Here is a 110,746-nt window from a genome sequence, read left to right on the forward strand (position 1 = left end):
TCGCCGAGACCCGCAATTTCGACGGCACCGTGCATTTCATCTTCCAGCCCGCCGAAGAAGGCCTCGGCGGTGCGCGCGCGATGATCAAGGACGGTCTGTTCAAGCAGTTTCCCTGCGATGAAATCTATGGTCTGCACAATGCACCGGACATGAATCACGGCGAAGTCGGCATCTTCCCGGGCCCTGCAATGGCCGCCGCTGATTTCTTCGACATCACCATCCGGGGCTACGGCGCGCATGGCGCGATGCCGGAGCGCTCCAAGGATCCTGTCGTGATCGCGATGTCGCTCGGTCAGGCGATGCAGTCGATCGTCAGCCGCAACGTCAATCCGTTCGAATCCGCGGTGCTGTCGATCACCCAGATCCATTCCGGCTCGGCCTATAACGTCATCCCGGATGATGCGAAGCTCTGCGGCACCGTGCGCTGTTTCTCCGAGAAGGTCCGGATGCAGATCCGCGAGCGGATGCATGCGCTCGCTGCCGGCATGGCGACGGCATTCGATTGCGAGATCAAGGTCGATATCCGCGACGGCTTCAGCGTGCTGGTCAATCAGGAAGAGCATTCCAAGGCCGTCGAGGACGTTGCACGCACGATCGTCGGCGACGCCAATGTGATCACCCGCGCGAAGCCGAAAATGGGCTCCGAAGATTTCGCCGACATGCTGCATGCCGTGCCCGGCGCCTATTTCTGGGTCGGCCAAGAAGGCTCGGTGCCGGTGCACAATCCCGGCTACTATCTCGACGACAAGATCCTGCCCATCGGCGCCAGCATGTTCGCCCGCATCGTCGAAACCCGGCTGCCGGCGTAAGAAGCGGCAGCCAACGCTGTCGGCATAATTCCGCAGGATGGGTTGAGAGCAGCGAAACCCGTCACGCTTGTGTGCGAAGGATGGGTTTCGCAAGGGCCCTACCCATCCTACAATCCTGCACCTAGCACGTCATTCCGGGGCGCGCGCGTCTTCGCGCGCGAACCCGGAATCCAGTAGTAATGAAAACACGTCGGGATTCCGGGTTCGCGCCAAGTGGCGCACCCCGGAATGACCAGTGAACCAAAATAAAAACAGGGAAGAAACCATCATGGCCTATGAGACCATCCTCTACAGCGTCGACGAGCAGATTCTCACCATCACGCTGAACCGCCCTGAAAAGCTCAACGCCTATAACGCCACCATGCAGGCCGAGCTGATCGACGCCTTCGACAAAGCCGATGCGGACGACAATGTGCGCGCGATCATCGTGACCGGTGCCGGACGTGGCTTCTGCGCGGGTGCGGATCTCTCCTCGGGCGCCGACACCTTCGATCGCGACGCGCGGCGCGGCCCGGTGAGGCGTCTCGCCAGCGGCGATGTCGATTACAGCGATCCTATGGTGCGCGACGGCGGCGGTCAGGTGACACTGCGCATCTTCAAATGCCTCAAGCCGGTCATCGCCGCGGTGAACGGCCCGGCCGTTGGCATCGGTGCCACCATGCAGCTCGCGATGGACATCCGCATCGCGTCGGAAGCCGCACGCTTCGGCTTCGTGTTCTCCCAACGCGGCATCGTGCCGGAAGCCGCGTCGAGCTGGTTCCTGCCGCGCCTCGTCGGCATCTCGCAGGCGCTGGAATGGTGCTACTCCGGTCGCGTGTTCCCGGCACAGGAGGCCCTCGCCGGCCGCCTCGTCAGCAAGGTCGTGCCGCCCGACGATCTGCTGCCAACCGCACGCGCGCTGGCCAGGACCTTCATCGACAAGACGGCGCCGGTCTCCGTCGCGCTGATCCGCCAGATGATGTGGCGCATGATGGGCGCGGACGATCCGATGGAAGCGCACAAGATCGACAGCCGCGGCATCTATGCGCGCGGTCGCTCCGAGGACGTCAAGGAAGGCGTCGTGGCCTTTCTCGAAAAGCGCCCGGCCGAGTTCAAGAACAAGGTCAGCACGGATATGCCGAGCTATTTCCCGTGGTGGGACGAGCGCGGCTACAAGTAGGATCACGAATGAATTCGACGCCCTCCTGTCGTCCACGCGAGGGCGTCATTTTCCTGCACGGCATCAGCCGGTCGTTCCGATCTTTCATCAAGATGCAGCAGGCGGTCGAAGCTGCAGGATTCGCCACGCGGAACATTGGCTATCCCAGCCGGCGCAAGACGCTGTCTGCACTGGCCGATGACATCCATCCCGCCATCGCGCCGTTTGCCGAAGCCAACGAAGGCTGCACGCATTTCGTCTGCCATTCGATGGGGGGCCTGCTGGCGCGTGTCTATCTGGCGCGCCACCGTCCATCACGTCTGGGCCGCGTGGTGATGCTGGGTACGCCGAATGGCGGCAGCGAAATCGCCGATCTGTTCAAGAACTGGCTGCCCTATCGCCAGTATTTCGGCCCGGCGGGGCAACAACTCGTTACGATGCGGGATGACCTAACTGAGGCGATGCTTCCCCCAGTTGACTATCCGGTCGGCATCATCGCCGGCGATCGTACGCTCGATCCGATCGCTTCGCGCTTGATGTTGCGTGGCCCGAATGATGGTCGTGTCACCGTCGCGCGCACAAAACTTGAAGGCATGACCGACCACCTCGTCATCCACGCGTCACATGCGATGATGATCCGGAATCGGGAAGCAATCATGCACACCATCGCCTTCCTGAAGAACGGCCAGTTTCGGCGCTGAGCGCTCAGCCCATGGTCAGCGCCACACGCCCGATCGCCTTGCGCTCTGTCAGCAGCCGCATGGCAGCCGCGACATCCGCCAGCGGCAGGCGATGCGAAACATTTGGCCTAATCTTTCCCGCTTCTGCCCATGCGAGGAGCTGAGCGATGCGGGCTTCGCCGATCTTTGGATCTCGCCGCGCAGCCTCGCCGGCACGCACGCCGAGCACGCTAGCGCCTTTGATGAGCACGAGATTGGTTTTCGCCACGCCGATACCACCGGTGAAGCCGATCACCAGCAGCCTTGCGCCCCAGTTGATGCAACGCAGGCTCTGCTCGAAGATATCGCCGCCGACCGGGTCGAACACCACATCGGCGCCCTTGCCATCGGTGATGCGTTTCACGGCATCGCGGAACGGCTCCGCGCCATACAGCACGCCATGATCCGCGCCGCGCGCACGCGCGACGCCGAGCTTGTCTTCAGATGACGCCGCCGCAATCACGGTAGCCCCAAGCAGCTTGCCGATCTCCACCGCTGCCAACCCCACGCCGCCGCCGGCGCCATGCACCAGCAGCACTTCGCCCGCCCCGATCTGCCCGCGATCGACCAGCGCATGATGCGCGGTGCCGTGGGCGGCGAGAAACGTCGCGCCCTCCGCGTAGTCGAATGTCGACGGCAGTGGAGTAAGTTGTGTCGGCGTCACCACGACTTCGTCCGCATAGCCGCCATGACGCAGCTTGACGATGACGCGATCCCAGACCGCGATGCCGGGCACATCGCTGGCGATTTCGCTGACGTCGCCCGCCGCTTCCATACCCGGCGTGAACGGCAGTTCGGGCTTGAGTTGATACTCACCGGCCGCCATTAGGATGTCCGGAAAATTGATTCCGGCGGCGCGCACGGCAACGCGGACCTGCCCGGGTTTTAGCGGCACTGATGCAAATTGTTCGAGGCGCAGGCTTTCAGGTGACCCGAGCTCGCGGCAAACGATTGCTTTCGGCATCAGGCGGCGCTCTCGGCGCTTCCAGCGCCAACGCGGCGACGCTGCAGCGCCTCGCGGATCAGTGGCAGGCGATCATTGCCGAAATACATGTCGGTCTTGTCGAGATAGATGGTCGGCGAGCCGAAGCCGCCCCGTGCGATCACGTCATCCGTATTGACCTTGAGCTGGTCCTTGATCGCCTGATCGCCGATGCCCGCGAAGAATTTCGCGGGATCGATGCCGGTGCGCGTACAGATCTCGGTGAGAACATCATCTTTCGAGATATCCTTGTCGTCGCCCCAATAGGCTTCGAACACCGCGCGCGCGAACGGCACCATCGCATCGCTTCCAAGCCAGATGCAGCCGCGCATCGCCTTGACGCTGTTCACCGGAAACACCGTCGGCGGCATCTTGATGGCGAGGCCTGCCGAGCGCGCCCAGTCGCCAAGGTCCTTCTTCATGTAGCGAGCCTTCGCCGGCACCGGGGTTTCGCGCGAAGCATAGACGCTGGGATTGATCGAATTGAAGATGCCGCCCACCAGAATGGGTCGCCATGAGATCTCTTCGCCAAACTCCTTCGCCAGTGGCTGGATGTTGTGGAAGGCGAGATAGGTCCAGGGGCTGGAACAGTCGAAGAAGAATTCGATCATGGGTGTTTCCTCGTTTTGTTATTATTTTCTTCGTCATGCGCGCGTTCCGAAATGACGAGCTCTATTGCTGCGCCTGCGCATGCGCCGGCGCATCGACACCGAACATGATCTTCCTCGCCTGCTCATCCATCGGCTTCTTCTCCTGCTTACCGACGGCAAGCCCCGCCTGTACCTGCGACCGTGCGCGGACCAGCGCAAACCAGCGCTTCACGTTCGGGAAATCATCCAGCGTCAGGCCCTGCGCCTTATGGGTCATGATCCACGGAAAGCACGCCATATCGGCGATGGAGTAGTCGCCGGCGATGTAATCGCGGCCTTCCCCGAGATGCGCATCGAGTACGCCGTACAGGCGCTTGGCTTCGCGGGTATAGCGATCCATCGCATAGGGAATCTTCTCGGGCGCATAGAGCAGGAAATGTCCGTTCTGGCCGAGCATCGGGCCGAGGCCGCCCATCTGCCACATCAGCCATTGCACGACGTCGAAACGCTTTCGCATCTCGGCCGGCATGAAACGGCCGGACTTCTCCGCGAGATAGATCAGGATTGCGCCGCTCTCGAAAATCGAGACCGGTGCGCCGCCATCAGCGGGCGCATGATCGACAATGGCCGGCATGCGGCCGTTGGGGCTGAGTTTCAAAAATTCTGGCTGGTGCTGGTCGCCGCGACCGAGCTGCATCGGGACGACCGTATAGGGCAGCCCGCATTCTTCCAGCATGATCGAGATTTTCCAGCCGTTCGGCGTCGGCGCATAGTGCAGGTCGATCATGTAATTTTCCCGGCGTCCTCGATACGTTTTGGCCGATCCTAGCCCTCCCTTATGGATGCGCCAATCCCATATACGGAGGGTCAGGAACGTGGCAGATAGGCCTCCGCAAAACACAATTTCCGGGGAGCGAACAAATGCTGTTTCCAACCACCATCGCCGGCTCGCTGCCGAAGCCCGAATGGCTCGCCGAGCCGAACAAGCTGTGGCCGACCTGGCGCTCGTCCGGCGACGAACTCGCGCGCGCCAAGCGCGATGCGACGCTGCTGGCGGTGAAGGTTCAGGAAGATGCCGGCGTCGACATCGTCACCGAAGGCGAACAGGCGCGGCAGCACTTCGTCCATGGCTTTCTGGAAAAGGTCGACGGCATCGACTTCGCCCACAAGGTCGAGATGGGCATCCGCAAGGATCGCTACAAAGCGATGGTGCCGCAGGTGACCGCGCCGCTGCAGCTCAGGGGCCGCGTGCACGCCTTCGAAGCGCAGGCTGCCCGCGCGCATACGACGAACAAGTTCAAGTTCACGCTGCCCGGCCCGATGACCATTATCGATACCCTGTCGGACAGCTATTACGGCGACCGCGTCAAGATGGCCTTTGCTTTCGCCGAATTGCTGAACCAGGAAGCGCTCGCACTACAGGCCGACGGTGTCGACATGATCCAGTTCGACGAGCCGGCCTTCAACGTCTTCATGGACGAAGCCGCCGACTGGGGCGTCAAGGCGCTGGAGCGCGCCGCACAGGGACTCACTTGCGCGACAGCCGTTCACATCTGCTATGGCTACGGCATCAAGGCCAATACCGACTGGAAGGAAACCCTCGGCAGCGAGTGGCGGCAATATGAAGAGATCTTCCCGGCCATCGACGCCAGCCCGATCCAGCAGGTCGCCATCGAATGCCGCAATTCGCGCGTACCGCTGGAATTGCTGGGACTGCTGAAGAACAAGATCGTGCAGGCCGGTGTGATCGACGTCGCCAGCGACACTGTCGAAACGCCGGAAGATGTGGTCGCCACCATCGAGGCCGTGATGAAACACGTGCCGAAGGACAAGATCGTGCCGACGACCAATTGCGGCATGGCTCCGATGCAGCGGGATATCGCGGAAGCAAAGCTGCGCGCACTGGGTGCGGGTGCGAAGCTCGCAAGGCAGAAGCTGGGATAAGACGTTCCCCGCAACAAACGCCGTCATGCCCGGCCTTGTGCCGGGCATCCACGTCTTAGCACCAAGCAAGGAAAGACGTGGATGGCCGGCACAAGCCCGACCATGACGAATTCTAGTTTCCCGCGGCAGCACTCACATGCAGCACCGGACGATAACCGGCGCGAAATGCATTCAGCGTCGATGGTGGCGTCAGCAGCTGCGGGTCGACGAGCTCGACATCCGCCGCGCGATAGCCCGCAAACGACCACCGCAACGCCCGCCCCTGCGCGATCAGAAAGCTCTCACCAGCCGCCTGCACCATCGTCCCATCCGGCAATGCCTCGATAGGCCCATCCACCGGATGCAATCGCTTCTTCCTGTTATCCAGCCGCTCACGATGCAGCACCCCATCGATCTCCGTTGCCCGCACACACGTGACGCCGTTGCCCTCCTCCCACGCCGCGCGGAAGCGGTTGGCATCGTCGCGGCGGCAATAGAAGCATGGGCGGTGACCGGCGGCGAAGGATGTGGCCTCGTCGAGGAAGAACAGCTCGGTCCAGCTGCGTGTCGCCATGACATCGCGGCGACGCCCGCGAAACTCGCAGACGCAAGTGATCCAGGCCGGATTCGACCAGCGCCTGTTCAGGAGCGTTTTGGTCGAAGGATCATGGATGATGCCACGATTGCCGGTGAACGTTCCGCGTTCCGGTGTCGCTACAATATCGCCTGCCGGCGTGACACGATTTTGCAGCGGCATATCCCTGTCCTCTCCACGTCATTGCGAGCGCGGCGAAGCAATCCAGAAGCAACAAGCGAAGACTGGATTGCTTCGTCGCAAGTGCTCCTCGCAATGACGGCTGAAGAGCTGGTGCCCTAGCCTGCGCCTTCGCGCATCGGCGGCTGGAACGACAGGCCGAGATCCCACGGAAAAAAGATCCATGTGTCCTGCGACACTTCGGTGATGTACGTATCCACCAGCGGCCGGCCCATGGGCTTGGCATAGACAGTCGCAAAGTGCGCTTTGGGCAGCATGTCGCGGACGATACGCGCCGTCTTGCCGGTATCGACGAGGTCGTCAATGATCAAGAGGCCCTTGCCGTCGCCGCCACCGAGTTTCAACGCATCGGCCGACAGCCCCTTCAGTACCTGCAACTCGCCGCGCTTGTTGTGCTCATAGCTGGCGATGCACACCGTATCGATGACGCGGACGCCGAGCTCGCGCGCCACGATCGCTGCCGGCACAAGCCCGCCGCGGGTGATGGCGATGATCGCGTGAAATGGACCAGCGCTGTTCAGCCGCCAGGTCAGCGCGCGGCAATCGCGATGGAACTGATCCCAGGACACCGGGAATGCCTTGCCGGCGCGCTCCTCAGCACTCAATTCCGGATGATCGGCCATGTTCGTCTCCTCACATCGGTCGCCCTCAGGCGGCCGGACTTATGTTGATCCACTCGTTAGTTCACTCTTAATTTCACTTGGGCGCGTTGATTGTCGCCAACATCGCCTTGACGGCCTCCATTGCCGCATTGAGCTTATCCTGATCGCGCGAACGCACCACCAGATTGGTGTTCGGCTTGCCCTGTTCGTCCATGAACGGATAGCTGCCGATGATCGTGTCGGGATGCGCCTTCGCGATATCGCGTAGCGGACCGCCGACATCACCTTCACGCGCATTGGCCTTCACCGTATCGGATAGCATCCGCAAACCAGATTTCAGCTTCGGCGACACGATGTCCATCATCGCCTGCATGATCGTCGGCACGCCGGCCATCACGATCACATTATCGATCTTGAAGCCGGGCGCCAGGATGGTCGCGCTCTGGATCAGGTCGGCGCCGTCGGGAATACGGGCCATCCGCAGCCGGGCTTCGTTCAGGTCGGCGCCGAAGCGCTCCTGGAAGCGCGCGACCACCTCGGGATGGTGATCGATCTTGACGCCGAACGCCTTGGCGACCGCATCCGCTGTAATGTCATCGTGAGTGGGGCCGATGCCGCCAGTGGTAAAAACGTAGGTGTAGCGTTTGCGCAGCGCATCGAGGGCCGCGATGATATCCGGCTCATCATCGGAGACGACACGGACTTCCTTGAGATCGATGCCGATATTGGTGAGGTACTCGGCGATGAATCCAATGTTCTTGTCCTTGGTCCGACCTGACAGAATCTCGTCGCCAATCACCAGGATGCCCGCGGTCACAATCTCGGTCATTTGTCGTTCCTCACCATTCCCGGGACCATGCGCAGGCAAAGTCCTGATGTCACGGGGTTTTGCTGCCGAAACGAGCAGCGTCCAGCCGTTTTTTCAGGCAGCTCTACACGCATCTCATACGAATTGCTCTTGTTGAATGCATATCGTGCTGGCCCGCCCCTTGCTACCATCCCTTTCAGTCGTGCAATCTCCGTACGGCCTCGAAACAACAGTCAGGGTACATGGCAGTCGCGTTCGACGAAATGAACGGGCCCCAAGGCGAACTCCGCCCGGCCTATGAAGAACTCTCCCGCTGGCTCAAGGAGACGCCTCCGGACGCTTTGGAGCATCGCCGCCAGGAAGCGGAGCTGCTGTTCCGCCGGATCGGCATCACCTTCGCGGTTTACGGCGACTCCGAATCCACCGAACGGCTGATCCCCTTTGACGTCATTCCGCGGATCATTTCCGGCAAGGAATGGACCCTGCTGGAAAAGGGCCTGAAGCAGCGCACCCGCGCCATCAACATGTTCCTCAAGGACATCTATCACGGCCGCGAAATTCTCCGCGCCGGCCTGATCCCCGATGACCTGATCTTCCAGAACCCGGTGTTCCGCCCGGAGATGAACGGCCAGGACGTCCCGCACGATGTCTATGTGCACATCGCCGGCATCGACATTGTCCGCACCAATCCGGACGAATTCTTCGTTCTCGAAGACAATGCCCGCACGCCCTCAGGCGTCTCCTACATGCTGGAGAACCGCGAGATCATGATGCGGCTTTTCCCCGACCTGTTCGCGCGACATCGCGTCGCGCCGGTCGAGAAATATCCAGACGAGCTGCTGTCCTGCCTACGCTCCGTCGCACCGCGCTCGGCCTCGACGGAGCCCACCGTCGCACTGATGACACCCGGCGTCTACAACTCGGCCTATTACGAACACTCGTTCCTGGCCGACAAGCTCGGCGTCGAACTGGTCGAGGGCCGCGACCTCATCGTCAAGAACGATGAAGTCTTCATGCGCACCACCGAAGGCCTCAAACGCGTCGACGTGATCTATCGCCGCGTCGATGACGATTTCCTCGATCCCCTCACCTTCCGCCCGGATTCAGCGCTCGGCGTCCCCGGCCTGATGTCCGCCTATATGGCCGGCAATGTCACGCTGGCCAATGCAGTCGGCACCGGCATCGCCGACGACAAGGCGATCTACAGCTACATGCCGGAAGTGGTGAAGTTCTATCTCGGCGAAGAGCCGATCCTGAAGAATGTGCCGACTTGGCGCTGCCGCGAACCTGGCGATCTCGCTTACGTGCTCGATCACCTCGGCGAACTCGTCGTCAAGGAAGTCCACGGCTCCGGCGGTTACGGCATGCTGATCGGCCCTGCCGCGACCAAGGCGACCATCGAGGCGTTCCGCGACAAGCTGAAGCGCGAGCCGGAAGGCTTCATCGCGCAGCCGACGCTGGCGCTGTCGACTTGCCCGACCTGCACCGAGTCAGGCCTCGCGCCGCGGCATGTCGATCTTCGCCCCTTCGTGCTCACCGGCAGCAAGAACGTCTCCATCGTCGCAGGCGGTCTGACCCGCGTCGCGCTGAAGGAAGGCTCGCTGGTGGTGAATTCCAGCCAGGGCGGCGGCACCAAGGATACGTGGATACTGGATGAGTAATTTAGGTTTGATAGCATTACTGACCACCGCCGCCGGTGCGCTCCCCTCCCCCTTGCGGGGAGGGGTCGGGGGTGGGGGTCCACAATTGACGTCGTCCCGTGTTGTTACCCCCCTCCCCAACCCTCCCCCGCAAGGGGGGAGGGAGAAGAGCTGAGCATGCTGTCGCGCACCGCCGAGAACCTTTACTGGCTAGCCCGCTATGTCGAACGCGCCGAGTATCTCGCGCGCACGATCGAGGCGACACTGCGCGTCACCGCGCTGCCGAATACCTATATCGGCCAGACCAACGAATGGGATTCGGCGCTCCTGACCGCAGGCGTCAGCGCAGCCTTCTACGAGATCTACGAGGAAGCCAACGAGACCAATGTCGTCGAATATCTCTCGTTCTCGACGGCCAATCCCTCCTCGATCCGCAACTGCATCGAGGCGGCGCGGCTGAACTCGCGCTCGGTCCGCACCGCGCTGACTGGCGAGATGTGGGACACGATCAACAGCGCTTGGCTGGAACTGCAATCCGCCTGGAGCGGCGGCGCCAAGACACGCGAGCAACTGGCGAATTTCTTGCGCTTCGTGCAGGAGACATCGCTGCGCTTCGATGGCTCGGCCTACCGCACCATGCTGCGCAACGATGCCTATTGGTTCTCGCGGCTCGGCCTGCATCTGGAACGCGCCGACAACACCGCGCGCATTCTCGACGTCAAATATCATCTGCTGCTGCCCGAAGACGAACATGTCGGCGGCCCGCTCGACTACTATCAATGGACCTCGATCCTGCGTTCGGTTTCGGCGCTGACGGCCTATCACTGGGTCTATCGCGAGACACTGAAGCCCTGGCTGATCGCCGACCTTTTGATCCTCAACGACACGCTGCCGCGCTCGCTGGCGAGCTGCTACGGCAATCTGGTGCGCAACCTCGACCAGATCGGCGTGTCCTATGGCCGTCAGGGCGCCGCGCAGCGCCACGCCCGCGGCGTCCGAAACCGCCTAGAACACAGCAACATGCAGGATATTTTCCAGCATGGGTTGCATGAATTCATCCAGGAATTCATTGCAGATAACAGCCGTCTGGGCGACATCATTGCCAAACAATACCTGATTTGAGCTAGCGTCCCGGCTCATCTGCAGATTCGGACACGTTGCCATGCGCCTGCGTATCGCCCATTCGACCACCTATCGCTACGAGCCGCCGGCTTCGGGCGTGATCCAGATTTTGCGGATGACGCCGGGCAGCCATGACGGCCAGTATGTCGCCGAGTGGCAGATCGATGTCTCCACGGATTCGCGCCTGGATTTGCATGAGGACGCGTTCGGCAACGTCACCCATGTGCTGACCCATGGGCCGATCGCCGACCTCACCGTGACCGTCGAAGGCCTGATCGACACCCAGGATACCGGTGGCGTGCTCAAGGGCACCGACGAGCGCTTTCCGCCGAGCTTCTTCCTACGTCAGACCGATCTCACCGACCTCAGCGCAGCGATGCAGACCTTTGCCAAGGATCTGTCACCAAGCGCGGAGACCGACGTACTTGGCTTCCTGCACGCGTTGATGATGGCCATCAACGAGCACATGACCTTCGACGTCGATCCAACCAGCACCGGTACTTCGGCGAGCGAGGCCTTCATCGGCAGGCGTGGCGTCTGCCAGGATTACGCGCATATCTTCATCGCCTGTGCCCGCTCGGCCGGCGTCCCTGCCCGCTTCGTCTCCGGCCATTTCTGGCGTGCCGATGGCGAGACCAACCAGCAGGCTGGCCATGCCTGGGCCGAGGCCTATGTGCCGGATCTCGGCTGGGTCGGCTTCGACCCCGCCAATGCCATCTGCACCACCGACGCCCATGCCCGCGTTGCCATCGGCCTGGATTACCTCGGCGCAGCCCCCGTCCGCGGCACCCGCTATGGCGGCGGCACGGAAACCCTGACCGTCGCCGTCAAGGTCGATCAGGCCAACGGCCGCGGTCAGTCCCAATCGCAGAGCCAGTCCTGAACAACCTCAAACTGGTTTTCCGAGGTTGCCCGGTCGATACCCACCGCGTAAGACGCTTCCCTGACCAAGGGACCGACGATGACCTATTGCTGCGGAATTCTCGTCAAGGACGGCCTGGTGATGATCGCGGACACGCGCACCAATGCCGGGCTCGACAACATCTCGACCTTCCGCAAGCTGCACATCTTCAACCAGCCCGGCGACCGCATCATGGCGGTGGCCTCCGCCGGCAATCTGGCGATCAGCCAATCGGTGCTCTCCACCCTGAGCGAGGGGCTGGAGAACCCGACTACCGGCGAGCTGGAGACCCTGCTGAACGCGCCCACGATGTTTCAGGCTGCGCAGCGCATCGGCCGCGCCATCCGGCACGTCAACGCCACCGAGGGCAAGGCGCTGGAGGCCGAGGATATCAATTTCGACGTCTCGTTCCTGTTCGGCGGCCAGATCAAGGGCGCCAAGATGCGGCTGTTCATGATCTACCCGGCCGGCAACTTCATCGAATGCACGGTGGACACGCCCTATCTGCAGATCGGAGAGCACAAATACGGCAAGCCGGTGCTCGACCGCGCGATGCATTACGACGTCGAACTCTATGAGGCGCTCAAGACCGGCCTGATCTCGATGGACTCGACCATGCGCTCGAATATCGGCGTCGGCCTGCCGATCGATGTGCTGGTGGTGCGCACCGATGTCTGCGACGCCGATCTCAATCACCGTATCGAAGCCGGCGAGCCCTATTTCCACGACCTGCGCTCGCGCTGGTCGGCAGCACTGCGCGCGGCCCATCAAAACATTCCGCGCCCGCCCTACAAGAAAGACAATTGAGCGCGGCCGCAATGACCGCAGTTCCGATGAAATGGCGCATCATGACGGAGGCAGACCTGCCGTCCGTCCTCGCCATCGCCGATGCCGTTCATCCCGATTTTCCCGAAGATGAGGTCGTGTTCGCGAACCGCCTGGCGCTCGATCCAAACGGTTGCGCCGTGCTCGAGGCCCAGGACGGGATCAAGGGTTATCTCGTCAGCCATCCCTGGCAATTCAGGGAGCCGCCGTCACTGAACAGCCTGCTGACAATGCCCGCAGCGCCCTCGACCTTCTACATTCACGATCTCGCATTGCTGCCCGAAACCCGCAGATCCGGCGCGGCGACCGTGGCCGTCGATATGATGGCGGCACGCGCCAGGCTCATGCAACTGCCCAACATGACGCTTGTTGCCGTCAACAATTCAGTTCATTTTTGGCAGCGGCACGATTTCACCATCATGCGCGATTCCGAATTGGATCAGAAACTGCAAAGCTACGGCGACAACGCACGTTTCATGGTCCGGGACCTCACTCAAAAAGACCTCTCGTAAAAAGAAAACAGGGACGAAACAGATGACCAACAAGATCGCACTTGTGACCGGAGCTGGCACCGGCGTCGGCCGTGCCGCATCGCTTGCGCTGATGAATGCCGGTTTCACCGTCGTGCTCGCCGGTCGCCGGCTCGAACTACTGCAAGAGACCCAGAAGCTCGGCGCGGCCAATGGCGGCAAGAGCCTCCCTGTGAGCGCCGACATGGCCGACCCCGCCTCCATCGCCGCGCTGTTCGCCAGGATCATGCAGGAATTCGGCCGGCTCGACGTGCTGTTCAACAATGCCGGCATGGGCGCGCCCGCGATTCCGTTCGAAGACCTCGGCCTCGAACAGTGGCAGGCTGTGGTGAACACCAATCTCACCGCACCGTTCCTGTGCACGCAGCACGCCTTCCGCATCATGAAGGATCAGACGCCCCGCGGCGGCCGCATCATCAATAACGGCTCGATCTCAGCGCATGCGCCGCGCCCGTTCTCCGCCGCCTACACGTCGACCAAACACGCCATCACCGGCTTGACCAAGGCCAGCAATCTCGACGGCCGCGCCTATGACATCGCCGTCGGCCAGGTCGATATCGGCAACGCCGCCACCCCGATGACCGACCGCATGGTCAACGGCCCTGGCGTGCTGCAGCCCGACGGCACCTCGAAGCAGGAGCCACGCATGGACGCCAAAGCCGTCGGCGACGCCGTCGCCTATATGGCCGGCCTGCCGCTCGACGCCAATGTGCTGACCATGACGGTCATGGCGACGAAGATGCCGTTCGTCGGACGCGGCTAAAACGTAATCCGCCTCAGCGGCATTGCGATTGCATGACATGGGAAGCCGCGGCATCATCGCCGCGGTTTCGGGGGATTTATGCTTCAGCTACAATCGGCGTTCGGCGTCATCGCACTTTTGGGGATCGCCTGGGCGCTCGGTGAAAACCGCAGCAAGGTGTCGCTGAGACAGGCCGCGATCGGTCTCGCATTGACGATCGTCGCTGCCGTGATCCTGCTGAAGCTTCCCGTCGTGACGCGCGCCTTCAGCAGCATCAACGATGCTGTCAGCACCATCGCCGCAGCGTCGCGCGCCGGCACCTCCTTCGTGTTCGGTTATCTCGGCGGCGGCGCACTACCGTTCGATCTCAAGAATCCCGGCGCGGATTTCGTGCTCGCACTGCAGGCACTCCCCGTGGTGCTGGTCATCAGCGTGCTGACCAGCCTGCTCTTCTACTGGCGTATCCTGCCGCCGATCGTGCGCGGCATGGCGTGGCTGCTTGAACGCACACTCGGCATCGGCGGCGCGGTCGGGCTGTCAACGGCCGCGAACATCTTTCTGGGCATGGTCGAAGCCCCGTTGTTTATTCGCCCTTACCTCGCGCAGCTCACGCGCAGCGAACTGTTTCTGGTGATGACGGGCGGCATGGCGGGGATCGCCGGTACCGTGCTGGTGCTCTACGCCACTTTCATGGCGCCGCTGATCCCCGATGCATCGGCGCATTTCGTGATTGCTTCCGTGCTCTCGGCGCCAGCTGCGATCCTTGTCAGCCTGATCATGGTGCCTGAGACGGAGGATCGTCGCACCGGTGGATTGCTGGCCAATCCGGACGCATCGGCCACGAGCACGATAGATGCGATCGTCAAGGGCACGAGTGCAGGCATCGAACTGCTCGTCAACATCATCGCCCTGCTGCTGGTCTTCGTGGCGCTGATGTATCTCATGAACGCGATCCTCATGATGATGCCGACCGTGGGAGGCAACACGCTGTCCGTGCAGCGCCTACTGGGTTACGTGATGGCACCGGTGTGCTGGCTGATGGGCCTGCCGTGGGACCAGGCACTGACCGCGGGCTCGCTGATGGGCGTCAAGACGATCCTCAACGAGTTGATCGCCTATGTTCAATTGGCGAAGCTCGGTCCCGATGCGCTGGATGCACGCTCGCGCCTCATCATGCTTTATGCGCTGTGCGGATTTGCAAATTTTGCCAGCCTCGGAATTATGATCGGAGGCCTGGGCACCATGGCGCCGGAACGTCGTAACGAAATCAACGCGCTCGGTGTGAAGTCGATCGTCTCGGGGACGCTGACGACCTGCCTGATGGGCGCGATCGTCGGCATGCTCACCTGAGACACGCCGCCAGCGCCGGTCAGCCGATCGTCCGCTGCAGCAGATCGAACCAGTTGCGCGCGCCGAGCTTGCCGAGCAGCGTCTCGGAATAGCCCTTGTCGCGCAAGGCCACGAACAGCGCCTGCAGGCCCGCGGCGGATTCGATGGCCTCGGGCACCACTGCGCCGTCGAAATCCGATCCCAGCCCGACGTGATCCTCGCCCAGCTTCTCCAGCAGATAGTCGATCTGCTGCACCATCAGCTCGATGCCGGTGTCGGGCCGCATGCTGCCGTCGGGGCGCAGGAAGCAGGTCGCGAAATTCAGGCCGACCATGCCGCCGGTGTCGCGGATCGCGGCGAGCTGCTTGTCGGTGAGATTGCGCGGCGACGGGCACAGCGCGTGGGCATTGGAATGGGTCGCCACCAGCGGCGCCTTCGACAGCCGCGCCACATCCCAAAAACCCTTCTCGGTGATGTGCGACAGGTCGACCAGAATCTTCAGGTCATTGCAGGCGCCGATCAACCGCTCGCCGGCCGCGGTGAGACCGTCGCCGAGATTGGGCCCGGACGGGAAGTGAAACGGCACGCCATGGCCGAAGATGTTGGTCCGGCTCCACACCGGCCCGATCGACCGCAACCCCGCCGCATAGAGAACGTCGAGGAATCTGAGCTCGGCGTCGATGGCCTCCGCGCCTTCCAGATGGACCACCACGGCCAGCGCCTTGCGCTCAATGGCGGACCGGATTTCGGCGGTGGTGGTGCAGATCGCCACCGCGCCTGCGGAAGCGCGTTCGAGCTGCAGCAGGATGGCCAGTTCGGCGACGACGGAATTGCGCGCCTCGTCCATCGTCAGCGGCTCGGAAAGCGGCACGGCGTAGCGTCCGCCCGTCATCTGCGCCATGAATCCCGATGACGCCTGAGCCGCCGGCGAATACAGCGCGAACAGCCCGCCGACGAACGCACCGGCCTTCGCCTTCGGCAGGTCGATGTGACCGGCGACTTCCCCGGTCAGGAAGTCGGATACCGGATCGTGCGATTGCGATTTGTACAGCCGCAGCAGCACATCGTTGTGACCGTCGAAAACCGGAACGGATGCAGTCATGAGATACTCGTTGAGGGTCAGGGCAGCGACGGGCTCAGCATAGCTGATTCAACGCCACTGCGACGCGCGAACAAGGCACGCGTCGCATTTCCGCACGCGAACTACCGGACTTCCACCGTCTTGAATTCCGCCGGAAGGATCACTTCCAGCAGTTCGCAATTGTCGGAGTAATCGCGGATGAGGTGCCTGATGCGCGGCGGCTGGGTCCAGCATGACCCCTGACGCATGGTCATCTCGCCCTCGCCTTCCATATAGGCCTTCACCCAGCCGTTCAGCACATAGACCAGCTGAAACTCGGCATCGTGATAGTGAAGCTTGGAGACCTCTTTCGGATCGCAAGGTCCGATCAGCCGGATGACATGCGCGTGCGCCAAACCGCCGGTCGCAGCGGCAACGCCGAGATCGCGATACTTCGCGTAGGCACGCAGGCCGTCGCCGAGAAATGCTTCTTCCTGATAATGACTGATCGCGACGCGCTGCTTGCGGCGCGGGCCGGGTTTCGCGACAGCTTTTGCACTCGCCTTGGCTGGCTTGCCAACAGAGAGCTTCTTTGCTGCTTTCGCTACCGCCTGTGTCGCAGGCTTCTTCGTCGCAGCCGCTTTCGCTGCGCTCTTTGAAGTTCGCTTCAGCTTCGCCATGTCGTGTTTCCCACCCGGCGCAATGCCGAACAAACGGCCAGCGCGTCCGGGAACCTAGCTGTAGTTCAGCACAGCGGCAATTCATCCGGCGCGTTGAGAGGCGCGGACTAGTGCAACCGGAAGACGCCATCCACGGCACGAAGCTCGGCCGGCTTGATCAGTTTCGAATGCGCGACGGTTACCGCAAAGAGCGGGCCATCGAGCTTCTCTTGCCAGAAATCCAGGAAATCCTTCAGCGCGGGAAACTTCGGAAACAAATCATAGTTCTGCCAGACATAGGTCTGCAGCAGCGAGGGGTGATCGGGCATGCGGTAGAGGATCTGCGCCGTCGTCAGTCCGTAGCCAAGCACCTGCTTCCTGAAATCGTCAGAAACTGCATTTCTCGAGACCATGTTCAACCTCCATGGACAGAGCGCATTCGGCTAAGTGGATTCCGGTTTGACGTCGAACTTCGCTCTGCTCTCCTGTGACCGTGCTGACTGCAGCGAACCGGCTTCCACTTCGCCCATGACAACACGATGCATGAAATGTGACGCAAGCAACGTCCTCATCACAAGCTTAAAAGTTTAATAATGGGTTGAAAGCCGAATGTTAGCAGCCACTTACCGTGGATGCTAACGGATTCGAGAACCGGTATCGGAGGGTCTTAACCATTCTGGCACCCGTCATATTTGAGTGCCAAAATATTTGGTAAAGACCCTTGCCGGTGGGGAACGTTCGGCCTATGTCCGGACCAGCTGCGCTGGCACTTGTTGGCTCAGACTGCCAATTTAAATTTCTCAAGCATCTACAGAAACTTAGGAGGACTGCATGAAATTCCGTCCGCTTCACGATCGCGTTGTGGTCAAGCGTATCGACGCCGAAGAGAAGTCCGCTGGCGGCATCATCATTCCGGATAGCGCCAAAGAGAAGCCCTCCCAGGGCGAGATCGTCTCCGTCGGCCCGGGCGGCCGCGACGAAGCCGGCAAGCTGATCCCGATCGATCTGAAGGTCGGCGAGCGCGTGCTGTTCGGCAAGTGGTCGGGCACCGAGGTCAAGATCGATGGTCAGGACCTGCTGATCATGAAGGAAAGCGACATCATGGGCGTCCTCGAAGGTGCCGCTCCCGCCAAGAAGAAGGCCGCTTAAGCGCCTTTCCCACCCATCCTGATTTTCAAGGAAGCAAAACATGTCAGCTAAAGAAGTGAAATTCGGCGTTGATGCCCGCGACAAGATGCTGCGCGGCGTCGACATTCTCGCCAACGCCGTGAAGGTGACGCTCGGTCCGAAGGGCCGCAACGTCGTCATCGACAAGTCGTTCGGCGCGCCCCGCATCACCAAGGACGGCGTCACCGTCGCCAAGGAAATCGAGCTCGACGACAAGTTCGAGAACATGGGCGCCCAGATGGTGCGCGAAGTGGCCTCGAAGTCGGCCGACGCGGCCGGCGACGGCACCACCACCGCCACCGTGCTCGCTCAGGCGATCGTCCGTGAAGGCGCCAAGTCGGTTGCTGCCGGCATGAACCCGATGGATCTGAAGCGCGGCATCGACCTGGCTGTGGAAGCCGTGGTTGCTGACCTCGTCAAGAACTCCAAGAAGGTCACCTCGAACGACGAAATCGCCCAGGTCGGCACGATCTCGGCGAACGGCGACGCGGAAATCGGCAAGTTCCTCGCAGACGCGATGAAGAAGGTCGGCAACGAGGGCGTCATCACGGTTGAAGAAGCCAAGTCGCTCGAAACCGAACTCGACGTCGTCGAAGGCATGCAGTTCGACCGCGGCTACATCTCGCCCTACTTCGTCACCAACGCCGACAAGATGCGCGTTGAATTCGACGACGCCTACATCCTGATCAACGAGAAGAAGCTCTCCTCGCTGAACGAGATGCTGCCGCTGCTCGAAGCCGTCGTGCAGACCGGCAAGCCGCTCGTCATCGTCGCAGAAGACGTCGAAGGCGAAGCTCTCGCCACCCTCGTCGTCAACCGCCTGCGTGGCGGCCTCAAGGTCGCTGCCGTCAAGGCACCGGGCTTCGGCGATCGCCGCAAGGCCATGCTGCAGGACATCGCGATCCTGACCGGCGGCCAGGCGATCTCGGAAGATCTCGGCATCAAGCTCGAGAACGTCACGCTCGCCATGCTCGGCCGCGCCAAGAAGGTGATGATCGACAAGGAAAACTCCACCATCGTGAACGGCGCCGGCAAGAAGGCCGACATCGAAGCACGCGTGGCGCAGATCAAGGCGCAGATCGAAGAAACCACTTCGGACTACGACCGTGAGAAGCTGCAGGAGCGTCTCGCCAAGCTGGCTGGCGGCGTTGCCGTCATCCGCGTCGGCGGCGCGACCGAAGTCGAAGTGAAGGAGCGCAAGGACCGCGTTGATGACGCGATGCATGCGACCCGCGCTGCGGTTGAAGAAGGCATCGTCCCCGGCGGCGGCGTCGCTCTGCTCCGCGCTTCGGAACAGCTGAAGAAGATCAAGACCGCGAACGACGACCAGAAGACCGGCGTCGAGATCGTCCGCAAGGCCCTGTCGGCTCCGGCTCGCCAGATCGCCATCAACGCAGGCGAAGACGGTTCGGTCATCGTCGGCAAGGTCCTCGAGACCGCGACCTACAGCTACGGCTTCGACTCGCAGACCGGCACCTACGGCGACATGCTCAAGAAGGGCATCATCGATCCGACCAAGGTTGTCCGTGCAGCGATCCAGAACGCAGCTTCGGTTGCCGGCCTGCTGATCACCACGGAAGCCATGGTTGCCGAGCTGCCCAAGAAGGGCGGCGCAGGCGCAGGCGGCATGCCTCCGGGCGGCGGCATGGGCGGCATGGACTTCTAAGTCCAACGCTTCAAGCAACTATCAGAATGCAGAACCCCGGCAGCGATGCCGGGGTTTTTGTTTAGGGCTGGTCATCGCAGACAATCGCGGAAGCCATTGCGGGTTGCGTGGCTACGGACCGTCTACTTGGTGGAAGCATCAGGGAAATAATCATGCGCATACTCATCGCTCTTTCTTTCATCGGCCTCAGCACCGCCGCGCATTCAGCTGCACGCAGCGTCTTTGAGAGTGCCAAGCACGTGTATGCGGTGATGGATTTGCGACAGAATCTTTTGAGTGAATGCGCAAAACAGGATCCGGCGAACACGGGCAAATACAACGCCGAGACTACCCGCTACCGACAGCAGACCAAGGTGCTGAGCGAAAAGGTGCGACAGCTTATCGTCGCCGAAGTGCCATCGACTCCGCCGGAGCAGAGCATAGGGGTCATCGCAAAATGGTCGGAAAGTGAATCGCGGCGCAATCTGAATTTTCAGCTTCAGCCGCAGCACCGCGCGCAATTCATGCAGAAATGCAGCTACATCATCGATCCCGATAACCGCCCGCGATCCAACGCCGCCAAGGCGCAGCACAACCAGATCATGGGTCTTCCCGAGGATGAATGGCCAGCCGATGTCCGCGTGATTAACGCATGGAAGCCATAGCGACCGCATCCCTTGGGCAACGCTTGCTGTGTGTTCTGTGCAGACGACAAAAGTCGTAGCACCAATCACCGATTTCTCATCGCAGCGCTATGTGTCCCGCCGCACTGTCATATGCCGTGGACCTGTCTGCACCATGCGCACGGTTGTCCGTCACGGGCCAATGGGCCGCTGCGTCGTGACCAAGACGCGGGTTTACCGTTAAGACGCGATCTCCGTCCGCAGTCTGAGGACTTCAGCTCGATCATGGCATTCAAAGCCTGGCAGTGATGCCGGGCATTTTTGGTGGCTGCGTCAGGCAACTGCCGCCGCGGACGGCTCGACGGAGCACGCCAGGATCGCCATCAACAGCCCGGGAAACCGCGCTTCGATATCGGCCGCCCGCACTGCGTTTTGATGCTCGACGCCCTTTTTGCTGGTCTGGATCAGGCCGGCCTCGCGCAACACGCGAAAATGGTTCGACAAAGTGGACTTGGCGATGGTCGGGCATGGCGACGCCGCCGTGCAGGACAGGCAGCCGCTCTCCTGCAGCAAGCCCCGGACGATCTGCAGCCGAATGGGATCAGCCAGCGCCGAGAGCACGCCGGCCAGCGTGATGTCCTTGGTCGCGGGGTGAACGAACTGAACCATGAAAAAGATATAGGCGCCCCCTTGCGCTCGTTCAATAGTCCCATACTTCCGAACTATTGAAGCATCCAAGAGGGATCACGACCATGACCAAGACATTCGAAGGCAAAGTTGCGCTGGTGACCGGCGGCTCAAAGGGCATCGGCGCTGAAATCGCCATCCAGCTCGCCGCCGGGGGCGCTGCCGTCGCCGTCAATTACGCATCCAGCAAGAAGGGCGCCGACGAGGTCGTCGCGAAGATCACCGCCAAGGGAGGCAAGGCCATCGCGGTGCACGGTAATCTCGCCGAGCCGGACGGCGCCAAATCCGTGGTGGCCGAGACCGTCAAGGCGTTCGGGCCGATCGACGTTCTCGTCAACAATGCGGGCGTCTACGAATTCGCCCCTCTCGACAGCATTACGCCGGAGCACTTCCACAAACATTTCGATCTGAACGTGCTCGGGCTGCTGCTCGTCTCGCAGGAAGCGGCCAGACACTTCAACGCCAATGGCGGCAGCATCGTCAACATCTCATCGGGCGTCTCGACCATCACCCCACCGGGCTCGGCGGTCTACACCGCGACCAAGGCCTCGGTCGATGCGATCACGTCGGTACTGGCGAAGGAGCTCGCGCCGCGCAAGATCCGCGTCAACGCCGTCAATCCTGGCATGATCGCAACCGAGGGCGTGGTGTCAGCCGGATTCCATGAAGGCGACATGCGCAAGTGGATCGAATCCGTCACGCCGATGGGCCGCATCGGCAAGGTCGAGGAAATCGCTTCCGTCGTCGCATTCCTCGCTTCCGATGCTGCATCTTACGTGACGGGCGAAACACTGCACGCTACCGGCGGCTTCAGGTAACCCACGCGCTCTGCTCAACAGTCTATCCGACATAGCCAAGGGCGGTGCAATCAGCACCGCCCTTGCTTGTTATCGCGAGGCCAGATCTCGCCTTGCCTCAATCATCACCGCCGGCCGGCGGCATCTGCGGCATAGACGGTGTCTGCATGCGATCCGCCGCTGATGGCTTCATGCGTTCGCGTGACGGAGCTTGCCCACGCATCATCTGAGCCTGATCGTGCTCAATCTGCGGAAAGAACACATCATAGCAAGCGCGGCTCAAGCGCGGTCCTGCGCTGCGCAAGCAATTTTCTACCCGCCCCTCATCCGGCATTGCCGATGTACAGAGGCGAAACGCATCGGGCGTGCAGGCTTCGCGCTGTGCCTCCGTGCCGCTGCCCAAAGCCGCGGCGCTGGAACCCGCAATCAATGCCACGGCGGTCGTCAGGCTTGTCAGAGTGTTTGCCATCGGTCCTGTCCTTACGAAGTTATGACAGGTGAAATTCTCAGCGGCGCGCCCGGTTCCTTCCTGGCCGCTCACATGCTGCTGAAAATGCAGGCTTAAGCGAGTGTAACGACAGAGCCCACAAAGCGAGTCAGTTGACCGCCTGCGTGCTTTCGTCGATCTCGTCGGTCCACACCTTGAAACTCACCAGCGTGTTCGGCCCAAAAGCTTGCGTGATCGGCACATCCGCGGCATCGCGGCCCTGCGCGATCAACACACGTCCGATGCGCGGGATGTTGTTGCGGGCGTCAAATGTATACCAGCGGCCGCCGATATAGGCTTCGAACCAGCCGGCGAAATCGCCGTCGGCCCATGGCTTCGGCATACCGATGTCACCGAGATAGCCGGTGCAGTAGCGCGCTGGAATATTCATGCAGCGGCAGAAGGTGATGGCCAGATGTGCATAGTCGCGGCAGACGCCCTTCCCCTCGTTGTAAGCGTCCCAGGCGGTCTTGGTCGCGCGTGCGTGCTCGTAACCGAACTGGATATGGTTATGCACGAAATCGCAGATTGCCTGCACGCGTGCCCAGCCAGGCACAGTCTTCTCGAACAACTGCCAGGCGACGTCCGACAGCCGATCCGTCTCGCAGTAACGGCTACCGAGCAGATAGACGATCGTCTCGGCCGGCAGATCCTCTACCGCGTGCTGGATGGCTGACGGCACGATAATGTCCGGCTTGCCGCTATCGTTGACGATCCCGTCGGCTTTGAACGTGATGCGGCCCGTCGGCGCAACAATGCGGCTGCACCAGTTGCCAAAGCCATCCCGATAGGGCGTGATCGGAACTGAGGGATTTATCGTGAGATAGTCCGGCACCACCACGTCGGAGGCACGCGTGAAGTGCATGCCCATCACGATCATGACAGGCGTCGGCTGCGGGAAATCATAGATCATCTCGTAGCCAACACGGATCTTCATGCAAAACACCTCATCCCGGCAAATCGTTGATTTCAAAAGCGAGACATCGCAAGCGTTGCACATTGCGCGACGATCTTGCGAGAAAAACCCAGCGCAAGCGTCGGCCAGAATGTCATCGATGTCAGATACATCCTCGAAATGGCGACAAAACGTCCAATAACAAGACAATCATAGCGAAATTCGACGAAACACCGGATCGCTAAAAGAAATCGGTGGCTAATGTCTGTGAATAGGCGCACGCTGAACGCATGCCGGATCTCAGCAGCGACATGCGCGCGTGACCACGAGATCGCGCCGTGAGACCGTTACTTTCAAGCATCCTTTCCAGTTGAAGGGCCTTGGTCGTTTGATCCCGGCAGGGTCGTATGACGTCATCACCGATGAGGAGATGATCGAGGGACTGTCCTTCGCCAGCTATCGGCGCACGGCGACCATGATGATCGTGCCCGGTGCACCACCCCATACAAGTTCCATGGAGATGATCTCCATTGGGTCGCTTGAGCTGGCGGATGTGCAGCGCATTGATGCGAGCGCACCATGACCGACACTCCCGTCGAGCTGGATAGCCGCCGCGGCATGGCGGCACAGAAAGCCACCGATATCCGGCGCAGTCTCGCCGAAGTCGAATCCAATGCCGCAGCACTGCGTGAGCGGCAGCTGGCACTCGAAGAGCAGTTACTGACCACGCCGGCCACCACATGGCCTGAGGCTGCAGCGAAGGCGCGCTACGTCCTCAATCTCTACGGCGCATCGCTCAGCGCACAGGATACCCAGCACCGCGATCTGATCGCGATCGTGCTGGACGATTTTACGCGGCTTGCCGCCAACGACTGATCCCATCATTACGCAGGTCGCAGCGATCCCGCAGCAGCCAGCGCTCAACCGAAAGCATCCTCATGCAGAACCTCTTGCACCGTCACGTTCAAGTCGCAGAATCTCTCCGCCTCGGCGTCGAGTCCGGCTGGTACAGCACCAAGATCAGCGGAACCTTTGTTACGGGCCCACATCCCACCGAGGCCGAATGCTTGCGCAAGATCGCTGAACTCAACCCTGTTGTGCCAAAGCGCAAGGCCTAACGCGGGAAGACGACGATGGCGCTTACACACGGTGTTTTCCAAAGCTTCGAATATAATCGCATGGTTGTCCTGTTCTCGATGATGAACGACGCGACCGAAGTCACCTGCGCGATCAGCACCAGCGCGATGGACGAGCTTGAAAAGGCGAAACGCACCAAGCCCGAACAACGCGAGGAGCAGTTCGTCCGGCTGCGCGATCGCATCGAGGCCTGCGCAGCGCGCAAATTCGTGAACGCCGAATTTGAGGGCAAGCCGCCCGGTATCGTGCTGCGCAGCATCGATTTCCGGTAGCCTCTCCCACCATTGAACCCTTCCTCCTCGCGGTGTGACCAACGCCTGTCACACGCGAGAGGTCGAGCCATGCGCCACTTTCCAAGCCTGAACCGTTGCGCCATCCGCGTCCTGTTCGCTGCCATGCTGGTGAGCGCAGCAATGCCGATCGCGCAAGCTGCCGCCGACGATGCACAGCAATGTACCGATGCCTCCGGCGTCCTGGCGATCGCGGCCTGCGACCGCGCCATCGCGTCGGGCAATTACAGCGGCCGCCAGCTTGCTGAGCTGCATTTCAACCGCGCCTTCGAATATCACGAGCGGCACGAGAGCGGCCCTGCCATGGCCGCTTTCGATGAAGCCATCCGCCTGAACCCGGATTATGCCCGCGCCTATTTCATGCGCGGAAATCTCTGGCTCGCCCGCGGCGATAACGACCGCGCCATCAGCGACTTCAGCGTGGCGCTCGGTCTCGATCCCAACAATACCGATGCCTATGTCAATCGCGGTGTCGCCTGGTACGCCAAGGACGATAACGACCGCGCTATTGCCGACTACGACATGGCGATCCGTCTCAATCCGCAGGAAGGCGGCGCCTATAGCAATCGCGGCGGCGCCTGGCTGGTGAAGGGCGATCATGCGCGCGCCATCGCCGATTTCGGCGAAGCAATCCGGATCAATCCGAACGATCCCTGCCCGGTGTTCAACCGCGGCTTCGCCTTCAGCCTGAAGGGGGACAACGATCGTGCCATCGCCGACTACAACGAGGCGATCCGCATCGCACCGACCTATGTGGCGGCGCTGACCAATCGTGGCAGCGTGTGGTCCGACAAGGGTGACAACGACCGCGCGATGGCCGATTTCAATGCGGCGCTGCGCATCAATCCGAAATACGCCAAGGCGCTCTATCTGCGCGGCATGACACGGCTTGAAATGGGCGACATTACGGGCGGCGCAGCAGACGTCGCCAGCGCACGGAAGATCGATCCGAAGGTCGGCTCATAATGACTGAACACGCATCGCCGTCACGGGCGGCACGTCAGTCATATCGATCAGTCGAGTTTGGCAACCACAATGAGGCGCTTCACTTCACCGTTGCGATAGGCCTGCAGGAACTTGTTGTAGTCCCGGAACGAGACGCAGCCGTTGGAATCGCCATTGGGGCCGAGCATGTAGGTATGCGCGAGCAGACCCGTGCGGCCATGGATCGCGCCCTCGCCGCCCACCGGCGTCAGGCGCAGCGCGGCCACGCCGTGGAACAGAGCCTCGCGCGGCTTCAGATCATAGATGTGCGGCGGCGTCACGCCGCGCATCTTCTCATGGGCATAAGCGGGATTGTCGAGACGGCTGCCGAGGCCGGAATGCGCTTCCAGCTTGGTGCCGTCGGGCATGTACACTTTACGCGCGGAGATATCGTAGACCGCGGTGGTGCGATCGCTCAGGGTGGGCTCATTGCTGGCCGCCGCATCGGTGCCGTTGCTCAGCACGCCACCGTCGGAGCCGGCATAAGCGAGCACGGGGCCTGACTGCGGAGCGCTACCGCCGAACAGTTTCTCGAAGACATTGAAATTGCCGGACTTGGGCTGAGCAGCCAGCGCCAGCCGCGCCTTCTGAACCAGCGAGTCGTGGCCATAGGCACCGCCCCTGGCGGCGCTGGCCTGTGCGACCGGCTGCGACGGCGCTTGTGTCGCCTGCTGCGGCGCGGACGGCGCACGGGCATCGGAGGGCCGTGCGGCCGGCATCGGAATGCTGTCGACGAGCTGGCGCACCGTCGGCGCCGGCTGCATCAGCGCGACCTCCTGCGGCTTCGCAGCTGGTGCAGGGATCACAGCTTCAGAAGCCGGGTTGCGCTTGACGAAGCGCTCGGGCGCGGCGCCCATCGAATAGGTCGGGTCGAACCAGGCGACCTGACGCTTCGGCTCGGGCTGCGCGGCAGCGAGCGGCGCATTAACGGCCGGCTCGAAACGCTCGGAGAAGGATGTGCGGTATTCGGTGCGCGAGAAACGGCTGTCGAAGCGTTCGGCGAAGGACGATTGGCCAACGCCTGCATCATTGCCGAGATTGGCGGAGATCATAGCAGGCTGCACGCCGTTCTGGAAAAGCTTGCCGGCAAGCGTCCATCCACCGGTCAATGCGACGGCGGCAAGAGCAGCGCCGGTCACGAACATGCGTGAACTGGATTTCGACACTTGATGCTGGCCTCGGCGTGAGGGTGCAGAATGGTTCAACGCACGTTTACTGCTGCTCATACGCCTGACGTCCAACACACGTTTACTAAGCTCCCTGCCCGTTGTGCCTGACGAGACACACAGGTCTCGAAAAGCACCGCGCAGGGATGCGAAACGCCATTAAGGCGAGTTTTAGTTAAATGCGAATTAATTGGAGGTCCCCCACCGATTGCCTACCTAAAGGCCTGCCAATCATGGCCTTTTTGAGTAACCGACAGGACGAATTCGGGGAACCTGCGAGAGCTTTGTGGGCTCTCGCAGGCCGGTCTCAGGCGCGCTGGGGTTTTGGGTCACGCCCGGCCCGAACTATTGGCGCGCTGTGATTAGGCCATTGGCCTAGTGTGGGGCTGTTGCGCCGGGAACCATGTCGGGCTGGCGGTATTTAGGTAATCACAACGATCAATTTGTGCCGGCTAAGGCGTCAAATGATCACGACCTCAGTAGTTCAGCTTCGGATACCAGTCGGTGCCCCGCCCTTCCGGCGTAACGTCCAGAATCGTCCAGAGCGGCATCAGATCCGGCGCCCCGCGCGGGTCCTGGCCGGGATCGGCCGTGGATCCATCCATCTCGCCGCTCCAGAAATGGCGAATCTTGCCACTGCGGCGGGTGAAGACGTTGAAGGCAGCATCGTCGCCGCCGTCCTTGGTCAGCCCGTGATAGTCACGGCTGAACGCGCCGGAGGTGTCCGCGAACAGCGGCAGGTAATGCCAGCCACGCTGCTTCTTGAAAGCGACCAGCCGCTCGATCGGCGAGCGCGCCACAACGGCCAGCGCCACGCGCTGAGTAATGTCAGGTACCTCGCCGTCCCAGGCCGACAGCAGCGATGTGCACATCGGGCACGGCTTCTCGCGCTGCGGCCCATACATGTAGGAGTAAACGACGAGCGTCTGCTTGTCGCCGAACAGGCCCGCGAAATTCACGGGGCCCTTCTCTCCGATGAAGTCGTAGTCCTTGGTCACCTCGCCGCCATCTGGCAGCGCACGACGCAGCTCCGCGACACGTTCGATCTGACGCCGCAGTTCGATCTCCTCGACAAGCAACGCATTACGCGCATCGCGGTATTCACGGCTCTCATTGGGATAGCGAAAACTGGCCTTCTTCACGAGTTCGGCCGCAGGCGTCAGGCTGGAACCGGTCATGACATGATCCTCCCTTGGTGAATTTCAACGTGTTCCGTCTGAAAGACGTTCCGGGAGCGGCCAATCCGACATGACGATCCACAAATTCATCATGCGCAGCTTCGTGAACGGCCAGAACACGCATGAGTTCATTGACGCGCTGAGCACGGACGCACATGAGTGCGCCATGCGCCTGTTTCATTTTAGCGAAGAGAACAACATCGAAGTCTTCATGCCGGGGCCGGCGGAGATTGCGACACCTCGCGCCCAGGGACAGGAGTGGCTCAATGGCCCCTTGGTCTGGGCCATCGATGACTGGCATGCGCCGATGTATCTGTTCCCGCGCGACTGCCCGCGCATTTTTGTCTGGCCGACAGCGAGCACGACGCCGGAATACCTCGCCGCCTACAAGAAGATGACCACCTGCCGCATGGTTGCGCATATCGAGCTTGCCTGGCTGGACCGGCTCTCTCACACCACCATCTATCGCTACGAGCTTTCGCCGGACGAGTTTGAATCGCTGGACGATGCGGGTATGTGGATTTCGCGCACGCCGTCCATGCCGCTGAACATGGAGCGGATCGACAACATCGAAAAGGCACTGGAAGCCGCCGGCGTCGAATTGCGCGTCCTGCCGTCCCTGAAGACACTGGCGCCCTTGTGGGAGACATCGCTGCATGTCAGCGGCATTCGCCTCCGCAATGCATAGGACGGGCCGATCGAGCTGCCTTAGACCGACAAAGCATGCCTGGACGTTCACAAGCCGTAGGATCGTAGCATCTTCGCGACATTCATCGCTCGTTGTCACGATGTGTGAGGGGTATCGCTTCGGCGCGATGCGCCTACGTTCCACCCATCCTGTAATGAGCCACGAGCTCAGGCCGCGGTGTCGGCCTTCGCACGGCGATGACTGACCACGACGCGGTTGCGGCCCTCTCGCTTGGCCTCGTAAAGCGCGGCATCGGCGGCCGCGAGCAGGTCGTCGCCCTTGGCGACGTGCACCGGCATCACTGCCAGACCGATCGACAGTGTGACGCCATCGAGCGTGGCCGATGGCAGCGTCACCTGCATGCGATGCACGGCATCGAGCACCTGCTGCGCCCGCTGCGCTGCAACCTCGACCGTGACGCCCGGCATCAGCATCAGGAACTCCTCGCCGCCGAAACGGCCAATGATATCCGAGGCGCGTGTCGTCTCGCGCAATATCCTGCCGAGGCCGCGCAGCACGGCATCACCGGCCTCGTGGCCGTGGCTGTCATTGATACCCTTGAAGTGATCGATGTCGAGCATCGCCAGCGCGAGCGGCTTGCCGTCCTGTTGGCTGCGCGTGGTCTCGCGCACCAGGGCATCTTCGAGGTAGCGGCGGTTGTGAAGATCCGTCAGCGGATCGCGCACCGCCTGCTGACGCAGCAGCTCGCGGAGTTCGAGATTGGCCATCGCCAGCGACACTTGTTCGGCCAGCATCGTCGCCAATTGATCCGCCCCCTCACCGAACACAGAAGTATGCTCGCGATACAGCAGACCAAGCAGGTTGTTCTGCGCGATCAGCGGTTGACAAACGAACCCTGTACCGGTGACACCGCAGGGACCGGCATGATTGCAGACCAGTCCCTGACTCGCCTCGGAAATCGGGAATGTCGTGCCACGACGCAGCGCCCAGCAGTCATCGACCGGAAACGACACCGCATCGGCCTGTAGTGCGCCCCAATGGGCGCCGCGCTGAACTGCGTTACGCGCTTTATTCAGATAGTACAGCGCGCCCGCCTCCTCCGTGAACAGGTAGCCTGCATAGGTCTGAACCGCCGCGAAAATCTCTTCGCGCGACTGACACGACTGCAGCACGCCCGAGAGTTCAGTGAGCAGGACGATTTCCTTGGCGCGGATTTCCGCCAGTTGCAGCGAGGTCGTCAGCCGTTCGTTGGCCTCCTCCATAGCGTGCGCATGCGCGCGCCGCTCCGCCTCGACAGCGAGTGCGTCGGTCTTGTCCTGGATCACCCAGAGGATATCGCCGGTCGCCAGCGGCTTGCCATAGGCATCGACCAGCAGCGTGGAACCGTCGCTGCGGCGCAGATGCAGTTCGACTTCCGTCGCCATGGCGCTGTCACGAATACGATCCAACGCGGCATCGAACGCCTCCCCGTCCTCCTTCGTCGCAACCAGCTCGTCGATCATGTTGCCGAGAAGCGCAGCGGAGCTGCGACCGCAGAGTTCAGCGATCCGGCGATTGCCGCGCAGGATCCGGTGGCCGGCCGTAAACAGGATGCCTGCCAGCGGATTGTCGACCAGCGCGCGCTGCTCGGCATCGAGCGTGCTGAGATTGCCGGACAACCGGCGCGATCTCATCGTGATCACGGCGAGCAGCATCATCAGGAGGCTGATGGCGGTGCCGCTGGCGAGGACGACGTTCGGCACTGTATGGCTGACTTCGTAGATCGAGCCGGGATTGGTGGTGAACAGCACGCGCCAGACGCGCTCGCCGACAACCAGCGAACGATCCGCCGAGATCCCGGCCGACATCACCATTTGCGTCACGAGACCGAGATTGGGCTCAAGACTGTCATACATGAGGGTCGGAGTGACGGTCGCATCTTCCGGCTCGCCAATCATGACGCCTTCCTGCGTCGGCTTGGCATAACCGCGATCAACCACCTGGATATGCATCTGCTGCAGCGTGCGCGGATCGAGGATGCCGCGCATCAGGTCATTGGTGCGATAGACCGATGCAACAAAACCGTGGAGCGCTGCGTTTCGCTGCGAGACGGTCTGCGTGGGCTCGCCGGCCCGGTAGATCGGCGCACGGATAATGAAACCGAGGCCACCCGAGGTGTCCTGCACCAGTTTGACCGGCGGCGTCGCGACAATCCGGCCGGTCTCCGCGGAACGCCGCAGCGAGTCCAGTTGCGCAGGATTGGCACCGGCATCGAAGCCCAGCGCATTTTCGTTGCCACGCATCGGCTCGACGAATTCGACTACGTTGTAGATTGATCGTGGCCCCGGCGGACGCACGGCGAAATCCGGCTGTCCGGAATGCTCGATGCTCTTGTCGGCACGAACTTCCGCAATGAAGGCATCTAGATGATCCGGCGTCACATGACGCAGCGACTGCAAGGCCTGGAAGCCGGGATAGCGGCGGCCGAGATCGAGCACATCGATGTAGCGTCGGAACTGGGCGCGATCGACACGGCCGATCGAGGCGTACAACCCCTGCATGCTGACCAGTACTTCGGCGTGGGTGCGCAGCCGTTCGCTGATCGCATTGGAAATATCAACCGCGTCGACTGCGAAGCGACGCTGCATATCGGCCGCAATCAGACGCTCCGAGAATTCGCGAATGGCGAATGTCGCGGCGAGGCCGGCTCCGAGAATGGCTGCGGCAACGAAAGTCGTCCGCCGCGCCTGCGGCGCCAGCAAGTCACGCAATGCCATGTCGAGTTCCCTGAACTGACCCGGCCCCCGGCTTCGGATCACAGTACCTAGGTCGGGTGATACCGGCATCGGGATTTAGATTCTGTTGCGCTGCCCACCAGCGAACCACCTCAGGACCAGACACTTGACGACATCCTTAATCGCGGATAATAATTATCCATGATAGAGGTGAAATACAGCCATGAAGATGAGCGACGGGGTTGAGCAGGCGATCCACAGCGTGGCGATGCTCGCAGGCATGCAATCGAACGGCGTGTTGTCCGCCGGCGCCCTCGCCGAATTTCATGGCGTATCCACCAGCTATCTCCTGAAACACCTGCAGGCGCTTTCGGGCGCCGGCTTGCTCATCGCACAGCCTGGCCCGACTGGCGGCTATCGCCTTGCCCGGACGCCAGACCAGATCACCCTGCTCGATGTCGTCCTTGCCGTTGAGGGCGATGCGCCCGCCTTCCGCTGCAGCGAAATCCGCCAGCGCGGCCCCAATCCCCTGCCCGGCAAACCCACGGCGCCCTGCGGCATCAATGCCGCGATGTTGCGTGCCGAGCGCGTCTATCGCGATGAGCTGGCCAAGGTGAGCATCGCCGATGTGCTCGGCGATCTCCGCGCCAAGGACACCGACGGCGCCATTGCCGCCCGCGGCTGCGCCTTTCTGGAACTCAACGAACGACGCCGTAACGCCAACTGAAACCTGAAACCTGAAACCGCACACCAAGGAGAAAGACCATGCAAGCCCGCCTCAACATCGCCAAGGCCGCCCCCGACGCCTACAAGGCCGTCGCCGCGCTCGATCAATATGTCGTCAAGGAAAGTGGCCTCGAGCCTGCGATCGTCCACCTCATCAAGCTCCGCTCGTCGATCATCAATGGCTGCGCCTTCTGCGTCGACATGCATGTGAAGGAATCCCGCCACGACGGTCTCAGCGAGCAGTGGATCAACATGATGTCGGTCTGGCACGAATCGACGGTCTATACGCCACGCGAGCGCGCTCTCCTCGGCTGGGTCGATGCAGTCACGCTGATCGCGCAGACTCGCGCACCCGATGCCGATTATGAGGCCCTGCGCGCGCATTTCTCGGAAGAGGAATGCCTCAAGATCACCGTAGCGATCGGTGCCATCAATGTCTGGAACCGTCTTGCCGTCGGCTTCCGCGTTCCGCATCCGATCGAGAAGCCGAAGGCTGCTGCCTGAACACAGGCTTCAGCAGATAATCGACAAGCAAAAGGCCGGGTTGAAACTCAACCCGGCCTTTCTTGGCTTCTGCTTTGCCCGACCAATGTGTCAGGCAATATGGCTAGTGGTCAGAAAAGCTTCGCGCCAGACGCATCGACGACGCGTCCCCAACGGGCGTAATCGTCCTTGATCGTCTTGGCGAAGGCCTGAGGCGTCGAGGTCGTGATGCTGAGGCCCTGCTTTTCGAGACGCTCGCGAACATCCGGCAGCGCGCCGATGCGCACCACTTCGGCGTTCAGGCGATCGACGATGGCATCGGGCGTCCCTGCAGGCACGACGAGGCCGAACCAGGAGTCGACGACAAAGTCAGCCACGCCTGCTTCCGCCGGCGTTGGCACATCGGGAAGCTGCGACGAGCGCTCGCGGCTGGTGATCACGAGACCCTTGACCTTGCCGTCGCGGATTTGCGGCGCCAGCACCGTCAGCGTGTCGAAAGACAGGTTCACCTGGTTTCCGAGCAGCGCATTCACGGCGGGAGCGCTGCCCTTGAACGGCACATGCAGCAGATCCGTCTCGGTCAGGCTCTTGAACAGCTCGCCGCTCAGATGGCAGAGCGTGCCGGGTCCGCACGACGAGTAGGTGAATTTCCCCGGCTCGCGTTTCGCAGCAGCAACGAGCTCCTTCACTGATGACACCGGCGTATCGGGGCTGGCCGCGAGCACGTAAGGCACCGACGTCAGCATGGCCACCGGCGTGAAGCTCTTGAAGGGGTCGTAAGAGATGGTCTTGTTGATATGCGGCAGGATCGTGAGCTGTCCAGCAGGCGCCAGCGACAGCGTGTAGCCATCCGGATCGGCCTTGGCGACAGCATCGGCAGCAATAGCCGTACCGGCACCAGCCTTGTTCTCGACCACGACTGTCTGCTTCAGCGCCTCGCCGAGCTTGTCGGCATAGACCCGCGCCGTGATGTCCGCAGCGCCGCCCGGCGGGAACGGAACGATCAGCTTGATCGTCCGGCTCGGCCAGCTGTCAGCGAGCGCCCCCGTCGCGCCGGAAACCAGCAGCACTGCCGCGAAAGCACCTGAGAGGAGTCGAGAAGACATGACGGGCCGCACGGTCGTATTCCTTATGATCGATGATGAGAGTGTTTTGCCCGTGATTCCCGCGAGGTTTCGCCGAGATTTCGCAATCATTTCAGCGATGTGGGACCACGTTTGTTACCACTGAAAATGTCATCGAGACGGGTGTCCGACAAGGAAACGCCTTTGCAAATAAGATCTGGACGATGGTGGATTGCTATCGTCGGACGGGCGGATGCGAGAAGTTGCTTCTTTTGACGGAACTATTCGGCAGCGGAACCTTATGTTCTGATCGGACCGTCGGAGTCGGAGAGCGTCATGACCGAGCTGAACCAGTCGACCGAGAAGAGCCGCTACCTCAGCGCCCCGAAACGCCCTGACTTCACGCTGGACCAGGACTGGGGCTCCTACTCCGCCGCCGAGCACGATCGCTGGGACCGTCTGTTCGCCCGCGCGCAAACCGTCCTCAAAGTCCGCGCCTGCGATGAGTTCCTCGCCGCACTGAACACGCTACGGCTGTCCGAATCCGGCATTCCCGATCTGGAGAAACTGAGTGCCCGTCTGACGCCGCTGACCGGTTGGCAGGTCGTGCCGGTCGCCGAACTGGTGCCCGACGAGATCTTCTTCGATCATCTTGCCAATCGCCGCTTCCCGGCCGGCGCCTTCATCCGCCCCGAACACGAAATGGACTACCTGCAGGAGCCCGACATCTTCCACGACGTCTTCGGGCACGTTCCGCTATTGGCGAACCCGGTCTATGCCGACTTCATGGAGGCCTATGGAAAAGGCGGCCAGCGCGCGATGGCGCTCGGCCAGTTGAAGAACCTGGCGCGTCTGTACTGGTACACGGTGGAGTTCGGCCTGATGAAGAGCGCGGACGGATTGCGCATCTTCGGCGCCGGCATTCTGTCGTCAGCAACAGAGTCGGTCTTCGCCCTGGAAGACGCCTCGCCGAACCGGATCACGTTCGACCTCGAACGCGTGATGCGGACGAACTACATCATCGACGATTTCCAGCAGAGCTATTTCGTCATTGAGAGCTTTGAGAAACTGCTGCAGGACAGCTATCAGGATTTTGGCGCACTCTATACCCGCCTGGCCAAAGCAGACGACATCGCGGCCGACGAGGTGACCCCTGAGGATCACGTCATCAGCCGCGGGACGCTGGACTATTTCAAGCGCAAGCGCGCGTCAGCCATTCATTGACTGGATGCGGAATTTAGCCGGCGACGCGCCGAAGCGACGACGGAAGCTGCGGTGGAAATAGGATAGTTCGTTGAAGCCGCAGGCGGCCGCGACTTCACTGATCTTCAGGCTGCACTGCCGATCGCCGGTCAGCATGCTGCGGGCCTTTTCAAGCCTCAGCTCCATGATGCGATCGGTGATGCTGAGGCCGGAACCCTGCAGCAAATCCTGAACGTAGCGGACGGACAGGCCGAGCTTCTCGGCGACCACCCGGGTCGAGAACTGCTGGTCGGCAAAGCTCTCATTGATCTGGTTGATCACGCTGGCGATCCGCGCTCCGCGCAGGCCGCCGACCTCGGTGAGGTTCACGGGGTCCGGCTTTTCGATGCTGTGCACCTTGGCACGGTCGGATCCAAAGTCGGAGTGGCTGCTGAATGCGAGATTTGTGTTTTCCATGTTCCCAATCACCGCCCATTTCAATGTGTGCGGAGATAGGTCGTCCGGACCCCTGACTTTGGTTCAACGTCGACGACGATAATTTATCGTCTTTCGAAACCATAGCGGCGCACTGCGCCCCGATGGTGACCCATAAGTCGTTGGCCGGTGGTCGTCGTGTGGTCCCATGATCGCGTTCCCCAGTAGTACTTCCAGGTGAGACCGAGCGGCGACAGCCGCTCACAATGCGACGCCAAGAGCGCGATCCAGCACAAGTCACGCGCTTACGACCACGACGAGAGCGGTATTTTTATACATGGTCGCTGCCGAAATGACGCGCGAAGCAGCTCCGATTCCTCGAGGGCCGCCAGCGCACCTGCAAGGAAACGACATGAAACAGCTTCTCCTCGGCACCATCGGCATCCTCAGCCTCGGCAATGCCGCCATCGCCGCAGACGTGCCGGCCCGCGCCTATACCAAGGCCTCCGCCATCGATCCTGCCTATAACTGGACCGGCTTTTATGCCGGCGTTCATGCCGGTTACGGCCTCGGCGGGACCGAATGGCAGATCCTGAATATCCGGACCGACGGCGCGCTGGGCGGCATTCAGGCCGGCTACAATCAACAGATCGGCAACCTGCTGCTCGGCATCGAGGCCGACATCAGCTTTAGCGGCATCAAGGGCAATCGTACGGTGAGCATTCTGAACCAGGCCACCCTGTCCCAGACGTCGCAAATCAACTGGCTGTCGACCGTGACCGGACGCGTTGGCTTCGCCAATGGCCGCTGGCTCACTTACGCCAAGGGCGGCTTCGCCTGGGCCAATGAAGATCACGGCTACGACGTTCAGGTTTCGGTGCCGGGGCCGGACCGGCTTACACTGTCCGGCAGCGAGACACGGCGGGGTTGGATCGTCGGCGCCGGCATGGAATATGCGCTTGCCAACAACTGGTCGCTGCGCGGCGAGTATAACTTCGTCAACTTCCCCGACCACGAGTTCGATTTCGGCGGCACGCGGGCCTCCACCGGGCCGATCGCCTCCACGGCTTCGACTAAGCAGACGCTGCATCTCATCAAGCTCGGGGCGAACTACCAGTTCGGCGCTCCCGATACCGCCAAACCGATTCCGCCGCTGCAATACGCACAGTCAGGATTCAATTGGACCGGGCTCTATCTCGGTGCGCAGGCAGGCTACGGATCGGGACACGGCGACTGGCGCGACTACACGCCCGATGGGAAGTTCTCGATGACCGGAGGCTTCGGCGGCGGCCAGATCGGCGCCAATGTGCAGCTCGGGGTGATCGTCATGGGTGTTGAAGGTGAACTGGTCGGCGGCAATATCGGCGGCGGCACCCGCACCAACTTTGATAACAATCTCGAGATGCGCTCGCGCACCGAATGGCTCGCAATGGCCACCGCACGTATCGGTATGGTGACCAACGAGCGCTGGCTGACCTATCTCAAGGGCGGTGTCGCCGTCGCTGGGGATCATCACGCCATATCGCTGTCGTCGGGCCCGCAATACGCAAATCTCGACGGATCCCGCCTTCACACCGGTTACGTGGTCGGTGCCGGCGTGGAATACGCCTTCGCACCAAACTGGTCCGTCAAGGCGGAGTACAACTACATCGGCTTCGGCCACGACAATGCGAGCCTCGAAGGCGTGATCAATGCCCCTCCGATGGTCGGCCCTTATTATCTGAATGCCGATATTGCCCAGACCATGCAGCTCGGCAAGATCGGCGTGAACTATCACTTTGCGCCATAAATGCGACAGCCGACCACCATGGCGCTATCAAGCGCATGGTGGTCGCGCCTCCTAGCGCGGTAACATCTCGGGTGGCGGCGAACGGTCCAGTACATCGCCTTTCGCGCCTTCCAGCAGATTCAGCTCGACATTCTCCACGACCAGCGGGCCACGTTTGCGTTTGAGGTCAGCCACTTTCTCGATATTCGCAAAAGCCGCCCGCCATTCCGGATTGGCCGCAGCATTTTGCTCACCCACCAGCAAAAGCTTGCCGGATAGCTGCTCTGCACTCGGCTCCGGCATGTTCACCCAGCGAATCCGCTGGGTGCGCTGGAAGACACAGGTCCCCTTCGGCAGATAGAAGGTCAGCCATCCCGTGGTGCCGTAATCGGGCGCCACCACGCATGTGGCCCCGACACGGACGCGAACCGCCTCGACGTCGGCCGCCAGTTCGACAAAACCCACGCCGATGCTGCGTACTGTCGCATCACGCTTGTAGCCGGACAGCAGACCCGTATTGGCCTGCACCACCAGTGCCGTGAACATGACGACGCCGGTCGGCCCCGCCCAGCGCAGGCAGAAATCCACCGTGCGCTGCTCGCGCGGCTTCCATTGCACGATGGTTGCCGCGACGGCAGCAATGATGGCCAGCGTCGGATAGACTGGCGCGAACCAGTTGGCTTCGACGCGGCTGTGCAGCGCATGGCAGCCGAAATACAGCACGATGACCCAGAACATCGCATTCAGCAGCACCCGCGCCGGCCACGCTCCGGGCCTCCGGACGGCTAGAGCATAGAGGCCCATCACGCCGAGAATGAATACCAGCGGTGTCGCGAAGGCGAATTGGGTCGGGATCAACTCGGCGATGAAAGCCGGATTGAAGTGATCAATCCGGGCGCGTCCGAGTTGCTTGATAAAGGACACCCAGCCATGTTCGGCATTCCAGAACAGCACCGGCGAGAACACCGCCAGTGCGACGAGGCCGCCGAGATAGGGCCATGGCGAGATCAGCCAACGCCGCATCTTCGGTACGGCAATGAGCCAGATCAGGATCGCCGGCCCGAAAAACAGCGCGGTATATTTCGACAGTAGCGCTACGCCGACGGCCACGCCCACCGCGAGCCACCACGCGCCCTGCCCGGTGGCCAGCACCTGGGCCAGCGTCAACAACACGAAACTCGAGGCGACCAGCACCGGCGCGTCCGGCGTGACGATCATCAACCCGACCGACGTGATCATCGTCGCATTGAGCAGGATCACCGCCGTCGTCGCGATCCGCTGACCGCCGAACAGCAGTTCGGCCGTGCGATACACCGCCCAGCTCATCGGCAGTGCCAGCAGCACCGAGACAAGCCTGACACCTAAGGCGGTATCGCCCGCGATCATCGTGCCGAGCCGGATCACGACTGCGACCATCGGCGGGTGGTCGTAATAGCCACCAGCCAGATGTTTCGACCACATCCAGTAATAGGCTTCATCGAAGGTCAGCGGCGTCCATGCGGCCGCCGCCAGCCGCAGCAGCACCAGACCGACGACCACGGCCGCGGTGCCGCGAACCAGCCGCAGTTCCTGCGTGGTCATCCAGCGATCACCGTTTCCGCCACACGAAGAGGCCCGACATCGCGTAGTTCCAGACCACGCCCATCAGCGCGCCGGAAGCACCCGCCAGCCACCAGATCGGCTCCTGGTCGAAGACCGACCAAGCCACGCCGACATTGGCGAGCAGACCCACGCTGCAGACCACGTAGAAGATCGCCAGACCACGCAGGATGCCGAAACCTTTCAAACGCTGGTCGCGATAGGTCAGGAAATTGTTGAGCAGGAAGTTGCCGGTCATCGCGCAAAACGCCGCAATGGCCTGCGCCTCTGCGAATGGCGGATCGAAAACTTCCAGCGTGACGAACAACACGGCGAAATGCACGAACAGGCCGATCGAGCCGACCATAGCAAACAGCAGGAAGCGCAGCGACACGGTATCGTTGGTCAGCTTCGCCAGCACCAGGCCCAGAAAATCCAGCGCCACCATGGAGTCGAGCTTGCTCTCACCATGCAGGCGTGAGCCGAAGGTGTAGGGCACCTCGATGACACGAAGATCGCCTTCTGCCGTCGCGACGACATCGAGCAAAATTTTGAAGCCCTGCGTTGAGAGTTTCGGCGCCAGTTGTTCGAAGCGATCGCGGCGGATCATGAAGAAGCCGCTCATCGGATCGGCGATCTCGACCTTCAGCACCCGCTGCGCGACCGCGGTCGCGAACTTGCTGGCGCCGAGGCGCTGCTGGTTGAAACTGTCGGCACTGCCGCCCTCGATATAGCGGCTGCCGATCACCAGTTCGGCAGCGCCACTTTCGATCAGACCGAGCATCTTGCCGAGCTGGGTCTCATCGTGCTGCAAGTCTCCGTCGATCACCGCTGCACAGGGCGCGCTGGAGGCCAGCATGCCCTCGATGCAGGCGCCGGACAGGCCGCGCCGGCCGATGCGCCGGATACAGCGCACGCGCGAGTCGGCGCGCGCCAGTTCGCGTACCGCGTCGGCCGTGCCGTCCGGCGAATTGTCGTCGACGAAAATGACTTCCCAGGAAATGCCGACCAGCGCCGCGTCCAACCGCTGCACTAGGGTGGCGACATTGCCGCGCTCGTTGAAAGTGGGGACGACAACGGACAGCTGCAGCGGCGCGCCCGCCTGCAATATCTGTCCGGGCCCCGGTCTGATGGCTTCGTTCATGGCGCCAGCATATATCTGCCGCGCCGGACCATGCCAAGGCGGACAGGGAACGGCGGGGCCTTAACAGGTGCCGGAACAAGCCATCAGAGGGGGAATAGCCAAAAGTGGCCCAAAAATGCTAACGACCCCGAACAACAGGCGCGCGTACATCCGGCGCACCGAGCTATTCAAGGTCGTTCCAGCGCCGGAGCTATTAAGCGTCATCGTCGCCGTTGGAGACAAGATAGGGATGCTGGAGCCGTTCCGCAAGGGTATCCGGCACTGGTTTCAACGCCACAGTCCGGCCGCAAACACCGCACCCTGGCACCATTCTGTTGCTGGCGAGCTATAGCCAGTCTTGCCCGTGCCCGCTACCTTGCCCCGGTCAACAGCGGCGCGTTCGCGCGGTTTTCTGAGGCGGAAGCCTTCCTGAACCGCGACCACAATCGTCTCCGCGCGTGATAATCGGAGGCGCCATGCGACGCTCGCTCGGACCATGCCTATTCGCTGCATCGCTGACGCTGGCATCCTTCGGCGCCAGCCATGTCACCGCGCAGACGATTGATACCGTCACGACGAGGCTGCTGTCCGATTCGCGCGTCATGGCCGCGCTCGATGCCATCAAGGCCGACGATGCCCGCACCCTGAAAGAGCAGATCCGGATCGCCGAAATTCCCGCGCCTCCGTTCAAGGAGAACCTGCGCGGCAACTACATTCTGTCACGGTTTCAGGAACTGGGCTTCAAGGACGCCGTGATTGACGCCGAGGGTAATGTGATCGCCCGGCGCAAGGGAACCGCCGGAACACCGAAGCTGGTCATCTCCGCACATCAGGACACTGTCTTTCCCGAGGGGACCGACGTCACGGTGAAGGAAAAGGACGGCGTCTATCTGGCGCCGGGGATCGGTGATGATGCCCGTGGGCTCGCGGCCCTGTTGTCCTTGATGCAGACCCTCAACACGCAGCAGATCTCGACGGTCGGGGACGTCATGTTCGTCGCCAGCGTCGGCGAAGAAGAGCTGGGCAATCTGCGCGGCGTCAAAGCCCTGTTTCGCGACAACAAGGACATCGACGGCTTCATCTCGATCGACGGACTCGGCGTCACGCGCATCGTCAACCAGGGAACGGGAAGCCATCGCTACGAGATGATCTTCAAAGGTCCGGGCGGTCACAGTTTTCAGGAATTCGGCCTGCCGAGCGCGACCCATGCGCTGGGTCGCGCAATCGCGAAAATCTCGGAGCTGCAGACTCCCGCAGATCCGAAAACCACCTTCACGGTCGGAACGGTGAGTGGCGGCACATCCGTCAACGCCATCGCTGCCGAAGCACGCATGACGATCGACATGCGATCGAATTCGACCGAAGAGCTGTTGAAACTCGAAGCGAGGCTTCTCGATCAGGTGAAGGACGCAGTTGGTGAAGAAAACAAACGCTGGGGATCGGACAAGATCACTGTCGAGATCAGACTGATTGGCGACCGCCCGGCGGGCGTTGTCGCAGAAGACTCTCCCCTCGTGCAGGCGACCGCGCGTGCCGTGACCGCGCTGACCCGTGCGCCCCATGTCACCTTTGCCGGCTCCAGCACGGACTCCAATCTCGCGATGTCGCTCGGCATCCCCGCGGTGACCATCGGCGGCGGCGGCCAGGGCGGCAACTGGCATTCGCGCAATGAATGGTACAAGCCCGTCGACGCTTATATCGGGCCGCAAAATGCACTGCTGACGATGCTCGTGCTGACCGGCGTGGAGGGCGTAACCAAGCCGGTGCTGCCGGCGCGGCACTGAGTAACACGGCGAATACTGAAAGGATCGGCCTCACAATGGTTGCGAAATCCGGACAAATCCGTATCGGCATCGGCGGTTGGACTTTCGCGCCGTGGCGCGGGGTGTTCTATCCGGAGAAACTCACGCAAGCGAAGGAGCTCAGCTATGCCGCGTCCAAGCTGACCTCCATCGAGATCAACGGGACCTTCTACGGCTCGCAGAAGCCGGAGAGCTTTCGCAAATGGGCGCGCGAAGTGCCGGAAGATTTCGTATTCTCGCTCAAGGGCCCCCGCTTCGCAACCAATCGCCGGGTGCTCGCCGAAGCCGGCGAGAGCGTGAACCGGTTCTATGATTCCGGCGTGCTCGAACTCGGCGACAAGCTCGGCCCCGTTCTGTGGCAATTCGCGCCAACCAAGAAATTCGACGAAGCCGATTTCGGGAAGTTTCTCGAATTGTTGCCGACCGAGCTCGGTGGGCGCAAGCTGCGCCATGTGGTCGAGGTCCGTCACGACAGCTTCTGCGTGCCGGCCTTCATTGCGCTGCTACGGCAGTTCAAGATCCCCGTGGTTTTCTCCGAACACGCCACCTACCCGGCCATCGCAGACGTCACCGGCGATTTCGTCTATCTGCGTTTGCAGAAGGGCGAGGACAGCATCAAGACCGCCTATCCGCCGAAGGCACTGGATGCCTGGGCCAAACGTTTCGAGACCTGGGCCGGCGGCGGCGAGCCAACTGACCTGCCGCGCGTCGACGATGCCAAGATCAAGAAACAGCCACGCGACGTGTTCGCCTATGTCATCCACGAAGCCAAGGTACGCGCACCGCACGGTGCCATGGCGTTGATCGAGCGGGTGACGTAGCATCCACGCGCGTTGCTCAATCGAGCTTGATGCCAGCCTCGCGGATCAGTTTTGTCCAGGTCGCGTGTTCTGATGCGATGAAGCCGTCGAGCTTGTCGTCGGGCATATCCCAGGGCTCACCGCCGCTCTTCTCGAAGCGCTCCTTCAGATCGGGCAACACCGCCCGAATGTCCTGACGGAGTTTTGCGATTACCGCGGGCGGCGTTTTTGCCGGCACGAAAATGCCCAGCCATGAATCCACGTCGAGCCCCGGCACGCCCGCTTCCGCCATGGTCGGCACGTCAGGCGCCAGCGGGCTCCGTTTCGACGACAGCACCGCGATGCCCCTCACCTGCCCGGTCTGCACATAAGGTAGCCCGGCAGCAATCGAGTCGAAGAACAGGTCGATGCGGCCTGCCAGCAGATCCGCGAAGGCCGGCGGAGATCCTCTGTAGGGCACCTCCTGCAGCTTGACGCCGGCGGACCTCATGAAGGCCGCGGCCACCAGTTGCTGTCCGGTCCCGACGCCGGCCGTCGCCACGGTGATCGACCCCGGCTTGTCCAATGCGGCGGCAACGATCTCCTTCGGCGTCTGCTGCGGCAGATCCTTGCGGCCGACCATGACATACCCAAACTTGTAGACCAGCGCGACCGGTACGAAATCCTTCAGCGGATCATAGGCAAGCTTGGCGTAAAGCGCGGAGTTGAAGGCCATGTTGGAAAGGCCGCCGACCATCAGCGTATAGCCGTCGGCCTCGCTCTGGGCCGCAGCCTGCGTGCCCACGACGGTACCCGCTCCTGGCTTGTTCTCGACAAAGAACGCCTGCCCCGTTCGCTTCGCCAGCGCATCGGCGAGATGCCGACCGACCAGATCGTAGCTGCCGCCGGGCGCGATCGGCACGATAATTCTGACCGGACGATCCGGATATGCGCCTTGCGCCAGAGATGCGGACTGAAACGACCCAAGCGCGAGCGCGATTACGCCTAACGCACCAACCATGCGAGCCATCATTCCCCCGGTGATATCGGCCATTGAACTGGCGGAGTTTGTTGAGTTGACTATGTGCCATGTTGCAAATGGGAGCAACGCCTCGCGGCTGGCCGCGACATTGTGCCAATCATCTGTCGATCACGGGGTGCTCACATGGCCCGCAAGATACCTCGCCTCTTCACCGTCGGTTACGAGCAGACGCCAGCGAAAGCCGTGCTCGATGAACTGCAAAATGCCGGCGTCAAGCTGCTGGTCGATGTGCGTGCCGTCGCCGCATCGCGGCGACCGGGCTTCTCCAAGAATCAGCTCGCTGCCGGCCTCGACGAGCGCGGCATCGGCTACATCCATCTGCGCGGACTGGGCACGCCCAAGGACGGCCGCGAAGCCGCACGTAGCGGCAAGCTCGCAGCGCTCGAGAAGATCTATATGGCTCATCTCAAGACACCGCAGGCACGCGAGGCGATGGATGAGCTGGCGGCGCTGGTGACGAAGTCCGGACCGGTCTGCATCCTCTGCTACGAGCGCGACCACGAGCACTGTCATCGGCGCTGGATCGCCGAGATCATCGAGGAGCGCGAAGGTGCCAAGGTCCAGAACCTGCTGCCGTCGCAGCTTTGAAGCCGCGCGACGATCTCACAGCAGTTTTTTTTTAGATTATTACTTATCCACACTGGACGTAGGCTTATCCCCAAGATAATCTACCTTAAGTTGTATTATTGTGTTGTGTTTCTGTTGCGTTGGGTGGGGGCTCGATGCGTTGGGGACTGGCGTTACGCGCTTTATGCGTTGCGGCGGCCGCATATTCCTGCGGCATGGCCTCGGCTCAGGATATCGGTGAGATCGACGCCACGATCGAACCGGCATCCGGCTCATCGAGCTTTTGGTCATCCCTGTTCGACACGCGTATCAAAAAACGGCGCGCCTTCGATTTTCTCTCCGGAGGCATGCCGGACCGCCTGATGTATTTCGGCGGTGTCGATGCGTCGCATTGGAGCCTCGGCGCCTATGGCGGCCTGCAATGGGCCCCCGCCGGCCTGAACAAGGACGGTTTCATTCTGCGTTTCTTTCTGTCGGAAAACCTCGAACGCTACACGACAGGCACGCGCTCCGACTACACCCAGATCAGCCGCGCGGCAATCCTGCCGGGCTACCTCATCCGAAGCGGCAATCTGGAAGTTCAGCTATTGGCTGGCCTCGATATGGAAGCCGACTATTTTTACCACGATCAGCGCCGCTCCCGGCTTCGCGCGATGCTCGGCGCGCGGGGCACGATGGATGTCTGGTGGGAGCCGACACGCGAGCTGATGCTGCAATATGCCATCTCAGGCACGACCATCGATACTGGCTATACCACGCGCATTGCAGCCGGCTGGCGCCTGTTCGATTTGTTCTGGATCGGCCCGGAGGCAGCACTGTCGAACGACTATTTCAGCCAACAGACCCGGATCGGCGGGCATCTTACTGGCTTGCGCACCGGTCCTTACGAATGGTCATTCGCCGCGGGACATGTGCGGGACAATTTCGAGCGCCAGGGCGTCTATGCGCGCTTCGGCATGGTCATGCGACCGCCCCGCGCGCCATTCTTCGAGAACTGACGCAGCACTCAGCCCAAGCGCCAGATAGCCTGCGGCAGGTCATAGCCGCGGATCGGCACATCACCGAGCAGCTCCGCATCGCTGCAAGTGTCGCCCAAGGCATCACGTATGGAGGCAGAGATCAGTAATTGTGAGCCGAACTGTTTGTTGAGCGCCTCAAGCCGAGCCGCGAAGTTCACGGTATCGCCGATGACGGTGTATTCCTTGCGGCGCGGGGAGCCAACGTTGCCGGCAATCACGGCCCCAATATGAAGCCCTATGCCGATGCGCAGGGGCCATTCGCTGTTCTGATTGCTTTTCTCGACAGCTATGAGCATCTCGCGTGCCGCCTGCACGGCGCCATGCGCCGCATTCGGATCCTCAATAGGCGCTCCGAACAGCGCGAGAAATCCGTCACCGAGAAACTTGTTCACGATCCCGGAATGTCGATCCAGCACGTCGACCAATAGAGCAAAGGTCTCGTCGAGCCGATCCACCACCTCGCGGGGCGAATGCACACGGGTCGCTGCGGTAAAGTTACGGATATCGACGAACATCACCGCGACCTGACGCATCTCGGTCGTAGAGCTCGTTCCCGACGCCAGCAACTGCTCCACAACCTGCGGCGAGACATGCTGACCGAACAGATTGGTGACACGATCGCGCGCCGAAGTTGCCGCGATGCTCGCCTCGAACTGGCGACGGAGTTGCAAGCCGACCGCGCCTGCAAGAATACCGCAGAGCAGGACCATGGCGCTGCGGATAAGCTGAAACGCAAAATCCGGTGCCGGTTCCGAGGCGAATTGCACCGGATGATACAGCATGGCCAGCGCGAGCATCTGGGCGGCCGCGACAAAGCCCGTAAATGTCGACAGCCAGAAATCGAGCCGAAGCGTGGATAGAATGATGAAGATGAAATAGGACAAAGGCGCAGCAAATGCCAACGCCGCCGCCGGCCCCATCCAGCCCATATGGAGATGCAGTGCGGCCGTCGGAATGCTGGTCTCGATGAGTGCGCTCAAATAGCGCCGCCCCTGCGCAATATCCTGCCCTGCAGCGATGCGCTGATTGACCTTGTAAAGAACGAAGAACTCGAACAGCAGCAGCGGGCCCGTGATCATAAAAGACGATTTAAGATCGAACTGGCCATTGGATATGCGCGCGAAGCTCGACGGCGCCAGCAGATAGGCGATGGACAGCGACAGCGTCACGATCACCACGGTGCCAATGACCGTCTTGACCCGCAACCGTTCGGTCAACAGCATCTCGCGGCTCAGCGCCTTGCGAAATTCGCGAACGGACGGATCGGCGTCGGCGGCAGACTTCAGAAGTGTCCGGAAAAATTGAATCATTGCAGCAGTCTAGCTGCCGCAGGCGCGTTGAACGAGATATTTGTCGGGGAGCTCTAGCCCTTGGCGTCGCAGGCCCATGCGCGGATGACGCATTCCTTACCGCCGTAGTCATAGCATTTCTTGGTCGCCTGATTCAGCGAACTCGAAATACGGGGCGCCACGGCATAGCCGTGTGCGCCGCAGGGATTCTTCATATCGACGGCGAAGGCTGCACAGGCACGGTTCATCGTTACGGTCGTGCATTCGCCCTTGCACTGCCTTTTAGCGGCCGCCAGCGCCGCCCCCTGCGCCGGATAGTCGAAGGCCTGGCCATAGGCACCGCACTTGCCCACGGCGAGGGCACCAGCGGCCGAAGCCACGTCCATGGCACCGACGCTCATCAACAAGGCAACGGCGAGAATCGCGCGACGACGCGCGGCAACAAACAGTGACAATTTCCCCTCCCCCGAGGTCGATCGAGGCAGACGCTAAAGGAAGGGCGTTTCAACTTGGTGAACGAAAGTGCAATGCGGCGGCCCGCCGCATACGCCATGCGTTAGCCGCTCCGCGCGTCTTCCAGCGCCTGCGGTGTATCGATATCGAGGAAGGCGCCGTGACCTTCGACCGCCACATCGGCAACGGCTTCGGCGTGCTTCATGATCAGGTGCCGAGCGCCGATATCGCCGTCCAACGTCATCAACTCATTGAAGAAGCGCCGAGACCACAACACGGGATTACCGCGACGGCCCTCGCTTACAGGGACGACGATGAGGTTGCCGCGATCCGGCGCGAAGGCTTCGATCAACCGGTCGATCAAGCGGGCATCGATCAGCGGCATGTCGCCGAGACAGATCACGGCTCCATTGGCATCGGCCGGGACCGCCGCGATGCCGGCTTTCACCGAACTGGCAAGGCCATCAGCAAAATCAGGGTTGTAGACGAACGTGACTTTGAGTCCGGCCAGCGCCTTCTCGACCTCTGGCGCCTGATGACCTGTCACCACCGTTACGCTCGACGCTTTCGATGCGATCGCCTGTTCGGCGACTATCCGGACCAATGCCTTGCCGTTGAGTTCGGCGAGCAACTTGTTCGGCCCCCCCATCCGGGTCGAACGACCGGCGGCCAGAATAACGGCGGCGACGTTGCTGTTGCCATCGCTGCCGACGGGCACGCGCGGTTGCGGCCGGGTGACGATTTCCATCAGCAAACCGCCGACGCCCATGCCTGTGAGATCCGAACGCGTGACCTTGAGACCGGCCAGCAGCCGCATCAACACCCAATCGAAGCCGTTCTCGACTGGGGATCGCGCACAGCCCGGCGCACCCAGCACCGGCACGTTGCCGGCCCTGCCGATCAGCAGCAGATTGCCGGGATCTACCGGCATGCCGAAATGCTCGATGGCGCCGCCGATCTGTTCGATCGCCGACGGAATGACATCACGGCGGTCGGCAATGGCCGAGGCGCCGAACACAATCACCAGCTCGGCGCCCAGCCCGAGCAGTTCCTTGATTGTCTTTGCCAGCACCTTCTCGTCGTGTGGCACGCGGCGCTCGGCGATGATCTTCGCACCGGCAGGCGCGAGACGCTCTTCGGTCACACGCAGCGTCTTGTCGATCACCTTCGGCGACAGCCCCGGTAACAGCGTCGAGACGATGCCGACTTTCTTGACCGTGTAAGGCGCGATCCTCATCGCGCCGCCCGAGGCAGCCTGGACGGCCGCGTCGCGCAGCGTACCGGCGACGCCGAACGGGATCAGCTTGACGGTCGCGATCATCTCGCCTTCGACCACCGGCTTGTAGGCCGCCAGCGTTGCAAAGGTGATCGCTTCATCGACGGCATTGATGCGATCGACGATGGCGCGATCGACGACCAGCACGCCCGGAGTCCCCGCAAACAGATTGGCGCGGCCCGTGAAGGCTCGCTCGACATTGACGCCCTCGCCCGCCACTGACTGCGCGATACTAGCTGCAGCGACGTCTTCGGACACATCACCGTCCTCGAGACGCACGACGACCACGTCCTTGACCCCCGCGCCGGTCAGCGCGGCGACTTCATCGGGACCGATAGTGGTGCCCTTCTTGAGAACGAGCGAACCCTGACGCAGTGTGTGGACGGTCACGCCGCCAAGTGCATCCGCCGGACTGGCGGGACCGAACTTCATGGGTTGCTCACTTTGGACAATTCCGCGGGTATCGTCTTGGGCATGCGCAGTTCGGCGGTGATCTCGGCCATGATCGAGACCGCGATCTCCGACGGCGAAACAGCACCGATATTGAGACCGATCGGCGCCTTGATCCGCGCGAAGTCAGCCTCGCTGACGCCCTGCGCCTTCAGCCGGTCGCCGCGCTTCGCGTGGGTTTTCCGCGAGCCGAGCGCGCCGATATAGAAGCAGTTCTTCTCGAACGCATGCAGCAGCGCGGGATCGTCAATCTTCGGATCATGGGTCACGGCGACGAAGGCTGTGTAGTGATCGATGTGGAGGCCCGGCAGCGCCTCATCCGGCCATTCGGCGATCAGCTGCACGTCCGGGAAACGCTCGGGGCTGGCAAAGGCCGTGCGCGGATCGACCACGGTGACGTCGTAATCCAGCGACCGTGCCAGCGGCGCCAGCGCCTGGCTGATATGGACGGCACCGATGATCACGAGGCGCGCGGTCGGCGCGTAGACATTGAGGAACAGCTTCTTGCCATTTGACTCGATCATGGCGCTCTTGCCCATGCGCAGCTGCTTCTCCAGCTCGGCATGCAGCGGATCAGCGCCGAAATCGGCGGCCTTCATCAGGCGTTGTGTTCCATCGGATATATCGGTGATCAAAATAACGGGGCGCCGAGCGGCGCGTTCCGTGTTCAGGGTGGCGAGCGTCTCGGCTTTCACGACTGACCGACCTTCTCGACGAACACGCGGATGGTGCCGCCGCAGGACAGGCCGACATTCCACGCGGTCTCGTCAGCCACGCCGAATTCGAGCAATTTGGGCTCGCCACTCGCAATCACATCGAGCGCCTCGGTGACCACGGCGCCCTCGACGCAACCGCCGGAGACCGAGCCCAGGAAGGTGCCATCGTCATTGATGACGAGATTCGAGCCTGCGGGACGCGGCGCCGAACCCCAGGTCTCAACCACGGTGGCCAGCGCCACGCCGTGTCCGGCCTTCTGCCACGCTTCCGCGGCCTGCAGGATGTCTTCATCGCGATTGAGCATGGAAGCCTCTCTTAAGCTGCGGGCCGGATCAGGCTGCGGTGATGGACCGGGGGCGCCGATGACAGCGCCTTAATCAGTCCGTCGATCGAACTCAAATTATGCACCGGGCGGAATTCGTCAACGTGCGGGAGCATCATTTTGATGCCCTGCGCTTTCGGCTCGAAGCCGTCGAAGCGCAATAGCGGGTTGAGCCAGATCAGCCGCCGGCAGGAGCGATGCAGCCGGTCCATCTCGAAGGCCAGTTGGGAATCCGCCTCCCGCTCCAAACCGTCGGAAATTAGCAGCACGATGGCCCCTTGGCCGAGCACGCGGCGTCCCCAGAGCTTATTGAAGTTGTGCAGCGACGCGGAAATGCGCGTGCCGCCGGCCCAGTCTTCCACCGAGGCCGAGCATGAGGCGAGCGCCTCGTCGGGATCGCGCGAGCGCAGCGCCCGCGTCACATTGGTCAGCCTTGTGCCGAACAGGAAGACCGAGACGCGCTTGCGGGCGTCCGTAATGGCATGAAGGAAGTGCAGGAACAGCCGGGTATATTCACTCATCGAGCCGGAGATATCGAGCAATGCGACAATCGGCGCCGGCTTATCGATCAGGCCTAGCCTGCGGATATCGATGATGTCGCCGCCCGTGCGCAGGCTACCGCGCAGCGTGCGCCGCAGATCGAGCCGCGCGCCGTGCTTGTCCGGCTGGGTGCGGCGCGTGCGCAATTCAGCTTGCGGCAGCCGCATATTGGCGATGGCGCGCGTGACCTCGGCGATCTCCGCTGCGCTCATCTGCGCAAAATCCTTCTTCTGCAAAACCTCGCGGTCGGAGACCGACAGCCTGATTTCCTGCTCCTGCGGCGCCTCGCGCTCTTGGCCCTGCGCCGGCTGCGCCATGGCCTCCTGCACGCGGCGCGAGGCCGGCGGCGGCTTGCGCTTGGCATCGTCGGGCAGCGGCACCGAATCCAGCATCTGCTTCCATTCGTCGGCCGCACGGAAAAACAGATCGAAGGCCTGGGCAAACACCAACGCATGCTCGTGGCGTTTGACGAAGATCGCTTCCAGCGTGGTGAAAACGTCGGCGCGCTTGCCGATCTCGATCATCTGCAAGGCATTCAGCGCATCGATCACCGCACCCGGCCCAACCGGCAGGCCGGCGGCGCGGAGCGCACGCGCAAAGCCGATGACATTGTCTGCCATCTGGCCGGTCGGTGGGTTGAGATGGTCGATGGGCAAACCTAACTCCGTCGTTCCGGGGCGGGCGCGCCACTTGCGCGACCGAACCTCAGCCACTCCAATTGGAGTGGTGGGGAACCTCGATGTGTTCAACTACTTCGGGATTCCGGGTTCGCGTTCGGCTATCGCCGCCCGCGCCCGGAATGACGAGTGTTAATCGCTCGTCGCTTCCTTGATCACCTTCGCCAGCGCATCGCCCTGCATGCGCTGGATGTCGTCCTGATACTTCAACAGCGCGCCCAGCGTATCGCCCACCACCTGCGGCGTCAGCGAGCGGGCGTCGAGTTCGGTCAGCGCGGTCGCCCAGTCCAGTGTTTCGGCGACGCCGGGCGATTTGTAGAAATCCTGGTCGCGCAGCGCCTGCACGAACTTCACCACCTGCTGCGACAGCTTCGCTGAGATGCCCGGCACGCGCGACTTGACGATGGCGAGTTCGCGCTCGGCGTTGGGATAGTCCACCCAGTGATACAGACAGCGCCGCTTCAACGCATCGTGGATTTCGCGGGTGCGGTTCGACGTGACGATGACAATCGGTGGCGCCGGCGCCTTCACGGTACCCAGTTCGGGAATCGTCACCTGGAAGTCGCTGAGGATCTCAAGGAGATAGGCCTCAAATGCCTCGTCGGCGCGATCGAGTTCGTCGATCAGCAAGACAGGCGCACCATTCACATCTGGCTCGAGCGCCTGCAGGAGCGGGCGCTTGATCAGGTAACGCTCGGCGAAGATGTCGCTGGAGAGCTGATCGCGGTCGGTATCGCCAGCGGCTTCCGCCAACCGGATCGCGATCATCTGCGAGGCGCTGTTCCACTCATAGACCGCGGAGGAGACGTCGAGGCCTTCGTAGCACTGCAGCCGGATCAGCTTGCGGCCAAGCGCGGCCGACAGCACCTTGGCGATCTCGGTCTTGCCGACGCCGGCCTCGCCTTCGAGAAACAGCGGCCGCCCCATTTTCAGCGAGAGATAGGTGACTGTCGCCAACGATCGCTCGGCGAGATAGCCGCGCGATGTCAGCAATTCCAGCATGCCATCGACGGAGGTGGGGAGCGCCGATGGCTTAGTCATGAGAGAACCAATCCGGGAAAGTGCGGACCTGACAAATATCAGGCCCGGTTGTTGGCAGCTTCGACCGCACGCTTGGCCAGCACGCCGATCAGATGCGCCCGATATTCGGCGCTGCCATGGAGATCGCTGTTGAGGCCTTCGGCCGGCACCGTAAGCCCGTCCAGCGCCTTTGGCGAGAACCGCTTCTGCAATGCTGCCTCGAACTCCTCGACGCGGAACACACCATCCGAGCCCGCACCGGTGACGGTGACGCGCACGCCCGAGGGCAGACGCGCCACGAACACCCCGACCAGCGCGTAGCGCGAGGCCTGGTTGCGGAACTTGATATAGGCGGCCTTCTTCGGCACGGGGAAGGAGACCTTGGTAATGATCTCGTCGGCCTCCAGCGCGGTCGTGAACAAGCCCTGGAAGAACTCTTCCGGCTTCAGCTTGCGCTTGTTGGTGGTGATGGTGGCGCCAAGCGCCATCACAGCCGCTGGATAGTCGGCGGTGGGATCGTTGTTGGCGAGCGAACCGCCAATAGTGCCCTTGTGGCGCACAGCGGGATCGCCGATCAGGCCCGCGAGTTCGGCCAGTGCCGGAATGGCTTCGCCAACGATCGGCGATGACGCGACAGCGGCATGCTTGGCGAGCGCGCCGATCGCCAGCGAGCGGCCCTTCATCTCGATGCCGTCGACACCCTCGATATGCGAGAGATCGATGATATGCGGCGGCGCCGCCAAACGCTGCTTCATGACCGGCACCAGCGTATGACCGCCGGCGATCAGCTTGGCGTCCTCGTTCTTGATGAGGAGATTCGCGGCCTGCCGCACGGTCGACGGACGATGATATTTGAATTCGTACATGGGTGGGGATCCCTGATTCGCGGTGCGCGATTATCGTTGTGCGTCGTTATGCGAGATCGGATTTCGCCATCGCCTTGGCGCCGGCTGCGATCGACGCCACGATGTTCTGATAACCGGTGCAGCGACAGAGATTGCCTTCGAGTTCTTCGCGGATCAGGTGATCGCTGAGATCATGTCCCTTGCGATGCACGAGGTCCACCGCGGTCATGATCATGCCTGGAGTGCAGAAGCCGCACTGCAGGCCATGATGCTCGCGAAACGCTTCCTGCATCGGATGCAGCGGCGCGCCATCGGCTGCGAGACCTTCGATGGTCTTCACCTCGTGACCGTCGGCCATGACAGCGAGCGTGGTGCAGGACTTCACGGCCTTGCCGTCGAGATGCACAACGCAGGCACCGCATTGCGACGTGTCGCAACCCACATGGGTGCCGGTGAGCCGCAGATTCTCACGTAGAAACTGCACCAGCAATGTGCGCGGATCGATATTGCCGGTGACGGGATTGCCGTTCACGATCATCGAGATTTTGGCCATATGCACTCTCTTGGTCCGCGTCCCATTGCGTGGCGACGCGGTCATTAAAATCATTCCAAATGCATAATATGGCCCATCCCGGCAATGAGCAACCTCAAGTCGGGACGGTCTCTGGTGTGTTTTTCTGCGGTATCAAGCACACTTGATCGCCGCTATCAGACGCTCCGGGCCTTAGCCCTGAACAGCCTTGGCGAAGTTCGCGAAGAACTCGTCGGCGATCTTCTTGGCCGAACCGTTGATCAGGCGCTGACCGAGCTGGGCCAGCTTGCCACCGATCTGGGCTTCCACATTGTAGGTCAACAGCGTGCCACCATCCTTGTCGGTCAGGCCGACGACAGCGCCGCCCTTGGCAAAGCCGGCCACGCCGCCCTCGCCTTCACCGGTGATCTTGTAGCCGTTGGGCGGATCGAGATCACTCAGCGTGACCTTGCCCTTGAAACGCGCGGAGACCGGGCCGACCTTGATCTTGGCCGTGGCGCGGAAGCCGCCTTCCTCTGTGGTCTCGAGCTCTTCGCAGCCCGGGATACAGGCCTTCAGCACCGCGGGGTCGTTGAGCTTTCCCCATACCACTTCGCGGGGCGCGGCAAGCTGAACTTCACCGCTCATCGTCATGGCCATGGGTCTGTCTCCTGAATTTGTCGCCGTCCGGAATTGAGGCTGTCATCCCCAAGGGATTGCCCCCAATCCCAAGTAATGCACGGACGGCGCAAAGGAAAGACCGCCTGGCGAGATGGGGCGATGCCTATTCGCAGTGCAACAGGCGACGGCGACAAGAAGATTGCGGGGGATTGGCAGACTCTCGCCGGAATGGTTAGGGTCCCGCACAAATGAGCACATCCCTGTCCCCCCTGCTGGCACCCTTGTTGTCGAGCCGCGCGATGCGTGCGGTTTGCGATGATACCGCCCATTTGCAGCATATGCTGGACTTCGAAGCCGCACTGGCGCGGGCCGAGGCCGCAGTCGGGGTGATTCCCGCCAGCGCGGTGGCGGCCATCGAGGCCGCCTGCAAAGCCGACCAGTTCGATCTCGCTGCACTTGCCGATGCGGCCACGCGGTCCGGCAACCTCGCCATTCCGCTGGTCAAGACGCTCACTGCCAAAGTGGCGAAGGCCGATACCGAGGCTGCGCGCTACGTGCATTGGGGCGCCACCAGTCAGGACGTCATCGACAGCGCCACCATGCTCGGCCTACGCGCCGCCATTGACGCTCTGCTCGCGGATCTCGACCGCGCCATCGCCGGCTTTGCAGCCCTTGCGGTCAAGCACCGCAACACCGCTGTGGTCGCCCGCACCTGGCTGCAGCACGCGCTGCCGATGCCATTCGGGCTGAAGCTCGCCGAATATGCCTCAGCACTGCACCGCTCGCGCCTGCGGCTGAAACGATTGCGCGCCGAAGGCGTCGCACTGCAATTCGGCGGCGCTGCCGGCACGCTTGCTGCGCTCGGCGACAAGGGGCTCGTCGTTGCAGAGCAACTCGCCAAGGAATTGCAGCTGCCGCTACCCGATGCGCCGTGGCACACCCATCGCGACCGGATCGCCGAAGTGGCTTCCGTGTTGGCGATCCTGTCCGGCAGTTGCGGCAAGATCGCTCGCGACGTCTCGCTGATGATGCAGACCGATGTCGGCGAAGCGTTCGAACCCTCCGGTGAAGGCCGCGGCGGCTCCTCGACAATGCCGCATAAGCGCAATCCCGTGGCATCAGCCTCCGCGCTTGGCGCCGCGACCATGGCTCCGAATCTGGCTGCAACGATCTTTGCCGCGCAGATCCAGGATCACGAGCGCAGTGCCGGACCGTGGCACGCCGAATGGCCGACGCTGCCGACGCTGCTGCTGGTGACATCGGGCGCCCTTGCCGCCATCGTCGATATCGCCGAAGGGCTCGAGGTCGACGTTGAGCGGATGCGCCTCAATCTCGATGAAACCCACGGCCTCATCATGGCGGAAGCCGTGACCTTTGCGCTCGCCGAAAAGCTCGGCAAGAGCGACGCCCATCATCTGATCGAGGCCGCCACCAAGCGCGCCGTCGCCGAGAAGAAACATCTGCGCGATATTCTCACGGCCGATCCCAAGGTCAACGCGCAGCTCAGCGCTGCCGCGATCGCCAAACTGTTCGAGCCGATGGATTATCAGGGCGTCTCGCAAGCCCTGATCGACCGCCAGCTCGCCTCACTCCGTTAAGAAGAAACTCGGGAGACACACCATGCCCATGATCGATGCCGACGGCTGCCTGCTGAATGTCTTCGTGGAGGGCCGCGACAGCGGGCCGACGCTGATGATGTCGAACTCGCTTGGCTGCACCATGGCGATGTGGGAGCCGCAGATGCCGGCGCTGACAAAGCTGTTTCGCGTGATCCGCTACGATCGGCGCGGCCACGGCAAGTCCGGCATGAACGGCCCGACCTCGATGGAGCGCTATGGCAAGGACGTGCTGGCGATCCTCGACGACCTCAACATCGATAAGGTGCATTGGTGCGGGTTGTCGATGGGCGGCATGGTCGGCCAGTGGTTAGGCGCCAACGCGCCTGAGCGTTTCAACAAGATCATCCTGGCCAACACCAGCTGCTACTATCCGGATCCGACCAACTGGCACAACCGCATCAAGGCGGTGCGCGAGGGTGGGCTCAAAGCGGTGGCCGACGCCGTCATCGGCGGCTGGCTCACCGCCGACTTCCGCGAGCGCGAGCCCGAGACCACCGCGAAGATGCAGGCGATGCTGATCGCCTCACCGGTCGAAGGCTATCTTGCTGCCTGCGAGGCGCTGAGCACGCTCGATCAGCGCGCGCTGCTGCCCAAGATCAAAAGCCCAACGCTGGTGATCGCCGGCCGTCAGGACAACGCAACACCGGTTGCGGCTGGTGAACTGATCCGCAGCAACATCCCCGGCGCCAGCATGACGCTCCTGGATGCCGCACACATCTCGAACGTCGAACAGCCTTACGCCTTCACCGACGCCGTAGTCGGCTTCCTGACACAGCGCTGAACGGAGACCTAAGATGGACGAGCAACAGCGCGCCGCCGAAGGCACCGCAAAACGCCGCAAGGTTCTCGGCAATGCCTGGGTCGACAAATCGGCCGCCGGCAAGAACGCATTCAATGCGGATTTTCTCGACCTGATCAGCCGCTACGCCTGGGGCGAGATTTGGACGCGGCCGCATTTCGACGACCGCACGCGCCGCGTATTGGTGATCGGCACTATGCTCGCGCTCGGCCAGTGGGACGAATTCCGCATGCATGTGCGCGCCGCCCTCACCGAAGGCGGCTTCACACCGGACGACATCAAAGAAATCCTGTTGCAGCAGGCGATCTATTGCGGCGTCCCGGCGGCCAATCATGCTACCAAGGAAGCTGGCGCAATTATCAAAGAACTCGGACTGACCATTTAGGCGACCTTTTGTTTAGGCAACCTTCTGTAAAAGCTCCGCGTCGTTGGCTGCCTTGCCCGGCTGCCCGGGATCAAGCTCCTGCCCCGCCGCGCGGCGTAGCGGTGGCTCGATCGCCAGCAGCACTGCAGCGCCGAGCATCAACAGCAATTCTGTGATGTGCAGCCGCATCGCGGCGATCTCGCCGACCTTCGATGCCATGATCATGCTGGCGAACGAGATCACGCCACCGATACCAAGCGCCATCATCAACGCCTCGTCGCAGCCGCCCGTCTTGCGGATTTTCGGGCGTGTGATGAACACCAGGAATACCGTGAAGAAAGCCACCACCGTCAGCTTGCCGACGGCGAGCAGCCACGCATAGCGCACCGTGCCCATGCTGGAAAATTGCATGTAGTCGCTGAGAAACAGCGCCAGCGAAATATTGGGCCGCTCATAGAAGCCCTGGATCGGCGAGACCATGATGCGGAACGCGAAGATCGTCCAGGTCGGGATGAAATAGCAGGCGATCAGCGCGCCCGTGAACGTGCTGATCCGCCAAGTCTGAAACGTACCGGTCTGAAACGTGCCAGCCTGGAGAGTTCCACCCTGATGGGCTCCGGTCTGGTCTGCGCTGCTCTGATCCATCACGTCGTCCACCGCTCTGCCGGCGACTCGCAGGAGTCGCACGCCTGCGCCGACGTAACGCCCGTTCAATCAGACGGACAATGTAAACCAATTGGTAACCTTAATTCGAAAATTGCCGGGATAACGGCGGGGGAATACGATCAGGACTTGCCAAACGAAAAGCCCCGCCTTTCGGCGGGGCCTTCCACATGGGTCGCTGAGAACGACCCAAATCTCGATTGATGTCTGCCTGACGGCCTATCTCTGGCCCTGCCGGCCCGGGTCCTGCTCGTGGTCGGGCTTCATTCCACCGCCCTGCTGCTGACCGGGCTTCTGGCCCTGCTGCCCGGGGTTCTGGCTCTGCTGGCCTGGCTTCTGCTGACCGGGCTTTTGCTGGTTCTGATTGGACATTCTTCAATCTCCTGTGTTGAACCATTCAACGCCCGACAACGTGCAGCCCCGATCTTCGTTTCGGTTCCCGCGTGATGATTGCAAGGCCGTTGCGCGGCGCAACTGTGACACCGGAACAGCCGCAAATAAGGCGTGGATTTGTGTGCGCTGCGGCGCAAGCGAACGGACGCCAATCGCCGCGAAAAACAGCATGTACAGGCTACTTTAGCCGCACCAGCCCCTGTTGCCGCCTCCAATGGCCGCTGTTAGAAAACGATACAACGACGCAATGATCCGGCTGCCGGATCATGGTGGCGCCTCACTCGAATTCGGCAGCGCATGGATTATTTCGCCCAGCAACTGATCAACGGTCTCGTGCTCGGCTCCATCTATGGCCTGATCGCGATCGGCTACACGATGGTCTACGGCATCGTCGGCATGATCAATTTCGCCCATGGCGATATCTTCATGATCGGCGGATTCATCGCGCTGATCACTTTTCTCATCCTGGTGTCGATCGGCCTTACCGCGGTGCCGGTGATCCTGCTGCTGGTGCTCCTGGTCTCGATGGCCATCACCTCGCTCTATGGCTGGACCATCGAGCGCATCGCCTACCGTCCCCTGCGCCATTCCTTCCGCCTAGCGCCGATGCTGTCAGCGATCGGCATGTCTTTTGTGCTGACCAATTTCTCGCAGGTCGCACAGGGCGCCCGCGTCAAGCCGGTGCCACCGATCATCACCGGCGGCTACACACTGCATGAAGGCGCCGACGGTTTCGCCGTACGCTTGTCCAACATCCAGATCATCGTCGTCATCACCACCATCGTGCTGCTGGCGCTGTTCACCTGGCTGGTCGCGCGCACGCGCCTCGGCCGCGACATGCGCGCCTGCGAGCAGGACCAGACCATGGCCTCGCTGCTCGGCGTCGATGTGGACCGCACCATCTCCATGACCTTCGTGATCGGCGCAGCCTTGGCTGCGGTCGCGGGCATGATGTACCTGCTCTATTACGGCCTCGTGGATTTCTTCATGGGCTTCGTCGCCGGCATCAAGGCCTTCACGGCCGCCGTGCTCGGCGGCATCGGCTCGCTACCTGGCGCCATGCTCGGCGGCTTGCTGATCGGCCTGATCGAGACATTGTGGGCCGCCTACTTCTCCACCGAATACAAAGATGTCGCCGCCTTTTCGATTCTGATCGTGGTGCTGATCTTCCTGCCGACCGGCCTGCTCGGCCGTCCCGAAGTCGAAAAAGTCTGACGGGATCCAAGTGGCAGCAAACGCATCACAAGCTAAGACTGCCCGCGGGCCGGACGCCGCATTCATCCTGAAGAAGGCCGTGATCTCCGCACTGGTCGCGCTGGTGCTGTTCTCGCTGATGATCGGCATCCGCACCGAGGCCGGCTCCGACGGGCAACTGACCTGGTGGACGCGCTTCGGCGATCTCGCCGCCATGGTCGCCGTGGTGTTCGGCGGCAGTATCGTCATGGAGTTGCTGCGCCACTGGTGGGGACCGGTGGACACCGTGCGCGTCGTGCCGCCATCGGCGCAGAAAGTATTTTCCTTCGCCGGCCGTGCGCTGGTGCCGGCGCTGTTGATCTTCACCTTTCTCGTCCCGGTGATCTTCTACGACGAGCGTTACATCCTCGATCTCGGCATTCTCGTGCTGACCTACGTGATGCTTGGCTGGGGTCTGAATGTGGTGGTCGGCCTCGCCGGTCTTCTCGATCTCGGCTATGTCGCCTTCTATGCCGTCGGCGCCTATTCCTACGCGCTGCTGGCCACCAATTTCGGCCTGTCGTTCTGGATCTGCCTGCCACTCGCCGGTATCCTCGCGGCGTTCTTCGGTGTGCTGCTCGGCTTTCCAGTCCTGCGGCTGCGCGGCGACTACCTCGCCATCGTTACACTGGCCTTTGGCGAGATCATCCGCCTCGTCATCATCAACTGGCAGACTCTCACCGGTGGTCCCAACGGCATCTCCGGCATTCCGCGTCCAACCATGTTCGGCATTCCGCTGACGCCGGGCGATGGCGGCCTCGCTGACCGCCTTGGCATCGAGTTCTCGCCGACCCACCGCATCGTCTTCCTGTTCTATCTGATCCTCGCGCTCGCACTGCTCACCAACTGGGTCACCATCCGCCTGCGCCGCCTACCCATTGGCCGGGCCTGGGAGGCGCTGCGCGAAGACGAAGTCGCCTGCCGCGCGCTCGGCATCAATACGACGACGACGAAGCTCACCGCCTTCGCCACCGGCGCCATGTTCGGCGGCTTCGCCGGCGCGTTCTTTGCGACCCGTCAGGGTTTCATCAGCCCGGAATCCTTCACTTTCCACGAATCCGCACTGGTGCTGGCCATCGTCGTGCTCGGCGGCATGGGCTCACAACTCGGCGTGGCCCTCGCAGCGCTCGCGATGATCGGCGGCTTCGAACTGTTCAGAGGCCTTGAGCAATTCCGCATGCTGGTGTTCGGCGGCGCCATGGTGCTGCTAATGATCTGGCGCCCGCGCGGCCTGATCGGCCACCGCGCGCCAACCGTCTTTCTCGAACGCAACACGGTGATCTCGTCCGACCTCGTCAAAGAGGGGCACGGATGAACATCAACGACATCCTCAGCGTCGAGAATCTGACGATGCGGTTCGGCGGCATCGTGGCCGTCAACGATCTCTCCTTCACCGCCGAGCGTGGCAAGATCACAGCGCTGATCGGCCCCAACGGTGCCGGCAAGACCACAGTCTTCAATTGCATCACCGGCTTCTACAAGCCGACATCCGGCACCATCAAGCTGCGCCACAGCGATGGTGAATGGCGGCTGGAGCGGCTGAACGACTTCCGCATCTCGAAGATCGCCAAGGTCGCGCGCACCTTCCAGAATATCCGGCTGTTTCCCGGCATGACCGCGCTGGAAAACCTGATGGTGGCGCAGCACAACACGCTGATGCGCGCTTCGGGCTTCACTCTTCTCGGCCTGTTCGGCGTGCCCAGCTATCGCGCCGCCGAGAAGGCTGCGATCGACCTCGCGCGCTACTGGCTCGATCAGATCGGCCTGCTGGAGCGCGCCGACGATGCCGCCGGCAACCTGCCTTATGGCGACCAGCGCCGCCTCGAAATCGCGCGTGCGATGTGTACCGAACCCGCACTGCTCTGCCTCGATGAACCCGCCGCCGGCCTCAATGCCCGCGAGAGCGCGGCACTCAATGAGCTATTGCTCAAGATCCGCGCCGAACATGGCACATCGATCCTGCTCATCGAGCATGACATGTCCGTCGTGATGCAAATCTCCGACCATATCAACGTGCTCGATTACGGTGTGAAGATCGCCGACGGAACGCCGCAGCAGATCCGCGACAATCCCAAAGTCATCGCCGCCTATCTCGGCGCGGATGAAGAGGAAGCCATTGCGGTGATGGAGGGCGAGACGTGAGCGCTGCCCCCATGCTCGCCATCGCCGGCCTGCACGCATCCTATGGCAAGATCGAAGCGCTGAAAGGTGTCGATCTCGATATCAAGCACGGCGAGATCGTTGCACTGATCGGCGCCAACGGCGCCGGCAAGTCGACGCTGATGATGACCATCTTCGGCAAGCCGCGGGCGCGCTCGGGCGTGATCACCTATGACGGGACGGACATTACCGACCTACCGACCCACGAGATCGCGCGGATGCGCATCGCGCAGTCGCCGGAAGGCCGCCGGATTTTCCCGCGTATGAGCGTGGCGGAAAATCTGCAGATGGGCGCCGACGTCAATGAGAGCAGTCCTGCCGAGCGCGCCGTCAGCCTCGACAAGGTGTTGACGCTGTTTCCGCGCCTCAAGGAGCGCATGACCCAGCGCGGCGGCACGCTGTCCGGCGGCGAGCAGCAGATGCTGGCCATCGGCCGCGCACTGATGAGCCGCCCGCGCCTGCTGCTGCTCGACGAGCCGTCGCTGGGTCTGGCACCGCTGATCGCCAAGCAGATTTTCGATGCGATCCGCGTGCTCAACAAGCAGGACGGCCTGACCGTGCTGATCGTCGAACAGAACGCCAATCACGCGCTGCGTCTGGCCCATCGCGGCTACGTCATGGTCAACGGGTTGATCACCCTGTCAGGCACCGGCGCCGAATTGCTGAAGGCCCCGGAAATCCGCTCCGCCTATCTCGAAGGCGGCCGGCACGGCTGACGGATCGATATGCTTCATCGCATGACGATCGAACATGCACAGCGATGCAAACAATCGACACTATTTTGAAGGTAGAATGATGCGCCAATCGCGATTCCGTCACGGCGTCGCGTTTGTCTGCATTCGAACGGAACACGGGGACTTCCTATGAAATTCATCAAACTCATCGGCCTGACGGCGGGTGCTTCGATTGCGCTGGCGTCCGTTGCACTGGCACAGGATATTCCTGTCGCCGTCGCATCATCGATGACCGGCAGCGAATCGGCGTTCGGCCGGCAGTTCAAGAATGGCGCCGAACTCGCCGTCGCCGATATCAACGCCGCCGGCGGTCTGTTGAACAAGAAGCTGGCGCTACAGGTCGGCGATGACGCGTGCGATCCCAAGCAGGCGCGCTCGATTGCCGAGAAATTTGCCAGCGCGCGCATTCCGTTCGTCGCCGGTCACTATTGTTCGTCGTCGTCGATCCCGGCATCGGAGGCCTATGCCGACGGCAATGTGCTGCAGATCTCGCCGGGCTCGACCAATCCGCTGTTCACCGAACGCAAGCTCGCCAATGTGCTACGCGTCTGCGGCCGCGACGACCAGCAGGGTTTTGTCGCCGGCGAGTACGTTGCCAAGAACTACAAGGGCAAGAATATCGCGATCCTGAACGACAAGACGACCTATGGAAAAGGCCTCGCCGACGAGACCAGGAAGGCGCTGAACAAGGCCGGCGTTACCGAGAAGATGTTCGAGAGCTACAACAAGGGCGACAAGGATTTTAATGCTATCGTCTCGCGCCTGAAGCGCGACAATATCGATCTGGTTTACGTGGGCGGCTATCACCAGGAAGCCGGCCTCATCGTGCGCCAGATGCGCGATCAGGGCCTCAAGACGGTGCTGATGGCGGGCGACGCCATCAACGACAAGGAGTTCGCCTCGATCACCGGCCCGGCTGCGGAAGGCACGCTGTTCACCTTCGGCCCCGACCCGCGCAACAAGCCGACCGCCAAGGCGATCGTCGACCGCTTCAAGGCCAAGAACATCGATCCCGAGGGCTACACGCTCTACACCTATGCGGCGTTCCAGGTCTGGTCGCAGGCCGTCGCCAAGGCCGGCACCACAGACACCAAGAAGGTGATGGACACGATCAAGGCCGGCGAATGGGACACCGTACTCGGCAAGCTGGCGTTCGACGCCAAGGGCGACATCAAGGCGATCGACTATGTCGTCTACAAGTGGGACGCCAAGGGCGACTACGCCGAACTGAAGCAATAAGCCTGCAGGCCGCACCTCTCTGCGCACAGCCAGAGGTGCGGCTCGGCTCGCGAAAGCGCTTGCGACGACCTGCCGCAGTCGGAGTCACAGGCAGGCTGTCTGCGGCCGAAAATTGCCGATGACTCGGCATCAAAATAAGTTGAGAATGATCCTATCGTTCGGGCGGCCGATTGCGTTTGTGGCCGAAAACTCTTTGCGAGGATCATCCCCATGAAACCATTGAATGTAATCGGCCTGGCCTTTGCCGCGTCGCTGCTCTCAACCGCAGCTTTTGCGCAGGACATCAACGTCGCGGTCGCCGGCCCGATGACGGGCGGCGAATCGGCCTTCGGCCGCCAGATGAAGAACGGCGCCGACCAGGCTGTGGCCGATCTCAACGCCGCTGGCGGCGTGCTCGGCAAGAAGCTGGCGCTACAGGTTGGTGACGATGCCTGCGATCCCAAACAGGCGCGCTCGATCGCCGAAAAGTTCGCGAGCTCCAAGGTGCCGTTCGTCGCCGGCCACTTCTGCTCGTCATCGTCGATCCCGGCCTCCGAAGCCTATGCCGATGGCAATGTGCTGCAGATCACGCCGGCTTCGACCAACCCGCTGTTCACCGAACGCAAGCTCGCCAATGTGCTGCGCGTCTGCGGCCGTGACGACCAGCAGGGCCTCGTTGCCGCCGATTACATTGCCAAGAACTTCAAGGGCAAGAACGTCGCGATCCTCAACGACAAGACCACTTACGGGAAGGGTCTCGCCGACGAGACCAAGAAGGCACTCAACAAGGCCGGCTTCACCGAAAAGATGTTCGAGAGCTACAACAAGGGCGACAAGGATTTTAACTCGATCGTCTCACGTCTGAAGCGCGACAATATCGATCTGGTTTATGTCGGCGGCTATCATCAGGAAGCCGGTCTGATCTTGCGCCAGATGCGCGACCAGGGCCTCAAGACCGTGCTGATGGCTGGCGACGCCATGAACGACAAGGAATTCGCCTCCATCACCGGCCCCGCGGCAGAAGGCACGCTGTTCACCTTCGGCCCCGACCCGCGCAACAAGCCGACCGCGAAGGCGATCGTCGAGAAGTTCAAGGCCAAGAACATCGATCCCGAAGGCTACACGCTCTACACCTATGCAGCGTTCCAGGTCTGGTCGCAGGCCGTTGCCAAGGCCGGCTCCACCGACACCAAGAAGGTGATGGATGTGATCAAGGCCGGCGAATGGGACACCGTGCTCGGCAAGATGGCGTTTGACGCCAAGGGCGACATCAAGGCGATCGACTACGTCGTCTATAAGTGGGACGCCAAGGGCAACTACACCCAGATCGACGCGAAGGGAACCTGAGGCGCTTTTCTAACCTCTCCCCGCCTGGCGAAGTGAAGCTTCGCCAGGCGGGGCGAGGTAAAGAAAGCCTCACTCAAAATTCTGCAACACTGGAAACGTTTCCAGCAGCCAGATGCCTGCATTGGACACCATGCTGGCCGGAGTCCGGACTGATCTAGCTGTGCCGCGCAGGACGATCGCGACATCCATCCAGAAACAGCCTGACGGCGGCGGTGACACGCTCGCGCAACTCCTTCTCCGATTTGACGATCTTGCCGCTGAGGACCATGGCTCGCACAGGCCCATCGGCCACCGCGTAGACGAACTGCTCGGCGATGAAGCTGGCATCCCCTGATCGTATCTGTCCGTCGCGCATGGCGTTGGTGAAAATGCCGGCGATCTGCTCTCGCACGTGAAGGCCAGTCCCGTGATAGGCAGACGCCAACTCCGGGAATTGATGTGCTTCGGCCATCACCAGCCGTTCCAGCGCGATGGCCGCCGGCGCGAGTGCACGCTTTGAAAGCTCCAGTCCGAGTTTGACCAAGGTCGCTTCGATCGGACCGTCGCGATTGGAGTCGGTGACCGCCGGCTTGAGAAGATCATTCGTTCCCTTCCGGATCACCGCCGCATACAGCGCCTCCTTGGAGGCAAAGCGGGCATAGAAGGTCTGCTTCGAGATCCGCGCTGTCGCCGCGATCAGATCGACGCTGATCGCCTCGAAACTCGACTCCAGGAAGAGCCCTCTCGCCACCTCGACGATGTGGTCGGTAATGCGCCCGGCCTGTTCCTTCGTCGGCCGCCCGCTGCTTCGTGGCGCGGCTTTGCTCGGCTTGGCCTTGGCAACAGTCATCTTGGCTTTCTCTCCGGGCATTCTCTGCACGCTTCCCGACTGCTTTTACCACCCGGCCCGCGCAATCGATCATTCGATTTCACCGCATATAGGCTTGCGACGGCGCACGGTAGAGTATAAATAGTACGATACCGTTTGATTAATCTTGTAGAGGTAACGAAAGAGCGGCAGCCCTCGCGGGAATACGGGCTCCAGCGCTTTTCGTGATCCGAGGACCAGATATGAGACAGATGACATTGGTTTCCCGAATAGTCGTGCGTACCGCTCTCGCCATATGCCAGATGGCTCTCGTCAGCCCCGTCGCGGCAGCACCAGCCGATCCGAGCGGCACATGGCTCACAGAAGATGGCCGCGCGCGCATACGCATTGAACGCTGCGGATCGAAGCTGGAGCAGATTTGCGGCTATATCGTCTGGGCCAAAGAGCCCAACGACGCGAATGGGCAACCACTCAAAGACCTGAACAATCCGGACAAGACGAAGCAATCCCGACCCGTTCTCGGTCACCAATTGATCATGGGCCTGAAGCTCAACCCGGCGGGGCGCTTTGAAGGCCAGATCTACAATGCAGAGAACGGCAAATCCTACGAGATCTCGCTGTGGCGTGAGGCGATCGACCTGAAGGTCAAGGGCTGCATGATGTCGATTTTCTGCGCCACGCAGACCTGGACTCAAACCACGAATGCCGTGCCCGGACAGTTGGTGGGCATGACAGGCGATCCGAACGGCCCCAAGGCCGATAGAGAGTGGATGCAGACAGCCCAGGCGAAGCCGCCAACCACGACACGACCCAGCAAATAGCGGCTGCGGAGCTTCCGATACCACGTCGCATCGGCGCGGCCGCCTTCATCACATTCACCCAAAATATCTAAACTGGAGCTTGAGATGTACACACTCTCGCGGGTGGACCGTCTGGCGGTCCTCGCGTTCTGCGCTGCCTTGGCGGGATGCGCGAGCATAGCGCCGATGCCCTATTCGGATGTCGCTTCGTCATCCCAACTGGCACCGAATCCGTCCGATACGTCCGGTCGTATTCCGTATCGCTACTCCACCACTGTGGACTGGCGCTCCTATAACAAAGTTATTATCGAACCGATCGTGATCTACCGGGGTCCGGACCAGCAATTCGGTGACATGACCGAAGAAGACAAGGCGTCGCTCGCGCGCACCATGCAGGCGCGGTTCGCGGAGAAGCTGGGCAACCGCTTCGCGCTCGCAAATCAGCGGGGCCCAAATACACTACGTGTGAGGCTGACCCTGACTGGCGCTGTCAAGACCACGCCGGTGCTCGGCACCCTGTCGCGGATCGACGTCGGAGGCCTCGTCTACAACGGCGTACAGGCGGCCCGCGATGGCGAGGGATCGATGACGGGCTCTGTCATCTATGCCGTCGAGATCTTCGATGCCGCCACTTCCCGCCTGCTTAGCGCGTTCGTCACCAAGCAATATCCGAAGCCGACCAACATCAAGGCAACCGTCGGACCATTGACCGCGGCAGAAACCGGGATCGACCAGGGCGCGGATGCGCTGATCGCACAAATGAGATGATGCCACATCGTATCGACTTCGTCGCTATCGCGTGATCAGAACAACGTTGAACGAGCGTACGATCTCATCTGTTACCAACAAACCGTCGGGTCCCGATAACGACGACATGCCGATGACCAAGAGCCCGCCTCGCAGCCAGGCTCTTGGTCAGATCACGGCTCGATGCAGATTGACAGCGATCAGCCATGGATCAGCTTGAACAGATCAGAAATGATAGTTCACACCGACGGTGATCGTTTGGAATTTCTGGGTGCGATCCGGCAAGTCATCCTTTTTGAGGTCCCTGTAGAGATCGGTGTAAAGATATTCGACCTTGGCCGACCAGTTCTGCCGAAAAGCCCATTCAACGCCGCCGCCCGCGGTCCAGCCAATGCGCATCTTGTCGATCCCGGAGTCCTTCACCTCTCCGAAAGCCATGCCGCCGGTGCCGTAGACGAGCAGATGTGAATCCATGAACGTGACGCCCGCACGACCGCGGCCCGTCCCGTAGAATGGCAAACTCACTTCGTTGATGCCATTGCGGCTCGTCTTGAGACCCGAAGCCATGAAGTCGTTTTCGATGCCGACCACGAACCGCGACGAGACCTGATAATTGTAGCCGACCTGAAGGCCGCCAACGATGCCATCGGCCTTGCTGCCGTTCGTTCCCAGATAGCTGTTGAAAGCGTCAGTACCGCTGAAACCGCCGCCTACGCTGGCACCGGCATAGAAGCCGGTCCACGAAAAGGCTGGTGGCAGCGCCGGCGCATAAACCGGATCGGCCTTGCGATACGGCAGATCCGCCGCATGCACGGCGCCCGCAGCAATGGTAACCGCCAAGACCAAAGCAGAAGTCGTCTTCCAGTTGTTTATCGAATTTTCGAGGGTCATGGACCCGGTCTCCCCACATTGCTGATCACCCAAGCTCGAAAATGACCGCCGGCCATTAATCAAACTACATCGTACTATTAATCTCTGCCGTCTGAGACTGCAAGCCGAAATGCAAGGCATCGGATGATCGAAGCTCAATTCGGTCGGAGGTCGCGTCGTCAGCCCTGCCTGGCGCCGAAGCCGTCCGATGCATCGTGATGGATGACATTCCGCAGCGGACGAGACGTCGCTTCCCGATCACCGCGCACCCACGCGCGACGGAAGGCTGACGCCGACGGCACGGCCACGCCGAAGCTCGGCACGCTGTCGGCATTCGATATCGGGGATCTGGTCTAGAACGGTGCGCAGGACGCCGTGATGGCGAGGGACCGATGACAGGCTCGGCGATTGATGTGCCTAGCCGAAATTCTGCAGCGCGGGAAACGTCTCAAGCAGCCAGATGCTGGCATTCGACACGGCGCCGGTGAGAAACGCGATACCGGTGATCACCATCAACACGCCCATGGCGCGCTCGACATGGACGAGATGCTTCTTCATGCGCGCGAACATGCTGGAGAATTGCTCGACCATGAAAGCCGCGATCAGGAACGGGATGCCGAGGCCGAGGGAATAAACCGCGAGCAATCCCGCGCCCTTGGTCACCGTTGCTTCTGCCGCCGCCACCGACAGGATCGCCGCAAGAATAGGTCCGATGCACGGTGTCCAGCCAAACGCGAAAGCCAGACCCATCACATAGGCGCCCCACAGGCCGACCGGCCTGGGCATGCTCAGACGTCCCTCGCGCATCAGCAGCCCGATGCGCGTGAGCCCGAGAAAATGCAGGCCCATCAGGATGATCAGGATGCCGGCAACGATTGATAGCTCCGCCGCATAGGAGCGGACCACGCTGCCGACCAGGCTGGCGCTGGCGCCGAGCGCCACGAACACCGTGGAGAAGCCCAGCACAAACATGCCAGCCGAGATCATCACCGCGCGCCTGGAGGCCGCTTCCTGCTCGTCATTGGCGACGTGCTCGATGGTCGCGCCCGTGAGATAGATGAGATAGGGCGGCACCAGCGGCAGCACGCAGGGCGACAGGAATGAGACAATGCCGGCAATCAATGCGGCAGGGATCGTGACATCGGAGATCATGCGGCTAGATGCACCGCTGACATGACGGGATGCAAGCGAGATGGATCAAATGCCCGCCACTTCCGGCTGTTGTGATCACGCGTGATCGGTTGACCGGGCAGCCTTGCTGCGGTCTGGTCGGGCCAAGAGGGAACCGCCATGAAGAACCTGCTCACCGATATCGCCGGCGTTCGCGTCGGCCACGCGGACGACGCCCAACTGGCCTCCGGCGTCACCGCCATCCTGTTCGACCAACCGGCCGTGGCCTCCGTGGACATCCGCGGCGGCGGACCGGGCACGCGCGAAAGCGCCCTGCTCGATCCTGTGAACACCGTGGATGCCATCCACGGCCTCGCGCTGGCCGGCGGCTCGGCCTTCGGGCTCGAAGCCGGCGGCGGCGTGCAGGCCTGGCTCGCCGAACAAGGCCGCGGCTACCAGATCGGCAATGCCGTCATCCCCATCGTGCCGGGCGCGATCTTGTTCGACCTGCTCAATGGCGGCGACAAGAACTGGGGCCGCTTCCCGCCCTATCGCGATCTCGGCTATGCCGCCGCAGCGGCGGCCAGCGATGGCTTCAAGCTCGGCAGCGTCGGCGCAGGGCTCGGCGCCACGACAGTCAACTACAAGGGCGGCCTCGGCTCGGCCTCCGCCGTCACGCCATCGGGCGTGCGCGTCGCCGCACTCGCGGCAGTCAATGCGGTCGGCAGCGTCACGATCGGCGATGGTCCACACTTCTGGGCGGCGCCATTCGAAGTCGGCAACGAGTTCGGCGGACACGGCATGCCGAACAAGTTGAAACCCGAGGTGCTGGCGATGCGTATCAAGGGCGGACCGGCGGCAACCGCGATCGAGAACACGACGCTTGCCGTCGTTATTACCGATGCGATCCTGACCAAGGCGCAGGCCCGGCGTCTCGCCATGATGGCGCAGACCGGATTTGCGCGCGCAATCTATCCGGTGCATGCGCCGCTCGATGGCGACATCGTGTTTGCGGCCGCGACGGGCGAGAAGCCGATCGATCCACTGGTCGGACTCACTGAACTCGGCATGATCGCGGGTAATGTGATCGCCCGCTCCATCGCGCGCGGCGTGTATGAAGCGACAGCACTGCCGTTTCCGGGCGCGCTTCCAGCGTTTCGCGACCGGAACTAGGTCATCGTTCCGCAACCAATCGCTCCGGTAATCGTTTCTACTCAGGAGACATTCGGAGGATTGCGATGCCGTCGACTGCGATTCGACATGTCACTTATGATCCGGTGAGCCGCGAACTACGCATCACCTTCACGAGCGGCCGCCGGTATGCTTATGCGCAGGTGCCGCCGGAAGTTCACGCGGCCTTCAGCAGCGCGGCGTCACGCGGCGCGTTCTTCAATCACCGTATTCGTGATCGCTTCGCCTATCGCGAACTGCCGCGTTCGGGATCAGAGCGCAGATCAGGCGCTGATCGCCAGCGTCGACTTCGCGTTTGAGATCTGCTGCGCCTGACGCGCGATCATCTTTTCGATCGCGTTATAGGACGAGCTTGCGGTTGATGACGTGGACGACGCCGGGACGGCTGTGGTCGAACTCACCGTCGATCCGTCCGCATATGCGATAGACGTCGTGGTGCTGCCATCAGCATTCACCGTGGTCGTTGTGGTCGAACCAGCAGTGTCAGAGCCACTACCAGATCCACCGCCCATACCGCCGCCGCCAGCGTGATGTGCCTTGCCGCCATTCAGCGCCGGGCTCAGTTCATCGATATTGACCGAGCCGTCACCGTTCTTGTCGAGTTCGGCGAATACCTTGTCGGCATTGGCGGTGTTGGTGCCGCCGGCGCCAAGTTTCTTCTCGAACTCCGCCTTGCTGATGCCGCCACTGCCGTCGCTGTCGAGCATCCCCATCAGTCTTTTCAGCGAGTCGGCTCGTTTCGCCGAAGAGGCCGCCGTCGCGGGCTGGCTCTGGGCATCGAGCAGCGTGCTCATGGTGCCCGGGGCCAGCTTGTAGGAACTGTTTGTGGTGCTGGTGGCGGAGGTTGCCGTCGACGACGTGGCGCTCGCCGCCGTCGACGTGCTGGCGACATCGAACGGGCTGGCGGTCTTCTGGGTGACACCGGTCGTGGTGGCCGCGGCCTTCGACTTCGACCTGGTGAGTGCCTGCAGCGCATCGATCGCGGTGGTGGCAGCAGCAAGGGCTGGCAGCATCGTCAAATTCCTGATCATGCCGCAGCGTGCGGCGTGAATTCCCTGGGGAATACGGAGCAAGCCCCATGCCAGCGAAAAAAGTTCGATAAAACAACGGGCTTGGTCGCGCGGGCCGCGCGCGTTTCCCGGCAAATCGTGCCCTTGCGGCAGAATGTGCCGGGACTATCCTGCTGCAGCGCGTCGATGGCGCGGCCGTGGCTGGCGCGTTGCCCGTCCCCCGGCCCCATGTTACGCGAGGCGGTCCATTCGCCGCCGCCCAAAAATGTTCAGGAAACCCCAGGAAAACCCGATGTCCCAGAGCTTCACGCCCCGCCCGCTGGTGATCGCCCCGTCCATCCTGGCGGCTGATTTCGCGAGGCTTGGCGAAGAGGTCCGCGCCGTGGATACCGCCGGCGCCGACTGGATGCATCTCGACGTGATGGACGGCCATTTCGTGCCGAACATTTCCTACGGCCCCGACGTCATCAAGGCGATGCGCCCGCACACGACAAAGATCTTCGACGCGCATCTGATGATCGCACCATGCGATCCCTATCTCGAAGCCTTCGCCAAGGCCGGCTGCGATCACATCACCGTCCATGCCGAGGCGGGCCCGCATCTGCATCGCACGCTGCAGGCGATCCGCAATCTCGGCAAGAAGGCCGGCGTCTCGCTCAATCCCGGCACGCCGCTCTCGGCCATCGAATATGTGATCGATCTCGTCGACCTCGTGCTGGTGATGTCGGTCAATCCCGGCTTCGGCGGTCAGGCCTTCATTCCGTCCGCGCTCGGCAAGATCTCGGACCTGCGCGCGATGACCGCGGGCCGTCCGATCGACATCGAAGTTGACGGTGGCGTGTCCGCTGCAGTCGCCGGGCAACTCGCCGCAGCAGGGGCCAATGCCTTCGTCGCCGGCTCGGCCGTGTTCAAGGGCGGCACGGTGGAAAGCTACAAGGCCAATATCGACGGCATCCGCGCGGCGGCCGCGAATGCGCGCGGGGAGATGGTGTAGTCGCTTCTCCCGATTCACATATCAAACAGCCACGCTCTCGCATTCTCGCGGCGCTTGCGCGTCCGAGGTGTGAGCAGTCCCCCTCAAACGATGAGGGGTGGCAGCGCGCCGTGAGGCGCAAGGGGTGGTTTCTGTCGCGATCCGCTCCACCGGAACGCCGGCAAGCTGCAACCGCGCAACGCCTCACGGCGCGCCACACCGCAGACAAGTTTACGCAGTCTGCGACTGCTATGGGCGATTTCTGTCCCCGGGACCGTTCTTCCGGGCAAAGGCGCAGAGCTCCGCACTCCGCTGATCCCGACGGTTTCCCGCCGTTCACCAATGCCACGTCCAGCCAGCATGAGTGGCAGACCCCCGTAGTGGAGCCGGACGGTGACCCAAGGCCTCCCGAGTGCGTGAGGGAACGTCTCCCTCCCGCCCGCAGGCGCCGCATCCCTGTTCCACCTCAAGACGCCTCTAGAAGCGCCCCTCGCGAACCGGACAATTCGGATAATAATCCCTCAAGGAATATTGTCAACACCTGCGAAGACCAATAGGCGCATGAACTTTGCTCCGCGTCGCGCGACCAACCGGGATGACACAGCATTCAATCGCCGGCTTTCGCCGCCTCCTGCTCGTTCCCCTGCTGTCGCTCGCCTTGCTCGGCACAGCGCAGGCCGGCGACGCTGCCGCGCGCAAAGTGATCGGCTTCTCGCCGGACGGCGCGCATTTCGCCTTCGAGCAGTATACGCAGCTCTATGATGCGACCGAGATCGTCGCCGAGATCCAGGTGATCGACACGCGCACCGACGACTTTGCGAAGGGTACGCCCTTCTCCCTTCGCACCAAAGACGATGACGAGCGCGAGGTGGACGCCGTGCGCGCCGAGCTGATGGCCAGGGCCAAGCCGCTGCTGGGCAAGCTTGGTATCACCGAGCCCGGCACGCGCTTCGCCGGCCAACCATCGATGGATCTGGACGAAATCGGCATCTATCAGATGGACCCGAAGCCGCTCGCCACCACGCAGGTCATCACTTTGCCCGACGGCCGCAAGTTGCTTCTGACGATCTCCGATCAAGCACTCGGCAAGGCATCATGCTACGGCGCCGGCGGCCGCGGCACCTTTGGCAGCGTCATCGTCACCGGCATGACACTACAACTGAGCATCGACGGCGCCGCACCGGTCACCCTGCAGCAGGACAAGCAATTGCCGAAGCGACGCCGCTGCGTCACCGCCTACGGGATCGCCGAGGCCTATCATCACCAGGCCAAGGACGGCACGCAGACGCTGGCGGTGCTGGTGGAGACCGTGGACGCTGATGGCTTTCACGCTGGACCGAACAGAAGGTTCACGGCAGTCACGGCGCGGCTGGCGAAGCTGTAATTATAGCAAACACAGATCGCGGATTGGCCCCAGGCGTAGTCCGTGGGAGGCTGCAAAACCTTGGCGGATTGCGCTGCGCTAATTCGCCCATGAGCCTATTATTCTCAGAGCTATCCGATGGCGGATTCACGAGTGGATAGCCGTTGCGCAAGGAGCCTTGATATCGTTCGTAACGCCACCTAAAATTGAGCTGCCCCGACATGCAGGGCCTTTTTGTTTGTGGGGCGCCATGATCGATAGCTTTGTCAAAGTAGTTGATGTCTTGTCAAAGCTCGCGGGAGCGCTTGCTTGGCCGATGGTTTTCATTGTTTGCGTTTGGTGGTTCAAAGATGCCCTGCGCGAATTCATTGCCAATATGTCAGAGGGCTCGTTCAAATTATTCGGCTTTGAAGGAGTGGCTAAGCGAAAAGCTATCGAGGCTACGGCTACTGCCGAAGTTGAAAAGCGACGCCTCGACCCTCCGACCACAAGCATAAACTTAGCGCTTGACTCAATCGGCAAATCACACGAGCTCGGTCAGTGGTTGGCTCATATTTCTTTAGGCGATGTTGCCGGCAAGCGGATTCTTTGGGTGGACGACAGGCCGGAAAACAACATCCACGAAACCGACGCCTTTCGAGCGCTTGGCATTGAAATCGACTTTGCTTTGAACACCGAAGACGCGATACGATTGTTGAAGAGCAAGAACTTCGACGCCGTCATATCGGACATGGCAAGGCAAGAGGATACGCGTGCCGGTTATTCTCTGTTGTCAACCGTACGGGAGCTGAGGCCGACGATGCCATTCATCCTGTATAGTAGCTCAAATACTTCGGAAGAACGGCGGGCAATCATTTCTCAGGGAGCGTACGGTTCAACAACAGCTCCATCGGAGCTTGTCCGGATGGCAATCTCAGCGATGCGCGAAAATCCGCAGCGCTCTTGGAGCCGACATGCCCAAGCGATCCGCAATTTGAAAGCGCACCGAAACAGATCGTAGCGCAAGGACGCCAATCGGTGCCCTACGGTAAATCTGGAATCTCGATATGGCAAAATCTTCTGGATTTCGGGTTCGCACATCAGGCGGCATCACGGGATGACAGCGGAGGTCCCGTTGCAGCGGAATAACGACAACTCTGGCCTCCCCCGCCCCGATCTGCTAAAGCGCGGCGTAACCCCCAACAGTCAGAGACGTCGATGATCCCTCGCTATACCCGTCCGGAAATGGCCTCCATCTGGGAGCCGCAGACCCGCTTCAAGATCTGGTTCGAGATCGAGGCGCATGCCGCCGATGCGCTGGCGGAACTGGGCACCATTCCGAAGGATGCGGCGAAGACGATCTGGGCCAAGGCCAAGGACGCGACCTTCAATGTGGAGCGCATCGACGAGATCGAGCGCGAGACCAAGCATGACGTCATCGCCTTCCTGACCCATCTCGCCGAAATCGTCGGCCCCGAGGCGCGCTTCGTGCATCAGGGCATGACGTCATCGGATGTGCTCGACACCTGCCTCAACGTGCAGCTCACGCGCTGCGCCGATATCCTGATCGCCGATATCGACCGTCTGCTCGCCGCGCTGAAGACCCGCGCCTTCGAGCACAAGATGACGCCGACCATCGGCCGCTCGCATGGCATCCATGCCGAGCCGGTCACCTTCGGTCTCAAGCTCGCTTATGCCTATGCCGAATTCACCCGCAACCGCGTGCGCCTCGTCGCCGCGCGCAAGGAAGTCGCCACCTGCGCCATCTCCGGCGCCGTCGGCACCTTCGCGCAGATCGATCCGCGCGTCGAAGAACATGTCGCGAAAGCAATGGGCCTCGTGCCGGAGCCGATCTCGACCCAGGTGATCCCGCGCGATCGCCACGCGATGTTCTTCGCCACGCTGGGCGTCATCGCCTCGTCGATGGAGCGCCTTGCGGTTGAAATCCGCCACATGCAGCGCACCGAAGTGCTGGAAGCCGAGGAGTTTTTCTCCGAGGGCCAGAAGGGCTCGTCGGCGATGCCGCACAAGCGCAACCCGGTGCTGACCGAGAACATCACCGGCCTCGCCCGCATGGTGCGCGCCTATGTGACGCCGGCGCTGGAAAACGTGGTGCTGTGGCACGAGCGCGATATCTCGCACTCCTCCGCCGAGCGCATGTTCGGCCCCGACGCCACGGTGACGCTCGACTTCGCGCTCAACCGCATGGCCGGCGTGATCGAGAAGTTGCTGGTCTATCCCGCCAACATGCAGAAGAATCTCGACCGTCTCGGCGGCCTCGTGCATTCGCAGCGCGTGCTGATCGCGCTCACGCAGAAGGGCGCGTCGCGCGAGGACAGCTACAAGCTCGTGCAGCGCAACGCCATGCCGGTCTGGCGCGGCGAAGGCGACTTCCAGACGCTGCTGAAGAACGATCCGGAGGTGAAAAAATATCTCACCGACGACGAGATTTCCGAGAAGTTCGACCTCGGCTATCACCTCAAGCACGTGGACACGATCTTCAAGCGCGTGTTCGGTACCTCATCCTGAGGAGCGACGTCTTCGTCGCGTCTCGAAGGATGAGCGCCACACGCCATGGTTCGAGACGGCGCCGAAGCGGCGCCTCCTCACCATGAGGACGGAGTCCACTGGCTACATCGTCGCCGTATGCCTGCGGCGCGGTCATCACTTCAGCAAGACGCCCAGCCTGAGCATTCGCCTGCTCGCGGGTCTCGGCGTCGAAGGCGACGGCCATATGGGCGCATTGGTGAAGCACCGCTACGACCGCCGCCGCGATCCCGCCAGGCCGAACCTGCGCCAGGTGCATCTGATCCCGTCCGAGCTGTTCGAGGAATTGCGCGCCAAGGGTTTCACGATCCAGCCCGGCGATCTCGGCGAGAATGTCACCACGTCGGGGATCGACCTCGCAGCGCTGCCGACCGGCACGCGGCTACATCTCGGCGCGAGTGCCGTGATCGAACTCACCGGGCTGCGCGAGCCCTGTGTACTGATGGATCGCTTTCAGCAGGGATTGAAGGCCGCGACGCAGGATCGCGATGCGGATGGCAATGTCATCTGCAAGGCCGGTGTGATGGCGGTTGTCGTTGCCGACGGCGAAGTAGCAGCGGGCGATGCGATTGAGACTGTATTGCCGGAAGGTGGGCAACGGCCATTAGAGCCGGTGTAGCCAACCGCGAGCGCGGTAAGCTCCCTCTCCCCGCATCTTGCGCGGGGAGAGGGGTGGGGTGAGGGGCATGGCATTGGCCTCTCCCACGCGGTTCGTTCGCGGCTCGAAGATTCCGCTTCGAAAGAGAACGATGTGGGGCTGGCCGCGTGCCATGCCCCTCACCCGCCGCGAAGTCGCGGCGACCTCTCCCCGCGCAGAGCGGGGAGAGGTTAAGAAGGAGCCCAGCCCTTCCCGAAAAAGCCCGAATGCCCCTGTCTTGATTGCCAGACCCGCAGCAACTCCGCAGTAACCATCCTCCCCTAGGCTCTCATGATGCCGACGCGTCCCACCATCCTTGTGTTCGACTCCGGTCTCGGCGGCCTCACCGTCCAGCGCGAGATCGCCAAGGCGCGCCCGGATGCCCGCTATGTCTATGTGGCCGATGACGCGTTCTTTCCCTACGGCCAGCACACCGAAGACGCGCTGATCGGCCGCGTGGTGCCCCTGATGGGCGAGCTGATCGACGCGCACCGGCCGGATCTCGTGGTCATCGCCTGCAACACGGCCTCGACGCTGGTGCTCAGCCATCTGCGCGCCGCCTATGCCGTGCCCTTTGTCGGCACCGTGCCGGCGATCAAGCCGGCCTGCGCGCGCTCGGTCAGCAAGCGCGTCTCCGTGCTCGGCACGTCAGGTACCGTGAAGCGCGAATATACCCAGACGCTGATCCGCGAATTCGGCGGCGGCTGCATCGTCACGCTGGTCGGCTCCGCCGAACTCGCCGCACTGGCGGAAGGCGCACTCGGCGGCCAGGGCATCGACGACGCCGATCTGTTTCGCGAGATCGCGCCCTGCTTCGTGCAGGACGCCGCCGGTGCCCGCACCGACACGATCGTGCTCGCCTGTACGCATTACCCGCTGTTGCTCGACCACCTCAATCGCATCGCGCCGTGGCCGGTGGCATGGATCGATCCGGCCCCGGCAATCGCACGGCGCGTGGTCGGCCTGATCGGCGATCATCAGCCCGGCGTGCCGCCCGGCGATGCCGTGCTGCTCTACACCTCCGGCAAGCGCCACGCCTGGCCGGAAGCACTGGCGCCGTTCTTCGGCGGACAGGTCGCGGCCTAGCGACGACATCTCGACTTTCCCTTGCGCGCTGCTAGCCTTGCGGCGCGCCGTTCCGAAAAGAGAACGGCAAAGGGAGACCAGCATGCTCGATACGAATTTTCTGAAGAATGGCCTTCTCAAGACACTGCTTGTTGGCGCGGCGATCACGGCCTGCGCCGGCGCTGCCAGTGCACAAGGCATCAAGCGCACGCCGCTGCAGGACGTCAAATATCCTGCCGGCCATCGCATCGTGACGGTCGTGGCTGAGCTCGGCCCGAACCAGCTCGCCGGCCGCCATACCCATCCGGGTGTCGATACCGGTTACGTCCTCGATGGCGACGCGACGCTGATCGTCGAGGGCCAGCCCGACAAACTGCTGAAGGTCGGCGATTCCTATGCCGTCCCTGCCGGGATTCCGCATGACGTGAAGACCGGCGACAAGGGCCTGAAGATCATGGCAGTCTATGTCGTGGAAGACGGCAAGCCGGTGGCGACGCCCGCGCCGAAATAACAGGATCCCATGTGACGATGACGACCCCCGCGCCATTTCACGACCTCAAGCAGAAATGGCGCGAGGGCCGCCCTACTTTCGGGGCCATTGCTACCATCCCGTCGATCCAGACCGTGCGCATCATGGCGCAGACGCTGGACTGGATCATCGTCGATCTCGAACACGGCCCGATCGATCTCAACACGGCGCATGGCATGATCATGGCCACCGCGGGCACGCCCTGCACGCCATTGGTGCGGATCGCCGCCAACGAACCGTGGCTGGCGAAAGCGCCGATGGATTTCGGCGCGATGGGCATCAACTTCCCGATAATCAACAGCGCCGACGATGCCTACAAGGCCGCGCGCAGCCTGCGCTACCCGACCCAGGGCGAGCGGCTGTGGGGACCGTTCCATGCGCCGTTCCGCTGGAACACCGGCATGCCCGACTATATGGCGCGTGCCGACGACAGCATGATCTGCATGATCACCATCGAGCATATTGATGCGGTGAACCGGATCGGCGAGATCATGGCCACACCGGGCATCGACATCGCGGTGATCGGCATCGGCGACCTCGCGACATCGATCGGCAAACGCGGCCAGCCGGGCGATCCCGAGGTGCAGGCGCTGGTCGCCAGGGCCGAAGCGGGAATCCTCAAGTCAGGCGTGCCGCTGGGCGGCGCGGCGCTGAACGCGGAGATGGGCAACGCCATGATCGACCGGGGCTATGTGGCTCTGGCGCTGGGATTCGACTGGTCACTGTTCCAGCGCGGAATCGCCGCCGGATTCGAAGGTATCAGGCGGTAAAACTGCCATTTCGAGGTCGATTTTGCGCCAAAACCGGCCGGATTGGCGCTATAAGCCCGCCAAACGGCAAAAAGCCTGTCTTTCAATTGACATAACCGGGCTCTGCCCCTAGAAACCGCCTTGCTCGCGGGCCGTTTTCGGCCCGCGAAGCGTTTCGCACCCGTGGTTCTCCGCCCAGCTTTGGGAATGAACCTGTCGGTGCCGAGATTTTCCAGACCTCTGTTTTCAGACCATGGACTGATCCCGGTACACAGGAGGGCGCGTCTCCTCACATTGACCATTGAACATCGAGGACGCGATGACAAAGCGTAGTGAAGCTAAATACAAAATCGATCGCCGTATGGGCCAGAACATTTGGGGTCGTCCCAAGTCTCCGGTCAACAAGCGTGAATACGGCCCCGGCCAGCACGGCCAGCGCCGCAAGGGCAAGCTCTCCGACTTCGGCACGCAGCTGCGCGCCAAGCAGAAGCTGAAGGGCTATTACGCCAACATCTCCGAGCGCCAGTTCCACTCCATCTATGTGGAAGCCGGCCGTCTCAAGGGCGACACCGGTGAAAACCTGATCGGCCTGCTCGAGCGCCGCCTCGACACCGTCGTGTATCGCGCCAAGTTCGTCGCCACCATGTTTGCGGCCCGTCAGTTCATCAACCACGGCCACATCAAGGTGAACGGCAAGCGCGTCAACATCGCGAGCTATCTCGTGAAGGTCGGCGACGTCATCGAGATCAAGGAATCCTCCAAGCAGCTCGCTTTTGTTCTGGAAGCCAGCCAGCTCGGCGAACGCGACACCCCGGATTACGTCGAAACCGACCACAGCAAGATGACCGCCAAGTTCATCCGCATTCCGCAGCTGTCGGACGTTCCTTTCGCCGTGCAGATGGAACCACATCTGATCGTCGAATTCTACTCGCGCTAATTTCTGACAGCGCAGACGACATGAAGGCCCCGGATTTTCCGGGGCCTTTTTTGTTTGGCGCACCTGAATGAGCATCGCCGAAACAAGAATGCCGTCATGGCCGGGCTTGTCCCGGCCATCCACGCCTTTAAGCTCTGCCAAAAATACGACGTGGATGCCCGGGACGTCTAGCGAAGCCGCGCTTCGCGCGTTTGCCCGGGCATGACGACTGAGAGATTTCGCATGCCCTTCACCCCTGCTCGCCCCGACCCATCACAGCCGCCGGTTCGCATCAATCTGCTGTCGGACACACAGACGAAGCCCACGCCCGCGATGCGCGCGGCGATGGCTGCGGCAGATGTCGGCGATGAGCAGGTCGGCGACGATCCCACCGTCAACGCGCTCTGCGACCGCGTCGCCGAACTGCTCGGCAAGGAAGCCGCCGTGTTCATGCCATCGGGTACCATGTGCAATGTCGCCGGCCTGCTGGCGCATTGCCGGCCCGGCGACGAGATCCTCGCGCATCGCACCGCGCATATCCTCTCGCGCGAGGGCGGCACCCATGCCGCGCTTGGCGGCTTCCAGATTACCGGGCTCGACGGCGCCGATGGCAAGTTCACGCCAGATACGCTGCGCGCCGCATTGCATCCGCGCACGCGCTACGAGGCAGCGCAAACCCTGGTCAGCGTCGAACAGACTGCCAATATCGGGGGCGGCACCATCTGGTCGAAATCCGATCTCGAAGCGATCGTAACCATCGCGCGTGACCGCGGCCTTGCCACGCATATGGATGGCGCGCGACTGATGAATGCCTGCGTCGCCACCGGTATCGGTGCGAGCAGGATGTCCGATGGCTGGGACTCGGTGTGGATCGATTTCAGTAAGGGGCTCGGCGCGCCGATCGGAGCCGTGCTCGCCGGCACGCGCGACTACATTGATGCAGTGTGGCGCTGGAAGCAGGGATTGGGCGGCTCGATGCGCCAGGCCGGCATCGTTGCCGCCGCCTGCATCCACGCGCTGGACCATCACGTCGAGCGCCTCGCCGACGATCACGCCAATGCGCACGCGCTGGCGCGCGGACTGGCCCAGATCGACGGGATCGCCGTGCAGCAGCCGGAGACCAATCTCGTCTTCTTCGATCCCGCGGGCGCAGGCATCAGCGGTGCTGCTATGGTGAAAGTCTTGCGCGCAAAAGGCGTGCTGCTCGCCACCATGGACGGCCGCATCCGCGCCTGCACGCATCTGGATGTCAGTGCGGACATGATCGAGGAGACGCTGGGATTGATCAGGGACGTGGTGCGCGGGATTTAACCTCTCCCCGCTCGCGGGGAGAGGTCGGGTTGCGAGCGAAGCGAGCAATCCGGGTGAGGGGGAGCCAGCGAGTAAAACACTGGCTCCCCCTCACCCGTCGCGGACTACGTCCGCGCCACCCTCTCCCCGCAAGCGGGGCGAGGGAGCTACAGTGTTCTTATTCCAGCGCCTCGGCGATGATCTTCCGCACATCAACCTCCATCCGCACCCGCTGCGACGGCGATTGCGTCATCACCAGCACGAACATGTCGTTCTTCGGATCGACCCAGAAGAACGTGCCGCCGACACCGTCCCAGCGATATTCGCCGATTGGGCCGGGCTCGCTCGCGAGCTCTTTCGTCCGCACGGCGAATCCAAGGCCGAAGCCGCTGCCGGCGCCCGGGAAATAATAGTAATCGCGCTTCACGCCGCTATCAGGCCCGACGTGATCGCGCGTCATCTCGGCCACTGTTTCCGGTTTGAGATAGCGCTTGCCGTCAAGCATGCCGCCGTTGAGCAGCATCTGCAGGAAGCGCGCGTAATCCGCCGCCGTACCGACCAGACCGGAGCCCCCCGCCTCCCATTGCATGACCTCGGCGGGATCGTGCATGCCGACCACCGGCCCGACCATGCGGTCTCCCGGGAACGGCTCGGCCACGCGCGAGCGCCGTTCGCCATCGGTGATGTAGAACGAGGTGTCCCGCATCCCCAATGGACCGAACAGCCGTTCCTCCAGGAAATGATAGAGCGACTGGCCGGATACGACTTCGATGACGCGGCCGAGAATGTCGGTGGAATGGCCGTAGTCCCACAGCGTGCCGGGCTGCTCGGCGAGCGGAAGCTGCGCGATGCGATCGGCCCAGGACGCGTTGTCCCAGTCGCGGCCGAAGATATCGAGCTGCGCATAACGTTTCCGCGCGGGATCGTCGCCATAGAAACCGTAAGTGATGCCCGATGTGTGCGTGAGCAAATCGGCGATGGTGATCGGCCGCTGCAGTGGCACGAGGCCGAATGTGGCGTGTTCGTCGCCACCTTTGACGTCGACGCCCACCTTCGTCTTCGCGAAAGCGGGGATGTATTTCGCAACGGGATCGTCGAGGCGCAGTTTTCCGTCCTCGACGAGCATCATCGCGGCTACCGAGGTGATCGGCTTCGACATCGAATACAGCCGGAAGATCGCATCCCTGGTCATCGGATGCCCGCTGTCGAGATTGCCGAACGTATCGAAATAGACCGGCTTGCCGTGCTGTTGCACCAGCACCACCGCGCCGGGAATCTTCCGCTCCGCGACCATGTCGAGAAAGTAGCGATCGAGCGCCAGCAGCTTTTCGGCAGAAAAATCGCGCGCAATGGATTGGGGTTTTTCGGCCCGGGCCGGCGGCGAAGACACGATAACGGTGCCGACGCAGCAAAGCGTCAGCAGCAGGAGTACGGCGCGCCTATTTCTCCAGCGCTTCATAGACCAACAGCTTCAAAGACCTTTGAATGCGCTGTCGCTCCGACGGCGTCTGCTCGAGCAGGATGAAGAAGAAATCCTGTTTGGGATCGATGATGAAATAGCAACCGCTGGCGCCGTCCCATTTCAACTCGCCGAGCGATCCCGGCGGCGGCGGCTTGGCATTGCCGGGATCGGTGCGCACGGCGAAGCCATAACCGAACCCGAAACCGTCACCGGGGAAATACAGATAGTCACGACCGACGCCGGAATCCTTGCCGATATGATCGGTGGTCATGTCCTTGAACGTCGCCGCGCTCATGTAGCGCTTGCCGTCATATTCGCCGCCGTTCAGCAGCATCTGCGCGAACTTCGTGTAATCAGCCAGCGTCGAGACCATGCCGCCGCTGCCGGATTCCCATTTCTGATAGGTGTCAGGGCGCCCCTGTCGTCCGGTGCGGAAATCGCGGTCCCAGGCCATCGGCTTGGCGAGCATGACCTCCTTCGACTTCTCCTTCACGAAGAAGCCGGTGTCCTTCATCCCCAGCGGTCCGAGGAACGCCTGCTCCTCGTAACCGAGCAGCGACTTGCCGGTGACGACTTCGATCACACGGCCGAGAATGTCGGTGGAGTGGCCGTAGTCCCACATGGTGCCGGGCTGGTGTTCGAGCGGCAGCTGCGCGATGCGGTCGGCGAATTCCTTGTTGTCGAAATCGCCGCTGTAGATATCCGCATTGCCATAGGCGCGGCGGACCAGGCTCTCGCCGTAAAAGCCATAGGTGATGCCGGACGTGTGCAGCAGGAGATCGCGGATCGTCACCGGGCGATTGGGCGGCACGATGTCCAGCGCCTTCTCGCCGTTCTCCAGCTTCTTATCGACGCCGACCTTGGCTTTGGCGAAAGACGGAATGTATTGCGAGACGGGATCGTCGAGCTTCAGCTTGCCCTGATCGATCAGCATCATCGCAGCAAACGACGTGATCGGCTTCGACATGGAATGCAGCCGGAAGATCGTATCATCCGTCATCGGCTGCTTGGTATCGGGATCGCGGACGCCGAAGAATTCCTTGTAGACCGGCTTGCCATGCTGCTGGATCAAGACGATGGCGCCGGGAATCTTGCCGTCGGCGATTTGCTTGCGGAAGAACTCGCCGATCTTGGCGAGTTTCTCCTGCGAGAATTTTGCGCCGGCGGGAATGTCGAAGGTGCCTTCGGCGGCAAAGCGATCCTGGGCGATAGCGGGCGATCCGGCGAGCAACAGCGCTCCGCAGAGCAGCGCGCGTAGTCTGTGCCGCATAGTCATCGCCGCTCCTTTTGCCTGATCAGAGGAGTGTAACGGTGGGGCGCTCTCAGACAAGGGGAAGCGCGCTTGCGAGCGCGAGGCGATGCAGGTCCGCAGATGGCTCGGAAAAGCAGCAGAAGGTGACGGCCGTGACTACCGGCACATCCTTCAACGCCTCGATGACTGAGCCGACCGCAATGGGAGCGGCACGCGCCGCGGGAAAACCATAGACACCGGTGGAGATGGCTGGAAACGCAACGGAGGTCAGGCCATGCGCCTGACACAACATCAGTGCCCGCCGGTAGCAGGACGCCAGCGCCTCATCCTCGCCGGCCTCGCCACCATGCCAGACGGGACCGACCGCATGGATCACATGCGGGGCCGGTAATTTATAACCTTTGGTGATTTTGGCGTCGCCGGTCTCGCAACCCTTGAGGGTGCGGCATTCAGCGAGCAAGTCGGGGCCGGCCGCCCGATGAATGGCGCCGTCCACGCCGCCGCCTCCGAGAAGCGACGCATTGGCCGCGTTGACAATGGCGTCAACGCGGAGAGTCGTGATGTCGGCCACGACGACGTCGAGCGTCGCCGTGCCGATTTGTCGACTTGAAATCAGGCCGAAGCCGGGGCGGCAATCACGCCCTTCTCGGCCAGCAGGCTCTGCAACTCACCAGCCTGGAACATCTCACGGATGATGTCGCAGCCGCCGACGAATTCGCCCTTCACATAGAGCTGCGGAATGGTCGGCCAGTTCGAATACGTCTTAATGCCGTCGCGCAGATCGGCGGATTCGAGAACGTTGAGGCCCTTGTAGCCGACACCCACGTGATCGAGGATCTGGACCACCTGGCCCGAGAAACCGCACTGCGGAAACTGCGGCGTGCCCTTCATGAACAGCACCACGTCGTTGGTCTTCACTTCGTTCTCGATGAATTGCTCAATGCTCATGTCACGTCCCTGTTCAAGGTCCAGATTCAAGGTCTGGAGTTGGCGGCCCAGCCATCGGGCGCTCGCCCGGTCAGACTTGTCATATATGTAGCCGAATCCGTTCCGCACCCCAAGTCTTATGGACGTGATCAAGAGCCTGAAATCACAGGCATTGGGGCTTATTGCCGGCCCGCCACAGTCACTTTTCCGCAGTTTTTGCCAAGTCCGGTCCGGCCAAAGATCATATGACGACAGGCCTTTTATAACCAATCGGATGACCTATTTAGGACAGGCTGCTCGGGAACCCATCACCAAGAGCAACGTTCTCTCCAAAATCGGAGACTTTCGTGACGAATCCAGCTTTCGCCAAGAGTTCAGGCATGAGTTCAGGCACCGCGTCCCCCGCCTCCGAATCCGCCCCCGCAGGCGCACTGGCCCAAAGACTGGGCGACGCCTTCCTGACGGTCCGCAACGAAACCGAACGCCGCGCCGCCCCGCTCTCCCCGGAAGACCAGTTGGTGCAGTCGATGCCCGACGCCAGCCCGGCGAAGTGGCACCGCGCCCATGTGACCTGGTTCTGGGAGCAATTCCTGCTCGGCGATCACGCCCCCGGCTACAAGGTCTACCACCCCGACTACGCCTATCTGTTCAATTCCTATTATGTCTCCGCTGGTCCCCGCCACGCCCGCGCGCAGCGCGGCCATCTCACCCGGCCCGGCGCCGACGAAGTCACCGCCTATCGCAAACACGTCGATGCGGCCGTCATCAAATTCTTCAACGAGACGTCGGACGACAAGCTGACCTCGCTGATCCCCCTCCTCGAAGTCGGCTTCAATCACGAGCAGCAGCATCAGGAGCTGATGCTCACCGACATCCTGCATGCCTTCGCACAGAACCCGATCCCGCCGGCCTACGATGCCAACTGGCGCTTCCCGACCTCAACCACATCGGGCGAAGCATGGACCACGCTCACCGAGGGCATCCACACCATCGGCCATCAGAGCGAGAGCTTCCATTTCGACAACGAGAAGCCCGCGCATCGCGCGCTTGTCGGCCCGGTGAAGCTCGCACGCAATCTCGTCACCAACCGCGAATGGCTCGCTTTCATGGAAGCCGGCGGTTACGAGGAAGCGACGCTGTGGCTGATGGATGGCTTTGCCGCCGCCGCCCGCGAGGAATGGCAGGCGCCCGGCCACTGGCGCAAGGTCAATGGCGAATGGCAGATCATGACCCTCGCCGGGCTGAAGCCGATCGATCTCGACGCGCCGGTGTGCCACGTCAGCTATTACGAATGTGACGCCTTTGCGCGCTGGAGCGGCAAGCATCTGCCCACCGAAATGGAATGGGAAGTCGCCGCGCGCGCCGGTCAGCTCAATGATGCCTTCGGCATCGTCTGGCAATGGACACGGTCATCCTACTCGGCCTATCCGGGCTACCGCGCCATCGAAGGCGCGCTCGGCGAATACAACGGCAAGTTCATGATCAATCAGCTGGTGCTGCGCGGCTCGTCGCTGGCAACACCGGACGATCACAGCCGCGTCACCTACCGCAATTTCTTCTATCCCCATCATCGCTGGCAATTCACGGGCCTGCGGCTGGCCGATTACGGCAACTGACTTCCTGACATCACGGCGCTTCGAAAGCGTTGAGGAGACTGACATGAACGTTCATGCCCCGTTGGCACTGTCGCTGCTGAATGCCTCGGCCTCCGCATTTGCCGCGGATGTCGCCGAAGCGCTGTCGCAGCATCCGAAAAAGCTGTCGCCGAAATACTTCTATGACGAAGCCGGCTCGGAGCTGTTCGAACAGATCACCAAACTGCCGGAATATTACCCGACCCGCACCGAGCTCGGCATCCTCCGCTCGCGTGGCAAGGACATCAACGCGATCATTCCGAAGAATGCCGCTTTGATCGAATTCGGCGCCGGCGCCACCACCAAGGTTCGGCTGCTGCTGGATGAATGCGACGTCGGCGCCTATGCGCCGGTCGATATCTCAGGCGACTTCCTGCAGGCGCAGGCAGCCGAGCTGCGCAAGGATTTCCCGGGCCTGAAGGTGCTGCCGGTGAATGCCGACTTCACCGCACCGTTCGACCTTCCCGCCGATATCCGGATGATGCCGAAGGTCGGCTTCTTCCCGGGCTCGACCCTCGGCAATTTCGAGCCGCACGAGGCCTGCGGCTTTCTGCGCTCGGCCCGCGCCATTCTCGGCAAGGACGCCTTGATGCTGATCGGCATCGATCTGGAGAAAGACGAGAAGTTGCTGCACGCGGCCTATAACGACGCGGCCGGCGTCACCGGCAAGTTCAACATGAATGTGCTGGTCCGCATCAACCGCGAACTCGGCGGCGATTTCGATCTCTCCGCCTTCACCCATCGCGCGATCTACAATAAGGAACGCCACCGCATCGAGATGCACCTGATCGCCAGGAAGCCGCAGACCGTGCATGTGCTCGGTCGCAGCTTCGCATTCCGTGCTGGCGAGAGCATCCACACCGAGAGCAGCTACAAATACAGCATCGAGCGTTTTGCGACGCTGGCCCGCGGTTCGGGCTGGGAGCCGAAGGCGTCATGGACCGACGCGGACAAGCATTTCTCGGTGCATGCGCTGATGGCGGTGGAGTAGCCTTCTTAACCTCTCCCCGTCCTTTACGGGGAGAGGTCGGATCGCCCTTGCGATCCGGGTGAGGGGCCGGGCACACAATTCCAACGAAGGCATATTCTCGGGTCGGGTCGGCTCTAATCCGCTGTTTGGCCATCTGCACGTAACGCCTGGTCGAGCAGCATCAGCACGCCGTCGATATTGGACAAGACGTCGTTATTCCAGAAACGCACCACGCCATAGCCTTCCGCCCGCAGATACGTGTCGCGAATTTCATCTCGTTTGGATTCTAGGTGTTGGCCGCCGTCGACCTCGATCACGAGGCGCTGTTCCCGACAAACGAAGTCGCAGATATAGGGGCCTATCGCTTCCTGCCGGGCAAATTTAAAACCGCCGACTTGCCGGTTGCGTATGCGATGCCAGAGCTTGGTCTCGGCATCGGTCTGGTTAGCGCGAAGTTTTCGCGAGATCTGAGTGCTACGAACACGACCTCGCATCGCCCCTCACCCGTCTTCGCTGCGCGAAGCCACCCTCTCCCCGCAAGAGCGGGGCGAGGGAAAACTACGCCTCCGGCACGCCCGTCTGCAGCGCCAGCGCGTGCAGGACGCCGCCCATCTGGCCTTTCAGCGACTGATAGACGATCTGGTGCTGGGCGACGCGGGATTTGCCGCGGAAGGATTCCGAAATCACGGTTGCCGCGTAATGGTCGCCGTCACCGGCCAGATCACGGATCGTCACCTGCGCGTCGGGAATCGCGGCCTTGATCATGGTCTCGATATCGCGGGCGTCCATCGGCATTAATCGGGTCTCCAGAAAGGTTCGAATCGCGGCCAGTCGGTGCCGCCTCGGATTGCGAGCCTATCGCGGCGGCCGCATGACGTCACGGCTTTCTAACGATAATCCCTCGCATGCCCCTTTTAAAGGCCGGAGGGATCGCACATCTGAAGAAGTGAAATATGACCGTCACAAGGGTTTAACCATGAAGCTTCCCGGCCCGGACCACCCGATCACCATTGCGCCCGCCGGCAAACACATCCGTGTTTCTGCCGGGGACGTCGTGATCGCCGACACGACCAACGCCCTGAGCCTCAAGGAGGCCAGCTACCCCGCAGTGCTGTATATCCCCCGCGCGGACGCCAATATGGACGCGGTAGCGCGCACCGACCGTGTGACGCATTGCCCGTACAAGGGCGACGCGAATTATTACAGCATCAAGACCGGCGAGAAGGTTCTCGACAACGCGATCTGGACCTATGAGACGCCGTTTCCGGCGATGGCCGAGATCAAGGATTATCTGGCATTTTATCCAGACAAGGTGAAAATCGAGGAAGTGCCTGCGTGATCCTCGGCTGATTGCCGAAGCGGCTTTCGACATTTATCATGACGGCGCGCATCACTGATGCGCCCGGCGACGCCTGTTGCGCGCGGAAGCGAGGGGGCTCGCCGTTCACATGTCAGACCGTAACGCTGCGCTGGATCGCGCCCGCACCTTCGTCACGCTGCTCGTGCTGGCGAACCACGCCGCAGTCGCTTACACCGCCTTCGGGCGCTATTACCCGAACCACTATCTGTGGTCGACCGCGCCGATCGTCGACAGCCAACGCTGGATCGGCTTCAATATTCTGACGCTGTTCAACGACACCTTCTTCATGTGTCTGATGTTCATGCTGTCGGGCCTGTTCGTGTGGCCGAGCCTGAAGCGCAAGGGCATCGCCGACTTCCTGCGCGACCGCGCGCTGCGCCTCGGCCTGCCCTTCCTGGCGATGATCTTCGTGCTGATGCCAATCGCCTATTACGCGTCGTTCAGCCTGTCGACGCACAAGACCGGCTTTGTCGAATTCTACGTCAACAATTTCAAACAAGGCCAATGGTTCGCCGGCCCCGGCTGGTTCATCTGGTATCTGTTGTTTCTTGATCTCGTCGCGATCCCGGTTTTCCTGCTCGCGCCGCGACTGGTGGACGGCATCAACCGGCTGTCGATCCGTGCCTTCGAACGACCGTGGTTGTTCGCCGCCGTGCTCGCCGTCATCGCGGTGATCTCCTATGTCCCATTCCTGTTTACGGTCGGCGCTGTCCGCTGGTTCAGCTGGGGCCCGCTGCAGGTGCAGTTCAGCCGCATGGCGATCTATGGCGTGTTCTTCTTCGCCGGCATGGGCATTGGCGCCGCCAATATCGACCAGGGCCTGCTGGCCCGCACCGGCGCGCTGGCACGGCAATGGCTGTGGTGGACCATCGCCGCCGCCGCCTCCTTTGGCTCGCTCGCTTTTCTCGTCAATTTTCGCCGCATGAAGCTCGCCAATCTCACCGGCGCGCCGCCTTTCTGGTGGCAGTCGAGCTACGGCGTGATCTACGCGGTCGCCTGCACGCTGATCTGCCTCGCGGTGCTGGCGCTGTTCCTGCGCTTCGGCCAACGCGAGAAGAGCATCTTCGATCCGCTGCGCGGCGATGCCTATGGCATCTTCGTGCTGCACTACATCCCGATGCTGTGGCTGCAATATGCGCTGCTGAACGCTCCGCTTGGCGCCGGATCGAAAGCACTGATCGCCTTCGCGGGTACGCTGGCGGCGAGCTGGGCAGCGACAAGGGCGCTGCGGGCGATCCCAGGCGTGAAGCGGGTGCTGTAGCTTCATCACACCGTCCTTTCCGCCTTCCAACATGAACGACGATCTGCAGGACACCAGCATGCGCGCACACAACGGCGACAAGGCGATCAATCTTCTTTTCAACGTCACGCCGGCGCTGTTCGAGGACTATCACGAACCCATTCTGGATGCGCTTCGGCGCCGGAGCATCGACGCGCGAGCCAGTCTCCTGGGTGACATTGCGCATCAGGACGTGGACTACATCATCCACGCGACCGGCGGTCCCATCAGTGATTTCGCCCCTTTCAGCAATGCGCGCGCCGTATTGAGCCTTTGGGCCGGTGTCGAGAAGATCGTCGGCAACGCGACGCTGACGCAGCCGCTGTGCCGCATGGTCGATGACGGCCTACGGCAGGGCATGGTCGAATGGGTCGTCGGTCATACCCTGCGCTTGCATCTCGGGATGGACCGCTACGTCTGTGAAAAACCTCTGACATGGTCGCAGCATGTTCCGCCGCTTGCCACGGACCGATCGGTGACAGTGCTGGGTCTCGGCGAATTGGGATCGGCTGCAGCAACAGCACTTGTGCAACTCGGCTTTCGCGTCACCGGCTGGAGCCGTCGCGCGCGCGAGGTGGCCGGCGTCCGCTGCCTCGCAGGGATGGAGAACCTGCCGCAAGCGCTGGCTTCGGCGGAAATCCTCGTGGGGCTTCTGCCCCAGACGCCGGAGACCATCGACCTCCTGAATGCCGAACGGCTCGCGCTTCTGCCCAAGGGAAGTTTCATCCTGAATGCCGGACGCGGCACGCTGATCGACGACGACGCCCTCATCGCAGCGCTCGACAGCGGACGCGTGGCGCAGGCGACGCTCGATGTCTTCCGCACCGAGCCCGTACCATCAGGCCATCCGTTCTGGTCGCATCCGGGGGTAACGATCTCGCCCCACGTCGCAGCAGCCACGCGTGTTGCATCGGCCGCCGAAAACATCGCCGACAATATCGCACGCGCGGAAAGCGGCACGCCGCTGATGAATTTGGTCGATCGGACGCTGAGCTACTGAGACGGTTGCACGAACGCTCCTGGCCTCCCTCCCCCAAGCGAAGCGCAGTAGGGAGGGTCGGCCGATAGGCCGGGGTGGGGGTGCCCCACGCTCAGCATTCCGTGGGGCTACCCCCACCCGTCCGGCCTTCGGCCGGCCACCCTCCCCGCAAGGGGGAGGGAAAAGATCAGCGCCTGTTACGACGCCTTGCCGCTCATATAGTTCGGCAGCCAGCTTTCATGCGCATGCACAAGCGCCTTGATATCGACGGCGCGTTCACCGGCAATGGCCACCGCATGGCCGCCGGTCTTGCCGATCTGTACGCAGGGCACGCCGACATTCTTCAGTTTCGACAGCACGGTCAGCAACTGATCTTCCGCGACAGTCACGATGTAGCGCGCCTGATCCTCACCGAACCACCAGGCATGCGGCACCGTCGATGACGGCGCGGCATCGAGCTTGGCGCCGATACCGGAAGCCATCGCCATTTCGGTGAGTGCCACCAAGAGACCGCCATCGGCGATGTCATGCACGGCGGTGGCGGTGCCCGCATGAATCATGCCGCGGACCACGTCGCCGTTGCGCTTTTCGGTGGCAAGATCGACCGGCGGCGGAGCGCCCTCTTCCTTGCCGCAGATGTCGCGCAGATAGACCGACTGGCCGAGCCAGCCCTTGGTTTCGCCGATCAGCAGGATCGCTTCGCCCGGCGCCTTGAACGCCAGCGTCGCGGACTTGGTGAAATCGTCGAGCACGCCGACGCCGCCGATCGACGGGGTCGGCAGGATGCCGCGGCCGTTGGTCTCGTTGTAAAGCGAGACATTGCCGGAGACGATCGGGAAATCCAGCGTGATGCAGGCTTCGGCGATGCCCTTCAGGCAGCCGACGAGCTGGCCCATGATTTCCGGCCGCTCCGGATTGCCGAAGTTGAGGTTGTCGGTGACTGCCAGCGGCTTGCCGCCCACAGCCGTGATGTTGCGCCAGGCTTCGGCGACGGCCTGCTTGCCGCCCTCGACCGGATCGGCCTCGCAATAGCGCGGCGTGACATCGACGGACATCGCCAGACCCTTGGGGCCGTCCTCGATGCGCACCACCGCGGCGTCGCCACCGGGGCGCTGCACGGTGTTGCCGAGAATGACGTGGTCATACTGCTCCCACACCCAGCGCTTCGAGCATAGTTCGGGCGTACCGATCAGCTTCTCCAGTGCATCCGGGATCGACGACGGCGCGGCGATGTCGCGCGCATGGACCACCGGCAGTGCCGGCGACGGCACATGCGGACGATCGTAGAGCGGCGCTTCGTCGCCGAGTTCCTTGATCGGCAGATCAGCCATCACCTTGCCGCCATGCTTCACGACGAAGCGCAGCGTTGGCGTGGTGTAGCCGACGATGGCGAAGTCGAGTCCCCACTTCCGGAAGATATCCTCGGCCTGCTTTTCCTTCTCGGGCTTCAGCACCATGAGCATGCGCTCCTGGCTCTCCGAGAGCATCATCTCGTAAGCGGTCATACCCTCTTCGCGCGTCGGCACCGCGTCGAGATTGAGCTCAACGCCGAGGTCGCCCTTGGCGCCCATCTCGACGGCAGAGCACGTCAGACCTGCAGCGCCCATGTCCTGGATCGCGATGACGCAATCGGCGGCCATGATTTCGAGACAGGCTTCCAGCAGCAGCTTCTCGGCGAAGGGATCGCCGACCTGCACAGTGGGACGCTTCTCCTCGGAATCCTCGTCGAACTCGGCAGAGGCCATCGACGCGCCGTGAATGCCGTCGCGGCCCGTTTTGGAGCCGAGATAGACGATCGGCATGTTCACGCCCGATGCCGCCGCAAGGAAGATCTTGTCGGCATCGGCGAGACCGACGGCCATCGCGTTGACGAGGTTGTTGCCGTCATAGCGGGTGTGGAAACGCGTCTGGCCGCCCACGGTGGGCACGCCGAACGAATTGCCATAGCCGCCGACGCCGGCGACGACGCCCGATACGAGGTGGCGGGTCTTCGGATGCTCCGGCGCGCCGAATGACAGCGCGTTCAAACAGGCGATCGGGCGTGCGCCCATGGTGAAGACGTCGCGCAGGATGCCGCCGACACCCGTGGTCGCGCCCTGATAGGGTTCGATATAGCTCGGGTGGTTGTGGCTCTCCATCTTGAACACGATGGCCTGATTGTCGCCGATATCGATCACGCCGGCATTCTCACCCGGCCCCTGCAGCACCCACGGCGCCTTGGTCGGCAGCCCCTTCAGATGGATGCGCGAGGATTTGTACGAGCAATGCTCGTTCCACATGGCCGAGAAGATGCCGAGCTCAGTGAAAGTCGGCTCCCGCCCGATCAGCTTGAGAATGCGCTCATACTCGTCGGGCTTGAGGCCGTGGGAAGCGACGAGTTCGGGAGTGATCTTTGGCTCGGTCATGGGGTCTCTTGGCTCTGTAAGGCTTCTTCATAGGGAGATCGGAGCATGCGGAAAAGGCCTATTCCGGCCCGTTCCCCGCATGTCCCAAGCTTTGCCCGGGCAATGCCCGAACTGCTCGAAAAACAGCCTGCATAAGGCCCTGCGCCGGCGCCGGATTGCGCCCGCCGGATGGATCGGATTTAACACTTTTCGCAGCCAATCCAAGGAGTTCAGACCGTGAATGTGCCCGCCGATGCCACCATCCCGTTCCACGCCGACGCCTATACCGCGACGGAGGGGGAATTTGCGGGCTGGACCACCTGGAAGCGGGATTCCTTCGAATCGGTCTCCGGCCCGTTCTGGCACAAGGTCGAGGCCGACGGCTCCGTCCGCTGCGCCTTCCGGGTCGAGAAAAAGCACCTCAACGGCATGAAAAACGTCCATGGCGGCTGCTTCATGACCTTCGCCGATTATTGCCTGTTCGCGCTGGCCTCCCGCGAGCTGCAGGGCCCCGGCATCACCGTCTCGTTCGGCTGCGAATTCCTCGATGCGGCCCGCGAAGGCGAGCTGGTCGAATGCCACGGCGAAATGACCCGGATCGGCGGCTCATTGATCTTCCTGCGCGGAATCCTGAAAGCCGGCGAACGTTCGCTGTTGACCTTCTCGGGCACCATCAAGCGCGTGAAGAAGCGCCCGAAGCCGGCAGCTATCGCGGCGGAGTAACCGGGCGTCAATTGGCGGGCATTGGCGCACCCTGCTAGGTTCGTCGACAACACATGTGGGCCCGAACATGCTGAGTTCATTCGAACGGCAACGTCATCCGGCAAACGCAGATCTCCTGATCGCCGCGGACGACGAGCACGCGGCTGTCGCCGGTTGCGGCGATTACGCCATGCCGTGGCACTGGCATGATTGCCTGATGTTCATCCTGCCGAGCCGCGGGACGATCGAGCTGAAGCACGAAGCCGGCCGCGAAGGCACGTGGCTGTCGCAGGACCGGTTCGCGATCGTTCCGCCGAACCAGGCGCATGAGACGCGCGCAGGGATCGGCGCACACAGCCACGTCGCCATCTACGCAACTGGCTCGGTCCTGAAACGCCTCGAAAGAGAGAACGGCTCGCTGAGCGAATTCCGCCGCAGGACATCAACGACCCGGCTGTTTCGCCGGTCAGACAGACTGCGCGCCCTGCAGGCGCTGCTGGTCGGGGATGGCAGGCACGCCTATGGCAATGCCCATATCCGGCACGGACTGTCCTCTACCCTGCTCGTTCAGTGCATCGCCGAGGCTCTGACCGGCGATGCCGTATCCAGTGCCTCGCATCGCGAACACGGCATGACATTGGTCGCGGAGCTGAAGGACTATCTCACCCTTCATGCCGACCGGGATGTTCCGCTCGACGCCCTGGAAGAACGGTTCGGCGTTTCGCGGCGTCACATCACCCGACTGTTTCGCGCGGGGACCGGCGCGTCGATCGGCGAATTCCAGCAACGGATCCGCCTCGACAATGCAAGCGAACTGCTGAAAGCAACCGATCTCCCGATCGGCGAGATCGCGCTCCGCGTCGGCTTCGACAGCGGTGCGGCGCTCGCCCATGCGATGCGCCGGGCCGATGGCCAGTCGCCAAGCGAAGTCCGCAAGCGCATGGCCCGACCGATCAAAATCTAGGGCCCGCTGGAACGCGCGCTGCAGCAACATCCTCCGTAGCTTCGCACCGGTGAATTCCGTGCAGCGCTGGCTGACGTGCAGTGCGAACGCGCGAGGCTGCTAGAGGGTGCAGGGTGCAAACATGATGACGATATCTCCCGAACCGCAGGTTCGATTTGTCAGTGTCTTTGCGGCAGGTCCGCAGGGCGGTAATCCCGCCCCGATCGTGATCGACGCTGCCGGCATGAGTGATGCAGAGATGCAGCAGGTCGCGCGCGCTTACGGGCACGAGAGCGGGTTTGTGTTGCCGCCTCCGCCGGGCTCGGACTGCGATTTCGAATTTCGCTTCTGGGTGCCCAATCATGAGATGTCCATGTGCGGACACGCCACCGTCGGCGCGACGTGGCTGATTCAACGGCTCGGCCGGCTGCAGCGCGATCGGATCACGATCCTGACGAAGAGTGGCCGCGTCCATGCGCGGATCGGCCAATCAGACGAACAGGATATTTCGGTCGAGGTCTCACAGCCTGCGGGTGTTATCGAGCCGCTTCCCGATACGCCCCGAAGCGTCGATGACATTCTCGACGTCCTCGGGATCGGTGCCGACTGCCTCGCGCCGTTCCCGATCCAGAATGCACGCACAAGCCGGGTCAAGACCCTCATTCCGTTGAAGAGCGTGTCCATCCTCGACGGCCTGAAGCCTGACTTCTCGCGGATGGAGCGCCTGTGCAATGGCATCGACTCCACCGGTCTCTATCCCTACGCCGTGTCCGACCAGCAGGCGCAGGTCATCGATGCGCGGCAGTTTCCGAGTTCATCAGGCTACCCGGAAGATGCGGCAACAGGCATTGCAGCCTCCGCCTTGTCATTCGGTCTCCTCGCGAACCGGATGGTGGATGCGTCGGAGCGCCAGATCACCATTCGCCAGGGACGCGCCATGAATCGCCCCTCCGCGATCAAGGTGCGCTTCAGCTTCGATAACGGCGATCTCAACGGCTGCTGGCTCGGCGGCGCCGTTCAGCCGACCGACTGCGAGAAGATTGCGTCATGACGAGCAACGGGCAGCCCTCGGCGTTCGAAGCCGACTATGGTTTTGCACGCAGCGACGTCCGTCTCGATAACTGGCGTCAGGCGCCCTGGAATGTCTGGGCATTCCGTCACGTGTCCGAACTCATTCCGACGGCACCCATCGCAGCGACGCCGGGACTGATTGAGGATCCACCTGTCGATCCCGGAGACTTGCTCAAGCAGACATTCTCTGTCGGTGGAGAAACAGCTGCTGTCGTAGATGTGCTGCGCAGGACCTCGACCGATGCGCTCGTGCTGATGAAATCCGGCCGTGTCGTGGCAGATTACCATGCGCCGAATTTTACTGCGCAATCGCGGCACATTCTGTTCTCCGCGAGCAAGTCGGTGACATCGATCGTCGCGGGAATTTTACACAGCGACGGCCTGATCGATTTCGACGAGACCGCCGCGCACTACGTTCCGGAACTCAAATCCTCCGCCTATTCGGACGCGAGCCTGCGCGATGTCCTCGACATGCGGGTCAGCCTCGATTTCGAAGAGACCTATCAGGATCCCCGCGGCGATTTCGCGCGATACCGCCGCGCCGGCCTGCTCGAGCCGTCGGTGCCGGGAGATACTCCGGACTCACTGATCGCCTTCCTCGCTACGCTGCAAAAGGGCCCCGGCGACCATGGCGGCCCCTTTCACTACTGCTCGCCGAATTCGGACGTGTTGGGTCTGGTGATCGAGCGCGCCTCGGGTCAGCGTTTCGCTGACTTTGCCGCCGCGCGTTTGTGGCAGCCGCTCGGCGCGCGGCAGGATGCCTATATTACGGTCGATGCGATCGGCAGCGCCCGGACCGGCGGCGGCTTTTGCATGACCCCGCGCGACCTCGCCCGCATCGGCGAGATGATGCGGCAGGGCGGCATGGCCAACGGCCGCCGGATCGTCGCGCAGGACTGGGTGTCGGATACGATCACGAACGGCTCTGCCGAGGCCTGGCGCGCGGGCAAGTTCGTCGAATGGTTGCCTGAAGGCCGCTATCGCAACAAATGGTACCAGACCGGCAACGCAAGCGGCGCGTTCTTCGCGCTCGGCATTCACGGGCAATATCTCTATGTGAATCCGCGCGCCGAACTGGTCGTGGCAAAATTCTCGTCGCAACCGGAGCCGGTGGACAACGACCTGAAACGGCTCAACCTCGCGCTGTTCGATACGCTTGCGAGATTGTACTGATGAAGCTGCTGTGTGAGCCGCCCGTCTCGCCGGAATACTGCGTTAGCGAAGGTCGGCCCCGCGCCTAGCTGTCGTCCGAACGAACCGACGAAGGATGCCGGCACAAAGGCGTCACGCTGACGCGCATGAAGGGGAAGAGCGGCAATGTCGACAGAATATCGTGCAGCGCCTCATTGCTCGCCACATCGAAGATGCTGACATTGGCGTAACGTCCGGCAACCCGCCAGAGATGACGCCACTCGCCTGTCTTCTGCAGTTCCTGCGCGCGTTCACGCTCGGTCTTTTTCAGTTGCTCGACCACCTCGGGGGCGAGACCCGGCGGGATCTGAACGTCCATTTCCACCTGAAAAAGCATCGATCAAGCTCCTGTTGTTGTGCCGGCCGGTTGAACGCGCGGCGCGTAACCATCGCGGCGGAAGAATGCGACACGGTCCATGTCCAGCTCGACGCCGATGCCGGGCGCCGTCGGCACCTGCAACACGAAGTCGCCGTAACGCAGGGGCGTCGCGAGGATTTCCTCGGTCAGAAGCAGCGGGCCGAACAATTCAGTGCCCCATGCGAGCTTCGGCAGCACGGAGAAAACCTGGGCCGACGCTGCGGTGCCGACACCGCCTTCCAGCATGGTGCCGCCATACAGGCCGAGACCCGCGGCATCGCCGATCGCAGCCATCTTCACGGCATCGTACAGACCGCCGGCCTGATTGATCTTCAGGGCGAACACGTCCGCGGCACCGCGCGCCGCGATGTCGAAGGCATCCGTCGTGCCGTGCAGCGCCTCGTCAGCCATGATGGGTACGGCATAGCGGCCGGCAAGGCGGGCCTGAGCCCCGCGATTGTCGCGCGACAAAGGCTGCTCGATGAGGTCCGCGCCGGCCGCCTCCAAGGCGGGAATGCCACGCCGTGCCTCGGGCTCGCTCCAGGCCTGGTTCACGTCGACCCGCACGCTGGCACGATCCCCGAGGGCGCGCTTGATGGCCGCCACATGCGCCACGTCATCGTCCACGGACCGCAGGCCGATCTTCAGCTTGAAGATATTGTGGCGGCGCGCATCGAGCATCCGCTCGGCTTCCTCGATATCGCGCGCGGTGTCGCCGCTGGCCAGCGTCCATGCCACCGGCAAGGTGTCGTGCTGGCGCCCGCCGAGCAACTCCGACACCGGCAGGCCCAGGCGTTTGCCGAGCGCATCCAGCAGCGCGGTCTCGACCGCACATTTGGCAAAGCGGTTGCCTTTGACGCGTCGCTTCACGTCGGCCATGAGCGCGGCGACGCGTGACGCATCCATGCCGATGATGGCCGGAGCGATATAGGTATCCACGGTCAGCTTGATGCCCTCGGGACTCTCCTCGCCGTAGCTAAGGCCGCCGATGGTCGTGCCCTCGCCGATTCCGATCGTTCCGTCGGAGCAGCGGATGATGACCAGGACCAGGGTCTGGCTGTTCATCGTATGCATCGACAACCGATGGGGGCGGATCGTCGGCACATCGACCAGGATGGTCTCGACCTGGTCGACGCGGACTGCCACGCTGGTGCTCATGAAGGGCATCTTCCTGTTGTCCATGGATGGGGCCTTGAACGGATCGCCGCTACCTTCCCGGCGACCCGTCGCTTTGCCATCTGCCGCTGCGCTACTTCTTGATGAGCGGGCAGCGTGACGCCGATAGCGGCTGGAACGCGTCGTCGCCGGAGACGGTCGCCAGTAGCTTGTAGTCGTCCCAGCGCGCCTTCGATTCCGACGGCTTCTTCACTTCGAACAGGTACATGTCGTGCACCATGCGGCCGTCCTCGCGGATCCGGCCGTTCTTCGCAAACATGTCGTTGATCGGCGTGTCCTTCATGACCTTCATCACGGCCGCTGAATCGGTGGTACCTGCCTTCTTCACCGCGTTCAGGTAGGTCGTCACGGAGGAGTAGACGCCCGCCTGCGCCGAGGTCGGCGCGCGCTTGGTCCGCTCCATGAAGCGCTTAGCGAATGCGCGCGTTTCGTCGTTGAGATCCCAATAGAACGCCTCGGCCAGCAACAGGCCCTGCGCGGTTTCAAGTCCGACGCTGTCGATGTCGGAAATGAAGGCCAGCAAGGGCGACAGCTTCTGCCCGGACTGGGTCAGGCCGAACTCGGCGGCCTGCTTGATCGCATTGATGGTGTCGCCACCCGCATTGGCCAGGCCGATCACGCTTGCCTTGGTGCTCTGCGCCTGAAGCAAGAACGACGAAAAATCCGAGGTGTTGATCGGGTGCTTCACATTGCCGACAACCTTGCCGCCCGCCTTGGTAACGACGTTCGAGGTGTCGCGCTCCAGCTCCTGGCCGAATGCGTAGTCGGCCGTGAGGAAGAACCAGCTATTGAGGCCGCGCTTCACCGTGGCCAGGCCGGTGACGCTGGCCAGCGCGTAGGTGTCGTAGGTGTAGTGGACGATGTAGGGACCGCACGCCTCGTTGGTCAGCCTGACCGCACCGGGACCATTGAACATGATGATCTTGCCGCGCGTCCTGGCCATTTCCGCCGCAGCCAGCGCCGTGGCAGAGCCAGCCACATCGACGATAGCCTCGACACCCTGGTTGTCGAACATTTCACGGGTGAAATTCGCGGCCAGGTCGGACTTGTTGAGATGGTCGGCGACCACGATCTGGACCTTGCGCCCGAGAACCTCGCCGCCGAAATCCTCAATGGCCATCTTGGCTGCAGTCTCGCTGCCTGGCCCGGTAATGTCGGCAAACAGGCCGGACATGTCGAGGACGGCGCCCAGTTTCAGCGGCGCGGTGCTCTGTGCCATGGCAGCCGAAGTGGTGACGACCATGACCGATGCCATCAGACCTGAAAGTAGCTTCTTCACATCATTCTCCATGAGCGCCCTCAGCAAGAGCGCTCGTCTATCGCTTGATATTCGTTAGTGATCGATCGCGGTGTGTGTCGGACGTCTGTCGTCACTGGCTGCCGCGAATGCCTGCGGTCTCGACGATCTGCTTCCATTTGGCGCTCTCCTGCGCCAGATGCGCAGCAAGTTCCTGGGGCGACGACGCGATGACGCGCCCGCTGACATCGGCGAAACGCTTCTGCACATCCGGATCCGCCAGAACCTTGCGGATATCGCCGCTGATGCGCTCCGCCAGCGCCGGCGGCATCTGGCCCGGACCAAAAATGGCCCACCAGTTGGCGAGCTCGAAGCCCGGCAGCCCGGATTCGCTGATCGTCGGCACGTCAGGCAGTGCGGCGATGCGCTCCCTCGTGGTGACGGCAATGGCGCGGAGGCTGCCGCCCTGCACCTGCGGAAGCGCCGTCGAGGCGTTGTCGAACATCAGGTCGATCCGGCCGGCCATCAGATCTGTCAGGGCCGGCGACGAGCCACGATAGGGAACGTGGGTCATCTCGACCTTGGCCTGCTGCCGGAACACTTCCGCCGCCAGATGCAGAGAGGAACCGACGCCGGCAGAGCCATAGGTGGCGCCGCCCGATGCCGCCTTTTCTTTCGCAAAGGCGATCAGATCCTTGATGTTCTTGATCGGCGATGAGGGCGGCACAAGCACCACATTCGGCGTCTCGAGCGCCAGCGTCAGCGGTGTCAGATCCTTCACAGGATCGTACGGCATCGACTTGAAAAGCCAGGGATTGACGGCCACGGCGATCGACGCGAGCACCAGCGTGTAACCATCGGGAGCGCTCTTGGCGGCAGCGTTGATGCCGATATTCGATCCGGCCCCGCCCCTGTTTTCGACGACGACCTGTTGGCCCCAGGTCTGGCTCAGCTTTTCCGCGATCGTGCGGCCGATGATGTCGGCGGCACCGCCGGCCGCGAAGGGAACGATCAACTGGACTGGCTTGGTCGGATACTCCTGCGCCGTCGCACGGTTTGCGCCCAGGGCGATACAGCAAGCCGCCACCGCGGCGTGGGTCGCCCGGGCAAATAAGGTGCGTCGTGACAGCATGAAAAGAGCCTCCCAGTCGGTTCTTATGTTTCGACGGCCGCACAAAAGCGTGCCGGCCAGGTCCGATATTGACAAACACTGGCACGAGACGCGTGATAGGCCAACACAGTCAAAACTATAGATGTGATAGAAGATTGTAATCGGCTATGGATCCCAGACGTCTCGGCTATTTTCTGGCAATCGCGACCCACAAGCGCATGGCGAAGGCTGCGGAAGCCCTCGGCGTCGCCCAGCCAACGCTGTCGCAGCAGATCCGCGCCCTCGAACAGGACCTCGGCACCGTTCTGTTCAACCGGACGCCCCAAGGCATGCAACTGACCGAGACAGGACATGCACTGCGCGAACACGCACAACGTCTGATGGTTCAGACCGAAGCGGCGCGCACGGCAATCGCCGAGCTGGAGGGCGGCATGGCCGGCACGCTTCGTGTCGGCGTCATCTACACCTACAGCACGACATTCCTGCCGAAGATCATCGGCAGCTTCGGCGAGAAATATCCCGAGGTTCGGCTCAGCGTGGAGGTCGGCTCCGCAAACGATGTCGAGCGACACATCCTGTCCGGAGATCTCGATCTCGCGATTGCTTTCGCGCCGCCCCAGCACGCGGAATTGGGCGTCGACCTGTTGTTCGAGGAGCGGCTCGTCCTGGTGCTTGCGAAGTCGCAAAATCAATCACGACAACAGTCGATCACGCTGCAGGCGCTCGCCCAACGTCCGTTAGCACTTTTGACCCCCGCCTTTGCGACCCGCCGCATTCTCGACCAGTCACTACCGCCCGATATACAGCTCGATGTGCGCGTCGAGATGAACTCGGTCGAGGCCCTGATCGAACTCGCGAAATCGGGAGGGCTGCCGACGGTTCTTGCTGACCGAAGCCTGAACGCCCGAAAGGACCTCGCGATCATTCCGATCGGGCCTCCGTGGATACGCCGCTCCGGAGCCTTGCTGTGGGATGCCCATCGCTACCAGACAGCGGCCGCGCGCGCTTTCATGGCGATCGCCCGCAAGACGACCAAAAGCGCACAAACCATTCGCGCGTCATAGCGAACAATCGTGGACGTCGGCATTACGCGAGGAGCGCTGGTTGATAGCGACGCGCGCGTCGATGCGATCAGGCTGCTCAGCTTCCCAAGCGAGCAATGGCCAGGCGGGACCTACCACCAGCCGGTTTGCGGCTGGCGCTGATACGGCGCGACCCTGCGGCGAGCCTGCACGGGCGCGGGGTCCGCATTCCAGCGCTGGAAGAACGAGCCAAAGCCATCGCCATCCGCATCGTCGCTGCTCGCCATGAGATCGGCAGGTGGCGTCGGCTTGCGCGTAATGAAACCACCCTGAGGCTGATTACTCAGCACTGCGACGAATTCGGTGCGATAGTTGGTCTCGGTGCTGAGCGGCTCGTCGGAGATCACAATCGACGAGCGTGGCAATGCGGTCGCTCCGATCCGGTCGAGCACTTCCTGTGGAATGGTGATGCGGTCGAGGGCGGCCTTCGCGCTATCGCCTTCGTCGATCGTGACGGCGCTCCAGCGCAGGCCTGCGTCGTTCCGCGCCATTGCCGTAAACACATGCGTGCCGATCGGCTTGCCGGGGTCGCGGATGGTGATGGGAACTTCGATGCTTGAATCGAACACCTCGCCGCCGCCGTCCGGTGCCGGCTTGTGCGTATTGCGCCGAACGTAAAGCATCTGCGTCTCGCGGCTGATATAGATCGAGACCGGCTCAAGCGCGAGTTTCGCATCGCTCGCTGCCTTGGCGGTGGCGACCTTTTTGGTCTCCGCGGCCTTGGCGGCATCCTTCGCAGCGGCCGCGGCATCAATCTTCGACGCCGTATCGGCCTTTGCGGTTTCGAATTGCGCCCCGAGCTCCGCGGCCCTGGCGGCAGCCTTCTGCTTTGCGTCCTCAGCCCGCGCCTTGGCCTCATCGGTCTTTGCCACAACGACGGCCTTGTCGGCAGATACGAGCTCGACATCGGCGCGCGCCTTCAGCGATTGCAGCTTGCGCAGGGCCCCCGGCAGCGGCTTCGCCTCGCGCGCAGAAGTCGCTGCGAGTTTCTTCGTCGCGTCCGCGGCAGCAGCGGCCTCCGCAGCCTCGCGGGCGAGCACCTCGACACGGCCCGGAGCAGCGGCGATGGCTTCCGCTTTCGGCATCAGAAGCGCCGGATGGGAAAACTCGACGGGCGCCGCGTCATTCGGCGAGATGATCACCCGCATTCCGATCCGCGTCTTGTCGAACAACCTGTCCGCGAAGCCGTATGGCATCCGCACACAGCCATGCGACGCGGCATAGCCGGGCAACGGCCCGCCATGCAGTGCGACACCGTTCCAGGTGATCCGCTGCATGTTCGGCATCGCGGCATCGTCATACATGTTGGAGCGATGGTCCTTGTTCTTCTCGAGAACCGCAAAGACGCCTGCCGGCGTCTCGCGGCCGGACACCCCGGTCGAGACCGGTGCGCGCGTGATCCATCCATCGGCGTCGTAGAATGTGACCTGCTGGCTCTTGATCGACACGATCGCCATCATCGGCTCGCCTGCTTCGCGCGGGGCGGTCGCCTCGACGACGCGGGCGGGACGCGCCTGCTTTGCGGCGGCTCCGGCCGCCGGAGCGGCCACCGCAACCATTGCTGCCAACACCACGACGGGAGATATCCAGTGCCGCATCCCGACGTTGGGTTGCGCCGTCGCCAATCGATTTGCCATTCAGTGCCCCGGTCAAATGCCTTCCGATCGCGAATCGTACAGGCGTTTGATTGCGATTGTATCAATTCGCCGCCGCTTCGCTTGCCCGATGTCTCGTTGACGCGGCGAGCGCGGCGAAAGTTCATTCGTAGCCGACAAACGGCGCCGGACAAAGGTGGCTCACTGCCACACCCGGCACGTGGTCGACTGCGAAATCTGGACAAAACGGCGGTTGGGGCCGGAGTTCAAAATGAGCCCAGTGCGGAGCCCATGGCAATCACGGCGGCAAGAGCGACAACCGAGCTCACGATGCCGACCATCACAATGTCGAGATAACTTTGGCGATGCGTCAGGCCGCAGATCGCGAGCAGGCTGACGACCGCACCATTGTGAGGGAGAATGTCCAGGGTGCCGGAGCCGATCACAGCTACGCGGTGCAGCAACCCGGGATCGATTCCCTCCCGCGTAGCAACGTCCATATAGGTCTGACCGAGTGCATCCAGCGCGATTGTCAGTCCGCCGGATGCCGAACCTGTCAACGCGGCGAGCAGGTTCGTGGAAACGGCCAACGACACCAGCGGCCCCCCTTTAATATCCAGCGCCCAGTCCCGCACCATGTCGAATGCGGGCAGCGCTGCGATGACAGCGCCAAAGCCAACGAGGCTCGCGACAGTCAGCGCTGGCAGTACGGACGCGTTGGCCCCGGCATCCATCGTCTGTCGCAGTGCAGGCAATCGCGTCCAGTTGCAGATGACGACTGTCGCGGTCGCGCCTGCGAGCGCGACGACAACGGACCACACGCCGGCAACGGCAGGTAGAGACGTGCTGCCCCAGCGCTGTTCGGCCAGGAAGGAGACATCAAGCCGGGGCAGGACAACGAGCGACATCACGAGATTGACGACGACAACGACAACCAGGGGAAGAACGGCATTGACGACAGGCACGTCCGCTTCGCTGCGATGCCCGTGGGATATTTCGGCCGGATCGAATTCGCGCGCCGTCGTAGCACGCCCGCGCAAGCGCTCGTCATCGGCAGCGGCGCTGGTCGCGATCGACAATTCTTCGCCATAACCTTCATTCGCTTGTCGTGCCGCCTTCTCGGCGCGGAGCAACCACCACAGTCCAATGCTCAGCATGATCAATGACGCGATCATGCCGAGGCCCGGCGCAGCGAAGGGCGTGGTGCCAAAGAACGGCATGGGTATCGCATTCTGAATCGATGGTGTGCCCGGCAAGGCTGACATGGTGAAAGTGGACGTTCCAAGAATGACCGTCGCGGGCACGAGGCGGCGCGGAATCCCCGCCGCGCGAAACAGCGACTGGGCCATCGGAACGATCACAAAAAATGCGACGAAAAGGCTGACGCCGCCATAGGTGACCAGTGCCCCCGAGAGCACCACGGCGAGGATGACCCGGCGCTCGCCCAGGCGGCGGGTGATGAAGTTCGCGACCGCAGTGACCGCACCGCTGTCGTCCATCAGCTTCCCGAATACGGCGCCGAGCAGAAAGATGGGAAAGAACTGAGCGAGAAACTGGGCTGCACTGCCCATGAAGGTCTGCGTCCAATTGGCAAGCAATGGCTCTCTGCCGAAAGTCGCCGCAACCAGTGCGGAGAGCGGAGCAAGCAGCAGAACGCTCCACCCCCGGAAAGCCAGCCAGATGAGAAGACCAAGCCCGACGAGAATGCCGAGAAGCCCCATGACGTCAGCACTCCGCCAACAGGATGTCGAGATCGGCCGTCGAACGCTCGCCAAGATCGGCGCCGTGCGCGTCGAGAAAGTCGCCGGCCGCTTGCCGCCCCTCGTCGCGCAGCTTGGATAGGAAGGCCCATTCGGCGTTGAGCTTGGATGACGCGGCGAAAGTCGCGAGCAGATCGCTCTTGATCCGGTGCGTCTTCATTTGAGCCCAGCGGGCGCCCTCCCCGGTGCCGGGATCCGCCACCTGACGAAGCAGCGCAATCATCCGCAGCTCCTTTGCCAGCGGCGAGTTGAATGAAATTTCATTGAGACGATTGAGAATGTCCGCAGCCGTGCGCGGCTCCTCCAGTCGCTCGGTCGGATTGATCTGCACGACGATGGTGTCCTGCGCATCTGTCTCGCGAACAAGCGGCGTGATCGTGGGGTTGCCTGCATAGCCCCCATCCCAATAGGCTTCGCCTTCAATCTCGATCGCGCGGAACATCGTTGGCAGGCATGCCGACGCAAGCAACACATCCGCGGTGATCTCGGCGTTACGGAAAATTCGCCCGCGACCTGTCCGTACCCGCGTGGCCGTTACGAAGAGTTTGATCGGTGCACCGGCGAGACGCTCGAAATCAATGCTCTCGGCCAGTATTTCGCGCAGCGGATTGTAACCGAGCGGATTGAGATCATAAGGCGACAGAACGCGCGACATCAGATCGGCGAAGAGATAGGCCGGAGAAGTGTCGAGCGACCAGCGTCCCATGAGGCGATCGAGGGGGGAGCGTTGAAACGGACTGAAGGCCGCGGCACGCGAGACGCGCCGCCAGTATTTGTCCAGGGCCTCGCGTGCTCCGTCGGCACCGCCGGCAGTCCAGCCGTCCGCCAGAACGGCGGCATTCATCGCTCCTGCCGATGTTCCGGATATGCCGGCAATTTGTAGCCACGACTCCTCAAGCAGCCGATCGAGGACACCCCACGTGAATGCGCCATGCGAGCCTCCGCCCTGGAGCGCCAAATCCACGAGTACCTGCCTTCGGTTCATCATGCAGCTTCTCCAACTGCCGAGACACGCTGGTAGCCAACCGTCGAGCACTTCAGAAACCACGCGCCGCAATAGACGTGGCCATCATAGACTCGGAAAGTCTGCTTCAGGTCGCTTTCGACCGAGCCTTACGACCTTTGCGTGCTATTTGATGCCCACCTCGCGCCAAAAGCAACCTGCCGGGGCCTGGCCAGAAACATCGTGCTGGACCCGACAATCGCAGGCGGCGACCTGCAGAAGGACCTTGGCAGAGGCAAATACCAGGCCGACGCTCCGTGAATGAGGCAATGGGCGGCGCTGAAAATTTGAGCCGTACCGAGATGGCACAGCTTCGAGCAAGGGATGATTACGGCGTCAGGAGCTTGTTGTACTTCGCTACATCGCGCGTCACCAATTGCTGCAGCACCTCCGGTGCATGCTCATTGGCGTCGGGCGCCACGGTCGACAGATCCTGGAAACGCTTTTTTACCAGATCACTCTCAACCGACGCGCGAGCAGCGGCGTTCAGCTTGGCGATGATCTCTGGCGGTGTCCCCTTCGGCGCGAACAGGCCATTCCAGCCCTGCGCCTCGAAGTCGGGCAGCCCTGCTTCTGCCGAGGTCGGCAGCTCGGGCAGCGTCGCCAGCCGTACCGTCGAGCCGACCACGATGCCCTTCACCAGCTTGTCGTCGATGGCCTGCGAGACGGAGGCTGCAGAATCGCAGACGCCGTCGATCTGCCCGCCGATGGCATCGGTGAGCGCGGGCGCCGCGCCGCGATAGCCGACCAGCGTGACGTCGATGCCGGCGGCCTGCACGAAGCTCTTGCAGATCAGGTAATTCGAGGAGCCGATCCCGGCATGGCCGAGATTGACCTTGCCCGGATTGGCTTTGGCATAGGCGATGAAGCCCTTGAGATCACTCGCCGGGAAATCCTTGCGCAGCGCCACGACGCCGAAGGTCTTGGCCACCATGCCGATGGAGGCAAAGGAGTCCGGCGTGAAGGACAATTTCGGATAGATCGTGTAGGTCGCCGCGCTGGTACCGGCATTGCCGATGGCGATGGTGTAGCCGTCGGGGGCAGACCGCGCCGCGCGGGCCAGCGCGGTGGAGCCGCCGGCGCCGACGACATTCTCGATGATGATGGTCTGGCCCAGCGTCGCCGCCATCTGCTCAGCCACCGCACGCGCAATCACGTCCGACGTGCCGCCGGCCGCGAAAGGCACGATCATCGTGATGGGGCGTTTGGGATAATCATCGGCAGATGCCGAGACGCTCGTAGCCAGCACGAGCGCAAGCGTTGCGGCGAGCTTCGACAGCCGCGCCACAGCAGCGATCACGCAGCGCGCTCCAGATGCTCGACAAGACCAGCAAACAGACCGCGGCCGTCGGTGCAGCCCATGATGTCTTCGACGTGATTTTCCGGATGCGGCATCATGCCGAGCACGTTGCCCTTCTCGCTGACGATGCCGGCAATCGATGCGGCGGCGCCATTGATATTGTGCAGATCGCCAACCTCGCCCGTCGGCGAGCAATAGCGATAGAGCACGCGGCCATCGCCTTCGAGGCGCTTCAGCGTTTCGGCATCGGCTGTGTAGTTGCCCTCGCCGTGGGCGATCGGCACGCGGATCACCTGACCGGCATTGTAGCCACGGGTAAACGCCGTGTCGGACCGTTCGACGCGCAGATGCACGTCGTGGCACAGGAATTTCAGTTTGGCATTGCGCATCAGGATGCCCGGCAGCAGGCCGGACTCGCACAGGATCTGGAAGCCGTTGCAGACGCCCATCACGAGGCCGCCGTCAGCCGCGAACGCCCGCACCGCATCCATCACCGGCGAGCGCGCCGCAATGGCGCCGCAGCGCAGATAGTCACCATAGGAGAAGCCGCCGGGGACGACGACGAGATCGGTGCCCTTGGGCAGCGCGGTCTCGGCGTGCCAGACCATCGTGGACTCCTGCCCCGATGCCAGCTTGAGCGCCCGCGCCATGTCGCGTTCGCGGTTGATTCCGGGGAAGACGAGAACGGCGGATTTCATAGCGATAACCTGGCTCAGAGCACGTCGACGCGATAGTTTTCGATCACCGTATTCGCCAGCAGCTTGTCGGCCGCGGCCTTCAGCGCCTCTTCGGCTTTCGCCTTGTCGGCGCCGTTCAGTTCGATGTCGAACACTTTGCCCTGCCGCACAGAGGCAATGCCATCGACGCCGAGCGATTTCAGCGCGCCTTCGATGGCCTTGCCCTGCGGGTCAAGGATGCCGTTCTTCAGGGTAACAGTTACGCGGGCTTTCACGTGATATCCTCAGCTCTTGACCAGTACCGGGCCGGTGCCCATCGGGCGTTCGTTTTCAGAGAGAATGCCGAGACGCTTGGCGACCTCGGTATAGGCCTCCAGCACGCCGCCCAAATCGCGGCGGAAACGATCCTTGTCCAGCTTCTCGTTCGACTTGATATCCCACAGCCGGCATGAGTCGGGCGAGATCTCGTCGGCGACGATGATGCGCATCATGTCGTTTTCGAACAGGCGACCGCATTCCATCTTGAAATCGACGAGGCGGATGCCGATGCCCAGGAAAAGACCGGTGAGGAAGTCGTTGACGCGGATGGCAAGCGCCATGATGTCATCGATTTCCTGCGGGGTGGCCCAGCCGAACGCCGTGATGTGCTCTTCCGAGACCATCGGGTCGTTGAGCTGGTCGTTCTTGTAATAGAACTCGATGATCGAGCGCGGCAGCTGGGTGCCCTCCTCGATGCCGAGGCGCTGCGACAGCGAACCCGCCGCCACGTTACGGACCACGACTTCCAGCGGCACGATCTCGACTTCGCGAATCAGCTGCTCGCGCATGTTGAGCCGGCGGATGAAATGGGTCGGCACGCCGATGTCGTTCAGATGCTGGAACAGGTATTCCGAAATCCGGTTATTGAGGACGCCCTTGCCCTCGATCACCTGGTGTTTCTTGGCATTGAACGCGGTCGCGTCGTCCTTGAAGTGCTGAATCAGGGTACCGGGCTCCGGGCCTTCATACAGGACCTTGCCCTTGCCTTCATAAATGCGACGTCGACGGCTCATGGGGATGTACCGGGTGTTGTTGAAATCCATGGATGTGGTGTGCTCCGAATAACGGGATCGACCCACGACGGAGCTGCCGTGAAGGCCAGGAACGGGAAGAAACAGAACGAGAACCGGGCCTGCAGGCAACCTACCCGATCGGCCCTGCCAGTACAATCGACCCGGCCCGCCCAGTGGGGGTTTACCCCAACCTCGCGCAAGCCTGGTCCGATAAGCCTCGCCCGATACCGTCTTGCCTGCGACCTTGCGGCCGATTGTTCCAACGGTATCTCGACCTTATTTAAGCTCCGAACCGGCGTTTACAACGTCGTCCTGACCGCCCAACAACCCCGACGGGAACTTTAACCATGTCATCATTCGACAAGCGCGGCGAAGCCTTCGAGAACAAGTATGCGCTCGACGAAAGCCAGAAGTTCAAGGCCGAGGCCCGCCGCAACAAGCTGCTGGGCCTGTGGGTCGCCGAACAGCTCGGCAAGTCCGGCGACGAGGCCGCCGCCTATGCCAAGGAAGTCGTCGCAGCCGATTTCGAGGAAGCCGGCGACGGCGACGTGGTGCGCAAGGTGCTCGCCGATCTGACCGCCAAGGGCATCGCGATCACCGAGCCGCAGCTCCGCGTGAAGATGGATCAGCTGACCGCTGAGGCCGTCGCGCAGGTGAAGGCGGGAACCTAATCTCCACAGCTTCGAGTTGCAACGAAACGTCTCGCCGCAACTCGCGACGCTTCATAGAGAGCCGCACATCGTATGATGGCGCGGCTCTTGTCTTTTGAAACGTTCCAGGCTCGCAGAGCCTGACTCAAGATTCCGAATTGCGATGTGCAAATTCTGAAACGGAGTCACAGCGTGCCGATGGCGCTCACACGCGCGTGCTACAAATTGCTCAAAATGCACGTCGATTGTTCAATCGTGTCGCGGCTCACCTTGCGACTGCATCACCGAAGACACACAGGCTCGCCAATCTCGTCGCTTTAGAGCGATTCAACCTCCCATTCGAAGTTTTCATTCAAAGCTACTGCTAGATCGCCTGCGCATGTTTCTCAAACGCGAAGGCGACACAACGTGACGACGGACAACCATTGCAATCTCAACAGCAACGCACGCAGCATCTTCAAGTTGCGCCGCGCGTATTGGTTGATCGGCGCGACGTTCCTGCTCGGCGATTATGTGACCGGGGCCTCGATCGCCAATGCACAGACGAATACGATGCTGCCGCCGGTCACCGTCGAATCGCCGACACAGGCGCGCCGGCCCGCACGTGCTGCGAGC

General features: G+C 62.2%; 117 protein-coding genes (2 of these 117 cut by a window edge). 64 read left to right on the forward strand and 53 right to left on the reverse strand.

Features of this window, described 5'->3' with window-relative positions; genetic code table 11:
- The 3 genes from AB8B02_RS15230 to AB8B02_RS15240 form a co-directional block, all read left to right on the forward strand.
- Positions 1–809, forward strand: the 3' portion of a protein-coding gene (locus tag AB8B02_RS15230) for a M20 aminoacylase family protein (protein ID WP_089264945.1). It extends 352 nt beyond the left edge of the window; the window shows 809 of its 1,161 coding nt (coding positions 353–1,161); its start codon lies off the left edge, out of view; its stop codon occupies positions 807–809.
- A 268-nt stretch (positions 810–1,077) separates the two neighbouring features.
- Positions 1,078–1,968, forward strand: a complete 891-nt coding sequence (locus AB8B02_RS15235) for a crotonase/enoyl-CoA hydratase family protein (protein ID WP_439064653.1) — start codon at positions 1,078–1,080, stop codon at positions 1,966–1,968.
- 8 nt (positions 1,969–1,976) lie between these two features.
- A complete protein-coding gene (locus tag AB8B02_RS15240) occupies positions 1,977–2,648 on the forward strand; it encodes an esterase/lipase family protein (protein WP_439064326.1) in 672 nt (223 codons plus the stop codon).
- Positions 2,649–2,652: 4 nt separating this feature from the next.
- On the opposite strand, the gene AB8B02_RS15245 is transcribed toward AB8B02_RS15240, so the two are convergent.
- The 3 genes from AB8B02_RS15245 to AB8B02_RS15255 all read right to left on the reverse strand — a co-directional run bounded on the left by AB8B02_RS15245 (position 2,653) and on the right by AB8B02_RS15255 (position 5,025).
- Entirely contained in the window at positions 2,653–3,630 is a 978-nt protein-coding gene (locus AB8B02_RS15245; protein WP_439064327.1) for an NADPH:quinone oxidoreductase family protein, read from the reverse strand.
- The gene (locus AB8B02_RS15250) at positions 3,630–4,259 is read right to left on the reverse strand and encodes a 2-hydroxychromene-2-carboxylate isomerase (protein ID WP_439064328.1); all 630 of its coding nucleotides are present in this window, start codon (positions 4,257–4,259) and stop codon (positions 3,630–3,632) included. Before AB8B02_RS15250 ends, AB8B02_RS15245 begins: the two co-directional genes overlap by 1 nt.
- Before the next feature lie 61 nt (positions 4,260–4,320).
- On the reverse strand, positions 4,321–5,025 hold the full coding sequence (locus tag AB8B02_RS15255; RefSeq protein WP_439064329.1) for a glutathione S-transferase N-terminal domain-containing protein: 705 nt from the start codon (positions 5,023–5,025) through the stop codon (positions 4,321–4,323).
- A gap of 134 nt (positions 5,026–5,159) precedes the next feature.
- Between AB8B02_RS15255 and AB8B02_RS15260 the strand changes: the two genes are divergently transcribed.
- On the forward strand, positions 5,160–6,182 hold the full coding sequence (locus AB8B02_RS15260; protein WP_439064330.1) for a methionine synthase: 1,023 nt from the start codon (positions 5,160–5,162) through the stop codon (positions 6,180–6,182).
- Between the two features lie 112 nt (positions 6,183–6,294).
- Here the strand turns inward: AB8B02_RS15260 and AB8B02_RS15265 are convergent, their stop codons facing one another.
- The 3 genes from AB8B02_RS15265 to AB8B02_RS15275 all read right to left on the reverse strand — a co-directional run bounded on the left by AB8B02_RS15265 (position 6,295) and on the right by AB8B02_RS15275 (position 8,367).
- A complete protein-coding gene (locus tag AB8B02_RS15265) occupies positions 6,295–6,918 on the reverse strand; it encodes a hypothetical protein (protein WP_439064331.1) in 624 nt (207 codons plus the stop codon).
- Between the two features lie 116 nt (positions 6,919–7,034).
- Entirely contained in the window at positions 7,035–7,559 is a 525-nt protein-coding gene (gpt, locus tag AB8B02_RS15270; protein ID WP_068736116.1) for a xanthine phosphoribosyltransferase, read from the reverse strand.
- 73 nt (positions 7,560–7,632) lie between these two features.
- Positions 7,633–8,367, reverse strand: coding sequence for a competence/damage-inducible protein A (locus AB8B02_RS15275; RefSeq protein ID WP_309948719.1), 735 nt, complete (start codon positions 8,365–8,367; stop codon positions 7,633–7,635).
- Positions 8,368–8,588: 221 nt separating this feature from the next.
- Between AB8B02_RS15275 and AB8B02_RS15280 the strand changes: the two genes are divergently transcribed.
- The 7 genes from AB8B02_RS15280 to AB8B02_RS15310 all read left to right on the forward strand — a co-directional run bounded on the left by AB8B02_RS15280 (position 8,589) and on the right by AB8B02_RS15310 (position 15,456).
- Positions 8,589–10,007, forward strand: a complete 1,419-nt coding sequence (locus AB8B02_RS15280; protein WP_175365791.1) for a circularly permuted type 2 ATP-grasp protein — start codon at positions 8,589–8,591, stop codon at positions 10,005–10,007.
- Positions 10,008–10,163: 156 nt separating this feature from the next.
- Positions 10,164–11,108, forward strand: coding sequence for an alpha-E domain-containing protein (locus tag AB8B02_RS15285; RefSeq protein WP_068736110.1), 945 nt, complete (start codon positions 10,164–10,166; stop codon positions 11,106–11,108).
- Positions 11,109–11,148: 40 nt separating this feature from the next.
- Positions 11,149–11,991, forward strand: coding sequence for a transglutaminase family protein (locus tag AB8B02_RS15290; protein WP_231080092.1), 843 nt, complete (start codon positions 11,149–11,151; stop codon positions 11,989–11,991).
- Between the two features lie 78 nt (positions 11,992–12,069).
- The gene (locus tag AB8B02_RS15295; protein ID WP_093756417.1) at positions 12,070–12,816 is read left to right on the forward strand and encodes a proteasome-type protease; all 747 of its coding nucleotides are present in this window, start codon (positions 12,070–12,072) and stop codon (positions 12,814–12,816) included.
- A gap of 26 nt (positions 12,817–12,842) precedes the next feature.
- Positions 12,843–13,346, forward strand: a complete 504-nt coding sequence (locus tag AB8B02_RS15300) for a GNAT family N-acetyltransferase (RefSeq protein WP_439064332.1) — start codon at positions 12,843–12,845, stop codon at positions 13,344–13,346.
- A gap of 22 nt (positions 13,347–13,368) precedes the next feature.
- On the forward strand, positions 13,369–14,127 hold the full coding sequence (locus tag AB8B02_RS15305) for an SDR family oxidoreductase (RefSeq protein ID WP_092146865.1): 759 nt from the start codon (positions 13,369–13,371) through the stop codon (positions 14,125–14,127).
- Between the two features lie 78 nt (positions 14,128–14,205).
- The gene (locus tag AB8B02_RS15310; RefSeq protein WP_184518253.1) at positions 14,206–15,456 is read left to right on the forward strand and encodes a NupC/NupG family nucleoside CNT transporter; all 1,251 of its coding nucleotides are present in this window, start codon (positions 14,206–14,208) and stop codon (positions 15,454–15,456) included.
- Positions 15,457–15,475: 19 nt separating this feature from the next.
- Here AB8B02_RS15310 and AB8B02_RS15315 read toward each other — a convergent pair whose 3' ends face one another.
- The 3 genes from AB8B02_RS15315 to AB8B02_RS15325 all read right to left on the reverse strand — a co-directional run bounded on the left by AB8B02_RS15315 (position 15,476) and on the right by AB8B02_RS15325 (position 17,567).
- Positions 15,476–16,537, reverse strand: coding sequence for a dipeptidase (locus AB8B02_RS15315; protein WP_439064333.1), 1,062 nt, complete (start codon positions 16,535–16,537; stop codon positions 15,476–15,478).
- Between the two features lie 101 nt (positions 16,538–16,638).
- The gene (locus AB8B02_RS15320) at positions 16,639–17,175 is read right to left on the reverse strand and encodes a cupin domain-containing protein (protein WP_120292660.1); all 537 of its coding nucleotides are present in this window, start codon (positions 17,173–17,175) and stop codon (positions 16,639–16,641) included.
- Between the two features lie 107 nt (positions 17,176–17,282).
- A complete protein-coding gene (locus tag AB8B02_RS15325; RefSeq protein ID WP_089265658.1) occupies positions 17,283–17,567 on the reverse strand; it encodes an usg protein in 285 nt (94 codons plus the stop codon).
- A gap of 418 nt (positions 17,568–17,985) precedes the next feature.
- Between AB8B02_RS15325 and AB8B02_RS15330 the strand changes: the two genes are divergently transcribed.
- The 3 genes from AB8B02_RS15330 to AB8B02_RS15340 all read left to right on the forward strand — a co-directional run bounded on the left by AB8B02_RS15330 (position 17,986) and on the right by AB8B02_RS15340 (position 20,631).
- Positions 17,986–18,303: a co-chaperone GroES gene (locus AB8B02_RS15330; RefSeq protein ID WP_089264960.1), complete on the forward strand. Its 318-nt coding sequence runs from the start codon at positions 17,986–17,988 to the stop codon at positions 18,301–18,303.
- A 40-nt stretch (positions 18,304–18,343) separates the two neighbouring features.
- Positions 18,344–19,987, forward strand: coding sequence for a chaperonin GroEL (groL, locus tag AB8B02_RS15335; protein WP_093756421.1), 1,644 nt, complete (start codon positions 18,344–18,346; stop codon positions 19,985–19,987).
- 152 nt (positions 19,988–20,139) lie between these two features.
- The gene (locus tag AB8B02_RS15340) at positions 20,140–20,631 is read left to right on the forward strand and encodes a hypothetical protein (RefSeq protein WP_439064334.1); all 492 of its coding nucleotides are present in this window, start codon (positions 20,140–20,142) and stop codon (positions 20,629–20,631) included.
- Positions 20,632–20,922: 291 nt separating this feature from the next.
- Here AB8B02_RS15340 and AB8B02_RS15345 read toward each other — a convergent pair whose 3' ends face one another.
- On the reverse strand, positions 20,923–21,258 hold the full coding sequence (locus AB8B02_RS15345) for an ArsR/SmtB family transcription factor (RefSeq protein WP_089264963.1): 336 nt from the start codon (positions 21,256–21,258) through the stop codon (positions 20,923–20,925).
- 83 nt (positions 21,259–21,341) lie between these two features.
- On the opposite strand from AB8B02_RS15345, the gene AB8B02_RS15350 reads away from it, so the two are divergent.
- The gene (locus tag AB8B02_RS15350; protein WP_439064335.1) at positions 21,342–22,094 is read left to right on the forward strand and encodes an SDR family NAD(P)-dependent oxidoreductase; all 753 of its coding nucleotides are present in this window, start codon (positions 21,342–21,344) and stop codon (positions 22,092–22,094) included.
- A 575-nt stretch (positions 22,095–22,669) separates the two neighbouring features.
- On the opposite strand, the gene AB8B02_RS15355 is transcribed toward AB8B02_RS15350, so the two are convergent.
- Complete coding sequence (locus AB8B02_RS15355) at positions 22,670–23,497, reverse strand: transglutaminase domain-containing protein (protein ID WP_439064336.1); 828 nt, start codon at positions 23,495–23,497, stop codon at positions 22,670–22,672.
- 277 nt (positions 23,498–23,774) lie between these two features.
- On the opposite strand from AB8B02_RS15355, the gene AB8B02_RS15360 reads away from it, so the two are divergent.
- The 4 genes from AB8B02_RS15360 to AB8B02_RS15375 all read left to right on the forward strand — a co-directional run bounded on the left by AB8B02_RS15360 (position 23,775) and on the right by AB8B02_RS15375 (position 25,848).
- On the forward strand, positions 23,775–24,038 hold the full coding sequence (locus tag AB8B02_RS15360; protein WP_068736091.1) for a hypothetical protein: 264 nt from the start codon (positions 23,775–23,777) through the stop codon (positions 24,036–24,038).
- Positions 24,035–24,331, forward strand: a complete 297-nt coding sequence (locus AB8B02_RS15365; RefSeq protein WP_068736086.1) for a hypothetical protein — start codon at positions 24,035–24,037, stop codon at positions 24,329–24,331. Before AB8B02_RS15360 ends, AB8B02_RS15365 begins: the two co-directional genes overlap by 4 nt.
- A 257-nt stretch (positions 24,332–24,588) precedes the next feature.
- Complete coding sequence (locus tag AB8B02_RS15370) at positions 24,589–24,864, forward strand: DUF1488 family protein (protein WP_439064337.1); 276 nt, start codon at positions 24,589–24,591, stop codon at positions 24,862–24,864.
- A gap of 69 nt (positions 24,865–24,933) precedes the next feature.
- Positions 24,934–25,848 carry a tetratricopeptide repeat protein gene (locus AB8B02_RS15375; protein ID WP_439064338.1) on the forward strand — a complete coding sequence of 305 codons (915 nt, stop codon included), beginning with the start codon at positions 24,934–24,936 and terminating at the stop codon, positions 25,846–25,848.
- Positions 25,849–25,895: 47 nt separating this feature from the next.
- On the opposite strand, the gene AB8B02_RS15380 is transcribed toward AB8B02_RS15375, so the two are convergent.
- Both AB8B02_RS15380 and AB8B02_RS15385 read right to left on the reverse strand, forming a co-directional pair.
- On the reverse strand, positions 25,896–27,032 hold the full coding sequence (locus AB8B02_RS15380) for a tlde1 domain-containing protein (protein WP_439064339.1): 1,137 nt from the start codon (positions 27,030–27,032) through the stop codon (positions 25,896–25,898).
- Between the two features lie 476 nt (positions 27,033–27,508).
- Complete coding sequence (locus tag AB8B02_RS15385; RefSeq protein WP_439064340.1) at positions 27,509–28,210, reverse strand: DUF899 family protein; 702 nt, start codon at positions 28,208–28,210, stop codon at positions 27,509–27,511.
- Between the two features lie 166 nt (positions 28,211–28,376).
- Between AB8B02_RS15385 and AB8B02_RS15390 the strand changes: the two genes are divergently transcribed.
- Complete coding sequence (locus AB8B02_RS15390; RefSeq protein WP_439064654.1) at positions 28,377–28,898, forward strand: DUF6886 family protein; 522 nt, start codon at positions 28,377–28,379, stop codon at positions 28,896–28,898.
- A 167-nt stretch (positions 28,899–29,065) separates the two neighbouring features.
- Here the strand turns inward: AB8B02_RS15390 and AB8B02_RS15395 are convergent, their stop codons facing one another.
- Positions 29,066–31,615 carry a diguanylate cyclase gene (locus AB8B02_RS15395; protein WP_439064341.1) on the reverse strand — a complete coding sequence of 850 codons (2,550 nt, stop codon included), beginning with the start codon at positions 31,613–31,615 and terminating at the stop codon, positions 29,066–29,068.
- A 181-nt stretch (positions 31,616–31,796) separates the two neighbouring features.
- Between AB8B02_RS15395 and AB8B02_RS15400 the strand changes: the two genes are divergently transcribed.
- Both AB8B02_RS15400 and AB8B02_RS15405 read left to right on the forward strand, forming a co-directional pair.
- The gene (locus tag AB8B02_RS15400) at positions 31,797–32,300 is read left to right on the forward strand and encodes an RrF2 family transcriptional regulator (protein ID WP_439064342.1); all 504 of its coding nucleotides are present in this window, start codon (positions 31,797–31,799) and stop codon (positions 32,298–32,300) included.
- Between the two features lie 38 nt (positions 32,301–32,338).
- Entirely contained in the window at positions 32,339–32,803 is a 465-nt protein-coding gene (locus tag AB8B02_RS15405; protein WP_149531031.1) for a carboxymuconolactone decarboxylase family protein, read from the forward strand.
- A 110-nt stretch (positions 32,804–32,913) separates the two neighbouring features.
- Here AB8B02_RS15405 and AB8B02_RS15410 read toward each other — a convergent pair whose 3' ends face one another.
- Entirely contained in the window at positions 32,914–33,888 is a 975-nt protein-coding gene (locus tag AB8B02_RS15410) for a Bug family tripartite tricarboxylate transporter substrate binding protein (protein ID WP_439064343.1), read from the reverse strand.
- A gap of 294 nt (positions 33,889–34,182) precedes the next feature.
- Here AB8B02_RS15410 and phhA point away from each other — a divergent pair, with 294 nt between their 5' ends.
- Positions 34,183–35,070, forward strand: a complete 888-nt coding sequence (phhA, locus tag AB8B02_RS15415) for a phenylalanine 4-monooxygenase (RefSeq protein WP_439064344.1) — start codon at positions 34,183–34,185, stop codon at positions 35,068–35,070.
- On the opposite strand, the gene AB8B02_RS15420 is transcribed toward phhA, so the two are convergent.
- Complete coding sequence (locus AB8B02_RS15420) at positions 35,056–35,505, reverse strand: helix-turn-helix transcriptional regulator (protein ID WP_068736063.1); 450 nt, start codon at positions 35,503–35,505, stop codon at positions 35,056–35,058. The genes phhA and AB8B02_RS15420 overlap by 15 nt on opposite strands.
- A 370-nt stretch (positions 35,506–35,875) precedes the next feature.
- Here AB8B02_RS15420 and AB8B02_RS15425 point away from each other — a divergent pair, with 370 nt between their 5' ends.
- Positions 35,876–37,252, forward strand: a complete 1,377-nt coding sequence (locus AB8B02_RS15425; RefSeq protein ID WP_439064345.1) for an outer membrane protein — start codon at positions 35,876–35,878, stop codon at positions 37,250–37,252.
- A gap of 51 nt (positions 37,253–37,303) precedes the next feature.
- Here AB8B02_RS15425 and AB8B02_RS15430 read toward each other — a convergent pair whose 3' ends face one another.
- Both AB8B02_RS15430 and AB8B02_RS15435 read right to left on the reverse strand, forming a co-directional pair.
- The gene (locus AB8B02_RS15430) at positions 37,304–38,812 is read right to left on the reverse strand and encodes a glycosyltransferase family 39 protein (RefSeq protein WP_439064346.1); all 1,509 of its coding nucleotides are present in this window, start codon (positions 38,810–38,812) and stop codon (positions 37,304–37,306) included.
- Positions 38,813–38,819: 7 nt separating this feature from the next.
- Complete coding sequence (locus AB8B02_RS15435; RefSeq protein WP_120292693.1) at positions 38,820–39,953, reverse strand: glycosyltransferase family 2 protein; 1,134 nt, start codon at positions 39,951–39,953, stop codon at positions 38,820–38,822.
- 455 nt (positions 39,954–40,408) lie between these two features.
- Here AB8B02_RS15435 and AB8B02_RS15440 point away from each other — a divergent pair, with 455 nt between their 5' ends.
- Complete coding sequence (locus AB8B02_RS15440; RefSeq protein ID WP_439064347.1) at positions 40,409–41,716, forward strand: M20/M25/M40 family metallo-hydrolase; 1,308 nt, start codon at positions 40,409–40,411, stop codon at positions 41,714–41,716.
- Between the two features lie 35 nt (positions 41,717–41,751).
- Positions 41,752–42,555 (forward strand): DUF72 domain-containing protein, encoded by an 804-nt coding sequence (locus AB8B02_RS15445; RefSeq protein WP_093756440.1) that lies wholly within the window; start codon positions 41,752–41,754, stop codon positions 42,553–42,555.
- 16 nt (positions 42,556–42,571) lie between these two features.
- Here the strand turns inward: AB8B02_RS15445 and AB8B02_RS15450 are convergent, their stop codons facing one another.
- A complete protein-coding gene (locus AB8B02_RS15450) occupies positions 42,572–43,534 on the reverse strand; it encodes a Bug family tripartite tricarboxylate transporter substrate binding protein (RefSeq protein WP_439064348.1) in 963 nt (320 codons plus the stop codon).
- Between the two features lie 144 nt (positions 43,535–43,678).
- On the opposite strand from AB8B02_RS15450, the gene AB8B02_RS15455 reads away from it, so the two are divergent.
- Entirely contained in the window at positions 43,679–44,143 is a 465-nt protein-coding gene (locus AB8B02_RS15455; RefSeq protein ID WP_439064349.1) for a DUF488 domain-containing protein, read from the forward strand.
- 194 nt (positions 44,144–44,337) lie between these two features.
- Entirely contained in the window at positions 44,338–45,120 is a 783-nt protein-coding gene (gene bcsS / locus AB8B02_RS15460; RefSeq protein ID WP_439064350.1) for a cellulose biosynthesis protein BcsS, read from the forward strand.
- A gap of 8 nt (positions 45,121–45,128) precedes the next feature.
- On the opposite strand, the gene AB8B02_RS15465 is transcribed toward bcsS, so the two are convergent.
- The 10 genes from AB8B02_RS15465 to AB8B02_RS15510 form a co-directional block, all read right to left on the reverse strand.
- Positions 45,129–46,451, reverse strand: a complete 1,323-nt coding sequence (locus AB8B02_RS15465) for an adenylate/guanylate cyclase domain-containing protein (RefSeq protein ID WP_439064351.1) — start codon at positions 46,449–46,451, stop codon at positions 45,129–45,131.
- A 53-nt stretch (positions 46,452–46,504) separates the two neighbouring features.
- A complete protein-coding gene (locus AB8B02_RS15470; protein WP_439064655.1) occupies positions 46,505–46,831 on the reverse strand; it encodes a DUF4189 domain-containing protein in 327 nt (108 codons plus the stop codon).
- A 155-nt stretch (positions 46,832–46,986) separates the two neighbouring features.
- Positions 46,987–48,591 carry an NTP transferase domain-containing protein gene (locus tag AB8B02_RS15475; protein WP_439059056.1) on the reverse strand — a complete coding sequence of 535 codons (1,605 nt, stop codon included), beginning with the start codon at positions 48,589–48,591 and terminating at the stop codon, positions 46,987–46,989.
- Positions 48,588–49,304, reverse strand: a complete 717-nt coding sequence (locus AB8B02_RS15480; protein ID WP_439059057.1) for an XdhC family protein — start codon at positions 49,302–49,304, stop codon at positions 48,588–48,590. The genes AB8B02_RS15475 and AB8B02_RS15480 overlap by 4 nt, the downstream gene beginning before the upstream one ends.
- The gene (locus AB8B02_RS15485) at positions 49,301–49,630 is read right to left on the reverse strand and encodes an XdhC family protein (protein WP_068736040.1); all 330 of its coding nucleotides are present in this window, start codon (positions 49,628–49,630) and stop codon (positions 49,301–49,303) included. Before AB8B02_RS15485 ends, AB8B02_RS15480 begins: the two co-directional genes overlap by 4 nt.
- Positions 49,631–49,641: 11 nt before the next feature.
- Positions 49,642–50,808, reverse strand: coding sequence for a vWA domain-containing protein (locus AB8B02_RS15490; RefSeq protein WP_120292714.1), 1,167 nt, complete (start codon positions 50,806–50,808; stop codon positions 49,642–49,644).
- A 189-nt stretch (positions 50,809–50,997) separates the two neighbouring features.
- Entirely contained in the window at positions 50,998–51,906 is a 909-nt protein-coding gene (locus AB8B02_RS15495) for an AAA family ATPase (protein ID WP_439059059.1), read from the reverse strand.
- Positions 51,907–51,944: 38 nt separating this feature from the next.
- Positions 51,945–52,751 (reverse strand): FAD binding domain-containing protein, encoded by an 807-nt coding sequence (locus AB8B02_RS15500; protein ID WP_439059060.1) that lies wholly within the window; start codon positions 52,749–52,751, stop codon positions 51,945–51,947.
- Positions 52,752–52,797: 46 nt separating this feature from the next.
- A complete protein-coding gene (locus tag AB8B02_RS15505; RefSeq protein ID WP_089264990.1) occupies positions 52,798–53,283 on the reverse strand; it encodes a (2Fe-2S)-binding protein in 486 nt (161 codons plus the stop codon).
- Positions 53,284–53,454: 171 nt separating this feature from the next.
- Positions 53,455–53,901 (reverse strand): SRPBCC family protein, encoded by a 447-nt coding sequence (locus AB8B02_RS15510; protein WP_089264991.1) that lies wholly within the window; start codon positions 53,899–53,901, stop codon positions 53,455–53,457.
- Between the two features lie 209 nt (positions 53,902–54,110).
- Here AB8B02_RS15510 and AB8B02_RS15515 point away from each other — a divergent pair, with 209 nt between their 5' ends.
- The 3 genes from AB8B02_RS15515 to AB8B02_RS15525 are packed head-to-tail and all read left to right on the forward strand — an operon-like array spanning position 54,111 to position 56,665.
- On the forward strand, positions 54,111–55,460 hold the full coding sequence (locus AB8B02_RS15515; protein WP_231080066.1) for a 3-carboxy-cis,cis-muconate cycloisomerase: 1,350 nt from the start codon (positions 54,111–54,113) through the stop codon (positions 55,458–55,460).
- Between the two features lie 22 nt (positions 55,461–55,482).
- The gene (gene pcaD / locus AB8B02_RS15520; RefSeq protein WP_439064352.1) at positions 55,483–56,262 is read left to right on the forward strand and encodes a 3-oxoadipate enol-lactonase; all 780 of its coding nucleotides are present in this window, start codon (positions 55,483–55,485) and stop codon (positions 56,260–56,262) included.
- 13 nt (positions 56,263–56,275) lie between these two features.
- Positions 56,276–56,665 carry a carboxymuconolactone decarboxylase family protein gene (locus tag AB8B02_RS15525; RefSeq protein ID WP_439064353.1) on the forward strand — a complete coding sequence of 130 codons (390 nt, stop codon included), beginning with the start codon at positions 56,276–56,278 and terminating at the stop codon, positions 56,663–56,665.
- Positions 56,666–56,677: 12 nt separating this feature from the next.
- Here AB8B02_RS15525 and AB8B02_RS15530 read toward each other — a convergent pair whose 3' ends face one another.
- Together AB8B02_RS15530 and AB8B02_RS15535 are read right to left on the reverse strand one after the other, a co-directional pair.
- A complete protein-coding gene (locus tag AB8B02_RS15530; RefSeq protein ID WP_439064354.1) occupies positions 56,678–57,289 on the reverse strand; it encodes a hypothetical protein in 612 nt (203 codons plus the stop codon).
- Between the two features lie 237 nt (positions 57,290–57,526).
- Entirely contained in the window at positions 57,527–57,679 is a 153-nt protein-coding gene (locus tag AB8B02_RS15535) for a hypothetical protein (RefSeq protein WP_170849538.1), read from the reverse strand.
- A gap of 318 nt (positions 57,680–57,997) precedes the next feature.
- Between AB8B02_RS15535 and AB8B02_RS15540 the strand changes: the two genes are divergently transcribed.
- The 6 genes from AB8B02_RS15540 to AB8B02_RS15565 all read left to right on the forward strand — a co-directional run bounded on the left by AB8B02_RS15540 (position 57,998) and on the right by AB8B02_RS15565 (position 64,392).
- A complete protein-coding gene (locus AB8B02_RS15540) occupies positions 57,998–58,915 on the forward strand; it encodes an ABC transporter permease subunit (protein ID WP_089264995.1) in 918 nt (305 codons plus the stop codon).
- Positions 58,916–58,925: 10 nt separating this feature from the next.
- Positions 58,926–60,248: a high-affinity branched-chain amino acid ABC transporter permease LivM gene (gene livM / locus AB8B02_RS15545; protein ID WP_175365824.1), complete on the forward strand. Its 1,323-nt coding sequence runs from the start codon at positions 58,926–58,928 to the stop codon at positions 60,246–60,248.
- Complete coding sequence (locus AB8B02_RS15550; protein ID WP_089264997.1) at positions 60,245–61,075, forward strand: ABC transporter ATP-binding protein; 831 nt, start codon at positions 60,245–60,247, stop codon at positions 61,073–61,075. Before livM ends, AB8B02_RS15550 begins: the two co-directional genes overlap by 4 nt.
- An 11-nt stretch (positions 61,076–61,086) precedes the next feature.
- Positions 61,087–61,809, forward strand: a complete 723-nt coding sequence (locus AB8B02_RS15555; protein ID WP_439064656.1) for an ABC transporter ATP-binding protein — start codon at positions 61,087–61,089, stop codon at positions 61,807–61,809.
- A 147-nt stretch (positions 61,810–61,956) separates the two neighbouring features.
- Positions 61,957–63,066 carry a branched-chain amino acid ABC transporter substrate-binding protein gene (locus AB8B02_RS15560; RefSeq protein WP_439064355.1) on the forward strand — a complete coding sequence of 370 codons (1,110 nt, stop codon included), beginning with the start codon at positions 61,957–61,959 and terminating at the stop codon, positions 63,064–63,066.
- A gap of 210 nt (positions 63,067–63,276) precedes the next feature.
- A complete protein-coding gene (locus AB8B02_RS15565; protein WP_439064356.1) occupies positions 63,277–64,392 on the forward strand; it encodes a branched-chain amino acid ABC transporter substrate-binding protein in 1,116 nt (371 codons plus the stop codon).
- A gap of 154 nt (positions 64,393–64,546) precedes the next feature.
- On the opposite strand, the gene AB8B02_RS15570 is transcribed toward AB8B02_RS15565, so the two are convergent.
- Complete coding sequence (locus AB8B02_RS15570; protein ID WP_068736006.1) at positions 64,547–65,221, reverse strand: TetR/AcrR family transcriptional regulator; 675 nt, start codon at positions 65,219–65,221, stop codon at positions 64,547–64,549.
- A 221-nt stretch (positions 65,222–65,442) separates the two neighbouring features.
- Here AB8B02_RS15570 and AB8B02_RS15575 point away from each other — a divergent pair, with 221 nt between their 5' ends.
- Both AB8B02_RS15575 and AB8B02_RS15580 read left to right on the forward strand, forming a co-directional pair.
- Positions 65,443–66,021 (forward strand): DUF2147 domain-containing protein, encoded by a 579-nt coding sequence (locus tag AB8B02_RS15575; RefSeq protein WP_439064357.1) that lies wholly within the window; start codon positions 65,443–65,445, stop codon positions 66,019–66,021.
- Between the two features lie 84 nt (positions 66,022–66,105).
- The gene (locus AB8B02_RS15580; protein WP_439064358.1) at positions 66,106–66,768 is read left to right on the forward strand and encodes a DUF3313 domain-containing protein; all 663 of its coding nucleotides are present in this window, start codon (positions 66,106–66,108) and stop codon (positions 66,766–66,768) included.
- Between the two features lie 204 nt (positions 66,769–66,972).
- On the opposite strand, the gene AB8B02_RS15585 is transcribed toward AB8B02_RS15580, so the two are convergent.
- Entirely contained in the window at positions 66,973–67,638 is a 666-nt protein-coding gene (locus AB8B02_RS15585) for an outer membrane protein (RefSeq protein WP_439064359.1), read from the reverse strand.
- 201 nt (positions 67,639–67,839) lie between these two features.
- Here AB8B02_RS15585 and AB8B02_RS15590 point away from each other — a divergent pair, with 201 nt between their 5' ends.
- Positions 67,840–67,974 carry a hypothetical protein gene (locus tag AB8B02_RS15590; protein WP_439064360.1) on the forward strand — a complete coding sequence of 45 codons (135 nt, stop codon included), beginning with the start codon at positions 67,840–67,842 and terminating at the stop codon, positions 67,972–67,974.
- 60 nt (positions 67,975–68,034) lie between these two features.
- Here AB8B02_RS15590 and AB8B02_RS15595 read toward each other — a convergent pair whose 3' ends face one another.
- A complete protein-coding gene (locus AB8B02_RS15595; protein ID WP_176454598.1) occupies positions 68,035–68,769 on the reverse strand; it encodes a cytochrome c biogenesis CcdA family protein in 735 nt (244 codons plus the stop codon).
- Between the two features lie 138 nt (positions 68,770–68,907).
- Here AB8B02_RS15595 and AB8B02_RS15600 point away from each other — a divergent pair, with 138 nt between their 5' ends.
- The gene (locus tag AB8B02_RS15600) at positions 68,908–69,900 is read left to right on the forward strand and encodes a P1 family peptidase (protein ID WP_439064361.1); all 993 of its coding nucleotides are present in this window, start codon (positions 68,908–68,910) and stop codon (positions 69,898–69,900) included.
- Positions 69,901–69,965: 65 nt separating this feature from the next.
- Positions 69,966–70,217, forward strand: a complete 252-nt coding sequence (locus AB8B02_RS15605) for a KTSC domain-containing protein (protein ID WP_184518332.1) — start codon at positions 69,966–69,968, stop codon at positions 70,215–70,217.
- Here AB8B02_RS15605 and AB8B02_RS15610 read toward each other — a convergent pair.
- Entirely contained in the window at positions 70,182–70,931 is a 750-nt protein-coding gene (locus AB8B02_RS15610) for an EF-hand domain-containing protein (protein ID WP_439064362.1), read from the reverse strand. The two genes, AB8B02_RS15605 and AB8B02_RS15610, sit on opposite strands and share 36 nt — an antisense overlap.
- A 289-nt stretch (positions 70,932–71,220) precedes the next feature.
- Between AB8B02_RS15610 and rpe the strand changes: the two genes are divergently transcribed.
- From rpe to AB8B02_RS15660, 10 genes are all read left to right on the forward strand, one after another.
- Positions 71,221–71,922 (forward strand): ribulose-phosphate 3-epimerase, encoded by a 702-nt coding sequence (rpe, locus tag AB8B02_RS15615; protein ID WP_175365829.1) that lies wholly within the window; start codon positions 71,221–71,223, stop codon positions 71,920–71,922.
- A 574-nt stretch (positions 71,923–72,496) separates the two neighbouring features.
- Entirely contained in the window at positions 72,497–73,285 is a 789-nt protein-coding gene (locus AB8B02_RS15620; protein ID WP_439064363.1) for a DUF2259 domain-containing protein, read from the forward strand.
- A 229-nt stretch (positions 73,286–73,514) separates the two neighbouring features.
- Positions 73,515–74,264, forward strand: a complete 750-nt coding sequence (locus tag AB8B02_RS15625) for a response regulator (RefSeq protein ID WP_439064364.1) — start codon at positions 73,515–73,517, stop codon at positions 74,262–74,264.
- A gap of 197 nt (positions 74,265–74,461) precedes the next feature.
- Positions 74,462–75,772: an adenylosuccinate lyase gene (purB, locus tag AB8B02_RS15630; protein WP_439064365.1), complete on the forward strand. Its 1,311-nt coding sequence runs from the start codon at positions 74,462–74,464 to the stop codon at positions 75,770–75,772.
- Between the two features lie 82 nt (positions 75,773–75,854).
- Positions 75,855–76,409 (forward strand): MOSC domain-containing protein, encoded by a 555-nt coding sequence (locus AB8B02_RS15635; protein ID WP_439064366.1) that lies wholly within the window; start codon positions 75,855–75,857, stop codon positions 76,407–76,409.
- Positions 76,410–76,721: 312 nt separating this feature from the next.
- The gene (gene murI, locus AB8B02_RS15640; protein ID WP_439064367.1) at positions 76,722–77,513 is read left to right on the forward strand and encodes a glutamate racemase; all 792 of its coding nucleotides are present in this window, start codon (positions 76,722–76,724) and stop codon (positions 77,511–77,513) included.
- Positions 77,514–77,595: 82 nt separating this feature from the next.
- Complete coding sequence (locus AB8B02_RS15645) at positions 77,596–78,003, forward strand: cupin domain-containing protein (RefSeq protein WP_439064368.1); 408 nt, start codon at positions 77,596–77,598, stop codon at positions 78,001–78,003.
- A 17-nt stretch (positions 78,004–78,020) separates the two neighbouring features.
- Positions 78,021–78,791 carry an HpcH/HpaI aldolase family protein gene (locus AB8B02_RS15650; protein ID WP_439064657.1) on the forward strand — a complete coding sequence of 257 codons (771 nt, stop codon included), beginning with the start codon at positions 78,021–78,023 and terminating at the stop codon, positions 78,789–78,791.
- 298 nt (positions 78,792–79,089) lie between these two features.
- Positions 79,090–79,707 (forward strand): 30S ribosomal protein S4, encoded by a 618-nt coding sequence (gene rpsD / locus AB8B02_RS15655; RefSeq protein WP_089265666.1) that lies wholly within the window; start codon positions 79,090–79,092, stop codon positions 79,705–79,707.
- 222 nt (positions 79,708–79,929) lie between these two features.
- Positions 79,930–80,997, forward strand: coding sequence for a threonine aldolase family protein (locus tag AB8B02_RS15660; RefSeq protein WP_439064369.1), 1,068 nt, complete (start codon positions 79,930–79,932; stop codon positions 80,995–80,997).
- Between the two features lie 157 nt (positions 80,998–81,154).
- Here AB8B02_RS15660 and AB8B02_RS15665 read toward each other — a convergent pair whose 3' ends face one another.
- The 4 genes from AB8B02_RS15665 to grxD are packed head-to-tail and all read right to left on the reverse strand — an operon-like array spanning position 81,155 to position 84,638.
- Positions 81,155–82,435 carry a serine hydrolase domain-containing protein gene (locus AB8B02_RS15665; protein ID WP_439064370.1) on the reverse strand — a complete coding sequence of 427 codons (1,281 nt, stop codon included), beginning with the start codon at positions 82,433–82,435 and terminating at the stop codon, positions 81,155–81,157.
- Positions 82,416–83,714 carry a serine hydrolase domain-containing protein gene (locus AB8B02_RS15670; RefSeq protein WP_439064371.1) on the reverse strand — a complete coding sequence of 433 codons (1,299 nt, stop codon included), beginning with the start codon at positions 83,712–83,714 and terminating at the stop codon, positions 82,416–82,418. Before AB8B02_RS15670 ends, AB8B02_RS15665 begins: the two co-directional genes overlap by 20 nt.
- 46 nt (positions 83,715–83,760) lie before the next feature.
- Entirely contained in the window at positions 83,761–84,261 is a 501-nt protein-coding gene (locus tag AB8B02_RS15675; RefSeq protein ID WP_439064372.1) for an O-acetyl-ADP-ribose deacetylase, read from the reverse strand.
- Positions 84,262–84,302: 41 nt separating this feature from the next.
- Positions 84,303–84,638, reverse strand: coding sequence for a Grx4 family monothiol glutaredoxin (gene grxD / locus AB8B02_RS15680; protein WP_068736311.1), 336 nt, complete (start codon positions 84,636–84,638; stop codon positions 84,303–84,305).
- Between the two features lie 359 nt (positions 84,639–84,997).
- Between grxD and egtB the strand changes: the two genes are divergently transcribed.
- Positions 84,998–86,233: an ergothioneine biosynthesis protein EgtB gene (egtB, locus tag AB8B02_RS15685; protein ID WP_439064658.1), complete on the forward strand. Its 1,236-nt coding sequence runs from the start codon at positions 84,998–85,000 to the stop codon at positions 86,231–86,233.
- A 43-nt stretch (positions 86,234–86,276) separates the two neighbouring features.
- Positions 86,277–87,242, forward strand: a complete 966-nt coding sequence (gene egtD / locus AB8B02_RS15690; protein ID WP_439064373.1) for an L-histidine N(alpha)-methyltransferase — start codon at positions 86,277–86,279, stop codon at positions 87,240–87,242.
- 113 nt (positions 87,243–87,355) lie between these two features.
- Here egtD and AB8B02_RS15695 read toward each other — a convergent pair whose 3' ends face one another.
- Together AB8B02_RS15695 and AB8B02_RS15700 are read right to left on the reverse strand one after the other, a co-directional pair.
- On the reverse strand, positions 87,356–87,715 hold the full coding sequence (locus AB8B02_RS15695) for an endonuclease domain-containing protein (RefSeq protein WP_093756474.1): 360 nt from the start codon (positions 87,713–87,715) through the stop codon (positions 87,356–87,358).
- Between the two features lie 64 nt (positions 87,716–87,779).
- The gene (locus AB8B02_RS15700) at positions 87,780–88,016 is read right to left on the reverse strand and encodes a BolA family protein (protein ID WP_068735968.1); all 237 of its coding nucleotides are present in this window, start codon (positions 88,014–88,016) and stop codon (positions 87,780–87,782) included.
- A 181-nt stretch (positions 88,017–88,197) separates the two neighbouring features.
- Between AB8B02_RS15700 and AB8B02_RS15705 the strand changes: the two genes are divergently transcribed.
- From AB8B02_RS15705 to AB8B02_RS15715, 3 genes are all read left to right on the forward strand, one after another.
- Positions 88,198–88,560, forward strand: coding sequence for a DUF427 domain-containing protein (locus AB8B02_RS15705; RefSeq protein WP_089265668.1), 363 nt, complete (start codon positions 88,198–88,200; stop codon positions 88,558–88,560).
- Between the two features lie 109 nt (positions 88,561–88,669).
- Positions 88,670–89,842 carry an acyltransferase family protein gene (locus AB8B02_RS15710; protein WP_439064374.1) on the forward strand — a complete coding sequence of 391 codons (1,173 nt, stop codon included), beginning with the start codon at positions 88,670–88,672 and terminating at the stop codon, positions 89,840–89,842.
- Positions 89,843–89,900: 58 nt separating this feature from the next.
- Entirely contained in the window at positions 89,901–90,860 is a 960-nt protein-coding gene (locus AB8B02_RS15715) for a 2-hydroxyacid dehydrogenase (protein ID WP_439064375.1), read from the forward strand.
- Positions 90,861–91,036: 176 nt separating this feature from the next.
- Here AB8B02_RS15715 and purL read toward each other — a convergent pair whose 3' ends face one another.
- Positions 91,037–93,244 (reverse strand): phosphoribosylformylglycinamidine synthase subunit PurL, encoded by a 2,208-nt coding sequence (purL, locus tag AB8B02_RS15720; RefSeq protein ID WP_439064376.1) that lies wholly within the window; start codon positions 93,242–93,244, stop codon positions 91,037–91,039.
- 222 nt (positions 93,245–93,466) lie between these two features.
- Between purL and AB8B02_RS15725 the strand changes: the two genes are divergently transcribed.
- The 4 genes from AB8B02_RS15725 (at position 93,467) to AB8B02_RS15740 (ending at position 97,112) form a co-directional block, all read left to right on the forward strand.
- A complete protein-coding gene (locus AB8B02_RS15725; RefSeq protein ID WP_371419948.1) occupies positions 93,467–93,946 on the forward strand; it encodes a PaaI family thioesterase in 480 nt (159 codons plus the stop codon).
- A 67-nt stretch (positions 93,947–94,013) separates the two neighbouring features.
- Positions 94,014–94,889 (forward strand): helix-turn-helix domain-containing protein, encoded by an 876-nt coding sequence (locus AB8B02_RS15730; RefSeq protein WP_439064377.1) that lies wholly within the window; start codon positions 94,014–94,016, stop codon positions 94,887–94,889.
- A 121-nt stretch (positions 94,890–95,010) separates the two neighbouring features.
- On the forward strand, positions 95,011–95,919 hold the full coding sequence (locus AB8B02_RS15735) for a PhzF family phenazine biosynthesis protein (RefSeq protein WP_439064378.1): 909 nt from the start codon (positions 95,011–95,013) through the stop codon (positions 95,917–95,919).
- Positions 95,916–97,112: a serine hydrolase domain-containing protein gene (locus tag AB8B02_RS15740; protein WP_439064379.1), complete on the forward strand. Its 1,197-nt coding sequence runs from the start codon at positions 95,916–95,918 to the stop codon at positions 97,110–97,112. Before AB8B02_RS15735 ends, AB8B02_RS15740 begins: the two co-directional genes overlap by 4 nt.
- A 64-nt stretch (positions 97,113–97,176) precedes the next feature.
- Here AB8B02_RS15740 and catC read toward each other — a convergent pair whose 3' ends face one another.
- The 4 genes from catC to AB8B02_RS15760 form a co-directional block, all read right to left on the reverse strand.
- Positions 97,177–97,467 carry a muconolactone Delta-isomerase gene (gene catC / locus AB8B02_RS15745; RefSeq protein WP_093756482.1) on the reverse strand — a complete coding sequence of 97 codons (291 nt, stop codon included), beginning with the start codon at positions 97,465–97,467 and terminating at the stop codon, positions 97,177–97,179.
- A gap of 3 nt (positions 97,468–97,470) precedes the next feature.
- Positions 97,471–98,646: a muconate/chloromuconate family cycloisomerase gene (locus tag AB8B02_RS15750; RefSeq protein WP_439064380.1), complete on the reverse strand. Its 1,176-nt coding sequence runs from the start codon at positions 98,644–98,646 to the stop codon at positions 97,471–97,473.
- A 91-nt stretch (positions 98,647–98,737) separates the two neighbouring features.
- Complete coding sequence (locus AB8B02_RS15755; RefSeq protein ID WP_439064381.1) at positions 98,738–99,943, reverse strand: ABC transporter substrate-binding protein; 1,206 nt, start codon at positions 99,941–99,943, stop codon at positions 98,738–98,740.
- Between the two features lie 91 nt (positions 99,944–100,034).
- Positions 100,035–101,033 (reverse strand): Bug family tripartite tricarboxylate transporter substrate binding protein, encoded by a 999-nt coding sequence (locus tag AB8B02_RS15760; protein ID WP_439064382.1) that lies wholly within the window; start codon positions 101,031–101,033, stop codon positions 100,035–100,037.
- Positions 101,034–101,179: 146 nt separating this feature from the next.
- Here AB8B02_RS15760 and AB8B02_RS15765 point away from each other — a divergent pair, with 146 nt between their 5' ends.
- Positions 101,180–102,076, forward strand: a complete 897-nt coding sequence (locus tag AB8B02_RS15765) for a LysR substrate-binding domain-containing protein (protein WP_175367914.1) — start codon at positions 101,180–101,182, stop codon at positions 102,074–102,076.
- 110 nt (positions 102,077–102,186) lie between these two features.
- Here the strand turns inward: AB8B02_RS15765 and AB8B02_RS15770 are convergent, their stop codons facing one another.
- The 7 genes from AB8B02_RS15770 to purC all read right to left on the reverse strand — a co-directional run bounded on the left by AB8B02_RS15770 (position 102,187) and on the right by purC (position 109,481).
- Complete coding sequence (locus AB8B02_RS15770; RefSeq protein ID WP_175367915.1) at positions 102,187–103,731, reverse strand: L,D-transpeptidase; 1,545 nt, start codon at positions 103,729–103,731, stop codon at positions 102,187–102,189.
- A gap of 224 nt (positions 103,732–103,955) precedes the next feature.
- Complete coding sequence (locus tag AB8B02_RS15775; protein ID WP_439064383.1) at positions 103,956–105,410, reverse strand: GntP family permease; 1,455 nt, start codon at positions 105,408–105,410, stop codon at positions 103,956–103,958.
- A gap of 4 nt (positions 105,411–105,414) precedes the next feature.
- Complete coding sequence (locus tag AB8B02_RS15780) at positions 105,415–106,434, reverse strand: patatin-like phospholipase family protein (protein ID WP_439064659.1); 1,020 nt, start codon at positions 106,432–106,434, stop codon at positions 105,415–105,417.
- Between the two features lie 346 nt (positions 106,435–106,780).
- Positions 106,781–107,740: a tripartite tricarboxylate transporter substrate-binding protein gene (locus tag AB8B02_RS15785; RefSeq protein WP_439064660.1), complete on the reverse strand. Its 960-nt coding sequence runs from the start codon at positions 107,738–107,740 to the stop codon at positions 106,781–106,783.
- A gap of 8 nt (positions 107,741–107,748) precedes the next feature.
- Positions 107,749–108,450 (reverse strand): phosphoribosylformylglycinamidine synthase subunit PurQ, encoded by a 702-nt coding sequence (gene purQ / locus AB8B02_RS15790; protein ID WP_309948809.1) that lies wholly within the window; start codon positions 108,448–108,450, stop codon positions 107,749–107,751.
- Between the two features lie 14 nt (positions 108,451–108,464).
- On the reverse strand, positions 108,465–108,704 hold the full coding sequence (gene purS / locus AB8B02_RS15795) for a phosphoribosylformylglycinamidine synthase subunit PurS (RefSeq protein WP_439064384.1): 240 nt from the start codon (positions 108,702–108,704) through the stop codon (positions 108,465–108,467).
- 9 nt (positions 108,705–108,713) lie between these two features.
- Positions 108,714–109,481 (reverse strand): phosphoribosylaminoimidazolesuccinocarboxamide synthase, encoded by a 768-nt coding sequence (gene purC / locus AB8B02_RS15800; RefSeq protein ID WP_170849540.1) that lies wholly within the window; start codon positions 109,479–109,481, stop codon positions 108,714–108,716.
- A gap of 347 nt (positions 109,482–109,828) precedes the next feature.
- On the opposite strand from purC, the gene AB8B02_RS15805 reads away from it, so the two are divergent.
- Positions 109,829–110,152: a DUF1476 domain-containing protein gene (locus tag AB8B02_RS15805; RefSeq protein ID WP_093756490.1), complete on the forward strand. Its 324-nt coding sequence runs from the start codon at positions 109,829–109,831 to the stop codon at positions 110,150–110,152.
- 387 nt (positions 110,153–110,539) lie between these two features.
- On the forward strand, positions 110,540–110,746 hold the start of the coding sequence (locus AB8B02_RS15810; protein ID WP_439064385.1) for a TonB-dependent siderophore receptor. The gene runs 2,121 nt beyond the window's last position; 207 of the gene's 2,328 nt are visible here — the first part of the coding sequence; its start codon is at positions 110,540–110,542; its stop codon lies off the right edge, out of view.

Origin of the sequence: Tardiphaga sp. 862_B3_N4_1 (assembly GCF_051811085.1) — a bacterium.
GTDB lineage: Bacteria > Pseudomonadota > Alphaproteobacteria > Rhizobiales > Xanthobacteraceae > Tardiphaga > Tardiphaga robiniae.

What these genes read in the sequence shown, in the direction of transcription:
- AB8B02_RS15695 (WP_093756474.1), bottom strand. Translation starts at nt 87,715, where the DNA reads ATGCGAGGTCGTGTTCGTAGCACTCAGATCTCGCGAAAACTTCGCGCT.
- AB8B02_RS15595 (WP_176454598.1), bottom strand. Translation starts at nt 68,769, where the DNA reads ATGATCTCCGATGTCACGATCCCTGCCGCATTGATTGCCGGCATTGTC.
- AB8B02_RS15330 (WP_089264960.1), top strand. Translation starts at nt 17,986, where the DNA reads ATGAAATTCCGTCCGCTTCACGATCGCGTTGTGGTCAAGCGTATCGAC.
- AB8B02_RS15405 (WP_149531031.1), top strand. Translation starts at nt 32,339, where the DNA reads ATGCAAGCCCGCCTCAACATCGCCAAGGCCGCCCCCGACGCCTACAAG.
- AB8B02_RS15345 (WP_089264963.1), bottom strand. Translation starts at nt 21,258, where the DNA reads ATGGTTCAGTTCGTTCACCCCGCGACCAAGGACATCACGCTGGCCGGC.
- AB8B02_RS15730 (WP_439064377.1), top strand. Translation starts at nt 94,014, where the DNA reads ATGCTGAGTTCATTCGAACGGCAACGTCATCCGGCAAACGCAGATCTC.
- AB8B02_RS15295 (WP_093756417.1), top strand. Translation starts at nt 12,070, where the DNA reads ATGACCTATTGCTGCGGAATTCTCGTCAAGGACGGCCTGGTGATGATC.
- AB8B02_RS15650 (WP_439064657.1), top strand. Translation starts at nt 78,021, where the DNA reads ATGACGACCCCCGCGCCATTTCACGACCTCAAGCAGAAATGGCGCGAG.
- AB8B02_RS15550 (WP_089264997.1), top strand. Translation starts at nt 60,245, where the DNA reads ATGAACATCAACGACATCCTCAGCGTCGAGAATCTGACGATGCGGTTC.
- AB8B02_RS15735 (WP_439064378.1), top strand. Translation starts at nt 95,011, where the DNA reads ATGATGACGATATCTCCCGAACCGCAGGTTCGATTTGTCAGTGTCTTT.
- AB8B02_RS15700 (WP_068735968.1), bottom strand. Translation starts at nt 88,016, where the DNA reads ATGCCGATGGACGCCCGCGATATCGAGACCATGATCAAGGCCGCGATT.
- AB8B02_RS15540 (WP_089264995.1), top strand. Translation starts at nt 57,998, where the DNA reads ATGGATTATTTCGCCCAGCAACTGATCAACGGTCTCGTGCTCGGCTCC.
- AB8B02_RS15705 (WP_089265668.1), top strand. Translation starts at nt 88,198, where the DNA reads ATGAAGCTTCCCGGCCCGGACCACCCGATCACCATTGCGCCCGCCGGC.
- AB8B02_RS15420 (WP_068736063.1), bottom strand. Translation starts at nt 35,505, where the DNA reads ATGGAAAACACAAATCTCGCATTCAGCAGCCACTCCGACTTTGGATCC.
- AB8B02_RS15450 (WP_439064348.1), bottom strand. Translation starts at nt 43,534, where the DNA reads ATGGTTGGTGCGTTAGGCGTAATCGCGCTCGCGCTTGGGTCGTTTCAG.
- AB8B02_RS15280 (WP_175365791.1), top strand. Translation starts at nt 8,589, where the DNA reads ATGGCAGTCGCGTTCGACGAAATGAACGGGCCCCAAGGCGAACTCCGC.
- AB8B02_RS15670 (WP_439064371.1), bottom strand. Translation starts at nt 83,714, where the DNA reads ATGACTATGCGGCACAGACTACGCGCGCTGCTCTGCGGAGCGCTGTTG.
- egtD (WP_439064373.1), top strand. Translation starts at nt 86,277, where the DNA reads ATGAACGTTCATGCCCCGTTGGCACTGTCGCTGCTGAATGCCTCGGCC.
- rpe (WP_175365829.1), top strand. Translation starts at nt 71,221, where the DNA reads ATGTCCCAGAGCTTCACGCCCCGCCCGCTGGTGATCGCCCCGTCCATC.
- AB8B02_RS15275 (WP_309948719.1), bottom strand. Translation starts at nt 8,367, where the DNA reads ATGACCGAGATTGTGACCGCGGGCATCCTGGTGATTGGCGACGAGATT.
- AB8B02_RS15570 (WP_068736006.1), bottom strand. Translation starts at nt 65,221, where the DNA reads ATGACTGTTGCCAAGGCCAAGCCGAGCAAAGCCGCGCCACGAAGCAGC.
- AB8B02_RS15635 (WP_439064366.1), top strand. Translation starts at nt 75,855, where the DNA reads ATGAGGACGGAGTCCACTGGCTACATCGTCGCCGTATGCCTGCGGCGC.
- AB8B02_RS15660 (WP_439064369.1), top strand. Translation starts at nt 79,930, where the DNA reads ATGCCCTTCACCCCTGCTCGCCCCGACCCATCACAGCCGCCGGTTCGC.
- AB8B02_RS15470 (WP_439064655.1), bottom strand. Translation starts at nt 46,831, where the DNA reads ATGAGCGTCGGTGCCATGGACGTGGCTTCGGCCGCTGGTGCCCTCGCC.
- AB8B02_RS15395 (WP_439064341.1), bottom strand. Translation starts at nt 31,615, where the DNA reads ATGGCATTGCGTGACTTGCTGGCGCCGCAGGCGCGGCGGACGACTTTC.
- gpt (WP_068736116.1), bottom strand. Translation starts at nt 7,559, where the DNA reads ATGGCCGATCATCCGGAATTGAGTGCTGAGGAGCGCGCCGGCAAGGCA.
- AB8B02_RS15510 (WP_089264991.1), bottom strand. Translation starts at nt 53,901, where the DNA reads ATGGCCATGACGATGAGCGGTGAAGTTCAGCTTGCCGCGCCCCGCGAA.
- AB8B02_RS15580 (WP_439064358.1), top strand. Translation starts at nt 66,106, where the DNA reads ATGTACACACTCTCGCGGGTGGACCGTCTGGCGGTCCTCGCGTTCTGC.
- AB8B02_RS15385 (WP_439064340.1), bottom strand. Translation starts at nt 28,210, where the DNA reads ATGACCGGTTCCAGCCTGACGCCTGCGGCCGAACTCGTGAAGAAGGCC.
- AB8B02_RS15365 (WP_068736086.1), top strand. Translation starts at nt 24,035, where the DNA reads ATGACCGACACTCCCGTCGAGCTGGATAGCCGCCGCGGCATGGCGGCA.
- AB8B02_RS15320 (WP_120292660.1), bottom strand. Translation starts at nt 17,175, where the DNA reads ATGGCGAAGCTGAAGCGAACTTCAAAGAGCGCAGCGAAAGCGGCTGCG.
- AB8B02_RS15490 (WP_120292714.1), bottom strand. Translation starts at nt 50,808, where the DNA reads ATGGCAGACAATGTCATCGGCTTTGCGCGTGCGCTCCGCGCCGCCGGC.
- AB8B02_RS15770 (WP_175367915.1), bottom strand. Translation starts at nt 103,731, where the DNA reads ATGGCAAATCGATTGGCGACGGCGCAACCCAACGTCGGGATGCGGCAC.
- AB8B02_RS15750 (WP_439064380.1), bottom strand. Translation starts at nt 98,646, where the DNA reads ATGAGCACCAGCGTGGCAGTCCGCGTCGACCAGGTCGAGACCATCCTG.
- AB8B02_RS15625 (WP_439064364.1), top strand. Translation starts at nt 73,515, where the DNA reads ATGATCGATAGCTTTGTCAAAGTAGTTGATGTCTTGTCAAAGCTCGCG.
- AB8B02_RS15590 (WP_439064360.1), top strand. Translation starts at nt 67,840, where the DNA reads ATGACATTCCGCAGCGGACGAGACGTCGCTTCCCGATCACCGCGCACC.
- AB8B02_RS15410 (WP_439064343.1), bottom strand. Translation starts at nt 33,888, where the DNA reads ATGTCTTCTCGACTCCTCTCAGGTGCTTTCGCGGCAGTGCTGCTGGTT.
- AB8B02_RS15780 (WP_439064659.1), bottom strand. Translation starts at nt 106,434, where the DNA reads ATGAACCGAAGGCAGGTACTCGTGGATTTGGCGCTCCAGGGCGGAGGC.
- AB8B02_RS15760 (WP_439064382.1), bottom strand. Translation starts at nt 101,033, where the DNA reads ATGCTGTCACGACGCACCTTATTTGCCCGGGCGACCCACGCCGCGGTG.
- AB8B02_RS15375 (WP_439064338.1), top strand. Translation starts at nt 24,934, where the DNA reads ATGCGCCACTTTCCAAGCCTGAACCGTTGCGCCATCCGCGTCCTGTTC.
- AB8B02_RS15565 (WP_439064356.1), top strand. Translation starts at nt 63,277, where the DNA reads ATGAAACCATTGAATGTAATCGGCCTGGCCTTTGCCGCGTCGCTGCTC.
- AB8B02_RS15440 (WP_439064347.1), top strand. Translation starts at nt 40,409, where the DNA reads ATGCGACGCTCGCTCGGACCATGCCTATTCGCTGCATCGCTGACGCTG.
- AB8B02_RS15525 (WP_439064353.1), top strand. Translation starts at nt 56,276, where the DNA reads ATGGACGAGCAACAGCGCGCCGCCGAAGGCACCGCAAAACGCCGCAAG.
- AB8B02_RS15260 (WP_439064330.1), top strand. Translation starts at nt 5,160, where the DNA reads ATGCTGTTTCCAACCACCATCGCCGGCTCGCTGCCGAAGCCCGAATGG.
- AB8B02_RS15805 (WP_093756490.1), top strand. Translation starts at nt 109,829, where the DNA reads ATGTCATCATTCGACAAGCGCGGCGAAGCCTTCGAGAACAAGTATGCG.
- rpsD (WP_089265666.1), top strand. Translation starts at nt 79,090, where the DNA reads ATGACAAAGCGTAGTGAAGCTAAATACAAAATCGATCGCCGTATGGGC.
- AB8B02_RS15605 (WP_184518332.1), top strand. Translation starts at nt 69,966, where the DNA reads ATGCCGTCGACTGCGATTCGACATGTCACTTATGATCCGGTGAGCCGC.
- AB8B02_RS15390 (WP_439064654.1), top strand. Translation starts at nt 28,377, where the DNA reads ATGCGCCTGTTTCATTTTAGCGAAGAGAACAACATCGAAGTCTTCATG.
- AB8B02_RS15305 (WP_092146865.1), top strand. Translation starts at nt 13,369, where the DNA reads ATGACCAACAAGATCGCACTTGTGACCGGAGCTGGCACCGGCGTCGGC.
- purL (WP_439064376.1), bottom strand. Translation starts at nt 93,244, where the DNA reads ATGACCGAGCCAAAGATCACTCCCGAACTCGTCGCTTCCCACGGCCTC.
- bcsS (WP_439064350.1), top strand. Translation starts at nt 44,338, where the DNA reads ATGGCCTCGGCTCAGGATATCGGTGAGATCGACGCCACGATCGAACCG.
- AB8B02_RS15400 (WP_439064342.1), top strand. Translation starts at nt 31,797, where the DNA reads ATGAAGATGAGCGACGGGGTTGAGCAGGCGATCCACAGCGTGGCGATG.
- AB8B02_RS15245 (WP_439064327.1), bottom strand. Translation starts at nt 3,630, where the DNA reads ATGCCGAAAGCAATCGTTTGCCGCGAGCTCGGGTCACCTGAAAGCCTG.
- AB8B02_RS15445 (WP_093756440.1), top strand. Translation starts at nt 41,752, where the DNA reads ATGGTTGCGAAATCCGGACAAATCCGTATCGGCATCGGCGGTTGGACT.
- AB8B02_RS15530 (WP_439064354.1), bottom strand. Translation starts at nt 57,289, where the DNA reads ATGGATCAGAGCAGCGCAGACCAGACCGGAGCCCATCAGGGTGGAACT.
- AB8B02_RS15500 (WP_439059060.1), bottom strand. Translation starts at nt 52,751, where the DNA reads ATGTACGAATTCAAATATCATCGTCCGTCGACCGTGCGGCAGGCCGCG.
- AB8B02_RS15535 (WP_170849538.1), bottom strand. Translation starts at nt 57,679, where the DNA reads ATGTCCAATCAGAACCAGCAAAAGCCCGGTCAGCAGAAGCCAGGCCAG.
- grxD (WP_068736311.1), bottom strand. Translation starts at nt 84,638, where the DNA reads ATGAGCATTGAGCAATTCATCGAGAACGAAGTGAAGACCAACGACGTG.
- AB8B02_RS15740 (WP_439064379.1), top strand. Translation starts at nt 95,916, where the DNA reads ATGACGAGCAACGGGCAGCCCTCGGCGTTCGAAGCCGACTATGGTTTT.
- murI (WP_439064367.1), top strand. Translation starts at nt 76,722, where the DNA reads ATGCCGACGCGTCCCACCATCCTTGTGTTCGACTCCGGTCTCGGCGGC.
- groL (WP_093756421.1), top strand. Translation starts at nt 18,344, where the DNA reads ATGTCAGCTAAAGAAGTGAAATTCGGCGTTGATGCCCGCGACAAGATG.
- AB8B02_RS15315 (WP_439064333.1), bottom strand. Translation starts at nt 16,537, where the DNA reads ATGACTGCATCCGTTCCGGTTTTCGACGGTCACAACGATGTGCTGCTG.
- purQ (WP_309948809.1), bottom strand. Translation starts at nt 108,450, where the DNA reads ATGAAATCCGCCGTTCTCGTCTTCCCCGGAATCAACCGCGAACGCGAC.
- AB8B02_RS15765 (WP_175367914.1), top strand. Translation starts at nt 101,180, where the DNA reads ATGGATCCCAGACGTCTCGGCTATTTTCTGGCAATCGCGACCCACAAG.
- AB8B02_RS15465 (WP_439064351.1), bottom strand. Translation starts at nt 46,451, where the DNA reads ATGATTCAATTTTTCCGGACACTTCTGAAGTCTGCCGCCGACGCCGAT.
- AB8B02_RS15710 (WP_439064374.1), top strand. Translation starts at nt 88,670, where the DNA reads ATGTCAGACCGTAACGCTGCGCTGGATCGCGCCCGCACCTTCGTCACG.
- AB8B02_RS15515 (WP_231080066.1), top strand. Translation starts at nt 54,111, where the DNA reads ATGAGCACATCCCTGTCCCCCCTGCTGGCACCCTTGTTGTCGAGCCGC.
- AB8B02_RS15340 (WP_439064334.1), top strand. Translation starts at nt 20,140, where the DNA reads ATGCGCATACTCATCGCTCTTTCTTTCATCGGCCTCAGCACCGCCGCG.
- AB8B02_RS15585 (WP_439064359.1), bottom strand. Translation starts at nt 67,638, where the DNA reads ATGACCCTCGAAAATTCGATAAACAACTGGAAGACGACTTCTGCTTTG.
- AB8B02_RS15485 (WP_068736040.1), bottom strand. Translation starts at nt 49,630, where the DNA reads ATGCTCAATCGCGATGAAGACATCCTGCAGGCCGCGGAAGCGTGGCAG.
- purC (WP_170849540.1), bottom strand. Translation starts at nt 109,481, where the DNA reads ATGAGCCGTCGACGTCGCATTTATGAAGGCAAGGGCAAGGTCCTGTAT.
- AB8B02_RS15435 (WP_120292693.1), bottom strand. Translation starts at nt 39,953, where the DNA reads ATGAACGAAGCCATCAGACCGGGGCCCGGACAGATATTGCAGGCGGGC.
- AB8B02_RS15645 (WP_439064368.1), top strand. Translation starts at nt 77,596, where the DNA reads ATGCTCGATACGAATTTTCTGAAGAATGGCCTTCTCAAGACACTGCTT.
- AB8B02_RS15240 (WP_439064326.1), top strand. Translation starts at nt 1,977, where the DNA reads ATGAATTCGACGCCCTCCTGTCGTCCACGCGAGGGCGTCATTTTCCTG.
- AB8B02_RS15265 (WP_439064331.1), bottom strand. Translation starts at nt 6,918, where the DNA reads ATGCCGCTGCAAAATCGTGTCACGCCGGCAGGCGATATTGTAGCGACA.
- AB8B02_RS15715 (WP_439064375.1), top strand. Translation starts at nt 89,901, where the DNA reads ATGCGCGCACACAACGGCGACAAGGCGATCAATCTTCTTTTCAACGTC.
- AB8B02_RS15775 (WP_439064383.1), bottom strand. Translation starts at nt 105,410, where the DNA reads ATGGGGCTTCTCGGCATTCTCGTCGGGCTTGGTCTTCTCATCTGGCTG.
- AB8B02_RS15575 (WP_439064357.1), top strand. Translation starts at nt 65,443, where the DNA reads ATGAGACAGATGACATTGGTTTCCCGAATAGTCGTGCGTACCGCTCTC.
- AB8B02_RS15355 (WP_439064336.1), bottom strand. Translation starts at nt 23,497, where the DNA reads ATGAAGATCCGTGTTGGCTACGAGATGATCTATGATTTCCCGCAGCCG.
- AB8B02_RS15495 (WP_439059059.1), bottom strand. Translation starts at nt 51,906, where the DNA reads ATGACTAAGCCATCGGCGCTCCCCACCTCCGTCGATGGCATGCTGGAA.
- AB8B02_RS15310 (WP_184518253.1), top strand. Translation starts at nt 14,206, where the DNA reads ATGCTTCAGCTACAATCGGCGTTCGGCGTCATCGCACTTTTGGGGATC.
- phhA (WP_439064344.1), top strand. Translation starts at nt 34,183, where the DNA reads ATGACCGAGCTGAACCAGTCGACCGAGAAGAGCCGCTACCTCAGCGCC.
- AB8B02_RS15250 (WP_439064328.1), bottom strand. Translation starts at nt 4,259, where the DNA reads ATGATCGAATTCTTCTTCGACTGTTCCAGCCCCTGGACCTATCTCGCC.
- egtB (WP_439064658.1), top strand. Translation starts at nt 84,998, where the DNA reads ATGAGTTCAGGCACCGCGTCCCCCGCCTCCGAATCCGCCCCCGCAGGC.
- AB8B02_RS15665 (WP_439064370.1), bottom strand. Translation starts at nt 82,435, where the DNA reads ATGAAGCGCTGGAGAAATAGGCGCGCCGTACTCCTGCTGCTGACGCTT.
- AB8B02_RS15290 (WP_231080092.1), top strand. Translation starts at nt 11,149, where the DNA reads ATGCGCCTGCGTATCGCCCATTCGACCACCTATCGCTACGAGCCGCCG.
- pcaD (WP_439064352.1), top strand. Translation starts at nt 55,483, where the DNA reads ATGCCCATGATCGATGCCGACGGCTGCCTGCTGAATGTCTTCGTGGAG.
- AB8B02_RS15370 (WP_439064337.1), top strand. Translation starts at nt 24,589, where the DNA reads ATGGCGCTTACACACGGTGTTTTCCAAAGCTTCGAATATAATCGCATG.
- AB8B02_RS15555 (WP_439064656.1), top strand. Translation starts at nt 61,087, where the DNA reads ATGCTCGCCATCGCCGGCCTGCACGCATCCTATGGCAAGATCGAAGCG.
- AB8B02_RS15300 (WP_439064332.1), top strand. Translation starts at nt 12,843, where the DNA reads ATGAAATGGCGCATCATGACGGAGGCAGACCTGCCGTCCGTCCTCGCC.
- catC (WP_093756482.1), bottom strand. Translation starts at nt 97,467, where the DNA reads ATGCTTTTTCAGGTGGAAATGGACGTTCAGATCCCGCCGGGTCTCGCC.
- AB8B02_RS15350 (WP_439064335.1), top strand. Translation starts at nt 21,342, where the DNA reads ATGACCAAGACATTCGAAGGCAAAGTTGCGCTGGTGACCGGCGGCTCA.
- AB8B02_RS15560 (WP_439064355.1), top strand. Translation starts at nt 61,957, where the DNA reads ATGAAATTCATCAAACTCATCGGCCTGACGGCGGGTGCTTCGATTGCG.
- AB8B02_RS15600 (WP_439064361.1), top strand. Translation starts at nt 68,908, where the DNA reads ATGAAGAACCTGCTCACCGATATCGCCGGCGTTCGCGTCGGCCACGCG.
- AB8B02_RS15235 (WP_439064653.1), top strand. Translation starts at nt 1,078, where the DNA reads ATGGCCTATGAGACCATCCTCTACAGCGTCGACGAGCAGATTCTCACC.
- AB8B02_RS15505 (WP_089264990.1), bottom strand. Translation starts at nt 53,283, where the DNA reads ATGGCCAAAATCTCGATGATCGTGAACGGCAATCCCGTCACCGGCAAT.
- AB8B02_RS15620 (WP_439064363.1), top strand. Translation starts at nt 72,497, where the DNA reads ATGACACAGCATTCAATCGCCGGCTTTCGCCGCCTCCTGCTCGTTCCC.
- purB (WP_439064365.1), top strand. Translation starts at nt 74,462, where the DNA reads ATGATCCCTCGCTATACCCGTCCGGAAATGGCCTCCATCTGGGAGCCG.
- AB8B02_RS15455 (WP_439064349.1), top strand. Translation starts at nt 43,679, where the DNA reads ATGGCCCGCAAGATACCTCGCCTCTTCACCGTCGGTTACGAGCAGACG.
- AB8B02_RS15255 (WP_439064329.1), bottom strand. Translation starts at nt 5,025, where the DNA reads ATGATCGACCTGCACTATGCGCCGACGCCGAACGGCTGGAAAATCTCG.
- AB8B02_RS15475 (WP_439059056.1), bottom strand. Translation starts at nt 48,591, where the DNA reads ATGAAGTTCGGTCCCGCCAGTCCGGCGGATGCACTTGGCGGCGTGACC.
- AB8B02_RS15610 (WP_439064362.1), bottom strand. Translation starts at nt 70,931, where the DNA reads ATGCTGCCAGCCCTTGCTGCTGCCACCACCGCGATCGATGCGCTGCAG.
- AB8B02_RS15325 (WP_089265658.1), bottom strand. Translation starts at nt 17,567, where the DNA reads ATGGTCTCGAGAAATGCAGTTTCTGACGATTTCAGGAAGCAGGTGCTT.
- AB8B02_RS15285 (WP_068736110.1), top strand. Translation starts at nt 10,164, where the DNA reads ATGCTGTCGCGCACCGCCGAGAACCTTTACTGGCTAGCCCGCTATGTC.
- AB8B02_RS15430 (WP_439064346.1), bottom strand. Translation starts at nt 38,812, where the DNA reads ATGACCACGCAGGAACTGCGGCTGGTTCGCGGCACCGCGGCCGTGGTC.
- AB8B02_RS15425 (WP_439064345.1), top strand. Translation starts at nt 35,876, where the DNA reads ATGAAACAGCTTCTCCTCGGCACCATCGGCATCCTCAGCCTCGGCAAT.